Raw genomic sequence first — 112,519 nt, 5'->3', positions numbered from 1 at the left:
GCTGCTCCTGCGTGGTCGCGAACAGGAAGTAGCTCTGGTCGCGATCGCTGTCGGCGGCGCAGACCAGCGCGCGCGAGCCGTCGTCGCGGCGGCGCGAGGCGACGTAATGGCCGGTGGCGAGCGCCTGGGCGCCGAGCTCGCGCGCGGTCTTCAGGAGGTCGCGGAACTTGACGGAGCGGTTGCACTCGATGCAGGGCACCGGCGTTTCGCCGAGCGCGTAACTATCGGCGAAGTTGTCGATGACGGACTCGCGAAAACGGTCTTCGTAATCGAGCACGTAATGGGGAATGCCGAGCTTGGCCGCGACGTCGCGGGCGTCGTGGATGTCCTGCCCGGCGCAGCAGGCGCCCTTGCGATGGGTCGCCGCGCCATGATCGTAGAGCTGCAGCGTGATGCCGACGACGTCGTAGCCCTCGGCCTTCAACAGCGCAGCCGTCGTCGAGGAGTCGACGCCGCCCGACATGGCAACGACGACCCTGGTATCCTCAGGACGGCCTTCGATATCCAGACTGTTGAGCATGGGTTTTACGAGTTGACGGCGGCGTTCGGCGATCCGCGATTTCTGTGCCTTTGACCGGGACGGTGATCGTCCCCGGGAACTTCGGTTCCCCCGGAGGCTGGCTTGCCCGGTCGAAAGCGGCTGAGAGCACCCTTTAATATAGGCGGCATTCCGGTGAAGCAATCATGCCCGCCGCTGGGTTAGGGCAATTCTTGCCGGGGCGGCAGAAATGACGGGGCTGGCGGGAGCTCGGAAGGGGCCGCACCGATTTATCAAGACATTGATTTTGCTAAATAAAATGTCGAAATAAGGGATTGGCCCGCTCCTTGCTGACCTTCTGGTCCGAAGATGCTTTCAAGGGGTTTGCCTGTGGTCGGTGTCACGTCAGACGTAGCGGCAAGCGCACAAGTCTCCAGCGCGCAGCAAAAGCCTGCCCGGTCGCAGAGCACCAAGGACACCACGCCGAGCAACTCCTTCGGCGCGCTGGTCGACAGCAACACCCAGGCCATCAGCAACAGCGCCCCGTCCTCGAGCCAGGACAGCGCGCCGCGCCGGAGCGAGTCCCCGTCCTCCTCGTCATCGGACCGGAGCAACAACTCCTCGACCGATCAATCCGCCCAGAACAACGCGAGCGGCGCCTCGGATTCCACAACCGCGACCAGCGACACGACGACCGCGCCGGCCAAAACCGATGGCAAGACCGATGGCAAGACGGACGGCAAGACCAAGGACAAGGCTGACGCCTCCACCGCCAAGGCGGGCGACAAGTCCGGCAGCACCAAGGACGCCAAGACCGGCAGCACCGACGGCCTTGCCGCCGCGGTAGATGCTTCGGCCGCTGCGCAAACTGCGACGCCGGCCACCACGCCCGATCCGACCGCCGTTCCCGTTGTCGCACCCGTCGTACCTGTCGATCCGAATGCAGCCGCGAGCCAGGCCGCCAGCACGGCCTCTTCGCCGCTGACGATTGCAGCAGCCGGCATCGCCGCCAGCGCCACGACCACGGCGCAGATATCAGGCACCAAGGCGGACGCCTCTGGCAAGACCGCCAAGACCGGCGACGCCAAAACCACCGATGCGAAGACCGCAACGACCGATGCGGCTGGCACGACCGCCGACGCCACCGCAACCGGTGCCGCGGCCGACGCCGCGCAGCTGACGGCCGCCGGCCAGGGCACGCCCAAAACCTCGTTCAAGGCCGCTGTCACGGCGCAAGGCCAGACCGACGTCTCCAATATCGGCCAGGATCCGGCCAAGACCGCGCAAGTCGCGACACCAGCGCAAAGTCCCGCAACCGCAACGACCGCTGCGGGCGCCACCGCGCATCCACAAGCCGCAAAGCCGCAGGCTGATGCTGTTACGGCCGATGCGAAGGCCACCGACAGCAAGGCCGATGCGGCGGCGGCCGCACCGGCCACGCATGCGCATGCCGATACGCAAGCGGTCAGCACGGCGACCACCGACGCCAGCACGCAGGCCGCCAACGCCGTGCAGGCGCCGCTGACCACCACGACGTCGGCGGCCACCGCCTCCACCGCGACGCTGACCGCAACCGCGGCGAATGCGACGGCGGTGCCGATCAGCGGCATCCCGGTCGAGATCGCGGCCGCCGCGCGCGCCGGCAAGACCCGCTTCGACATCAGCCTCGACCCGGTCGATCTCGGCCGCATCGACGTCCGCATCAATGTCGACCGCAACGGCCAGGTCACCTCGCATCTCACCGTCGAGAAGCCGGAGACGCTGCAGATGCTGCGTCAGGACGCACCGCAATTGCAGCGCGCGCTCGACGATGCCGGCCTCAAGACCGGCAGCAACGGGCTCTCCTTCAGCCTGCGCGACCAGAATTCGTCGGGGCAGAACTCCGGCCAGAACAACGACAATGGCAGCAATTCCCGCCGCCTGATCATCAGCGAGGATGACCAGGCCGCGAGCGCGCCGGTCAGAAGCAGCTATGGCCGCGTGCTCGGATCGAGCAGCGGCGTCGATATCAGAGTGTGAGGAGTATTCGCTTATGACCACCACGAATGCCGCCACCGCCCCATCCGTCGTCTCCGGTACGACGCAGAACTCGTCGTCATCGAACTCGTCGAGCTCGAGCCTGGGCTCTTCCACCGGCGCGACGCTTGCCGGCAACTTCCAGACCTTCCTGACGCTGCTGACCACGCAGCTGCAGAACCAGAACCCGCTCGATCCGCTCGACACCAACCAGTTCACCCAGCAGCTGGTGCAGTTCGCCGGCGTCGAGCAGCAGCTCAAGACCAACGATTCGCTGTCCAAGCTCGTCACCCTGCAACAGACCACGCAGGCAACCCAGGCGCTGGATTACGTCGGCAAGACCGCCCTGGTCGACGGCACGACGGCAACCATGACGAAGTCGTCGGCGACCTGGCATCTCAACGTTCCCACCGATGCGACCGTCGACATCACCGTCGCCAACTCCAGCGGCCAGACCGTGTTCACCGGCAAATATACGGCCGGCGCCGGCACCGACGTTCCCTTCACCTGGAACGGAATGGGCAATGACGGCACGCAATGGCCCGACGGCAAGTACACGATCTCGGCCACCGGCAAGGACGTCGCAAACAACAACGTCGGTATCGCCGCGCAGGTGCAGGGCGTGGTGTCGTCGGTCGATCTGACCCAGTCGCCGCCGCTGCTCACGATCGACGGCAACAGCTACATGCTGAGCCAGGTGAAGAGCGTCGTCGCCACGAGCAGCAGCAGCGGCAGCTAAGGCGGCGCGCTGCCGATCCACACTCGGTGTCGTCCTGACGAAAGTCAGGACCCATAACCACCGAACGTCGTTTTGAGGCGAAGACATAACCCCGAGTCTTCGCCAAACTATTCCTTGGGGTAATGGGTCCTGGCTTTCGCCAGGACGGCAGTAAGGGCCGTAGCGGTATCGCGCAGGCCCCATTCGTTAGTAAAGTATTTACGCAGACCCCCGCTCGGCCGGCTGAAATCATGTCTTCAGCCCGCGGGGCCGGCGTCGTTCCAGCCGGATTCAACGAGAATTGTATTGAAGCCTTAGGCTTAGCGGATTTTTAAGCCGGGGTAGGTACGGTTGTGGCGTGAGTTCAGTGGTTGAGAGTTTGTGAGTACGCCATGACAGAACCCCATCGCCCGAGGGTAAAATACGTCATCGGGCCGGACGGCAGTCCGCTGACGATTGCAGATCTGCCCGCACCCGGCACCAAACGCTGGGTCATCCGCCGCAAGGCCGAGGTTGTTGCCGCTGTGCGCGGTGGACTTCTCTCGCTCGAGGAGGCCTGCAGCCGTTATACCCTGACGGTCGACGAATTCCTCTCCTGGCAGTTTTCCATCGACCAGCATGGTCTGGCGGGCCTTCGCACCACCCGCATCCAGCAATATCGCCAGTAAGCAATCCGGAAATCTGCTGCTTTTGACGAAAATCGGTCCCGCCCTGCGAGGCCGATTTTTTTCATGTCGCACCTTTTGTCCGAGCTCTTAACCTTCGTTAACCATATCGAAACCATCACCTAGGCAATAATTGCCCAGTCGGCCTTTCCAGTGAAAGCAGCCGAATCTGTCGGGGCGGTTGCTTGCAAGGTCTTGCGGACTTTTTAAAAGGTATCGGCGCCGCCCGCTTCGGGGCGATGCTCGCGGTCACCGCCGCGCTCGTCGGCTTCTTTGCCTTCGTCATCATGCGCGTCACCACGCCGCAGATGACGACGCTGTTCACCGACCTCTCGGTTGAAGATTCTTCCAGCATTATCAAGGATCTGGAACGCCAAGGCATCCAGTTCGAGCTGCGCAATGAAGGCACCATCATCATGGTGCCCAAGGACAAGGTCACCCGCCTGCGCATGAAGCTCGCCGAGGGCGGCCTGCCCAAGGGCGGCGGCGTCGGCTACGAGGTCTTCGACAAATCGGACGCGCTCGGCACCACCTCTTTCGTCCAGAATATCAATCATCTGCGCGCGCTGGAGGGCGAGCTCGCCCGCACCATCCGGGCCATCGACCGGATCCAGGCTGCCCGCGTCCACCTCGTGCTGCCCGAGCGCCCGCTGTTCTCGCGTGAAGCGCCGGAGCCGTCAGCCTCGATCGTGGTCCGGGTTCGCGGCTCGCTCGAAGCCCAGCAGATCCGCGCCATCCGTCACCTCGTCGCCTCTGCCGTCAATGGCCTCAAGCCGCAGCGGGTCTCGATCGTGGACGAGGCCGGCCAGCTGCTCGCCGACGGCGCCGCGACCGATCCGGAGCAGGCGCTCGGCGACGAGCGCCGCACCACTTTCGAGAAGCGGATGCGCAAGCAGGTCGAGGACATCGTTTCCTCCGTGGTCGGCTCAGGCCGCGCCCGCGTCCAGCTCTCTGCCGATTTCGACTTCAACAAGATCACCCAGACCTCGGACAGGTTCGATCCCGAAGGCCGCGTGCTGCGCTCGAGCCAGACCCGCGAAGAGCAGAGCATGACCGCCGACAATAACGGCCAGGTCACGGTCAACAACGAGCTCCCCGGCCAGCAGCAGAACAGCGGCGCGGCGGCGAAGGACCAGAGCAAGAAGACCGAAGAGACCAACAATTACGAGATCTCCCGCACCACCAAGACCGAGGTGACCGAGGCCGGCCGGGTCAACCGCATCTCGGTCGCGGTGCTGGTCGACGGCATCTACACCAAGAACGACAAGGGCGAGCTCGCCTACACCGACCGCACCAAGGAGCAGCTCGACCGCATCGCCACGCTGGTTCGCTCGGCGATCGGCTTCGACCAGAAGCGCGGCGACCAGGTCGAGGTCGTCAATCTGCGCTTTGCCGATGCCCCTTCGACTGCCCCGATCACCGAGCCGTCCGGCCTCCTCGGCATGCTGCAGTTTACCAAGGACGACGTCATGTATTTCGTCGAGCTCGGCGTGATGCTGCTGCTCGGCCTGGTCGTGATGTTCATGGTGATCCGTCCGCTGGTGAAGCGCATCCTCGCCTCCGAAGAAGTCGCTGCCGCCATCACGGGCGTCCTTGCCGGGCCCGCCGCTTCGGATGAAGCCGCGCCGGCTGGCGCCGGCCAGGCGCTGATCCCGGGCGGGGCCGCCAGCGCGATCGACGTCGCCACCATTCAGGGCCAGGTCCATGCCCAGTCCGTTCATCGCGTCGGCGAGCTCGCTGAGCGCAACCCCAACGAAACCGTCGCCATCATCCGTCAGTGGCTGACCGAACCCACGAAATGATCGAGTGAACTGACATGGCAGGCTCCCTGCAAAACGCCAACTCGAACGACATCACCAGCGTGATCTCCACGCTCGGACAGCGCGCCGGCAATCGTGCGAAGGAGGGCAAGGGCGCCGAGCAATTGGCCGGTCCGCGGCGCGCCGCGATCCTGATGCTGGCGCTCGGCGAGCAGTATGGCGGCAAGATCTGGTCGCTGCTGGACGACGACGAGGTGCGCCAGCTCTCGCTGGAAATGTCGACGCTCGGCACTGTCGAGGTCGACACGGTCGAGGACATGCTGCTCGAATTCGTCTCGCGCATGTCGGCTTCCGGCGCGCTGATGGGCAATTTCGACGCCACCGAGCGCCTGCTGCAGCAATACCTGCCGCCGGAGCGCGTCAACGGCATCATGGACGAGATCCGCGGCCCCGCCGGCCGCAACATGTGGGAGAAGCTCTCCAACGTGCAGGAAGAGGTTCTCGCCAACTACCTCAAGAACGAATATCCGCAGACCATTGCCGTGGTGCTGTCGAAGCTGAAGCCGGAACATGCCGCGCGTGTGCTCGGCATCTTCCCGGAAGACCTCGCGCTCGACGTCGTCAATCGCATGCTGAAGATGGAAGCGGTGCAGAAGGAGGTGATCGAGAGCGTGGAGAAGACGCTGCGCACCGAATTCATGTCGAACCTGTCGCAGACCCGTCGCCGCGACGCCCACGAGGTGATGGCGGAAATCTTCAACAATTTCGACCGCCAGACCGAAACCCGCTTCATCACTTCGCTGGAAGAGGACAACCGCGAATCCGCCGAGCGCATCAAGGCGCTGATGTTCACCTTCGACGACCTCGTGAAGCTGGATTCCGGCTCGGCCCAGACCCTGATGCGCAACGTCGACAAGGACAAGCTCGGCGTGGCGCTGAAGAGCGCCAACGAGGACGTCCGCAACTTCTTCTTCGGCAACATGTCCTCGCGCGCGGCCAAGATGCTGCAGGACGACATGGCCGCGATGGGCCCGGTGCGCCTGCGCGACGTCGACGAGGCCCAGGCGTTGCTGGTCAACCTCGCCAAGGACCTTGCCGCCAAGGGCGAGATCATGCTGACCAAGAACCGCGCTGACGACGAGCTGGTGTACTGATGGGCGCTCCGGCCAAATTCCTGTTCGACACCGACTTCGCCGCGCCCGACCGGACGCGCGAGAAGGCCGCGACCGCGGCCGAGATCGCGCAGAAGGTCGCGGAAGCCGAAGCGCGCGCCTACCAGGACGGCTTTGCCGCGGGCCAGCGCGAGGCCAAGGCCGAGAGCGACCGTCGCGTCGCGCTCGCCATGGAAGAGATCAACATCGCCATCAGAGGCATCGCCTCGGGCATCGGCAATATCGAGACCAAGATGGAGACCGAGGCGGTCGACGTCGCGGTCGCCGTGGCGCGCAAGCTGTGCGCCGACCTCGTTGCCGCCGAGCCGCTCGGCGAGATCATGGCGCTGGTCAAGGACTGCTTCTCGCACCTGGTCGCGACGCCGCATCTCGTCGTCCGCATCAACGACGCCCTCTACGACAGCGCGCGCGAGAAGATCGAGCGGCTCGCCAAGCAGAGCGGCTTCGAAGGACGGCTGGTGATCCTGGCCGAGCCTGAAATTGCCACCGGCGACTGCCGGATCGAATGGGCCGATGGCGGCGTCGTGCTGGAGCGCAGCGCCATCGCGGCCAAGATCGACGACATGGTCGGACGCTATATCGCGTCCCGCAAGGGGAATTAAGCCATGAGCGAGAACGACGGACAGGTCCCGCTACCCGACCTCAACGGCCCATTGCCGCCGACCGGCGCCGATGTCAGCTACAACGAGGACGAATATGCCTCGCGCGTTGCCGCCGACCTCGAAGCCGTCTTCGACGTGCCGGTGCAGGTCTCGGCGGTGCTTGGCCGCTCCAAGATGGATGTCGGAGAGCTCTTGAAGCTCGGACCCGGCACCGTGCTCGAGCTCGACCGCCGCGTCGGCGAGGCCATCGACATCTACGTCAACAACAAGCTGGTCGCCCGCGGCGAAGTCGTCCTCGTCGAGGACAAGCTCGGCGTGACCATGACAGAAATCATCAAGACCGAACGCGCGTAAAGCGAACAAAGGGAATGACGCGCGATTGCGCGACCAGACGGACAGGAGACTGACATGCGGCTTCTCATCGTTGGCACATTGAAGGGCCAGCTCACCACCGCCACCAAGATCGCGATGGACAACGGCGCCACCGTGACCCATGCCGAGGATCACGAGCAGGCGATGCGCGTGCTGCGCGGCGGCAAGGGCGCCGATCTCCTGCTGGTCGACGTTGCTCTCGACATCCGCGACCTGGTGATGCGGCTCGAAGCCGAGCACATCCACGCTCCGATCGTCGCCTGCGGCATCACCAACGACGCCCGCGCCGCGGTCGCCGCGATCCACGCCGGCGCCAAGGAATACATCCCGCTGCCGCCGGATCCGGAGCTGATCGCCGCCGTACTCGCCGCGGTCGCCAACGATTCCCGCGAGCTGGTCTATCGCGACGAGGCGATGGCGCGGGTCATCAAGCTCGCTCAGCAAATCGCCGGCTCCGACGCCTCCGTGATGATCACCGGCGAATCCGGCACGGGCAAGGAAGTGCTGGCGCGCTACGTGCACACCCGCTCGGCTCGCGCCAAGCGCCCGTTCATCTCGATCAACTGCGCTGCGATCCCCGAGCACCTTCTGGAATCCGAGCTGTTCGGCCATGAGAAGGGCGCCTTCACCGGCGCGATCGCCCGCCGCATCGGCAAGTTCGAAGAGGCGACCGGCGGCACGCTGCTGCTGGACGAAATCTCGGAGATGGACGTCCGCCTGCAATCGAAACTGTTGCGCGCCATCCAGGAGCGCGTGATCGACCGAGTTGGCGGCACCAAGCCGGTGCCGGTCGATATCCGCATCATCGCGACCTCGAACCGCAATCTGGCGGAAGCCGTGCGCGAAGGCACGTTCCGCGAGGATCTGCTGTTCCGTCTCAACGTCGTCAACCTGAAGATCCCGCCGCTGCGCGAGCGTCCTGCCGACATCTTGGAGCTCGCCCAGCATTTCGTGAAGAAATACGCCGAGGCCAATGGCGTGCCGATGCGTCCCATTTCGGCCGAAGCCAAACGCGTGCTCTCGACCAACCGGTGGCAGGGCAACGTCCGCGAGCTCGAGAACACCATGCACCGTTCGGTGCTGATGGCGCAGGGCGACGAGATCGGTCCCGATGCGATCCTCACCCCGGACGGTGACCGCCTCGATCTCGCCAAGACGGTGCCGGCCGTGGCGCACGCCACCATGGCCGCCGAGCAGGTGACGCGGGCATTGGTGGGCCGCACCGTCGCCGACGTCGAACGCGACCTGATCCTGGAGACGCTGAAGCACTGCCTCGGCAACCGGACCCATGCCGCCAACATCCTCGGCATCTCGATCCGCACGCTGCGCAACAAGCTGAACGAATACGCCGACGGCGGCATCCCGATTACGCCTGCGGGCACGCCGGGTGAGTATCCGCGGATGCCGATGATCGGGGCGTAAGGCTCCAGCCGAGATCGAGAGGATGCAGATGCCCGGGCCCAGCCCCGGGCATTTTTGTTTTGTGCCCTCTGGCGACAGTCTCGTAGCCCGCATGACGGGACCGCGTTACGTGACTAGGCCGTGACGATGCGAGGCCCTATAACCGCTCGCGAGAACCACGCGAGGAACCATATGTCTGAAGCTCAAATCACGGATTGGCTGGCGTCGCAGCGGCAGGCGATGATCGATCTGCTCCGCGATGTCGTGAACATCGATTCCGGGTCCTATGACAAGGCGGGCGTCGATGCGGTCGGTGCGCGGTTCGAGCGTCATTTTTCCGAGCACGGCATTCCGTTCCGGCGCGAAAGCCACGATACGTTCGGCGATGCTATCCATGCCGAGGTGACAAAGCCCGGCAGCAACGAGAAGCCGGTGCTGTTGATGGGCCATCGCGACACCGTGTTCGGCAAGGGCGACGCCGGAAAGCGTCCGTTCACGATCAAGGACAACCGCGCCTACGGGCCCGGTGTCGCCGACATGAAGGCCGGCGTCGTCATGAACATCTTCGTGGCCACCGCCTTCCACAAATTCGGCGGCAATCCGCATCCGATCAAGCTGCTCATCACCTCGGACGAGGAGATCGGCTCGCCCTCATCGCGGCCGGTGATCGAGCGTGAGGGACGCTCCGCGCGCGCCGTTTTCAATTCCGAGCCGGGGCGCCCCACAGGTAATGTCGTCACCGGCCGCAAGGGTGGTATCTTCATGCATATGGCCGTCACCGGCAAGGCCGCGCATTCCGGCGCCAACTTCGCCGCGGGCATCAGCGCGATCAGCGAGCTCGCGCACAAGATCATCCAGATCCACGCGCTGACCGACCTCACCAAGGGCATCACGCTCAATGTCGGCCTCATCTCGGGCGGCCAGTCGGTCAACACGACCGCTCCTCACGCCGAAGGCCAGATCGACATGCGCTATGTCGATCCGAAGGATCGCGCCACGGTCATGGCCGAAATCGAACGGATCATCGCGACGCCCTACGTGCCCGGCACGAGCGCGACACTGACGATCAAGGGCGAGTTCGTGCCTGTCGTGCAGAGCGAGAGCTCGAAGGCGCTGTTCGAGAATTATCAGGCCGCCGCAAAACAAGCCGGCCTCACCACGCTGCAAGGCGAGTTCTCGGGCGGCTGCGCCGATTCCGGCTTCACCGCCGCGGTGGGAACACCGACCATTTGCGGCGTCGGGCCCGTGGGCGGGCTCGCGCATTCGCCGGAAGAATATCTCGAGCTCGACAGCATCGTGCCGCGCGCGCAGACGCTGGCGCTGGCGATTTTGCGGGGGTAGTCAGCCCCACGCTCCGTCATGCCCGGGCTTGTCCCGGGCATCCACGTCTCTCCTCAATCGCGGTCGCGCGTGGATGGCCGGGTCAAGCCCGGCCATGACGAGGAGAGATCTCACGAATAACTCGGCGCGTCGGGCTTGCGAAAAATGTGGATGGGATCGCCAGGCACGAAGGGCTGGCCGCGGAGCATCGCATAGGCGTAGAGCGCGAGATAGGCGATCGCCAGCGCGCCGACGGCGTAGAAGGCCCAGGTGCCGACGCGCTTCATAGCTCTCCGCTCCATGGCCGTCCCGGCGGGAGGGCTCAGGGCGCTTCTAGAGCGACGCGGGAAAAAAGGCCAGCCTCGGCGCGGCGATCAAACGCCGCGGAGGCTGCGGGCGGGAACGCTGACCTCGGCGAGCCGAGCGGCGTCCTCGTCCTGGTCCACCGCCACATACTGGCCATGCCAGTAGGCAAGCGCCGCGGTACGCGCCGAGTTCTCGATATTCCTGACACGGCCGATGACGATGCCGTGCGAATGGCGTTCGACGATCTCCTCGACCTCGCAATCGACCGCAGACAATGCTCCGACCAGCAGCGGCACGCCGGAGACGGCCGTGACCCACTGGCTGCCGGCGAAACGCTCGGCACCCTTCAGCCCACCCTTGCCGGCAAAGCGCTCGGCGATATCGAGCTGATCGGCCGCGAGGATGTTCACGCCGAAGGCGCCATGACGGCGGATCAGCGGGAAGGACGAGGCATCGCGATTGATGCTGACCAGTAGCGTCGGCGGATCGACCGACAGCGAGGTCACCGAGGTGACCGTCATGCCGGTGATATCCTTGCCCCGCCCGGCGGTGATGATGCTGACGCCGCCGGTGAGGTGGCGCATGGCGCCGCGGAAATCGGCGGACGAGACGGCAGTTTCGGTCATGAGATCGCGGGGCACTACATTCATGGCATGGTCCCCGGTATGGGGTTCCCTTCTATTTAGGTACGATCGTCCGCCGACAAAAGGTGGCTCAGAATCGAGCCCTCGAGGGCGGCAAGCTCGGCCGAGCCGCGTTCGCGCGGTCGAGCCGCGTTAACCGTAACGTCGTGGGCAATCCGGCCCTCGTCGATCACCAGCACCCGGTCGGCCAGGGCGACCGCCTCGGCGACATCGTGGGTCACCAGGATCGCGGTAAAGCCCTGGTCGCGCCAGACCCGCTCCAGAAGACGCTGCATCGAGATGCGGGTCAGCGCGTCGAGTGCGCCTAGCGGCTCGTCGAAGGCAAGCACGCGCGGATGCGAGACCAGCGCGCGGGCGAGCGCGACGCGCTGCTTCTGGCCGCCCGAGAGCACCGAAGGCCATTGGTCGCGCTTGTCGGCGAGGCCGACCTCGGTCAGCGCTTTTTCGGCACGTGCATGCGCATCTTGCGAGGCGCGATTGCGGCCGAGACCGACCTCGACGTTGGAGAGCACCCGCGCCCAGGGCAACAGGCGGGGCTCCTGGAACATCACGCGGATGTCTTCGGGCTGGATCGCCGCGTCGCCGAAGCTGACACTGCCGGAGTCGATCTTCTCGAGGCCGGCGATGAGACGCAGCAGCGTGCTCTTGCCGCAACCGCTCTTGCCGACGATCGCGACGAACTGGCCGGCGGGGATGTGCAGGTCGATACCGCGCAGCACCTCGTTGTCGCCGTAGGACTTGCGCAAGCCGCGGATGGTCAGCGGCAGGCCGCTTGTCGGCACCGGACGCTCCTCGCGCGCGACCCGGGCGTGCGGCGCGAAATTGGCGTGGCTGGCGAGCTCGGTTTCTTCGGGAAGAGCCGTACGAAGAGCAGTCTGCATGTTTCTCTCAGCGTTTCTGGAAGGCAGGGTGCCAGGAGAGCGTCAGGCGCTCCAGCACGCGGGAGGCGCTGTCGGCGAGCTTGCCGAGCAGCGCGTAGATCAGGATCGAGAGCACGACGACATCGATCAGCATGAACTCGCGCGCCTGCATCGCCATGTAGCCGAGGCCCGAGGAGGCCGCGATGGTCTCGGCGACAATCAGCGTCAGCCACATGATGCCGAGCGCGAAGCGGATGCCGACGAAGATCGACGGCAGCGCGCCGGGGAAGATCACGCGGCGGAACAGCTCGCTGTCGGTCATGCCGTAGATGCGGCCCATCTCGATCAGCTGCGGATCGACCGTGCGGATGCCGTGCAGCGTGTTGAGGTAGATCGGGAAGAACACGCCGAGTGCGACGAGAAACAGCTTGGCGCTCTCGTCGATGCCAAACCAGAGGATCACCAGCGGGATCAGCGCCAGATGCGGCACGTTGCGCACCATCTGCAGCGTCGTGTCGGTGAGCTTGGCCGAAAGCTGCGACAGGCCGTTGGCCAGCCCGAAGGCAAAGCCGATGCTGCCGCCGATCAAAAAGCCGATCGAGGCGCGCCAGAACGAGACCCAGATGTTGCGCACGAGCTCGCCTGACAGCAGCAGCTTCCAGCCGGCGAGCGCGACATCGCTCGGCGCCGGCAGCACGCGCGTCGGCACCAAGCCGGCGACACTCGCGACCTGCCAGATCGCGATGATGGCGAGCGGCACGATCCACTGGACAAGGCCGTCGACGCGCGGCAGGCGAAAGCTGCGCGGGAGTGAGATGCTGTCGATGAGGCTCATGATTGCGACACCCGATGCTGCGGACGATAGTCGCTGCCGACCGTTTCGCCGAACGGACCGCCGTTGAAATGCAGCTTGGTCACGTTGCTCGGCTGCTCCAGCGAGAGCAGCGGGAAGACCAGCTCGGCGAAGCGATAGGCTTCCTCCAGATGCGGGTAGCCCGACATGATGAAGGTATCGATGCCGATGTCCTGATACTCCTTGATACGGGCCGCGACCGTCTGGGGATCGCCGACCAGCGCCGTGCCGGCACCGCCGCGCACGAGGCCGACACCGGCCCACAGGTTCGGCGCGATCTCGAGCTTGTCGCGCTTGCCGCCATGCAGCTGCGCCATGCGCTGCTGTCCGACCGAATCCATCCGCGCAAAGTTCTTCTGCGCGGTCGCGATGGTCTCGTCGCTGACATGCTTGATCAGCTCGTTCGCGGCGCGCCAGGCCTCTTCATTGGTCTCGCGGACGATCACGTGAAGACGGATGCCGAAGGAGAGCTTGCGGCCGCGCGCCTCGGCGGCTGCCCTCACCTTCGCAACCTTCTCCGCGACTTGCGCCGGCGGCTCACCCCAGGTGAGGTATTTGTCGACGGTGTCGACCGCGACGTCGATGCCGGCATCCGAGGAGCCGCCGAAATAAAGCGGCGGTCGCGGCGACTGCACCGGGTGGAACAGCAGCTTGCCGTCCTCGATGCGGATATGCTTGCCCTCGACATTGACGGTCTTGCCGGCGAGCAGATCGCTATAGACGTTGAGGAACTCGCGGGTGACCTCGTAGCGCTCGTCATGACCGAGGAAGATTCCGTCGCCCTTGTTCTCGACGGGATCGCCGCCAGTGACGACGTTGATCAGCAGACGGCCATTGGTGATGCGATCGAGCGTCGCGGTCATGCGCGCCGCGACCGTCGGCGATTGCAGGCCGGGGCGGACGGCCACGAGATAGCGCAGCCGCTCCGTGAACGGCGCGACTGATGAGGCGACGATCCAGGAATCCTCGCAGGAGCGACCGGTCGGCAGCAGCACGCCGAAATAGCCGAGCTGGTCGGCGGCCTGCGCGACCTGGCGCAGATAGTTGAAGTTGACCTCGCGGCCGCCGATGCCGGTGCCGAGATAACGGCCGTCGCCGTGAGTCGGCAGAAACCAGAGGATGTTAGCGTTGCTCATGGACGGGCTCCTAGCCGTAGGTCGTGCCGACCGCCGCGGCGACGATGCCGACCGACAGGGCGATAGCTGCGATCACGCGCTGAATGATGCGCTTCATGTTCAGACCTTTTGAAATGGGGAGGTTGGTTGGCACGATCAGGTCGCCGTGCTGCGCCAGACGATGTCGCGGATGACGATCGGCTTCGGGATCAGGCCGAGCCTGGCGAAGCGATCGGCGACACCCTGCTGGGTCGCGACGATGTCGTCGGTGACGGGGCCGATCACGAAATTGGCGCGGTTGGCCGCGACGGTCTGGATATCCAGCGGCACGCCGGTGACCGCAGCCAGCGACTTCGCAACCTCGTCGCGGTGCTGTTCGGCCCATTGGCCCGTCGCGGTCGTCACGTCGACGATCTGCTGCAGGATCGCGCCGTGGTTCTTCGCGAAGTCGCGGTTGGCGATGTAGAAAGAGTTGGTCTTGGTGATCTCGCGCGCATTGACCAGGATGCGGCCGTTCTGCCTGGTCTCGCCGATCGCGAAATAAGGATCCCAGATCGCCCAGGCCTCGATGCTGCCATTGGCGAAGGCGGGGCCGGCGTCCGGCGGCGTCAGATAGACAGGGATGATATCGGCGTAGGTGAGCCCGGCCTTCTCCAGCGTCTGCACCACGACATTATGGGCGCTGGAGCCCTTGGTGAAGCCGATGCGCTTGCCTTTCAAATCGGCGATGGAGCGGATCGGCGAATCCTTGGGCACCAGGATGCCCTGGCCGTTGGTGATGGGCTGGCCGGCGGCATAGACGATCGCCGCGCCCGCGGCCTGGGCGAACACCGGTGGGGAATCGCCGACCGCACCGTAATCGACGCTGCCGACATTCATCGCCTCCATCATCGGGGGCCCCGACGAGAACTCGACCCATTTGACGTCGATGCCTTGCGGCGCGAAATGTTTTTCCAGGGTCGCCCGCTGGCGCGTGATAACCAGCACGCCGGTCTTCTGGTAGCCGATACGAATTTCCTTCAGCGTGCCCTGCGCACGGGCGCGCGGCGCGAACGCCGCTGCGGCTGCGATTCCCGCGGACAGTTTCAGAAAGTCACGACGCTGCATTCCAGGCTCCCGGCCGCGCACGGCCGCCATCATTCAAGTCTGGAGGATGATGGGGCGGCGCGGGAAAGCTGTCGAGAAGGCAGCGAAAATAGCGATGCGCGCACTGCGCGCGTGGCGGAGCGCATGATTAATCTTTCAAGCGCACGCGATAAGACAGACGGAATTTTTCCGCACGCGAATGAGAGAGCTCGCACGCGCGGAAAGACAACCGCGAAAACAACCCCATGCACAGTAGCCGGGGCGAGCGAAACCAATGACTTACGTATTATCCGAAATATATTTTGACTCGTCGGGCAAAACAGGAGCAGAATGGCACGATCGCAGGGTCCGGTCGGAGCGCCCTGCCCGGCTAAGGCAGCCAGCGCACCGGCAGGTTCTGCAGGCCGCGGAACGCCCAGCCGCCGATCCGCACCGGCTCGTCGTCGGCGAGCTCGATATGCCCAGCGCGCGCAAACACGGTCGGCAGCGCGACGTCGGCGATCATCGCGCGCGAGGCGAAGGCGCCGGCGCAGAAATGCGGGCCGGCACCGAAGGCGACGCTCTTCGAGGTGTCGCGACGCACGTCAAATTCGTCCGCACGCTCGAAATGCTTCTCGTCGCGGTTGGCGGAGCCGAACATCAGGAACACGCGCTCATCCAGTTCGAACGAGACGTCCCGGATCGACCACGGCTTGGCGATCCGCCGCGGCGACATGCCGATCGGCGAGATCCAGCGGGCATATTCCTCGAACGCCTGCAGCCACGTCACCTCGCCCCTGCGCACGAGATCGAGTTGCTCGGGATGCGTCAGCAATGCCCACACCGTGCCGGCGATCGCCTTGCGCGGTTCGTTCTGCCCGCCCGAGATCGCGAGTTTGACGTTCGCGCGCACGCTCTCCATCGGCATGCCGGAAGCGAGGAGGACGCCAAGAATGCTCTGATCGGGGTTCTTGCGCATCACCGGCAGGATATCGTCGATCGCAGCATCGATGCCCGATGTCGCGGCATGACAGCGCGCCTCGACCGCGGGATCGCCGCCGTAATTGGCGATGCCCTCGATCATGCCTTGCGACCAGGCATCCATGTCGGCAAAGCCGATATTGGTGAGGCCGGTGATCGACTTCAGGCATTCGCCGGAGAACGGCAGCGCGAAGTCGCGCATGAAATCGATCCGGCTGCCCGGCTCGACGCAAGCGATGATGCGATCGGCATGAGCCTGGAACAACGCGGTCCAGTGTGCCTTCACCGTTTTCGGCGACACCGTCGGAAACATCGCGCGCCGCTCGACCTGGTGCGCCTCGCCATCCTTGCGCATCATGTTGTGGCCCATCAGCCGGTTCATCAGGCCGGCGGGCTGGTGCGAGGAGAACACGTCGATCTGCTTCTCCGAGATCGAGATGTCGTCGCGGCTGGTCAGCAATGTCGAGCCGAGCTGCGGCACGAAGGCGATCGGCGCCTCCCTGCGCAGCTTGGCCAGCATCGGGTAGGGATCGGCCCAGAATGCGACGGGGTCGATGTCGATGCGCGGCGCGGTGCTCAAAGGCGGGCTCCCCTGGATGTTGTTTCCTTGTTGTTTCCTTGGGGCCAGACTAGCGAACTCCGGTGCCGGTGTCTGTCCCTAGCGATAGGGACGGACGGCGTCGGGTGCGGCTCGTGAGCCGGCTGTACGCGAGCGCAAAATATCGAACGTCTGAACATGGACCGGCCACAAGGCCGGCCCACCAGTTGATGGCAAATTAAAATGCGAACCGCGATCAATCCTCGCCTTCGAAATGCGGCGGCAGGAAATAGCCGTTCGGGAAGCGGAGCTGAAGGCGGCCGATCGAGCGATAGTCGCCGAGATTGTTGCTCGGCTGCGGCGTGTTGTAGCCCGCGAATACGATCGTCACTGTCCGCTCGTCGGTATAAACGGCCTGGGGATCGTATACACGGCCCGAGAAGAAGTTGGTGGTAAAGCCTTCGCCCGGCGGAGTGTACGGCGTAACCTGCGCGGCCGACAGCGCGTCGGCGCCGGTGACATTCACGAGCGGCGCATTCGCTGGGTATTTTGTATTCGTCGCGGGATCGACCACCGTGTCGGTAGAAAGGATCGGGTTGTCGAAGCCCCGGACCACATGCCATTTTAGAAGGTCGCTCGGCTGGCGCACCGGATTGTCGGTTTCGGCATAGCCCATGAAGTGGAAGCCGTCCGAATCGTTGTCGAGGCAGTTCCCGGCGCCGAAGAACAGGCCATAGCGGCCGTCCGCGATGCGCATGATGCTGCCACTGCCGAGCCAACGGATGCCGTTCAAGGCGACCGTAGTCGAGTCCTGAAGGCCGGTTGCAGCGCCCACATCGGCAAAATTGATACCGTCCGACGTCGTCGCGACGCGGATAGTGATCACGTCGTGATTAGTCTTGCGCGGCTTCTTGTTGACGAGATTCGTGAGTGCAAAGCTCGGCGTCTTCGGACAGACCGCGTTCGCTGGAAAGCTCGCGTCTCCTGGCGAGAGATTTTTGGACACATAAAGCACTGAGGTGGTATTGCCTGTCCGGGCCGTACCGAGAATCGCATCCGGATCGGTCAGGCCGCTCGTGTGGGTCGCCCTGGCGTCGAGGGTCGGATAGCCGCCAGAACCCAGCGGACTCACATAGCCAAACTCAGGAAGGCCAAACAGCGGTTCGTCCGAATCGTGACCAAGGCTGTGAACGACAAGCTGGTCGCTGTCGATATGGCCATCCGCGCGATTGAGATGGTAGATGTGCGTCCTGCCGCGAACGCTGAGAACAAAGGCATGACCGAGCCCGTTGTCACCGGCGCTGGCGTGATCAGAGCCATAAGGCGTCTTGGTCCCGTTGACGTTGACATTCAGATTGTCCGGATCGGTCGGATCCCAGGGGCAATACGGGTTCAGCGCCAGCGCCTTGCCGGTGAAGTGCCAAGTCTCGCCCCAATCCTCGGAGATCGCTGAGACGGTCGCTTCCTCCTCATTGCGTGGGCGGTAGTCGAAAAAGCCTTCGAGCAAGCTGCCGCGGCGGCGAACAAACGGAAAGTAGTAGGGCTGCATCACGCTCTTGGCATGATTGACCGTGTGTTGTCCGTCTGCACCGCAGTAACTGGCATAGGGCGTGCCCGAGACCGCGGGATTGTAAGGTGGCGTCGACCCGGCCGCAGGGACGACACCCGAAGCGTCGTGATGGAAATGTGTGCCGGTTTCATGCAGCGTCCATGGTCCGCGAAGGATCGTCGACTGCCTGAGACTGTTGGGAACATAAGATATTGCAGGATCTGCACTTGCAGCAAATGTGGTTGTGAGCAAGGCGATCGCGGCGACCGTGCCTAAGCGCAAGTAATTCATGATGATTGATTTCCTCCCATATCCGCCGCTGCGGTTCGCATCGGGGTGCGCCAGCTAACAATCTTCGCAAAACAGAACTGTGACCGCGCAATGAAACCGACAGCGGCTCCGCAATGTCCACTGCGACAGATCCACCGCGGCAACATCGCGTCATCAAATGTTCATCGCTTCACAATTCCTGCTTCACATGGCCGTCGCGCTCATGAATCGCACGGCACGCGCACATCGATCGTGTGCACCCGTCAAAATTCATCCTGATGTCAAGCAGCCGCAACAAGCCGCACCGTATGTTGCCGAAGTCGGCATTTTCTTCGGCCTTTAACCGCCGACTTGGGAGAAGACGATGAAGAAATTGAAGGTCTCGTCGGGCGCGCCGATCGGTTCGCTGCGCAGCCCATTCTTTCATGCGAATTGCTCGCGCTTCGCTCGCCGTCTGCTGGCACCCGCGCTGCTCGCGTGCACCGCCCTTGCCGGATTGCCCGGATTGGCGGAGGCGGGACCCGCGCCGGTCCAGGCGTCCTGCAAGCTCCATTCTGCCGACAACAAGATCAAACGCGTCGTCTACATTGTGTTCGATAACGTGCACCTGCGGCGCGACAATCCAAACGTTCCATCCGATCTCGAGCAGATGCCGAACCTGTTGAACTTCCTGCAGGGCAACGGCGTCATCAGCGGCAACCATTACACGCCGCTGATCTCACACACCGCCGACGACATTCTGACAGGCTTGACCGGGGTCTATGGCGATCGTCACGGCAGCCCGGTTTCGAACAGCTTCAGGATTTTCAAACAGGACAACTCCGCGACGGTCTCCCAGACCTCCTTCGTTTACTGGACGACCACCACGGCGCAGAGCCATCCGGAAGCCGGCGAAAACTTGCCTGTCCTTGTCGATGAAAACGGCAAGAACGCGCCGGCCCCGTGGCCTGCCTACACACGTGCTGGCTGCGATGTTGGCGTCTTCTCCCTGAATGGGCTTGCTATCGAAAACAACACTGACATCGCCAACATCTTCGGCTCGTCCGTTGCCTCCACGGCCCAGAATCAGGACTATCTTGGGATTGCGATCCACTGCGCGAAGGGCAGCAGCCTGTGCGGCAACTCCTTTGCGAAATCCGATCTTCTCCCCGACGAGCCGGGCGGCTATGGCGGCTTCTCTGCGCTCTATGGCAACATCAACGTGCAGCCGGTGATCTCGCCGAGCGGTTTCGTGACCGATCTCGACGGCGTCGTCATTACCGACCCAATTTCGAACAAGCCCGGCTTCCCCACCAACTTCGATCCTTCGGCAACCGCTTCGCTCGGCTATGCCGCCAAGATGCTCGAAGCAGGCGTTCCCGTCGTCTACACCTATGTTGCCGATGCACACGATCCGCAGCGTCTGGACATTCCGAATGCCCCTGCAACCCCGAACAATGGCCATGCCTATGGTCCGGGCGAGGCCGGTTACGTCGCGGCGCTCAAGTCTTACGATCAGGCCTTTGGCACGTTCTTCGCTCGACTCAAGGCAGATGGTATCGACGAGACCAATACGCTGTTTGTCGTCGTACCCGACGAGAATGATCATTTCGTCGGCGGCGCGCCGACGCCGGCGAACTGCGACGGTGTCAACACGCCCTGCACTTATGCGAAGGTCGGCGAGATCGATGCGTTCCTCGATCGCCTGCTGATCACCCAGCGCGCGAACTCGACGGCGTTCGACCTCCATTTCGACGATGCGCCGAACATGTATATCCATGGCAATCCCCAGCCGACCGATGCCATCACGCGAACCATGGAACACGACCTCGACGCGCTGACCGCCACCAGCCCGATCAGCGGCAACACCGACAAACTATCGAAGCTGCTGGCTGACCGTGCGGAAATGAAGCTCCTGCACATGGTCACCTTCAGCCCGGCGCGCACGCCGACGCTCACCATGTTCGGGAATGATGATTACTTCTTCGAAACCGTAAAACCGCCGGCGACGGGCTGCGCCAGTCAGTCCGACTGCGTGTTCGAGGGACCGGGCTTTGCCTGGAACCACGGTGACTTCCAGCAGCAGATCACTCAGACATGGGTTGCCATGGCGGGTCCCGGCGTGAAGCGGCTTGGCCGCCATGACAAGCAGTTCACCGATCATGCGGACGTCCGACCGACACTCATGGCTCTGCTCGGTTTGACCGACGACTACGTGCATGAGGGCCGCGCCGTCGCCGAGTTCATGCAGGAGAACGCGCTGCCCTCGGGCATCCGCGGCGATCGCGAGAGCTTCGTCGAGCTCGCTCGGGTGTTCAAGCAGCTCAATGCGCCGAAAGGCGAGCTCGGCCGCGCCAGCCTGGTTTGGTCGAACCGCTCCGTCACTGCGACAGACAGGAACTATGCCCGTTACCTGAAGCGGATCGGCGACATCACGACGGATCGCGATCAGCTTGCGGGTCAGATCAAGACGGTGCTGAACAACGCGACTTTCCACAACCAACCGGTCGCGGAGGCCGCGGAAGACGGCCTCGGCCATCGCGCCAAGCGACTGATCGATGAAGTCAAGCGCCTGGCCGAAGGCGATGGCGATCTGCAAGACTGAGCCGCGACAAATCCAGTCGCCAACGAAACCCGCCGGTATCAACCGGCGGGTTTCTATCAAGCGGATAGGCCCGCCGATCGCCAACAATCACCTGCGGAAAGCCAAAGCCTGCTGCGCACCGCGAGCCCCAGCACGAACCGGGCTGGATCTTTGTCGGCTACCTCCCGCAAAGCAGACGTTTGGGCACTCCAAACAAAGGTCAGCGACGGGTCACAAGGCGATAATCTTCACCCCACTTGATACAACAATGCCGTTTGATTTTTTTTGCTATGCGCAACCTTTACAGTGAGGTCTGCTGCAATCGGCTAAGGTGGTCCGCTCCGGGCACAGCCAGACATTCAAGCGGGGAGATGGTAGAATGCCCGTTCTTTCTTGTTGCCCCGGAGCAAGCCGTGCCTAGGTATTTTCCGATCGACGCAGGCGTGAGGTTTGACTGCGATAAGAGCGACCTTCTCGCGATTAAATGGGAGGCAGAAAGCCTCTCGGCGGACTTCCTTCTGCCGAGCGCTGAGGGCCAGGCGCTTCGCGTTCGCTTCAACGGCGCGACTATAGTCCGCCTTTTAGACGAAATGCCGCTCAGTACTGAGCAACAGCCTACGAAAAACGAGGGACTAGTTCCAAAGCACTTCGCATATACCGTGGAGGGTTCGACCTTCGCCGACAGCCAGTCGGACACCTGGAAGGAGATTCATCGTCCCGTTCGACATTACGAATTCATCACCGGATGGGGCTGCATGGATGTGCTCTCTGGAGTGGAGCCATCCTTTGAAGTTGTCGGTATCAGTGAATGACGAATGTCGGCTTCGCGTCAATTGCGAAGGTTTGCCCGGTTTAGGTTAGACCCGGCCTGCCCTTGACACCCGACATATTCTCGGCGGTGGGACGCGGCAGGGGCGATGGAGAAGATGGCCGAGGCGTTGAAGCCGCGCGCGTCAGCTTAGCGCCATGCTGCACGAGACGGAGGACCGGGTTACTGCGCCTCGGCGAGCTTCGGTCCTGAAGACGACGGCTGCGCGTTGGTTGCCAGGGGCCGGTTCGGCAGCACGATGACCTTCGCGCCGACCTTCACCCGATCATAGAGGTCCGTGACGTCCTCATTAGTCAGGCGGATACAGCCGGACGACACTCGTTTGCCGATCGTATCGGGCTTGTTGGTGCCGTGAATGCGATATTCGGTCTCGCCGAGATACATCGCGCGGGCGCCGAGCGGGTTGGTGGGACCGCCCGCCATGAACCGAGGCAGGTAAGGCTGGCGCACCAGCATGTCCGCCGGCGGACGCCAATCCGGCCATTCGGTCTTGCGGGCCACGGTCTGCTCACCGGACCAGGTGAAACCTTCGCGGCCGACACCGATGCCATAGCGCATCGCCTGCGCGTCGTTCAGGACCAGATAAAGGAATGTGTTCCTGGTATCGATGATCACGGTGCCCGGGGCCTGGTGGCTGGTGTAGTCCACCACCTGCCGGACCAATGCTCCGGGACCTTCAGCGGCTTTCGGTGGTTCGACCAGAGGCGCAGGGGCCGGAACCGGAGCTGGAGCTGGAGCTGGAGCTGGAGCCGGCGCTGGCGCTGCTGCATGAACCGGAGCGGCCACGTAAACCGGAGACGACGATGCCTGGGCCTCGTGTGCGGACGGCTTCCGTGCCGGAGGAACGGTGTCGGTGCGAGCCAGCAAGCCATATCCCACGACGGCGACCGCCGCGGCAGCAATTGCAATGCGCGCGGCCACGGGTATTGCGAGGGCCTCTGACTTTTTACGTTTGGCCCGCTTAGCCATGTCTTTCCCCGGGTCACTCTCCCCAAGAGAGGTACCCAGCAAAATTTAAGAAACCTCGAAGCGATTTCCGCTCAGGCCCGAACCGTCAACATGGTTAACGCCGACCTCACGTCCGGCGGCCGACGCTTGGGACAGAAGCCGACTATCGCGATGGCAATGCCTGACGTAGATACACGCATTGCAGGGAAGCTGGGCCGAGCGGGAGCGTTGCACCGATGTTGAAAAGCGACAGGTCCATCGCGGCGCTCCTGCTGGTCATGAGCGTCACTCCCGCGCTTGCGGGAACGAAGAGATTTCCTTGGGGACACTCTTATTATGTCTCCTGCACCAAACTCGCGGTGTCGCCAGGAAAGGAGGACGCGCGTCCAGGACTGGATGAGCTGAGCTTCGGCTTCTCTGATACGCAAAGATATCAGGTTGACCTCATTGTTGGTCCCGTACGGAGTGACGAGGAGCAGGTCGTTTTCAGCGATCTCGAGAACACCCAGAGAACAGGCTGGGTCGTGTCGCTGTCTCGCGCAACAGGCGTTTTGACCATCAGGGATGGGTCAGGATCAAAGGAAGCAAAGTATCTCTGTGAGAGGAGTAGCCCATACGGAACGACGTTTTAGATGCTGGATTTCAACCGGTGGAGTCGTCCGGCGATCGACAACGGAAACTACGGGTTTGCCGCCGCAGCGGCGGTCGCCACATATTTCGTGTAGAATTCGGCGACCCGGCCGCGCCACATGCCGACGAACGCCTCCGACGTCACATTGTCCACCGATTTCCAGCTGCGCTTGAACGCCGGAAGCGCATTGCCCCAGATCGCGCGCCTGCACCACCTCTCGCCCTTCTCCTTGCCTTCGCCGGTGGCGCACATGGATTTCCAGGCGAGGCGAGCGGGCTGGCTGATGTGCTCGGCGGCGCCTTCCCAGCCCTGCTGATGGATCAGGTAAAGATCGCTCATGTCCGGCGTCCGGTGCGTGATCCACCCGAACTGGACGCCTTCGGTGATGATCTTGTAGGCGGCCGCAACGGCGTTGTCGCGCGGACTGAGAATCTGCCCGGAGCCGAACTTGCCGAACTCATATTTGCTCAGCTGAAACAGGCCGATATAGGACCCGGTGCGTTGATTGGGGTTGAAACCGGATTCGATCTTCGCAACCGCCATCATGAAATTGACATCGAGACCAAACGCGTCGGACACGCGCTTGATCTCTTCGGCCGGCGTTCCGACCGGGATGTCCTTGAATGCACGCAAGACGGTCTCCGCCGGTTTCTCGGCGGGCGGCACTTCGGACCAGATGTAATAGGTCAGATAGCGGAGATCCGGCGTCGATGCCGCTTTGGGAGCACCGTCGGACGTGTCGCGTGCGGCCGGCAGCGACTGGACGATATCCTCTCCCAACGACGCCAGCTTCGGCCCGGCGGGCTCGTTGGCAACTTCGGACCCAGTGCTCAACGGCACCGAACCTGTTGACGTCACCGAGCCAAGCTCTGCTCTTTCTGCCCGCAGCGCTGCCGCAAGTCTGGCGGATGCCTCCGCGTACAATTCAGGCGTCACCAAATTCGCAGGCGTCACCATGTTCGCTGGAGCTGCTGTGTCCGCAGATGCCGCAATGTTTGCTGCCGCTTCGAGCATGACATCCGGGACTGTCGCGGCCGGCCTGTTTGAGGCGGCCAGATAGAGTCCCACGGATGCGATGACACCCGCGATGCAGCTGGTCTGCCAGACCCTCACTGCCCGAAGTCCACGGATGGCTTCTGTACGAAGGCTGTTCGCATGTCCCCTACGGCCCTGTGGTCAAGCCTCCTTCGTAAAATCTTAAGGTTTAAATGTGGTGAACGAGGCCAGACCTTCCGCGCCACTCATCGGACGTGTCCCGTTATGAGACACAAGCACCCGCCGACCGCGCATTGATCATTCCCTGATCCGCCAAACTTAACCCGGCATTATCCGTCCATTCCTGTTGATTGTGGAACTTCGATTGCACAATCAATCTTCACTCTACCTTAGATGATCGACGGATAAGTTGTTGGCGAAATGGATGACCACCGACGGCAAAACGCCGGTGTCAGTCCGAGTTGGAAGTATTGGAATGAACGTTGGGAATTTCCCGATGCCCCAGAACCTTGCTGGGCCATCAGGGGCGACACCGTCATCAACGTTGGGCACCTACGCGTTCCTGATCTCGCTCCTGAGCGTATTCTACATTTCCAACGCGTCCCTCATCCTCAGTCACTACGATCTCGGCTGGCATCTGGCCGCTGGTGACCTGATCAGAAGCCAAGCGCAAGTTCCGTTCCAGGACCCCTGGTCGTTCACGCTCGGCGCCAAGCAGTGGTTCAACCTGTCCTGGTTGTGGGACGTTATCGCCAGCCTGATATTCGAGTACGCAGGCTACGGTGGTCTCGTCGGCCTGGTCGTCGCATGCGGCGCGCTGATCGTCTTGTATCTGACGTCCGCCTGCTCGGGGGCCGGGGCGTCTCCGCTCGCGGTTTGCATCGCGATCTTCGCGACATCCCTTTTGTATCCGGCATACGAGGCTGCACCCAACACCTACCTGGCAGCATCTCCGAACGTCGCGACGATGCTGTTCAGCGTCATTTTCTATCGAGAATGTCTGCAGCCCAGAAAACTGTGGCTGTTGCCCTTGCTGATGATGTTCTGGGTCAACCTGCACGGAGGATTCGTGCTGGGCTTCATGATCCCAGCTGTCTTCGGCGGCACTGCGCTGCTCCGGCGCGACTGGAACAGGCTCAGGACGATAGCGCTGGCGGGGATCGGCTGCTTCGCCGCGACTTTCGTCAATCCGTTGGGCTGGCGCATCTACCAGGGTGTCACGGCGACGTTGGGGCACTTTGTTCAAGGAAACATTGGCGAGTGGCTGCCTTATTCCCACAACATCGAAATCCCGGGCAGCATTCCCGGAATGGCTTACATTCTGGCGTTTGTCGCGCTCGAATTGCGCTATGGGGCATCCACGAAGATCCGCCTCGAAGCCCGCATTCTGTCCTGGGTATTTCTCGCGCTCGGGCTCCATCAATTTCGATACATGTCCTTCTTCTTCATTTTCTCGACCATCCCCGTGGCTCTGCACCTCGATTGGATTCTTCCCAAGCAAGTGCAGCAGCGACAGGTTCAGCGCGCCCTGATGACTGCGGCGATCATGGGCGCATGTGTGCTCCCTCTCACGCTTCTTCAGATCCAGCCGGCCCTGGCGTTGCCCGAGATGCTATCGGAGCAAGACGCCGAATATCTGCAAACACATCTCGCGCATGCGCGTGTGCTCAATCATTGGAACGTGGGAGGATATCTGATCCTTCTCACCCATGGGTCAGTCCCCCTGTTCGTGGACGGGCGGGCCGCGACCGCCTATCCCGACGAATTATTGCGAGACTATTTCAGCCTCGTTCATTGGGACGTCGATGAGCGCACCTGGGATGACGTGCTAGAAAAATATCATATCGACGCCGTGTTGTGGCTGAAGGGGCACGAACAACTGAGGCAGTTCCTCGTAGGAAAGCGCGGTTGGAAGGAGGAGCATACCGGCCTTTATGAGAGCGTCTATACAAGGCCGGCTACGGGACGTTGACGAATAGACAGTCCAAACCCTTCCGCTGCAGGTCGAGCGTTCGCCTTGCGAGGCGACCTGCGTGCGGGACGCAGGCGGCGCCACAGGTGATTATCTTAACTTTCACCCGTCTATCCTTCACGGTTTGAACCCTGGCTATGTTCGAGTGCGCACATGAACCGGATGCTCGTCGGCTTTGCGGTCCTTGCCATCGGCGCTGCTTCGATCGGGATCTCCATTGTCAAAAAGCAAGCTTTTGCAGAGTCGCACCGTCGGAGCCGGCAAAACATCCTCTATTACACGCTGAGCCGGACCGATAATCCGATCATCGTTCTGGGCGACAGCATTGTCGAAGCGTCAACCCTGCCGCGCGAGCTCTGCGGCCATGCCATCGTCAACGCCGGCCTGGAGGGTGCCTCGACGACGAGCGATCTGGGCGGCTGGCTGACGGATGTGCTCGACGGCAAACCCGCCGCCGCGATCGTGATCGCCCTCGGGATCAACGACGCGTTGGGCGCCGCGCGGGACCTGCCGCAGTTCGAGGCGAACTACAGCTCACTCGTAGCGGCGCTTTCAAAGGCGACGCCCCATGTCATCACGCTGGCGATCCCGTCGCTCGATGCCTCGCCACGTCTTTCCGCCGAGACGCGAACGAAGGCCGCGCCGCTCATCGATAGCTACAATGCCGCTCTGCCCACACTCGCCGCGCGCAGCGGCGCGACCTTTGCTGCGTTGCCGCCGCTGCCGACACCGCACACGATCGACGGAGTCCACCTGAACAACGCCGGGTATCAGCTTTGGAATGAGGCCGTCTTGAAGGGAGCATCGGTCTCATGCGGCCCGACATGAAGCCGGCGGCTGCCGCTGGCCGGTCGAACAAGCTTCCTGGATTGGAGCTGCTGCGCTTCCTGACGGCTCTTGCCATTTTGCTATTCCACTATCGCCAATTCGCCTTCGTGGGCGACAGGGAAGTGGGGCTTGTTCAGGATCAGCTGCCGCTCTACTGGCTGTTCGGCCCGCTCTACCATAGCGGCCCGTATGCGGTGCGGGCATTCTGGTGCATCAGCGGCTTCATCTTCTTCTGGAAATATCGCGATGCGGTCGCCGGTCGCCTGCTCGACGGATGGAGATTCTTCGTCCTGCGTTTCTCGCGGCTCTATCCGCTGCACGTCGCGACGCTTCTGTTCGTAGCCGCGCTTCAGCCGGTGTACTTCCAGCTCACCGGATCCTTCTTCGTTTACCAGAACAATGATGCCCTCCATTTTCTTCTTCAGCTGTTGATGGCGGGCAACGCCACGACCCAGGAAGCCCTGAGCTTCAACGGACCGATCTGGTCGATATCGGTCGAAGTGCTGGTCTATTTCTTTTTCTTCGTGATGCTGCTGGCGACCCGGTCGTGGCTGCTCAATCTGGTGGTCATCGCCATCAGCCTGATGATTCCCGGACAAATCGCAGATTGTTTCGCCTTCTTCTATGCGGGCGGGCTGGCGGCGATGGCGCGGCAATTCGCGACGTCGCGAACGATTCATCCCTGGGCGGTCGAAGGCGCAAGCTGGCTCGCTGCGAGCGTGTTCCTGTTATGCGGATATGGATTCACGGATGGCCATCTGGAATCGATAGGCCTTCTGGTGATGCTGATCTGCACCCCCGTCCTGCTGTACAGTCTTTCCCGGGAGGTGATTTTGCCGGCCCGTCTGCAGCAGGTTGTCGAGACTGCCGGCAACATGACTTATTCAAGCTATCTGCTGCAATTCCCGATTCAGTTGACGATGATGCTGGGCTTTTCGTTGATGCGGGCGCCGGTCCCCATCTATGACAACGCCTTCTTCGGATTTTTCGTCGGCACGACGCTGCTGACCTCCTATTTCACTTACCGTCATTTCGAGGCGCCGGCACAACGGATGATCCGCGAGGCTTTGTTGCAACCGCACGCTGCCGGGGCATCTGTCGCTTCGCGATGAGAACGAAGCAGGAAGCAGGTCACAAGCCGACCTCGGCAGCTTGATCACCCGAAGTCGCCTGCAGCAGAAGGCAGAGCTATTCGATCACCTCGTCGGCCACCGTCAGCAGGCGGTCGGGCGGAGCGACCCCCAGGGATTTCGCTGTCTTGAGGTTGAGCACGAGCACGAACTTGCTGGCCTGCTCGATCGGTAGATCCGCCGGCTTCGCACCACCGAGGATCTTGGCGGCATAGATGCCGGCGCGACGGAAGTCGTCGATCAGATCGGCCGAATAGGACATGAGGAGCCCAGCACGGCCCCACTCCGGATAGGTGCCGACCGTCGGCTTTTTGGGCGCCATGACCAGAGGCAGGACGCGCGGCATGTTGTTGTAAAGCAGCGACTCGCCGGACACGTAGAGGGCGCCGACGCCATCGCGGATGCTTGCCGAAACCGCGTCCTCGATTTCGTCGAGTCCCGAAAGCGGATGACGCACGACATCAAAGCCGAATTGGCCGGCGACACTGTGCAACGCGTTGAACTCGGCCGTGGCAAGAGAAGACGACGTACCGATGAAACCGATCGCTTTCAGATCGGGCACCAGCTCCTTGAACAGGTTCATCCGCTTTTGCGTCAGCGCCTCCTCACCGCCCAGCGCATTCATCACGTTGCCGGTGGCGTGGCCACCCGGATGGACATAGCTTTCCGCAAATCCCGCCTTGATGGGGTCGAGGGCATAGGAGGTGAAAACCAGCGGCAAGTCGGGCAGGAGCTTGTGCGCGACCGGCGCCGCGGCGGCCGAAGCGATCATGACGCGCGGCTTGAGAGCCGCAAGCTCGAGGGCGAGAGCAGGCAACCGGTCGAAATCACCATCGGCATAGCGCGACGCGAACGTGAAGTTGATGCCCTCGGTGAGGCCGGCCTCCTTCATGCCCTGGCGGATGGCTATGATGCGATTTTCGGCGTTCTTCGCGGGACCCGGCACCAGCACGGCCACGACGGGCAAGCTCTTCTGAGCCCGCGCCACGACAGGCAAGGCCACCGCACCACCCAGAAGACCAAGAAGCTCGCGCCGCCGCATGTCTCGCCCCTGATATCAATGAGCGGCATTCTATCGGCCAGACCGATGGTTTGACTAGGCGGTCGCAAACTTTGCGCGGGGGGGCGGTCGGTGTCAGGTACCGAGCGTTATCCCGCCGCAGCTTGCGCCGGAGCGACATTGATCGCGAGCTTGCCGTAGCGGTCGGTGAAGGCCTCGGTGTCGATCTCTTCCAGCTTGATCTCGCCGCTCATCACGCCCTGCTTCCAGGCGGCCTGATCAGGATCGTTCTGGAATTCCGGCATCACTTCGCGGCCGAACAGCTCGAGCGATTCGCAGATGTGCTCGTGGCTGTTCTTGCCGGCTTGATTCAGCAGGATCACCTGGTCGATGTGCGACGACTGGAATCGCTTCAGCTTCCTGCGGATCGTCTCGGGCGAACCGATCAGGCCGCCGCGCAAGGCCGCCTCCTGCGCCTCCGGATTGTCGCGCTTCCACTTGTTGTACTCGTCCCACATGTTGACGGTGTAGGGCGCAGGCCGCTGGCGGTTCTGCGAGGCGCCGTAGAAGCGCAGCGCGAACTGGAAAAAGGTGGCGCCGTCGGCGCGCGCACGGGCTTCCTCGTCCGTCCTGGCGCACATGAAGAACGAGACCAGCGCCATGTTCGGGTTGATCTCGTAGTCGGCAAGCTTCGCGAGACGCTTGGTCATCGCGTTGTAGTAGGCGTGCACCCAGGCATGCGCGGCATCCGCGCTGACGAACTGGAAACCGAGCGCGCCAAAGCCGTAACGGCCGGCGCGCTCGATGGTCGGCAGTTGCGAGCAGGCCAGCCACAGCGGCGGATGCGGCTTCTGCACCGGTTTGGGCACGACGTTGCGCAAGGGGATGTCAAAGTACTTGCCGTGATGCTCGGAGCCTGCGTCCCTGAACATCGGGAAGATCGCAGCGACAGCCTCCTCGAACACCTCCTTCTTGGTCTCCATGTCGCGACCGAACGGCGTCAGCTCGGTGATCGACGCACTCTCGCCCATACCGAATTCGCAGCGGCCATTGGAGAGCAGATCGAGCACCGCGACGCGCTCGGCCACGCGCGCCGGATGGTTCGTCGTGAGCTGGAGAATGCCGTGGCCGAGACGGATGTTTCTCGTGCGCTGGCTCGCGGCGGCGAGGAAGGATTCCGGCGAAGGCGAGTGCGAATATTCCTCGAGGAAGTGATGCTCGACCACCCAGGCGTGGTCGTAGCCAAGACGATCAGCGAGTTCCATCTGCGAGAGCGCGTTCTGGTAAAGGGCGAGCTCGTCGCCGGCCACCCAGGGCCGCGGCAGTTGCAGCTCATAGAAGATGCCGAACTTCATGACGCCTCTCCCGCATATTTTTTGTTGCGGGCATCTTAGTGCGTAGGGCGGCGCTGTCTACGCAGTCGCAATTCCGCCTTGCGGGAGAACGCGCTTTTCGGCGCGGCGGCCATTCAGCACCGCGCCAATGAAGGTGAAGCGCACCATGAGATGATAGCTCGCCAGCATCGACGGAATCGCGATGAGGAGAATGACGGCGAACTTGATCAGCCCGGGCCAGTCGAGCTGCGACAGCGCAACCTGCAGCGCCATCACGATCGGCAAATGGATGATGTAGAGCCAGTAGGATGCATCGGCGAGGTAGCGCAAGGTCGGGCTGAAGTTCGACATGAAGCGGAGAGCAAGCCCGAGCGCCGCGAAGGTCGTCATCCAGATCGCCGGCGCATACAGGATGGCGGAGGCGAGCCGGAGCGTGGCGAAGCTGTACGGCAGTTTCGGCGCGCCCGGCGCGGAAATCATCACGCCTGACAGCACGAAGCCAACCCAGATCAGGACCAGCGCCAGCAGCAGATGCGGCAGCCAGCGCCGCTCGAGGATCCGCAGCAGATCGATCTGCCGATGCAACAGCCAGCCGACGCCGAAGGCCGTGCCGAAACAGATCCAGGCCTGCGCGTTGGTGATGAGCGATTGATCCGGTGTCCGCACGCCCATCACGTTGACCCAGCGTTGGTCGAGGCAAAAGGCGATGCCGATCGGGATCGCCAGAACAAGAGGCGCCAGCGGGTTGCGCATGATACTCGCAAACAGGCGGTCGACGATCGCTCGCAGCCTGCCTGACGCATCGAGCCAGATGATCGCGCCGCGCAGCAGCAACGCCGCGACATAGAGCTCCAGCAGAACGTAGAGAAACCAGAGATGGGTCAGGCGGAAATTCGGCAGTGCCGGCATCCAGCCGGACGCCTCTTGGAGCGGACCGCCATTCGGAAAGCTCGCCGCCCAGATGACCACAAGAGCGATGGGCACGTACACGAGCGGCCAGCCGATCACGAGCGGCAGAGCGATCCGCTGCAACCGGTCCCTGACGAAGCCCCCGGCGCCACGGCGATGAAAGCTCATGCGGGCGAAGAAACCGGCCATCAGGAAGAAGGTCGTCATTCGGAAGACATGGATGGTGAAGGACAGCAGGCTCAGGATGAGGCTTGGATGGGTGTCCTGGATGATCCAGAACCGGGGCGAGACCCACACAAAGGACATCGCCGCGTGCAGGACGATGCCGAGCAGCAGCGCGATGCCCCTGACAGCGTCGAGCGCGTGGAGCCGTTCGGAGGCGGAGGTGACAGCGCTCGAATGGGGCATGAACAAGCTCTCGTTGGCTGGACGGGATCTTCTGCCGCACAGTCTGCCCCATCGGGGCCGGTCGCTCTCGCCCGATCCAGAAATCGGCTAGCCGATTTCTCGACGTGGCTCGCTGATGTCAGCCTGATCCTGCCGGCTCAGCGCCTCGCGCCTGAATTCGGTCGGGGTGACGCCGGTTTCCGCCTTGAAGGCGCGATTGAAAGGCCCGAGCGACTGGAAGCCGGCATCCATGGCGATGGTCAGCACCGGGACCTCCCGTTGCGTCGCATCTGAAAGCGCCAGTCTGGCATCCGCGATGCGATAGTGGTTCAGGAACGCATTGAAGTTCCGATAGCCGAGCCCCTCGTTGATGGCTTGGCGGAGCCGATGCTCGGGAACCTCCAGCCGCGCCGCCAGCGCCCCGATCGCAAGACCTTCCTGACGGTAGGTTCGCTCCACGGTCATGAGATGGTCGAGGCGCCGCAATAAGATCGGGTCAACCACCACCCGAGCCGTCGGAGCACGATCGGGCCCGCGGGCATCACCCGATGCGATGGCCGCCGTAGCGTCGGCGGCGGGCACCGCCGGCTGAATCGCGAAAGACCCGAGGCCGACGAGCATCGCCACCACAAACAGGCCGAATGCGACCGGGAGGCTGGCGGGCGCGCCTGGGACCGCGACGGGAATGGCGGCGAAGCCGGCACCGGCGAGGGCCGCGATGAGCCCGACATTAATGGCGAGTATCGCAAGCCGCAGCCGGCGGCGCCGCGCCACCAGATCGGCACGCCAGGTCTTCACTGTCTGGACCGCGGCCGCGACGGCCAGTGCCAGATTGACCAACGCCAGGCCTCGACCGCCGGCTCCGGCCAAAGCAGGCGAGTAGGCCCAACCCAGCGTGAGCGCGAAGCCGAAGGCAACGAGGCCCAACCACAGAGCGCCGTGCCATCGCCGCAGCACGAAATCGTCGTCAAACGCCGCACGTGCCCACAGCCAGAACAGGGCGGGCTGGCCGGACAGCATCGGCAACACCCACCACCATGACGATTTGGGAAAGAACGGCGCGGTCGCGATCGCGTAGAACACGCCCCCGGCAGACATGGCCATACCCAGCCAAGCCTGCTGGCTGGAGGCACCACGCATCAGCGCCACGAGAATGATCAACAGGAACACGCCGCTCGTTGCGCCGCGAAGCCCGAGATCGATGGCCGTCAGCCCCATCACACGTTCTCGTCTCCCTCAGGGAACCAACTCTCGCATCGCCTTCGCGCGTGCACAATCCAAAATTGAGCTCGCGGCGGCGGCAACACCCTTCGCAACTTGATGGATTGATCCAGATCAACGCCTCAGCCGGCCTGTTGCAGCTAAATCGGCACAAGGCAACGGCCCGGATGCCGTCCCAATTCCCACATTTCAATGAGACCGAATATGTCGGCCCCTGACGACGCGACATCGCGCGTGCGCCGCAAGCGCATGGAGATTTTCGCTTTTCTGTTCCTGACCGCGGTCGTGATGCCCGTCCTCGCGGTCGGAACGGTCGGCTCTTTCGGCTTGAGCGTCTGGATCTACCAGATGTTCGCCGGCCCACCCGGCCCGCCAACCTCCCCGCATTGATTCCCTCGACAACCGAAAGACAGGCATCATGGCTCACGCCACACTCAACCGCCGCGCATTGATCACGGGCCGGGTGCTCAGCGCCGACCGCGTCATCTCGCCGCCCGGCTACGAGATCGCCAGCATCGTCGTGCAAGCGCGGCCCGAGCGCCTCGCCGCGCTGGAAGCGGAGATCGCAGCGCTTCCCGGCTGCGAGATCCATGGCCGCGATGTCAGAGGAAAGCTCGTCGTCGTCACCGAAGCGCCTGATGCCGGCAGTCTCGGCACGATGCTCAACACCATCCAGTCGCTGCGCGACGTCTATTCCGCGGCGCTCGTCTTTCACGCCATCGAAACCTGAAGGCCGGGAGAGCCATCATGACATCGCCAACGCTCGACCGCCGCCAGATGCTGAAGTTGGAAGCCGCCGCCATCGCGGCTGCCGCTGCAGGCATGCCGGCACCTTCGCTCGCCGCCAATCTCGTCGCTGAGCGCGACTCATCCGAACTGAAATGGGACAAGGCCGCCTGCCGCTTCTGCGGCACCGGCTGCTCGGTGATGGTCGCGACCAAGGACAACCGGGTCGTCGCCACCCATGGCGACATCAAGGCCGAGGTCAATCGCGGCCTCAACTGCGTCAAGGGCTATTTCCTCTCCAAGATCATGTACGGCCATGACCGCCTGACGCAGCCGATGCTGCGCAAGACCAACGGCAAATACGACAAGAACGGCGAGTTCACGCCTGTCACCTGGACCGAAGCCTTCGACATCATGGAGCTGAAGTGGAAGGAAACGCTGAAGAAGCGCGGGCCGAACGGGCTTGCCATGTTCGGCTCGGGGCAATGGACGATCTGGGAAGGTTACGCTGCCTCGAAGCTCTACAAGGCCGGCTTTCGCACCAACAACATCGATCCCAATGCGCGCCACTGCATGGCCTCGGCCGTCGCCGGCATGATGCGCACCTTCGGCATCGACGAGCCGGCCGGATGCTACGACGACATCGAGGCCACCGATGCCTTCGTGCTGTGGGGCTCCAACATGGCGGAGATGCATCCGATTCTGTGGACACGCCTTGCCGACCGCCGGCTCTCCGCGCCGCATGTCCGTGTCGCCGTGCTCTCGACCTTCGAACACCGCTCGTTCGATCTCGCCGACATCGGCATGGTGTTCAAGCCGCAGACCGACCTCTACATCCTCAACGCCATCGCCAACCACATCATCAAGACCGGACGCGTCAACAAGGACTTTGTCAACGCGCATACCATCTTCCGACGCGGACAGACCGATATCGGCTACGGCCTGCGGCCCGAGCATCCGCTCCAGAAAAAGGCAACGGGTGCGGCGAAGGCCAACGACTCCACCGACATGACTTACGACGACTACGTCAAGTTCGTCTCGGACTACACGCTGGAGAAGGCGGCGCAGATGTCGGGCGTGCCGCTGAACCGGCTGGAAGCGCTCGCCGAGCTCTATGCGGATCCGAAGACGAAAGTGGTCTCGTTCTGGACCATGGGCTTCAACCAGCACACCCGCGGCGTCTGGTGCAACAACCTCGTCTACAACATCCATCTGCTCACGGGGAAAATCGCCGCGCCCGGCAACAGCCCGTTCTCGCTGACCGGCCAGCCTTCGGCCTGCGGCACTGCGCGCGAGGTCGGCACCTTCTCGCACCGCCTGCCCGCCGACATGGTCGTGACCAACAAGGAGCATCGCGACAAGGCCGAGCATCTCTGGCTGCTGCCGGAAGGCACCATTCCCGACAAGAACGGCGCCCATGCCGTGCTGCAAAGCCGGATGCTGAAGGACGGCCTGATCAACGCCTATTGGGTGCAGGTCAACAACAACCTCCAGGCCGGCCCCAACGCCAACGAGGAGACCTATCCGGGCTTCCGCAATCCCGACAATTTCATCGTGGTCTCGGATGCCTACCCGTCGGTGACGGCGCTCGCCGCCGATCTGATCCTGCCAACGGCGATGTGGGTGGAGAAGGAAGGCGCCTATGGCAATGCCGAGCGACGCACGCAATTCTGGCACCAGCTCGTCCAGGCGCCGGGCGAGGCCAAGTCCGATCTGTGGCAGCTGATGGAATTCTCCAAGCGCTTCAAGATCGAGGAAGTGTGGCCTGAGGAGCTGATCGCCAAGAAGCCGGAAGTGCGCGGCAAGACGCTGTTCGACGTGCTCTACAGGAATGGCCAGGTCGACAAGTTCCCTGTGACCGACATCGAGGCGGGCTATCTCAACGACGAGTCCAGGGCTTTCGGTTTCTACGTGCACAAGGGCTTGTTCGAGGAATACGCCTCGTTCGGCCGCGGCCACGGCCACGACCTCGCGCCGTTCGACACCTATCACCGCGAGCGCGGGCTGCGCTGGCCTGTCGTCAACGGTCAGGAAACGAAGTGGCGCTTCCGCGAGGGCAGCGATCCCTACGTCAAGCAGGGCACGGACGTGCAGTTTTACGGCTACCCTGACGGCAAGGCGCGCATCTTCGCCCTGCCCTACGAGCCGCCGGCGGAATCGCCCGACAATGACTATCCGTTCTGGCTCTCGACCGGCCGCGTGCTGGAGCATTGGCATTCCGGCACGATGACGCGCCGCGTGCCCGAGCTCTACAAGGCGTTTCCCGAGGCCGTGTGCTTCATGCATCCTGACGACGCGCAGGAGGCAAAGCTGCGCCGCGGCGATGAGGTGAAGGTCGTCTCACGCCGCGGCTATATTCGCGCGCGCGTCGAGACGCGCGGCCGCGACCGGCCGCCGAAAGGCCTGGTGTTCGTGCCGTGGTTCGACGAGTCCAAGCTGATCAACAAGGTGACGCTGGACGCCACCGATCCGATCTCGCTGCAAACCGACTACAAGAAATGCGCCGTGCGCATCGAGAAGGCGTGACCGCCATGATGAAGCGATTTGGCATTGCCATGCTGGCGCTCGCGATCGCCGCGGGCACGGGCGCGCTCACCGCGCAGACGCTCAATTCCCCGCTGCGTGGCGTGAGCCCGCTCAACGAGGAAGGTCCGGCCGCGCCGATGACCCCGATGCGCAATACCGCGGAGAAGGAGCCGCGCAACTATCCGGAACAGCCGCCTGTCATCCCGCACTCGATCGACGGCTACCAGATCGACCTCAACGGCAACAAGTGCCTCACGTGCCATGCACGGGCGCGCACGGCGGAGTCGCAGGCGCCGATGGTCTCGATCACCCACTTCATGGACCGTGACGGCCAGTTCCTGGCCTCGGTCTCGCCCCGGCGCTTCTTCTGCACGGAGTGCCACGTGCCGCAGAACGTCGTTGGCCCACCCGTCAGCAACGACTTCATCGACATCGACACGCTGCTCTCGCGTGCAAGCCCCGGTGGCAAGCGATGACGACGACCACAGAGGAGCCAGAAGCCAAGCGCGGCTTCATCCTGCGGTGCCGGGATTTCGCGCTCGAGCTGTGGGGTGTGCTGTCACGGCCGAGCACGGTGTTCGCGCTCGGCACGCTGGTGCTGGCCGGCTTTGCCGCCGGCGTGATCTTCTGGGGCGGCTTCAACACTGCGCTGGAATTGACCAACACCGAAAAATTCTGCACCGGCTGCCACGAGATGAAGGACAACGTGTTCGCGGAGCTGAAGTCGACCATCCACTTCAGCAACCGCTCCGGCGTCCGCGCCACCTGCCCTGACTGCCACGTGCCGCACAACTGGACCGACAAGATCGCCCGCAAGATGCAGGCCTCCAAGGAAGTCTGGGGCAAGATCTTCGGCACGATCAACACCCGCGAGAAGTTCCTGGATCACCGGCTTGAGCTCGCCGCCCATGAATGGGCGCGCTTCAAGGCCAATGATTCCCTGGAATGCCGCAACTGCCACAGCGCCGATTCCATGGACATCACCAAGCAGTCGCCGCGGGCCTCGGTGGCGCACCAGCGCTTCCTGTTCACCGGCGAGAAGACCTGCATCGACTGCCACAAGGGCATCGCCCATCATCTGCCTGATATGCGCGGCGTTCCGGGGTGGCAGTAAGGTCACGGGCAACCGGATTTGCCCCGCTTGAACGGGCAGCACGAATGGTTAGTTTTGAGGGATGGCGAATCGCTTCGTTTCGCCCCTTCTCAAGACAGATATGGCCACTTTCACCCCGCATCAGGATGCCGCGCTCAAGGCCGTCGGCGATTGGCTCAAGGCAAAACCGGGCCGCAACGGCACGCCGCCGGTGTTTCGCCTGTTCGGCTTCGCCGGCACCGGCAAGACCACGCTGGCGCGGCACATCGCCGAGGGCGTCGATGGCGAGGTGAAGTTTGCCGCTTTCACCGGCAAGGCGGCGCTGGTCATGCGCAACAAGGGTTGCGACGACGCCTCCACCATCCACTCGCTGATCTACCGCGCCCGCGAATCCGGCGAGGAGCAGCCGAGTTTTGAACTCTGGGACGACGCGCCGGCATCAAAAGCAAAACTGATCGTGATCGACGAGTGCTCGATGGTCGACGCTGAATTGGGCCGAGATTTGATGTCGTTCGAGTGCCCGCTGCTGGTGCTCGGCGACCCCGCGCAGCTGCCGCCGATTCAGGGCGGCGGCTTCTTCACCAACACCGAGCCGGACGCGATGCTGACCGAGGTGCATCGCCAGGCCCAGGACGATCCGATCGTGCGGATGTCGATGGACGTGCGCGAGGGCCGCGAGCTCGACATCGGCCGCTACGGCGAGAGCGAGGTGGTGTCGCGGAAAGAGCTCGATCCCGATCGCGTCATGGGCGCCGACCAGGTTCTGGTCGGCCGCAACAACACGCGCCGCGCCTACAACATGCGGGTGCGGCAGCGCCAGAATATCGAGGACGTCTTCCCGGTCGCCGGCGACAAGCTGGTGTGCCTGCGCAACAACCGCAAGAAGGGCCTGTTCAACGGCGGCCTGTGGCGCGTCAAATCGCGCAACACGTCACGCTCGAAATCACGCATCCTCTCGATGCGGCTGTCACCGGATGAAGAGTTTGGCCACAAGGTCACAAAAGTCTCGGTACGCGCCGACTGCTTCGAAGGCGGCGTCGAGCAGATCGCCTGGGAGCAGCGCAAGCCCTATGACGAGTTCGACTATGGCTACGTGCTGACCGTGCACAAGTCGCAGGGCTCGCAATGGGACGACGTCGTGCTGTTCGACGAGAGCTTTGCGTTCGGGGAGAGCCGCGCAAGGTGGCTGTACACGGGGATTACGCGGGCGGCGAAGCGGTTGAGTATCGTGGTTTAGAGCGCAGCTGCTCTGGCGACGCCGCGGCCTCAACCACCGCTCGTCGTCCCGGACAAGCGAAGCGCAGACCCGGGACCCATACGCCGCAGCAATAGTCTTGCGAAGACTCGGAGTTGCCAGCTCGCGCCACAACTTCTCCCTGGGGTTATGGGTCCCGGCCCCCCGCGCGCAATTGCGCGCTAGGCCGGGACGACACTGAATGTGAGGCGCCAACATCACGCACCGCGTGCTCCCCTCACTTCCCCGCCACGAAGTAAAAATCCTCGCGTCCCGGCGGCGAGCCGTAGGTGAACGGCTGCTGCACGTGCTGGGTCGCCGACCAGACGTCGTCGCGGACGATGTCGAACAGTTTCCGGATCTCGACCTTCGGCACCTTGATCTCGCGGGAGAGCGCTGTGGAGAACGGGCTGTCGGCGCCGTTGTCGCCGTCGATCGCGGTCTCGCCGTGCTTGGCGGCGTAGACCACCATGAAGCCGGCACCGGGCTCGATGTTGGAAAAGCCCTTGTCGACCAGCTTCAGCGACAGCGTGTGCTGCATGGTCGGCGCAAACGGGTTGTCGCGGCAGGCATCCAGGATCACCAGGCGCACTTTGCTCGCAGCGCCCACCGCGGCGATCACCTGCTCGAGCGCTACGGCTTGCGTCTCGGCGTCCTTGTCGACAGCGAGCTTGGCGTCGACAGGAACGAGATAGTTCACTCCGCCAATTTCGAAACCATGGCCGGCGTAATAGACCACCGCCCAATCGGCCTTCTCCGCTTCGTCCGCAAACGACTTCAGCGCGTCGAAGAACTTGTCGCGGGTCAGATCGCTGACCGAGATGACGGTCTGGAAACCGACATCGTGCAGCACGCCCGCGATCAGCTTCGCATCGCGCGGCGGATTGGGCAGCGCGTGGACGTTCTTGTAGGCACCATTGCCGATCACCAGCGCGACACGCCGCCCGGTGGGCGCGCCGCCCGGCGTTTGCGGCGTCAGCGCGGCAAGCCGCTCCTGCGCAATGGTGCGCGCGCGCACGACATCAACTTCGTCGAACTTCGTGAGCGAATAGGCCGCCGAACGGTAATCAGCGCGAGCCTGGGCGAGGTCGTGCTTGCGCTCGTACACCTGGCCGCGGCCGGCATGGCCGCGGATACTGTTCGGGTAGAGCTGGATAACCGTATTGTAGTCCTTCAGCGCAGCATCGACATCGCCCTTCATCATGTAGACGTCGGCGCGATTGTTGAGCGCGAATGAGTTCTTGGGCTGTTTCTCGACCAGAGCGTTGCAATCGACCAAGGCCTGGTCGAACTTGCCCATCAGGCCGTAGGTGATGCAGCGGTTGCCGATGACCTGTTGCGCGGTCGGATCGATCTTCTCGGCCTCCGCGAAATCGGCGATCGCGCCGTCATAGTCCTTCAACATCGTGCGCACGCGAGCGCGATTGGTCCAGCCGAGCAGGAATTTGGGCGTGTATTTGATCGACACGCTGAAATCGTCGAGCGCGCTTTGCAGTGCGCCCCGGCGCAACTGAATCGTCCCGCGATTATTGTAGGCGAAGCCGAAATTCGAACGCTTCTGGATGGCGAGGTTGTAGTCGGCCATCGCCAGATCGTCCTCGCCCTTGCGTTCATGGGCCAGACCGCGAACGTTGATGGCACCGACATTGTCGGGATCGGCCTCGACGGCGGAGTTCAGCACCTCGATCGCATTGTCATAATCGCGCTTGGTCATCAGCGCCTGGGCGCGAATGACGAGCGCGAGCGACTTGTCCTTGCCGGTGACGCGGCCGGCGTTGAGCAGATTCTCGCAGGCCGTCGTCCGCGCCTGGGTCTCGGCCTGACGGTCGCGGCAAGTCGCGAGATCGTCGCCGAGCTGGGGCTCGGCCGCGGCGACCGCGCCGCCCGAGAGGAGTACGACCAAGGTCAGGCAAGCGATGCGCAGCATGTTGTCAAACCCCTACCACATTCCCCCGGATCGATCATCGACCGTCCGGCCTCAGCAAAAGCACGCAGCTAACACAGCCCTGCGTTCTCGTCACTTCCCCGCCACGAAGTAAAAGTCCTCGCTGCCGGGTGGGGAGCCGTAGGTGAAGGGCTGCTGCAAATGCCTGGTCGCGGACCAGACGTTGTCCCTGACGATGTCGAACAGTTTTCGAATCTCGATATTGGGCTGCTGCACCTCGTGGGCGAGCGCGAGCGCGAACGGGCTGTCGGCGCCATCGCCGTCCATCGCGGTCTCGCCGTGCTTGGCGGCGTAGACCACCATGAAGCCGATGCCGGGCTCGATGTTCGAAAAGCCCTTGTCGACCAGCTTGAGCGACAGCGTCTGCTGCATGGTCGGCTTGAAGGGATTGTCACGGCAGGCGTCCAGGATCACCAGGCGCAGCCTGCGCGCGCCTCCCACTGCGGCGACGACCTGCTCGAGCGCCACGGCTTCCTTCTCGGCGTCCTTGTCGACCGCGAGCCTGGCATCAACAGGCACGAGGTAGTTCACGCCACCGATCTCAAAGCCATGACCGGCATAGTAGACGACGGCCCAATCCGCCTTCTCCGCTTCCGCGGCAAAGGCATGCAACGCCGCGAAGAACTGGTCCCGGCTCAGATCGTTCGACAACATCACCGTCTGGAAGCCGACTCCGCGAAGCACGTCCGCGATCAGCCTGGAATCGCGTGGCGGATTGTTGAGCGCGTGAACGTTGCGGTAGGCACCGTTGCCGACCACCAGCGCTACGCGGCGCAGCGTCCCGGTGACGACAGGCGATTTCGGCTCGAGCGCAGCAAGGCGGGACTTGGCGCTGGCGCGCGCCATCGAGGCGTCGATTTCATCGAACGGCGTGAGCGCAACGGCGACCGAGCGGTAGTCGGCGCGCGCCTGGGCCAGGTCCTGCTTGCGCTCGAACACCTGGCCGCGGCCGGCATGGGCGCGGACTTTGTTCGGGTTCAGCTGGAGGATGGCGTTGAAATCGTTGAGCGCGGCATCCAGATCGCCCTTGGCGAGATAGGCGTCGCCGCGATTGGCAAGGACGAACTGGTTCTTCGGCTGCTTTTCCAGAACGGCGTTGCAATCGGCGAGCGCCTCGTCGAAGCGCCCCATCGCTGTGAACGTCACGCAACGATGGCTGGGGATCTGCAAGGCGTTGGGGTCGATCTTGGCTGCCTCGGCGAAATCCGCGAGCGCGCCATTATAGTCCTTCATCATCGTGCGCACACGGGCGCGGTTGGTCCAGCCGACCAGGAGTTTCGGCGCGTATTTGACCGTCGCGTTGTAATCGTCCAGCGCGCTTTGCCAGGCGCCCTTGCGAATATAGATCAAGCCGCGGTCGTTATAGGCGCCCCCGTAATTGGGCCGCTTCTGGAGCGCGAGATCGTAGGCGGCCATCGCAAGATCGTCCTGGCCCTTGCGCCAATAGACCTGGGCCTGGCCGTCGATGGCGCCGACATTGTCGGGATCGGCCTCGCGCGCCGCGGAAAAATCGGCGAAGGCGTGGTCGAAATCATTCTTGTTCAGCTCCGCGAAGCCCCGCACGAGCAGCGCGACGGCCTTGTCCTTGCCGGTGATCCTGTTGGCGTCGAGCAGGCTGCTGCAAGCCTGTAACCGCGCCTGGTTGTTCGCCTGCCGGTCTTGGCAGGTCGCGAGGTCGTCGCCAAGCTGGGGGTCAGCAGCCGCGGTCGTCGCATATGACGACACGACGAGAACGGTCAGGACGAGGCCACGCCACATGTTGAAAGGGAAGCTCCAGCGCCACAATTCGTAAGTCGATGCTCGGACCCAAGGGTTCATTAGGGGGTTCATTAGCGGGTTCATTCAAGCCGGATTTCCCCGGCCGCGCCAACCGGAATCCATATGCCCTCCCAATTTCACAGACTCGTGTCTGCCTGGCCGTAACAATCGCCCGGCCGGCCCGTATCTGTGGTGTCTGAAAATGCCGGGCAGGCTGTTCGCCCGCCCTCAACCGCCCTAAACTGTCAGGCCTTCCGAAAGAGGATCCGCCATGCGCCGCTCCGTCCTGTCCCTGCTCGCCGCCACCGCTGCCCTGTCGCTCGGCTTTGCCGCACCGACCCGGGCCGCCGAAGACGCCGTCGTGATCCCCGCCCCCGCGATGGACGCAGCACCCGCGAGCGGCATCCAGACCGCGGTGATCGCCGGCGGCTGCTTCTGGGGTGTGCAGGGCGTGTTCCAGCACACTGCCGGTGTTGTCAACGCGGTCTCCGGCTATGCCGGCGGTACCAAGGCGACCGCTGACTACCAGACCGTCTCGACCGGCCGGACCGGCCACGCCGAGTCGGTCGAGATCAAGTTCGATCCGAAGAAGATCTCCTACGGCAAGATCCTGCAGATCTACTTCTCGGTGGCGCACGACCCGACCCAGTTCGACCGCCAGGGCCCCGACACCGGCACGCAATATCGCTCGGCCATCTTCACCACCTCCGACGAGCAGAAGAAGGTCGCGGAGGCCTATATCACCCAGCTCAACTCCGCCAAGGTGTTCAGCAAGCCGATTGTGACCAAGATCAGCGCGCTGGAGGCGTTCTATCCGGCGGAGGCCTATCACCAGGACTATCTGACGCTGCACCCGAACCAGCCTTACATCGCCTATAACGACATCCCCAAGGTCGAGAACCTGAAAAAGCTGTTCGCGGATAACTACATCGAGAAGCCGACGCTGGTCAGCGCCAGCAAGGCCACCAATTGATCGCGAGATCTCAGAAGAAACGGGAGACCCATGCCCGATACCAAGACGAAAACCACCGACGACAAGGTCATCAAGAGCGAAGAGCAGTGGCGGCGCGAATTGTCGCCGATGCAGTATGCCGTGCTGCGCGAGAAGGCGACCGAGCGTCCCTTCTCCGGCGAATATGAGCACGACCACCGTGCCGGCACCTATATCTGCGCCGGTTGCGGGAACGTGCTGTTCGAGTCCGACGCCAAGTTCGATTCCGGCTGCGGCTGGCCGAGCTTCACCGCGCCCGCGGTCGAGAGCCACATCGACGAGGAGCGGGACACGACGCACGGCATGATCCGCACCGAGGTGCTCTGCTCCAAGTGCAGCGGCCATCTCGGCCATGTCTTCCCCGACGGACCGGGGCCGACCGGCCTGCGCTATTGCATCAATTCGGCGGCGCTGAAGCTCGAGCCTAAATAAGATTGCGCGCCGCCGGGTTCCCCGATGGAACCCGGCGGCGCGTTGTGCTTTTCTTGTCTGGCGGAGCAGCCGATGAGCGCTTTCCGGCGGCCGCCGGGGAGGATGCCAAGGAGGACGCCATGACACTCGGGACCATCCTGATCATCCTGGTGATCATCTACCTGCTGGGCGGCTGGTCCGGCCGGATCCGCGGCTATGGCTATGGCCTCGGCCATTCCGGCATGGGGATCGGCGGCGTCATTTTGGTGGTGCTGGTCGTGCTGCTGCTTCTTGGCAAGCTGTAAACCATACAAACCATTGAAATAGCTTGGTTTATAGCCTCTGCGGGGCTGCCATGCGCGGATTCATCATCTCCCATCGCAGGGGTCGCATTTCTGTCAAATCGGCTTATATTAGGGGGCGAAAATGACATGCGGCGGGCCCGCTCGATTGCGGCCTCCGCCCGTCCAAACCCCACGCGCTTAAAGCCCCAGACAAGATCACGAGGTCTTTGACCATGCGTCCACTGCGTCCGTTCAACTTTAACACTTCCGCCGAGCTCTTCCCCGCTGCTATCCGCAAGAAGAAGCGCGCGGGCTTCACCTATCGCCGGTTCGGGACCGCTGCCGAGGCCGTGCAATTCGCGATGGAGCAGCTGCCGACGGATTCGCTGAACGGCGCATATCTCCAGGTCGAGGAAGCCCGTTTCGACCAGAACGGCATCCGCTCCCTCTATGAGAGCGAAGCCTTCCCGCTGCCGCGTCACCGCAAGCCCGAGCCGGTCGCACAGACTGACGCCGACGCGGCGTAAGTTTTATTAAAGCTCCGATGTGCGCAGAAAGCGCGATGGCCGAAAGGCTGTCGCGCTTTTTGCGTTTCGGGGCTTCAGATGCGCGGCTGCTTGTCGAGCCAGCGGCGCAACAGGCGCACGTTGCGCATGTTGGCGCGGAACATGACGTCGAAGGCGTCGCCCGCGAACGGCACCATGCCGACCACGCCGTCGACCGCGACATTGCCGAGCATGCGCGCGGTGACGTACCAGGGCGCGCCGAGCGCGCGGGCCTCACGCACCAGCCACAGCGAGATCGCCGTGGTGATGATGTCGCCGATGACGGGGATCAGGCCGATCAGCCCGTCGATGCCATAGCGGATGTTGGTGCCGGGCAGGATGAAGGCGACGTCGAGGAGCCTGGCGATCGCCTCGAGCCTGAGGATGCGTTGCTCGCGCGTCAGATTGCCGAACGGATTGCCAGAGAACTGACCGTCTTTTCCAAATTCGAAGCGAAACTCGCGGAACCCCTGTTCCAGGGTTTCAGGACGGATCTCAACTCCGTCCTGGTCGATGATCGGGCCACGCGCCTCGCGGCCGGAAAAATCGGCGCGCGCATGCGCCCCGGAACGGGACTTGCGTGGCGCGAGAATGTCGTCATCGGGCATGGTCATGGCCATCACGAAACGCGCGGGCGGCACCGAAGTTGCAGCACCGCGCCTTGAGGTCGCGCACTCAGCTCGCCGCCGCCGCCGGTTGCGGCTCGTCGACATAATGATGCACCAACCAGGACGACAGCACCGCCGGCACGAAACCGACCAGCCCGTACAGGACCAACTGCACCGCGCCGGAATCCGAGCCGCGCGAGCCGTAGGTGATGGCTGCGAGGATGAAGGCAAACAGGCCGACCAGCAGCATCCGCAGCCCCGGCCCGATCCGCCTGACATGGATCAGGATGTCGTCCACCGCGCCCATCATCAGCGACGGCAGGAAGCCGAACAGATAGCTGTATTGCAGCGTCTTGAAGAACACCACGAACAGCTTGCCCACCTCGCCCCAATTGGTCTGGGTCCAGTAGCCGGACTGGTAGGTCGTGGTCAGCAGCAGCAGGAATCCGCCCACGAAGGGACCTACGAGCGCAAACACCAGATAGCGTTTCATCACGGACCCCTCATGCGCCAAGGCTTTATATGCCAAGACTTTTATAGCAGCGTGCCCGGAACCTTGGATAGCGGGGTTGGGGGCCTGCAGGGGAACAAGTGTCACGGCGACGAGTTCAGACAGGACCCTGAAATCGACCTGTCAAATCTGGAGCCACTGATGTCCGGTAAACTGCTGTTGCTGGCGACGGTCACCCTCACGGCCCTTTGCAGCCAGTCGAATGCTCCCGCCTTCGCGCAGGGCCATATGGGCACGCCGCAGGAGCAGCAGGCCTGCTCGCGCGACGCCTCGCGGCTGTGCCGCAAGGAACTCGGCAATGACGGTGCGGTGCAAGGCTGCCTGCAAGCCAACCGGGCAAAACTGTCGCGATCGTGCGGCAAGGTGTTCGAGAGCCATGGAATGTGAGATCGGCATGTAGGCTTGCGCCGGCATTTTGCGTGACGGCCGCGCAACAGCTGCGAATTCCTTTGCATCGCCCATTGAAGCTTCACGTCATTCGCGCATACTTGGGCCGGGCGGCGCAGCACTTTTCGATTCGAATATCAAGAAATCGAGCGACCACGTCCGGACATGAGCTTCCGGCTGTGGGCTTGCGACATGCGGCAGATCAAGCCGCGTGCGGCGTCCCAACAATCATGCGGCTCAAATCCGCGCAACTCGGGGACGCATTGTTCATGACACGCTACCGGACCATCGCTACGCTGCTCGCCGTCGCCACCACCGCCATCACCCTGCAGACATCCCCCGGCCTCGCCTTCTCGCCCGAAGCACAGCAGATGTGCTCGGACGATGCGATGCGGCTGTGCGCCAGCGAAGTCCCCGACATACCGCGGATCACCGTCTGCATGGTGAAGAACAAGTCGCACGTCAGCCCCGGCTGCCGCGCCGTGATGGACCGCGAAGCGGCCGCCGCGGCAACAGCACGCAAGAAGGAAGCGGCCGCGCAGTAGCGGTCATTCCGGGGCGCGCGGAGCGCGAGCCCGGAATCCATTTCCCCGCATGACATGCTGCCTGATGGATTCCGGGCTCGACGCTTTGCGTCGCCCCGGAATGACGGAAGCAACCTAGTCGCCCCACTGCGCGAAGGCGTCGTTGAAGGCGCGCTCGCCGGGAGCACCCTTCTCGATGGCGATGATGGCGCGGCGCTGGTTGGCATAGACCAGCGGCACGTCGAACCAGGAGCGCTCCTTCAGGAGCTGGACGTTGCGGGCGCGATCGGCATCGACGTTGGACAGGCCGACCAGGAAGAAGCCGTCGGTGACCTTGACCGCGAGGCCTGCCAGCGGCGTGCCGCGGGCCTGCTCGTTCGACTTCATCAGGATGCCCGGCACGTTGGAGACGCTGCCACCCGGAAAGTCCGGCGGCAGGACGAAGGTCAGCTCGGCCGTGTGGCTCGCCGGCAGCGACGAGTCGGTGTTGCGGCGGAACGACATCGTCATCTTGAACTTGCGATCGGGAATCTCGATCTCGGCGCGCACGGCGACGTCGGCCTTCTGGTTGCCCGACGCCTTGATCGGCTCCAATCGCCACACCACCGAACCGACATATTGCTTGCCCTTCGGGTCGGACGGGTCCTCGTCATAGAGCACGACCTTCTGCGCCACCGGCGCGGCCGGCTGGTCGCTCGCCGAGGGCTGGCCGACGCGATCCGGAATCTTCGGCTTGCTCTGCGGCTGCGAGGCATCCTTCGGCGCCTCCACCACCTGGGTGGGCGAGGACTTGAACAGATTGGTCGCGGTCTGGACCAGCTGTTTGCCCCAGAGGATGCCGGCGCCGACCAGGATCAGCACGATGCCGATGGCGATCGCGCTCTTGAACGGGAAGGCCGCGCCCCTGCCGGTGCGCTTCTTGGCATTGCGGTCGAGCACGGGGATGTGCGGACGCGGCGATGGCGGCTGCGGCGTGTAGCGCTCGGCCTCCTCCATCGACTCGTCATACGAATAGGGCGCGTCGGGAGCGTCGGTACGGTTTTCCAGGCTCGGCTCCAGCCGGTCGAATTCCGGCGAGGGCGAGGGCACGTTGGCATAGGTGCGGCGCGCGGCGCGGTTGGCCTGCGCGGCAGCGCCGCCGAGATCGTTGACGTCGGCGGTAATGTCGCGGAATCCGCGCACGCCCGGGGCCGGCGGCGGCCCGCCTTCCGGCGGGCGTCGTGGCGCAGAACGACCGGCCGGCGGTTCCGGTGGCGCCGGCTGGCGCGGGGCATCAAAGCGCGGGGCGCGCGGCGGACGCGGGGCCTCACCCTGGTCGTCGGCGCCGAGCGGCGGGCGGTCATTGCGCGGCGGCGGCGCGGCGGGACGGGCCCGCGGCGGAGCGGCTGGCGGAGCAGATGCAGGCGGGTTGTCGGCGGCCCGGGCGCTGGCCCGGCGGAACGCGTCGCCGCTGCCACTCCCACCACTGCGGGCTGCGCCGCCGGCACGCGAGGCTTCGCGGGCGCGCTGGGCGGCCTCGGATTCGACCTTGCGGACGGCCTCTTCCAGCGACAACCGCTCGCGGGTGATCTCGGATTCGGACAATGGCGGCTGCACGCTGCGCAGCTGTGCGATCAGCGCCGTGCGCGCGCGTTCATAGAGCGCGCGCCGGCTTTCGCCGGGAGCGTTGGGGTCCAGGGCGGCAATAGCGCGGGCGATCAGCGGATAGTAATCAGCCATTTCAACTCAACTATACCCGCGTCCTGGTAAGAGATCGTTAAGCCTCAAACGGGTTTTGCACCAGGATAGTATCCTCGCGTTCGGGGCTGGTGGAAAGCAGTGCGACCGGGCACCCCACCAATTCCTCGATCCGGCGGACATACTTAATGGCCTGGGCGGGCAGGTCGGCCCAGGACCGCGCATTGGCGGTTGGCTCCTTCCAGCCCTCGATGGTCTCATAGATCGGCTCGACCCTGGCCTGGGCGCCCTCGCCGGCCGGGAAATGATCGATCTCCTTGCCGTCGAGCTTGTAGCCGACGCAGACCTCGATCGTGTCGAAGCCGTCGAGAATGTCGAGCTTGGTCAGCGCGAGGCCGGTGATGCCGCAGGTCCGCACGGTCTGGCGGACCAGCACGGCGTCGAACCAGCCGCAGCGGCGCTTGCGCCCGGTATTGACCCCGAACTCGCGGCCACGACGACCGATCTCCTCGCCGATCTCGTTCATCAGCTCCGTCGGGAACGGCCCTTGACCGACGCGGGTCGTATAGGCCTTGCAGATGCCGAGCACATAGCCGACCGCGTTCGGACCGAGGCCCGTTCCCGTCGCGGCCTGCGCCGCCACCGTGTTGGACGAGGTGACGTAGGGGTAAGTGCCGTGGTCGACGTCGAGCAGCGCGCCCTGCGCGCCTTCGAACAGGATGCGCTTGCCGGCACGCCGCTCGGCATCGAGCAGGCGCCACACGGTCTCCGCATAAGGCAATAGCTGCGGCGCCAGCGCGCTCAGCTCCTTCAGGATCTCGTTGCCGTCGAACTCCGGCAAATTGAGGCCGCGGCGGAGCGCATTGTGGTGCGCCAGGAGCCGATCGATCTTGTGCGGCAGCGTGTCGAGGTCGGCGAGGTCCATCAGGCGGATCGCACGGCGACCGACCTTGTCCTCATAGGCAGGTCCGATGCCGCGGCGGGTGGTGCCGATCGCCGTCGCCGAATTGGACGATTCGCGCAGCGCGTCGAGCTCACGGTGCAGCGGCAGGATCAGGGTCACGTTCTCGGCGACGCGCAGATTCTCCGGGCCGACCGCGACGCCCTGGTTGCGCAGCTTGGTGACCTCGTCGAGGAAGGCCTGCGCATCGAACACGACGCCGTTGCCGATCACAGCCAGCTTCGACGGACGCAGCACGCCCGAGGGCAACAGCGCGAGCTTGTAGGTCTCGCCATTGATGACCAGCGTGTGGCCGGCGTTATGACCGCCCTGGAAGCGCGCGACGATGTCCGCCTGCTCCGACAACCAGTCGACGATCTTGCCCTTTCCTTCGTCGCCCCACTGGGCGCCGACGACGACAACATTGGCCATTCGCGGGTAATCCTTCGAAGAAATGCTCTCTAAACGGCATGATCCGATCGGAAAACCGGTACCCACTTTTCCGGGATCATGCCTGCGCCCAGCCTAAGTCCCGGCCCAAGGCCGTTCGCATGCGAGGCAGCCCCATCGGATAAAGGAAGCAGCCTCTCTAGGCAAGCAAGAACGGGGCTTTTTTCGGGCCCAAGGCGCGATCCAAGCCTTTGATATCCCCTAAAAATCCGCCTTACCGGGCGTCTTCCACAACGTTAGGCCGAGATGCGGCCGTCAACCACTTCGATGATGCGGTCGCAGCGCCGCGCCAGGTCCATATTGTGAGTGACCAGCAGGAAGCTCGTGCCGCTGTCGCGGTTGACCTGCCGCATCAGCTCGAACACGGCGTCGGCCGATTTGGTGTCGAGATTGCCGGTCGGCTCGTCCGCAAGCACGAGATCCGGGCTCATCGCCAAGGCCCGCGCCACGGCCACCCGCTGCTGCTGCCCGCCCGACATGTTGTTGGCGCGGTTGCCCGCGAATTTCTCCAGACCGACCTGCGCCAGCAGCCGGTCCGCCCGCGCCTCGATCTCCGCCGATGCAAAGCCGCGGTCGGCCAGCATCGGCATCATGACGTTCTCCCGCGCGGTGAAGGCCGAGATCAGGAGATGGTACTGGAAGACGAAGCCGATGGTGTGCCCGCGCAGGTGGGTGATCTCGCTGTCGCCGAGGGCTGCGATGTCGCGGCCCTTGATCAGCAGCCGGCCCGACGTCGGCTGGTCGAGCAGGCCGACGATGTTGAGCAGCGTGCTCTTGCCCGAGCCCGAGGGGCCGATCAAGGCGAGAAACTCGCCATGGTCGAGCTCGAGGTCGATGTCGTGCAGTACCTCGGTCTCGGTCGGCAGACCGACATTGTAGGCCTTGCACACCCGTTCGAGCTTCAGGATCGCATCAGCCACGGATCGCCACCACCGGATCGAGTTTCGCGGCGCGGACCGCAGGCGCCATCGCAGCCAGAAGGCCGGTGACGGTGGCAAGCAGCGCCGTGTAGGCGAACAGGCTCCGCTCCAGGATCAGCGGAAACAATTCGGTGCCGTCGGCCTGGCGGGCGATCGAGTGCCAATAGACCAGCGCGAACGCCCCCATGGCCGCGCCAAACAGCGAGCCGACGAAGCCGAGCAGGCCGCCCTGCACCAGGAACACGCGCAGGATCTGGCCGCGCGAGGTTCCCATCGCACGCAGGATGCCGATGTCCTTGGAGCGCTGGATCACCGAGACGATGAGCACCGCCGCGATGCCGAACGCCACGGAGAGACCGACGAAGAGACGGATCAAGGTGTTGGTATTCTGCTGGGCCTGCACCGCCGTGAAGAACTGCGCATTGGTCTTGATCCAGCTGTCGGCCTCGACCACGTTGGCGGCCTGGATGCGCTGGGCGATGTCCTCGGCCGCATAGATGTCGCCGACCGTGATGTCGATCGTGGTGATGCCGCCGATCATGCCGAGCAGCGATTGCGCAGTGCGGAGCGCGGCGTAGCAGACGCGCTGGTTGACGCCCTTGTTGCCGAGGTCGACGAGGCCGGAAATCGTGAGCACGCGCGTCGCGCCGGACGCGGCGCGAATGTTGAGCTTGTCGCCCACGGTGGCGCCCAGGTCCTTCGCAAGCTCGATGCCGATGATGATGTCCTCGCTGGTCAGGCGCGGCTCGCCGGCGACGATATAGTCGGGAACCTTGACGATCTTGAAATAGGAGTCCGGCTCGACGCCGGACAGATTCACCGAACGGCTGGCATCGCCGCGCACCGCGAGCACCGAGCCGAGGATCGTCGGCGACACCGCGACGACCTCGGGCATCGCCTGCATCTGGGCCCTGATCTTCGGCCATTGGTCGATCGAGATCACCCGCTGGCTCGGACGCTGCACCACTGCGTCTTCGATCTCGCCCGCGCCGTTGCGCAGCGGACGCGCAACCTGATCGGGCGTGAGCAGCTGGATCTGCGGCTGCGAGGTCAGCACACGCTTGATGAAGTTCGCCTGCAGCCCCGCAAGCATCGCCGACATGAAGACGATGACGCCGACGCCGATCGAGATGCCGCCGATGATGAAGATAGTCTGGAGCCGGCCTTCGCGCAGAAAGCGCACGGCCATGATCCATTCGAACGGCAGCCAGCGGTTCATTGCCGTACAGGCCGCACGCGCTGGCCGGTCAGAATGCCGGAACTTTGCGGGATCGCGACATCGCCGGCAGCGAGGCCGTCGGTGATCTCGACCTGGCTGTTGCCGTGCAGGCCGATCTTCACGGGGCGTTGGACGGCACGCCCGTCCTTGACGCCGAGCACCCAGGGATTTCCCGACAAGACGTCGTGCACCGAGCGCAGCGGCAGGATCAACGCATCGTCGCGTGCAGCCACTTCGATATCGACCGAAACAGTCATGTCCTGCCGCAGATAGTCCGGCGGGTCGGCGACCGTCAGCTTCACTTCGACCGAGGCGCGCGAAATGTCGACGCCAGGATTGATGTAGGTGATCGCTGCGGCGAAGCGTCGGTCCGGATAGGCGTCCGCCGAGGCGAGCGCCTTCTGCCCGAGCGCGATCTTGCCGAGATTGCGTTCGTCGATCTGCAGCACGAGCTGCGCGTCGCCGACCGGCGCGAGCACGAGCAGCGCCTTGCCGGGCTGCACCACGGTGCCGCGCTCGACGCTGCGCGTGATCAGGACGCCGTCGCGGGGCGCGGTGATCGTCGCATAGCCGAGCCGGGATTCCGCCGTGTCGAGATTGGCGCGCGCCTGGTTGGCTTGCGTCTGCGCCATCACGTAATCGCTACCGCCGGGGCTGGCGGTATAGACCTGAAACTCGGCCGACCGCTTCGCCGCGCTGGCGACGTCAAGCGTCTTCTGCGCATCGTCGAGCGCCGCGCGCGTCGCATAGCCGTTGTGTTCGAGCTGCGCGGTGCGGTCGTAAGTCTGCTGCGCGTTGCGCAAGGTCGCATTCGCCTGCGTTAACGCTTCCCTCGCCGACGGCAGCGTCAGTTCCTCAAGCTGCCTGATGCGGGCCTCGGCCTGCGCCACCGCGCCGTGCGCCTGCACGACGGCTGCGTTCAATTCGCGCGACTCCAGCGAAATCAGCGGCTGGCCCTTGCTGACCTTTTCGCCCTCCTGCACCAGCACCTCTTGCACCGTGCCCGTGATCTGGCTGCCGATCTCGACCCGGTACGGTGTCTCGACGTGGCCGCTCGCCACCACCGTCTCGATCAAGCGGCCGTGCCTGACCTCGTCAACGACGACCGCCGGTCCGAGAATCATGCGTACGCTTTGCCAGGCTCCGAAAGCCAGCAGAACGGCGGCCGCGAGGATGAACCATTTGTGATTGAGGAATCCCGACCACAGCGCCGCGACGGAAACCCGGCTCTTATGCTGCGGCAAGATGATTGTCTGCTCGACCATGACAACGCCATGCAAATCGCGCCGCACTGACCGACGGATTCACGTCCCGATTTCGATTACTGGCCCGGCAAAAAGCCGGGGTGATAGTGCGCGACGCTAACGTGCCGCCGGGAATCGAGATTGCTTTAGGTCAATAGGTTACGCCGAATTTAGCGGCATCTGATCCGCACGGGCGCAGGGGTTGAGGGGGGGTGCGACCGCGATATTTCGGCACCCGTCTGACCGGCAACGAGTTTCCATTGGCTGCGATTGACACAGGTCAACGGCCCCCGCCACCGCGTTCTCTTAGTATGGATTGCGATCAATCCAGACCCATAGAGGCCGGACGCTTGCCTCGATGCTCCAGCGAGGTCACCCGAGATGACACGCAGCTTTGACGCCATCGCGATCGGATCCGGCCTCGGTGGCCTGACCGCGGCAGCACTGCTCGCCCGCGCCGGCCATAAAGTGCTGGTGCTCGAGCGCAACCAGAGCTTCGGCGGCGCGGCCACGGTCTATCGTCATGGCCAGCTCGCGATCGAGGCCTCGCTGCACGAGATCGACGGCCTGGACGCCTTCGATCCCAAGCTGCCGATCCTGCGCGCGCTCGGCATCGATCGCGATCTGCCGTTCGTCGACGTCGGCGCGCTGCACGAGGTGAGAAGCCCCCTGTTCGAGCGCCCCTTCGTGATGCCGCACGGTCTCGAGGCCGCGGCGGCTGCGGCGAAATCGCAGTTTCCGGCACAGGCCAAAGGCATCGCACAATATTTCGAGCGCATCGATGCCGTTCGGCAGGCGATCGCGTTGATGAGCGAGCATCAGGACGATCGCGATTGGTGGCTATGGCACGCGCCGACACTGCCGTGGCGCTTGTGGCCGCTGATTCGCGACCGTCACGCGACCGTGAGCGAGGTGCTTGCACGCCTGTTCGGCGATAGCGAGGCGGTCAAGCTCGCGCTCGCCTCGAACCTCGGCTATTACACCGACGATCCCGACACCATGCCGTTTATCCAGTTCGCCATTCCGCAGGCCTCCTATCTCGTTGGCGGCGGACACTATGTCCGCGGCGGATCGCAGGCGCTCAGCGATCGCCTGGTTGCAATCATTCGCGATGCCGGTGGGGCGGTGGAGGCAGGACGCGAGGTCGAGACCATTCTCGTCGACGGCAACCGTGCTCGCGGTGTGCGCCATCGCTCGCCAGGAAGCGACGATGTGCGCGAAGAGCTGGCGCCCGTCGTGCTCGGCAACGCGGCTCCCTCCGTGCTGGCGGCGATGCTGCCGCAAGACAAGCGCGCGACGTTCCTGTCGCGTTACGACGGCCGACACCCCTCGATCTCGCTGTGGAGCATTGCGATCGGCCTCGATCGCCCATCCCGCGATTTCGGTGTCAGGCACTACTCGACCAGCATACTGCCGGGATGGTTGACGCGCCTGTCGGGATTCCGCGAGGCCGCCGCGCTGCTGGGCGAAGATCCGCCAGAGCGTCTCACCCCCTACGGCTTCGTCGCCTATGATCAGATCGATTCCGGCCTGAACGAACAGCCGCCTTATCTCGGCGCACTCGTCGGGCTCGACCGGCTCGCGAACTGGACCGGCCTTTCTGCCGACGCCAAGCGCGCCCGCAAGGAGCGCTGGATGGATCTCGTCATTGCCGATCTCGATCGCCAATATCCCGGCATCGCCGGTGCTGTCGTGCAGCGCGAGATGTCCACGTCCGAAACGCTTGCGCACTACCTCAACACGCCAGGTGGTGCAGTCTACGGCTTCGCACCGCAGTCGCGCAGTTTCGTGCCGATGCCCGTGACGGCCGTCGACGGCGTCTATCTCGCCTCGGCTTTCACTGGCGGCGGAGGCTTCACCGGGGCCATTCTCGGAGGTGGATGGGCCGCACGGGCGGCAATGCGCTCGGGATCCGTGCCACACGCCGCGCCGGCGGCGTCGTAGAGTTCCGTCACTTCGTGCGGCGCATGATGGCGATGCGCCTCGCGGCATTGATATCGCGCGCGTTTCGGTGTCTTTGGACGGGCCGGGTTTCGACCGGCCCGGACAGAGCCGGGCTGGCGGCCTTGCTGCACTCCACGCGGGGCCATAACAATCACAATGTCCGCCACCGGCCAGACCACGAGCGCCGAATCATCGAGCCACAGCTGGATTGCCAACCAGCCTTATCTCCTGCTGAGCATCACTGCGATGTGCTGGGCCGGCAATGCGGTGGTGGGGCGGCTCGCCGCCGGCCACATCCCGCCGGTGACGCTGTCGTTCCTGCGCTGGACCTTCGCCTTCCTGCTGGTGCTGCCGTTCGCCTGGAAGCATCTCGCCCAGGACTGGCCCGCGATCCGCGAAAAACTCGGTCTGATGATTGTGCTCTCGATCACCGGCATCGGCGCCTTCAACACCCTGCAATACTGGGCGCTGGAGCATACCCAGGCGCTCAACACGCTGCTGCTGCAGTCGGCCGCGCCGCTGATCGTGGCGCTGTGGTCGCTGGTCATCCTCGGCGTCCGCCTCACCCTGGCGCAGGCCTTCGGCGTAGCTCTGTCGATGTGCGGCGTGCTGATCATCCTGCTGCACGGCGATCTCACCACGCTGTCGAACATCGCCTTCAACAAGGGCGATCTGATCTTCATCGTGGCGCTGATCATCTTCGCACTCTATTCGGTGCTGACGTTGAAGCGGCCGCCGATCCACGGCCTGTCGTTTCTCGCCTTCACCTTCGGGGCCGGGGCGGCCTGCCTCATTCCGCTGGAGATCTGGGAATTGTCGGCGCGCCCCGTGATGAAGCTCGACGGCCCGAACCTGCTGACACTGTTCTACGTCTCGGTGTTTCCCTCGACGCTCGCCTATCTCTGCTTCAACCGCGGCGTCCGCCTGATCGGCGCCAACCGCGCCGCGCCGTTTTTCCACGTGGTGCCGGTGTTCGGCTCGATCATGGCGATGGTGTTCCTCGGCGAGCTGCCGCAGGCCTTCCACTTCATTGGCTTCGCGCTGGTGCTGTCAGGCGTGTTCGTGGCGTCGCGGAAGCAGCCGACCTAGCTCACCCTGAATTTGCTGTACGCCTCGCTGGTGGCGATGATGACGTGCTCGGCGCAGCCGTTGACGCGATGCGGATCGGCATCGCGCTCGTAGGGTTCCGATGTCATCATGTCGCGGAACGCCGCGACGGACGGATAGAACACCAGCGCGACGAAATCCCATTCATTGCCATCATGCGGGCCGAGCGCGATGGCCTTGGCCTCGCCGGTCCACAGCAGCGTCCCGCCGCGCGCCTTGATCATGGGCACGGTGATCGCGCTGTAGCGCAGATAGGCGTCCCAGCCGGAGCCGTTGCCGTCGCGCGAGCGGGTGTGGAAACGCATCAGGTTCAGCATCACCACCGGCGCATGCGGGTCGAGCTGTTCCAGGCCCTGGATGTTCAACATATTGACCGCCAATGGCACCTCCTCAGGGTTTGCCTGCATTGTAGCATTGCGGCGGCATGACTTGTGTCATGGTGAGAATCCGGCGCAAGCTCATCCGACGCCAATGACCATTGCCTCGCCCGCGCCATCGGCCTCGAATCCGGCCAGCTGGCTCAACAACCAGCCTCATCTGCTGCTCAGCCTGAGCTCGCTGTTCTGGGCCGGCAACATCGTGCTCGCGCGCCATGTCGGTGCGCATGTGCCGCCGCTGACGGTGACGACGATCCGCTGGTTCGGCGTGTTCCTGATCCTGCTGCCGTTTTCGTGGCCGCACCTGAAACGCGACTGGGCCGCCCTGCTCAAAAGCCTGCCGCTGATGCTGTTCCTGTCGCTGGTCGGCTTTGCCTTCAACAACGCGATCTCTTACTGGGCGCTGCAATTTACGGAAGCACTGAACGCGCTGCTGATCCAGTCGGCAGGTCCCCTGTTCGTGGCGCTGTGGTCGCTGGTGCTGTTCGGCGTGCGGCTGACGGCCGGGCAGCTCGCCGGCATCGCGATCTCGCTTCTCGGGGTGCTCATCATCATCCTGCGCGGCGATCTCGCGGCGCTGGCGAGCATCTCCTTCAACAGGGGCGACATCATGTTCGCCTCCTCGCTGGTCGCGTTCGGCATCTACTCCGCCTTCATCCCGCGGCGGCCGAAGGTGCACCAACTCTCCTTTCTGTCCTTCACCACCTGCTGCGGCGCCATGATGCTGCTGCCGACCGCCGTCTGGGAGGCCTGGAGCGGCAATGTCATCCAATTCGACACTTTGACGCTGATGACGCTCGGCTACATCCTGATTTTCCCCTCGACGCTCGCCTATTTGTTCTTCAACCGCGGCGTCGCACTGATCGGGCCGAACCGTGCCGCGCCGTTCTTCCATCTGGTGCCGGTGTTCGGCTCGGCGATGGCGATCCTGCTGCTCGGCGAAAAGCTGCAGCCTTTCCATTTGATCGGCTATGCGCTGGTGCTCGTCGGCGTCGTCATCGCCTCGCGCCGGGGCGCTGCGATGAAGTAAATTCCGCGCCACGGACGCGGCACCCTGCCGTCTTCCGGTTTCGATGCGGACCAGCTAGGTTCCCCGCAACGAAAAAACAGGGAACGTCCGAACATGCTCTCATCGTTCATGCGCGTGATGCGCACCGTCGGCGCGGCTGCGCTGTGTCTTGCGGCCGCATCCACTGCGGAGGCCGATACCTGGCCGAGCCGCAACATCACGCTGGTGCTGCCGTTTGCGGCCGGCAGCGGCACCGACACCACGACGCGGCTGATCTCGCACCATCTGTCGCAGGCGCTCGGCGTCGGCATCGTCATCGAGAACAAGGCCGGCGCCAACGGCATGATCGCTGCGACCTATGTCGCGCGCTCGGCGCCCGACGGCTACACGCTGCTGGTGACCACCAACACCACCCATTCGGCCAATCCCTATCTGCTCAAAAGCCTGACCTACGATCCGGTGAAGGATTTCACCCCGATCGCGCGCACCGGCGATCTGCCATTCATGCTGGTGGTTCACCCGGACGTGCCAGCGAAAACAGTCGCCGAGCTCGTCGCCTACGGCAAGGCCAATCCCGGCAAGCTCAGCTACGCCTCGGGCTCTTCCTCGGCGATCGTGTCGGGCGCGACCTTCGCGCACAATGCGGGTCTCGACCTCTTGCACGTGCCCTACAAGAGCTCGCCGCCGGCGCTCAACGACGTCATGGGCGGCCGCGTCTCGATGATGTTCGTGGACATCCTGACCGGCCTGCCGCACGTCCAGGGCAACGCCCTGCGCGCGCTCGCCGTCACCACCAAGGACCGCACGCCGCTGATCCCCAGCCTTCCGTCGATGCAGGAGGCCGGCGTGCCTGATTTCGACATCTCATCATGGCAGGGCTATTTCGGCCCCGCCGGCCTGCCGAAGGAGATCGTGGTCAGGCTCAATGCCGAGATCCGCAAGATCATCGAGAAGCCGGAGATCAAGGCCCAGCTCGCCACGCTCGGCATGGACGCCTTCTCCGGCACGCCGGAGGAGCTCGGCACATTCGTGAACGAGCAGCTGGTGCTGTGGGAGAAGTTGATCAGGGACGCGGGAATCGAGAAGCAGTAGGGATGGTTCTCGTGTCCCGGACGCGCTGCAGCGTGCAACGCTGCTGCGCAGAGCCGGGACCCAGATTGCCGCAGCATGGGCCCCGGCTCTGCAGCGCACCGCTGAAGAAGCGCTGCGCTGCGTCCGGGGCACGAGACATGCGCAGAAATTCTACGCCGCACGGACCTTGGCGAGGAAGCCGTCCACCGCGCTGCGCAGCGCGCCGGACTGGTGGTCCAGCTCGCGGGCATTGGTCAGCACGTCGCTGGCCGCGGCGCCGGTCGCTTCCGCGGCCGAGGTGACGCTGCCGATATTGGCGTTGATCTCGCTCGAGCCGGCCGCGACCGACTGGATGTTGCGGGCGATCTCGCGGGTGGCTTCGCCCTGCTGCTCGATGGACGAGGAGATGCCGGCGGTGATCTCGCTCATCTCGGCGATGGTCTGGGTGATGCCGCCGATCGCCGCGACCGCATCGCTGGTCGAGGTCTGCATCGCCGCGACCTGCGCGGAGATTTCCTCGGTCGCCTTGGCGGTCTGGTTGGCCAGCGCCTTGACCTCGGACGCGACGACGGCAAAGCCACGGCCGGATTCACCGGCACGCGCCGCCTCGATGGTGGCGTTGAGCGCGAGCAGATTGGTCTGCGCCGCGATCGAGTGAATGAGCTTGACGACTTCGCCGATCTTCTCGGCGCCGGTGGAGAGCTCCTGCACCGTGGCGTTGGTACGCTCGGCGTCGCTGACGGCGCGGCTCGCCACTTCGGTCGAGCGCGTCACCTGGCGGGAGATTTCCGCGACCGAGCTCGACAGCTCTTCGGCGGCCGCGGCAACCGTGCCGACATTGCCGGAGGCCTTCGACGAGGCGGCGCCGACGGTGGCGGCGCGCGACGAGGCGTCGCTGGCGGTCGCGGTCATCGACTGCGCCGTCGACTGCATGCCGGCCGCGGCCGACGAGACCGAGCGGACGATGCCGTTGACGCTGCGTTCGAAGTCGTTGGCGATACCTTCCATCGTACTGCGACGTTCCGCCATGGCGCGCTCCTTGGCCGCCGCTTCGGTCTGCTCGAGATCGCGGATGCGGAGCGCATTGTCCTTGAAGATCTGGACGGTCGACGCCATCGCACCGACCTCGTCGCCGCGGCCGACGCCGGGGATGTCGCCCTCCAGCTTGCCTTCGGCGAGATCCTTCATGCGGGCGCCGAGCAGCGCCAGCGGACGGCTGATGCTGCGGCCGAGCAGCCAGGCGACGCTGCCCGCGACGATGACGATGCCGAGCATGGCCAGGCCGAGCAGCCAATAGACCGGGCCCATCTTGGCATCGATGTCGTCGAGATAGGCGCCGGTGCCGAGATACATGTCGAATCCGGGCACCGCGACCGCGTAGCCGAGCTTGCGGATCGGCGTTTCCTGACCGGGCTTCACATATTCATAGTACAGCAGGATCGAGCCGTTGGCCTTGACGCCATCCATGAGCTCGACGGACAGCCTGCGGCCGTTGGTCACGACGTCCATGCGGTTGGCGCCGATCTGCTTCGGATCGGGCGCGAGCTGGGTGATGCCGTCATAGGACGTGCCGAACAGGTAGCCCGAGCCGTTGTCGTAGGTCATCGCATTGCCGTAGCGGCGAAGCTCGGCCAAGGCTGCGTCCCTGGTCAGCTCGCCGGCATCGACGCGCTTCTTCAGGGCGGCTGCAAAATTGCGACCGAGATCGACGATCGACTTGGCCTGATCGATGCGCGCATTCACCATCTCGCGCTTCATCAAATAGCCGGCGAGAACTCCGGCCACGCACAGGCCGAACAACGTGACGCCGACAAGGATGCCTAGCTTGGCGGCGATCTTCAGATTGCTCAACTTCACTGGATGGACTCCGGAGAAAAAGGGATACGGGCACGCGAGTGAACCGATCGAAATTGAATCAACTTTTAGTGTGGGACCCCTTAGCAAGTTACTTACGGCCCTCCGTAGAAGGGCTGACACTGCCGCCCAAAACGGCAAATAACATCGCTCTGGACAACCGGGAATTGTACGCGCTCGCGTCGATTTCGCGTAAAAGACGTAAAGGCCCACCCCCTGGGTATGGGTCGCAACAAGAACCGACAAACCAAATCGGGAGCAGGAAATGCCGAAATACAGGGTGATGACGCCGAAGGGCGCGAGCTTCACGGTCGCGGGCAGCGATTATTCCTACGAGCGCGAGGCGCTCGATCCGATCGATGCCGAGATCGTCGAAGCTCCGGCCAACGAGGCGGAATTCATCGCCGCCGCGAGGAATGCCGACGCGATCTACGCCAAGGGCATCCCGATCACCAAGACCATCATCGACGCACTGGAGAACTGCAAGGTCATCACGCTCGGCTCGGTCGGCGTCGACAGCGTCGACGTGAAGGCCGCGACCGCGCGCGGCATTCCCGTCACCAACATTCCCGACACCTTCATCGAGGAAGTCGCAGACCACGCGATGATGCTGTTGCTTGCGGGCTTCCGCCGCGTGGTCGAGCAGGACAAGATGGTGCGCAGCGGGCGCTGGGCCGAGGGGCGGCCGGCGCTGCTGAAGATTCCGCGGCTGATGGGGCAAACGCTCGGCTTCATCTCGTTCGGTCGTGTCGCGCGTGCGGTTGCGAAACGCGCCGCACCGTTCGGCCTGCGCATGATGGCCTACGATCCCTTCATCCAGGAAACGCTGATGTGGGACCACGGCGTTATCCCCGCGACGCTGAACGAGGTGCTGTCGCAATCCGACTTCGTTTCGATGCACGCCCCGGCCCGGCCCGAAGTGCATCACATGCTGACCGAGAAGCATTTTCGGCAGATGAAGAAAGGCTCGATCTTCATCAACACCGGGCGCGGCGCTACGGTAGACGAGGAGAGCCTGATCAAGGCGCTGCAGGAAGGCTGGATCGCGCACGCCGCCCTCGACGTGCTGGAGAAGGAGCCGCCCTCGCACAACAACCCGATCCTGGGAATGGAGAACGTGACCCTGACCGCCCACGTCGCCTCGGCCTCGGCACGGTTCGACGAGGCGCGCAAGCGCCGGGTGGGCTACGAATTGTCACTGGTGCTTCAGGGCATGTGGCCGGTAAGCTGTGTCAATCCGTCGGTGCTGCAGAACACCGCGCTCCGCCGCTGGCAGCCTGTCGGCATGGATCGCGGACCGAACAGCTAAGACGGCAGGCGCAAAAGCACGCCGAAAGCAGGAAACGGCCCTTCACCGGCGATCAACGCCGGGAAGGGAGACAACACAGGGAGGAACTGATGAGGAACGACATCACCCGTCGTGATGCCTTGGCGCTGGGCCTGTCCGCTGCGACGTTCGCCGCCACTGGTGCTGCAGCGCAAACATCAAACATCAAGGCCGCTGACGTCCCGGCGCCCAAGCGCGAGATCGAAAAAGGCGCGTCCTTGCGCATGCTGCGGCCGGTGCGCTTCGTCCAGGCCGACGAGGACGTGTTCCGCGCCAATGCGGCAAAATTCACCAAGGACACCGGGGTCGAGGTCAAGGTCGATTTCGTCGGCTGGGAGGACATCGCCCAGCAAACCGCGGTCACTGCCAATTCCGGTGCCGGCCCCGACATCATCATCGGCTTCTCGGATGCACCGCACATCTATATCGACAAGCTGGTCGAGCTGACCGATGTCGCCGACTATGCCGGCAAGAAGTACGGCGGCTGGCTGCCGCTGGCGCAGCGCTATGGCAAGAAGAACAAGAGCGACACCTGGATCGGATTGCCGTTTGGCGCCACCCCGGGTCCGCTGGTCTATCGCAAGTCGATCCTGCAATCGGTCGGCTTCGACAAGGTGCCGGAAGACCATGCCGGCATCCTCGATCTCTGCCAGAAGCTACAGAAGGCCGGCAAGCCCGCGGGCTTCGCGCTCGGCAACGCCAAGGGCGACGGCAACGGCTTTGCCAGCTGGGCGCTGTGGTCGCACAACGCCGCCCTGCTTGACGAAGAGGGCAACGTCATCATCAACAGCAAGGAGACGATCGCTGCGCTGAACTGGGTCAAGCAGCTCTACCCGACCTTCATCGCCGGCACGACATCGTGGAACGACGTCAGCAACAACCGTGCCTATGCCGCGCAGGAGATCGCGCTGACCGCCAACGGCGTCTCGCTCTATTTCTCCCTGAAGAACGATCCGGCGACCAAGGCGATCGCCGACGATACCGAGCATCAATTGCTGCCGAAGGGCGTTGCCAAGATCTCGCCGATGTCGGGCCTGACGCTGAACGCCATGGTGTTCAAGCACAGCCAGTACCCCAATGCCGCAAAGGCGTTCCTGCAATACATGCTGGAGAAGGACCAATACGAGCCATGGCTCAACGCCAACTCCGGCTATTGGTCGCAGCCGCTCGCAGCCTATGCCGACGCCGGGGTGTGGTCGCAGGATCCCAAGCTGAAGATCTTCAAGGACACCATGAACAGCACCTATTATGACGGCTATGCCGGCCCGATCTCGACCGCGACCGGTGCCGTCAGTGCCGACTACGTGCTGATCCAGATGTTTGCGTCGGTTGCCACCGGCGCGGCCACGCCGGAGGCCGCGGCCGCAGAAGCCGAGCAGCGCTGCAAGCGGTATTTCCGGCGGCAGAAGTGACGGCCGTCAGGCCGTCATTGCGAGAGCGCGTGACCAAATTGCGAAGCAATTTTGCACTGAAGCGACGAAGCAATCCAGACTGTAGCCGCGGAAGCAGACTGGATTGCTTCCGCCTTCGCCGAGGCTTCGGCGGACAAGTCGCTTCGCTCGCAATGACGGGTGTGGTGACTTTCACAGACAGGACAACGCCCCAATGTCCGTGACGACGCTTCCCTCCCCGATCCTCATCCACCGGCAGCCGAACTGGCTGGTGCGGCTGTTCGACTACAAGCCGTTCCTGATCGCGATGTGCCTTGCGCCCGCGCTCGGGTTGCTCGCGGTGTTCCTGACCTATCCACTGGGCCTCGGCATCTGGCTCGCCTTCACCGACACCACGATCGGCCGCAAGGGGGAGTTCGTTGGGCTGGAGAACTTCCAGTACCTGCTCACGGATTCGCTATGGTGGAATGCGGTATTCTACAGCGTGGTCTACACGGGCATCGCGACCTTCGGGAAGTTCGCGCTCGGCTTCTGGCTCGCACTGCTGCTCAACAACCATTTTCCGTTCAAGAGCCTGTTGCGCGCGATCATCCTGCTGCCGTGGATCGTGCCGACGGTGCTCTCGGCGCTGGCGTTCTGGTGGATCTACGATCCGCAATTCTCGATCATCTCCTATCTCTTGGTCGACGTGCTGCACTGGAAGTCGAGCAATGTCGACTTCCTCGGCTCGCCCTGGCCGGCCCGGTTCTCGCTGATCGCCGCCAACATCTGGCGCGGCATTCCCTTCGTCGCGATCTCGCTTCTTGCAGGCCTGCAGACCATCTCGCCCTCGCTCTACGAGGCCGCGATGCTCGACGGCGCCAGCGCCTGGCAGCGCTTCCGCTACATCACCTTCCCGATGATGATGCCGATCCTCGCCATCGTCATGACCTTCTCGATCATCTTCACCTTCACCGATTTCCAGCTCGTCTACGCCATCACCCGCGGCGGGCCGGGCAACTCGACGCATCTGCTGGCGACGCTGGCGTTCCAGCGCGGCATCGCCGGCGGCGAGCTTGGCGAAGGCGCGGCCATCGCGGTGTCGATGATCCCGTTCCTGGTGTTCGCGACGCTGTTTTCCTATTTCGGCCTGGCACGCCGCAAATGGCAGCAGGGAGAGGCCAATGACTGACGCCGTCGCGCAAGCCGCAACCGTCGCCGATGCCAAAGCGGCGCCGGACACCATGGCCTGGGATTCCGGGCTGCGGCGGCTGATGATGATCTACCTGCCGCTCGGCTGCTTCGTGCTGATCCTGCTGTTTCCGTTCTACTGGATGGCGATCACCTCGTTCAAGCCGAACGCGGAGCTGATGAACTACAAGGAGCACAATCCGTTCTGGATCTCCTCGCCGACGCTGGCGCACATCAAGCACCTCTTGTTCGACACCGCCTATCCGCGCTGGCTGTGGACGACGATGCTGGTCGCGATCGGGGCGACGACCCTGTCGCTGGTCGCGAGCACGCTGGCTGCCTACGCCATCGAGCGCCTGCGCTTTCGCGGCAGTCCCTATGTCGGCCTCGGCATTTATCTGGCCTATCTCGTGCCGCCGTCGATCCTGTTCATCCCGCTCGCCACCGTGGTGGTGCAGTTCGGCCTGTTCGACTCGCCGCTGGCGTTGATTCTGGTCTACCCGACCTTCCTGGTGCCGTTCTGCACCTGGCTGCTGATCGGCTATTTCAAGTCGATCCCCTACGAGCTCGAGGAATGCGCGCTGGTGGACGGCGCGACGCGGCTGCAGATCCTGCGCCGGATCACGCTGCCGCTCGCCGTGCCCGGGCTGATCTCCGCCGGCATCTTCTCGTTCACGCTGTCCTGGAACGAGTTCATCTATGCGCTCGCCTTCATCCAGAGCGGCGCCAACAAGACCGTGCCGGTCGCGATCCTGACCGAGCTTGTCACCGGCGACGTCTACCAATGGGGTGCGCTGATGGCGGGCTCGCTGCTCGGCTCGCTGCCGGTTGCGATCTTCTACTCGCTGTTCGTGGATTACTATGTGTCTTCGCTGACTGGTGCAGTGAAGGAGTAAGCCGGTACTGCAGCGGTCAGACAGCCGCCAAACGCCGTTGGGCAGTCCCAACCAGATCGATTGCCGGTCTATCCCGCGCGGCGGCATCCCTTGCGCGGTTACGCTCGTGACAGCTCTCCAGCCGCGAGCGGCGGGTGCGGCTGCGACGGCTAGGTCGCTCGTGCTTGCATGAGACTTCCGATCGCGATCAAACCGTGCCAACCGGACCAACAGGAGAGGATACGAAATGCGCACCAATATTCTTGCGTCGGTAGTATTGGTAATTTTCGTCGCATCTGCGATCGGTCTGTTCTTGTGGGTCGGGAACCATGCCGAAACTTATTTCCGCGGCCAGGGGTTCGAATCGCGATTTCCCGAGAAGACGCTCTCCTATTCGGAGAACGACCTACGGATGCTGGTCAAGTCGGACATCAGGAGCAGCTACATCAGTCCCATTCTGTTTCCGCTCGACTTGGCCGTCATGCTGGCACTCTCGATATCGCTGGGAGCTGCGTCCTTTTTCTGGGCTCGGCAGCTATACCCCACATTGGCTCAATTCGCGCTACTGCTGCCGGCGATCTACCTCCTGAGCGACATGATCGAGGACGGTCTTCTCATCTGGTTGCTCAGGCGGGGCGATCCGGATACTGCGGCGTCCGCACTTTTGGTCCTGAAAGCCATCACCGCGATCAAGCTTGCGACCATCACCGGCGCGTTCATCCAGACAGCTCTTGCCTTCGTCGTTTGGCTTTGGCGAACGTTTGCCCGCTGATGAGAGACGGCCTCGTTCACCGTGCCCGGCCCGATCTCAGCGCGGTAAAGGAGTAACCCGCGGCTGCGGCGTTTGGCCCGGCTTCACAAAACTGCAATGAGCGATCCGCATAAGGCGTCGTCCACTCACAGGAGACGCATATGCGCGCGACTTTTCTCTCGACCGTCGCAACGATCATTCTCACCGCGAGCACCGCGCTCGCGCAGAACGAGGGCGAATTCCCGGCCAAGCTCGCCGGTCACGTCGTGATGCCGGCCGCCACTTTCATCGACGCGCCCGCCGATGCGCCGGCCGATCTCAAGACCTCGGGGAAATACACCACGGGAAAACGCGTCGACGCGCTCGGCACCGTGATGGGCAAGTCGTTCGAGCGCCCGACCGGCATCTCGCTGCCGTTCAAGGGCCAACCGCTGCAGGGCCATTCCGGCATCAAGCACATGCCCGACGGCACTTATTGGGTCATCACCGACAACGGCATGGGCGCGCGCGCCAACTCGCCGGACTCGATGCTGTACCTCAACCGCTACAAGATGGATTGGGCCAGCGGCAAGATCGATCGTCAGGAGACCATCTTCCTGCACGATCCCGACAGACGCGTGCCGTTCCGCATCGTCCACGAGGACACCGAGAAGCGCTATCTCACCGGCTCCGATTTCGACACCGAAGGTTTCCAGATCATCGGCGACACCTTCTGGATCGGCGACGAGTTCGGCCCCTACATCCTGAAGGCCGACAAGACAGGCAAGATCCTCGCCGTGTTCGAGACCATTGCCGACGGCAAGCCGGTGCGTTCGCCCGACCATTGGGCGGTAGCGACCCCGGGCGCGCCGGGCGCGACCTACACCAACGTCAATCTCCGCCGCTCCAAGGGCTTTGAGGGCTTTGCTTCCTCCAAGGACGGCAAGTTCCTCTACGGCCTGCTCGAAGGCCCGCTCTGGGACGCCGACAAGAAGGACTGGGAGCGTGTCGACGGCAAGGAGGCTTCGCGCATCCTGGAATTCGACGTCGCCGCCGAAAAATTCACCGGCCGTTACTGGCAGTATGTGTTCGAGCAGAACGGGAACGCCATCGGCGACTTCAACATGATCGATCCGAGCGCCGGCCTCGTCATCGAGCGCGACAATGGCGAGGGCACGCCGGACAAGGCCTGCCCGGCCGGCACGCGCGGCGAGAACTGCTTCCCCGACGTCGCCAAGTTCAAGCGCGTCTACAAGATCGAGCTGACGGAGGCCAATGTCGGCAAGCCCGTGCGCAAGATCGGCTATATCGACCTGATGAAGATCCAGGACCCCGACAAGAAGGCCCGGAAAGCCCTCAATGACGGCGTCTACACCTTCCCGTTCTTCACCATCGAGAACGTCGATCGCGTCGACGACACCCACATCATCGTCGGCAACGACAACAACCTGCCGTTCTCGTCCAGCCGCGATCCCAACAAGGCCGACGACGACGAGTTCATGCTGCTCGAAGTCGCCGACTTCCTGAAGGCGAAGTAAGGACAGCGCTCTCTCCTCTCCCTCCCCCGCTTGCGGGGGAGGGTCGGGGAGAGGGTGTCTCAACAACGAAGACTCCCCAAGAGGATAGAGCCCTCACCCCAGCCCTCTCCCGCAAGCGGGAGAGGGAGCGCATCTCCTTCGTGGCGCGACCGCCCCTAACCCGACGGCACGATCACCATGGTCTTGTCCTTCGGCCAGCGGACCCGCCAGGCGAAGTTGATGTCGCGGACCTCGCCGGGCTTGGCGTCGAACGACCATTCCAGCACGCCGCGCTTGTCGCGGATATCTTTGGCCGTCGGCGGCGTGGTCGCGGGCAGCATCTCGACGACGATCTCGTCATTCTCGCTGACCGGCAGCTGGTCCTCGATCGCGACGCGGATCGGGAAGTCGTGGCCGTTGCGGATGGTGGTCTTGAAGGCCCGCTCGTCGGTTTTCGACGTCGTGACCAGCAGGCCGGCCGAGCCCTCGTTGCGCTTGAGCACCGCGCGCTCGATCTTGACCTTGTCGTCGGCACCGAAGCCGAGCCGCACGATATCATCCTTGGCTGAGGCCGCGAGCTTGCCGCGGCCGACGAAGATGCCGTCGCGGTAGATCGCGACCTTGCCCGGCAACAGCGTCGTATCGTCGGTCTGCTTGAAGCTGGCTTCGAGGAAAGCGGTGGGGTCCTGCACCGGCGCGGCGCGCACCGCGAGGTCGGCGGGCACGCTCATTGCGGCGATGCGCAGGCTCTTGGCGCCCTCCGCGGCGCCGAGGCTGACGCGGCCGGGGATTTTGAAAGTTGCCTGGAAGTCGCCGATCTCCGCAACCGCTTGCTGTTCGTCGGCTTGCTGGGCGACTGCAACCTCTTGCCTCGCGCTGGATGCCGGCTCGATCTTCCGCAACATCGGCGCTGCCGCGGGCGCAGGCATCGCCATGTCCGAGACCTGGCCCAGCGCGCGCGGCTTCGGCACCTGCGGATATTGCGCCACCAGCGACCCCAGCTCCGGCGCGCTGCCGCCGCGAGCGATGCGGACCGTGGAAACGCCGAGCGCGACATTGGACCAATCCTCGCCGGTCGATTGCGTGACCTCGGCGCGGCGGACCAGTTCGAGCTGCGGCTTGCGGTCCTTGGCACCGGTATCGAGCCGGGCGTCATAGAGCGGCAGCCAGCGTGCGTTGCGGACTGCATAGGTCACGCGCAGATTGGCCTTGGTCGCGGCTGCCGAAGCGACGTCGATGCGCACCTCGAGCTTGCTCGGCGGCTTGGCGGATCGATCGGCCTCGAGCTGCGCGATCTGGCGATCGATCTCGCGTTGTTTTCGTGTGGCATCGCGGATCGCGCTGTCGGCGGCCGCGACTTCCTCGGCCACAGCGGTAAAGGCCGCGCGCCACTCGGTGATCGGACGCGCCTCGCCCTTCTCGCCAAGGCCGGCAGGTGAGGCTTCGGCGAAGCGCTGGGCGAATTTGCGCCGGGCGGCGGCCGCGTCGATCGCGCCTTGCAGGTCGGCGCGCTCGTCCTTCAGCGCCTCGATACGCTTGTCGAGCTCGGGCAGATTGACCGGCGGCGCCGCACGCGGCGGCCGCGCATCGATAGTGCCGATGGTCAGCTTGGCGCCCGCCTCGCCCTCGACACGAAGCGACGACGGATCGAGCGAGAGCGGAAAATCCCTGGCGACCAGCGTGCTGTCGCCAGAGGCGAGATCGATCGCGATGACGCGGGTGACGGTGGCGCCGTCAGGGTAGACGGTGACGGTGTCGATGGCCGATGTGGCGTCCACATCGGCGGCCCATGAGGGCGAAGCGAGTGCCGTGGTCACCAGGACCAGGCTCGTCGTCGCCAGACATCTTGCGATCGTGCGCATCAAACTTCTCCCTGCCGATATCGCCGCGCCGCCAGCCGGACGCGCGAAAACATGCCACGCCATCAGGTTAAGACGCGGCAGGGAAGGAACCGGTTCGATTGAGGTTTCCGTTGGGCACAGTTGCGGCAGCAGCATGGCCGCGGAACAACAGAATCGTAACAGCAGACCTCAGACTTGCCAGACCTCAGACCTGGCCGGGCGCCCCCTGGCCGAAGATGCGGCGGAGCAGGTCAGTCACGTTCTTGGCGCCGGCCTTCTTCAGGATGCTGGCACGATAGCCCTCGACCGTGCGTGCGCTGAGATGCATGCGACGGGCTACCTCCTTGTTGGTGAGGCCGGCAGCCAGATGCGCGAGCACGTCGCCTTCGCGCGCCGTCAGCGGTTCGCAACCGGGCAGCCAACGCTGCCGGCTCGGATCGGGCTGGGCGGATTCGTCAATCGCGGCATCGATCCGGTCGACGACCTCATGGCTGCGGAACGGCTTCTCGATGAAGTCGGTTGCGCCACTCTTGATGGCATCCACCGCCATCGCGATGCTGCCGTTCGCCGAAGTTACCAGCACCGGCGCCATGCAATTTTCCTCGCGCAGGCGCTTGAGCACCTCGAGGGCGGCGGAGCGATCCGGCGGCATCTCCAGCAGCACGCAGGCCGGCATCCGCTCTTTTGCTTCCGACAGCAGCGATGCACCGTCGGCGAAGCAGATCACGTCATAGGCGCTCTGTTGAAGCGCCATTGAAAGTTGCTCGCGTGAGGTTGCATCAGTGTCAATGACGAATACCTCACCCTTGGAAAGCATGTTCCCCGGCATAATCCCGATCCAGCAATGTCTTGGTCAAATGATACGAGGCGGCCGGGGGCCTCATCGCGCCCCGCCGCCATCAGCACCGCATTCACGCCGGTGCTTCGCTTTCCCTTATGTATGTTCCACCCTGTTCCCGGATTTGACGGATCGGGACAGAAACTTTACATTTCGGGACATCTGCAGGAATGGCTGACAGGAACAGGTCGCATGACCGACCTCATTCGCAGTGCAGGCTTGAGTTGTTACCCCGAGGTCGCCCGGTCGGTTGGGCTCGATCCCAGGCAGATGATGCGCAAGGTCAGGCTGCCGCTGGCCATCCTCGACAGTCCCGATACACCCATTGCGGTTTCGGCGTTGCGTCGTCTGCTCGAGATATCGGCAGCGGAGTCCGGTGCCGAAGATTTCGGCTTGCGGCTCGCCGAGCGCGGCGGCCTGACCAATTTCGGCTCGGTCGGCCTGATCGTGCGCGAACAGGCCACCGTCGGCGAGGCGATCGAGGCATTCTCCCGCTTCATCCATATCCATCATGACGGCATGCGGCTCGACGTCGTCAGGGACAAGCAGACCGTGACCATCACGCTGCATTTGCGCGGGCGGCAACCGACCGCGCCGCGCCAGTCGATCGACATGGCGCTGGGCAGCACCCACCGCATCATCCAGTCGTTGTTCGGCAGCGACTGGCGGCCGCTGGAGGTGCACCTGCACTACCCGCCGCCGCACGACAGCAAGCGCTATCGCGAATTCTTCGGCTGCCGCGTGACGTTCAATGCAGATGGCGATTCGATCCTGATGTCGGTGCACGACATGGAGCGCCGGATCCCGAGCGCGCATCCTCTCATCGCGAGTTATCTGCGCAAGCGGATCGAAGCGATCGAAAACCGGCCCGCGAGCTGGGAGGAAAAGGTCGACGAGGTCGTGCGCAGCCTGCTCGCGAGCGGCGACTGCACGGTCGACCGCGTCGCCGAGCGTCTCGCCTGCACGCGCCGCACCATCCACCGGCACCTCGCCGCAGCAGGCACCAGCTTCTCGGCCATCCTCGACGCGCAACGCGCGGATCTCGTGATCCACCTGATCGAGGACCCCGACAGGCCGCTTGCGGACATCGCCGCGCAGCTCGGCTTCTCCGCGCAGAGCGCCATGGCCCGCTGGTTCCGGGGCCGCTTCGGCTGCACCATCACGGAATGGCGGCGCGGCGTGCGGCCTCTGGCAAAACCGGCCGGCGTCCCCTCAGCGTCAGCCGCCTGAGGCTCAGCGTGCCGGAGCCGGGACGCCCATGATGGCGAGCGCGCGCCGGGGACTGCCGGCAAGCAGCGGACCGAACGCGATGGCGAAGCCTAGGAACGCGACGATCCAGCCGCAGGCGGCGACGTGCAGTAATGCGTCGCTATGTGCGGGCAGCACCACGGCAGCAACGCGCGCCAGTGCCGCGGCGATGATCGCGACATAGATGGCTTGGGTCGCCGGCGAGGCCGTCAGCGCCTGTCCGGTATGGCCGAGGCTCGCGCGCGTCATCACCGCCAGCGTCATGGTTCCGGCAGCACCGGTCATCCAGGCATGAATGCCGGCGCTGGGTGGCAGTACGCCGAAGCCCGCCAGGGCATTCAGGAGGAAGCCCAGCGGCACAAAGGCATAGCCGACGTGCAGGATCACGAGCAGCCGTTCGCGCGTCGTCCGGTCACCGGACCAGCGTGCAAGCCGTACCAGGTGCAATGCGCCGACGAACGCCATCGCAACAGCAGTGACCGCATTCAGCGGCGCCACGATCCAGGCGATCAACGCGAGCGCGCTCAATCCGATCACCACGCCGTCGAACCGTCCGAACGGCACGGGTACGCGGCCGGGATTGAACTTGACCAGCCAGTTGCGAGTGAAGCTCGGGATGATGCGGCCGCCGATCAGCGAGATCAGCAGCATCACGACGCCGATGCCCACGCGAATGCTGACATCGGCTGCGCCTTCGTCATGCGCTTCGAGATGGAAGGCGACGTTGCCTGATAGCAGCAGCAACACAAGCACCACGACGGGCAGATTGCGCCAATTGCCGCCCGCGAGGATCTCGCGCATTGCGGCCGCAACGACCAGCGTCAGGAAGGCGGCATCGATAACGAGCGCGAACACCCAGCCGATCTCGGCCGACAGCACCACAGCGGCACGTCCGGCCAGCCAGACCACGAGCAGCACAACCAGCGAAGCCCCCTGGATCGGCAGCCGCCCGGTCCAGTTCGGGATCGCCGTGAACAGGAACCCGGTGATGACAGCGGGCAGGAAGCCATAGAGCATCTCGTGCACATGCCAGTCCCGCGGCGCGAGTGCAGACGTCACCGACAGTTCGCCATAGAACATCGGCAGCCAGACCAGGATCGACAGCCCGGCCTGGATAGCTGCGAGCAGGAAAAAGGGCCGAAAACTGTTCGCGAACAGCGGCCAGCCCTGGAAATTACGGGATCGAGCGCCAGCCATGGGGTAACTCCTGTGAATTCGGACCTTCGAGTAGAAAAATACTGCCGCGCCGCCGGTGCTTTTTTGCGCTATCGCAAACTGCCCGATGATTGCAGGTGCCATCACACTCCCTGATGCCAGGGAGGCAGGATGGCCAAGGTCGACACATCGCTGGTTGCGCATTTGCCGCTGTTTTCAGGCGTCAAGCCGGAGGATCTCGATGAGGTCCTGCGTGAAGCCCGCTCCGTGCGCTATCCCAGGAACGCCGCCATTTTCGAGCAGGGCGCGGACGCGCAATCCTTCTTCCTGCTGCTGCACGGCCATGTCCGAGCAGCGAAGACCACGCCGACCGGCGAACAGATCGTGGTGCGCTATGTCGCGCCCGGCGAAACCTTCGGGCTCGCGATGGCGATCGGCGCGGCGCATTATCCGGCAACCGCGATGGCGGTCGATGACAGCGTCGTGCTGATCTGGCCGAATTCGGCCTGGCCGCGGCTGATCGAACGGTTTCCCGCGCTTGCCGCCAACACGATGCAGACCGTCGGCAAGCGGCTGCAGGAGAGCCACACCCGTATCCTGGAAATGTCGACCCAGCAGGTCGAGCAGCGCGTCGCGCATGCGCTGCTGCGGCTCGCCAACCAGTCCGGCAAGAAGCTCGACCACGGCATCGAGATCGACTTCCCGATCAGCCGCCAGGACATCGCGCAGATGACCGGCACCACGCTGCACACCGTCAGCCGCATCCTGAGCGGCTGGGAGAGCCAGGGCCTCGTCGAGAGCGGCCGCCAGCGCATCATCCTGCGCGAGCCACACAAAATCGTCGTGCTGGCCGAGCGGAGCCCGGACGGCGGCGCCGCTTGACGTGCGCCCCGGCGCAGATTTCGACCCAGCTCACGCCGGCACACGATCGCTCAGCGCGGTCAGGAATTTGTCGCGGTCAATGCCATGCTCGCGGCAGGCGTCATCCACGGTGTGGAAGGTCGCAATCGGACAGCCGACACAGGCCATCCTGAAGGCGAGAAACACGCCGATCGTGTGCGGCGCGTTGCGCATGATGTCATCGACCAGATCGTCGGATCGGAAAGGCATGGACAACTCCGTTCCGAACTGACGATAGCCGGGTTGGCCGGAGGTTCTTTGTCGAAGCGCAAGCTGCCGGCGACTACACCGCCCGGCTGTGCAGCTGCTTGCCGGGATCCAGATGCGCGTCGAACGCCGCCGCAACACTGCGGACCAGGAAGCGCGAATCGTTTGCGACCGCGAGACGGTCGCCGTCGAGCCGGACGACTCCGTCTGCGATCAGCGGCTTCAGGCGCGACGCCGATCGCAGCATCGCCTCCGGCTCTGCGCCATGGCGCGCGCAGATGTCGCCGAGATCGGCGCCGAACTCGCACATGATGCGCTCGATGATGTCGGCGCGCAACCGGTCGTCGTCGGTGAGCCTGTAGCCTTTCGCCGTGGCGAGGCGCCCCGCCGCGATGCACTGCTGATAGGCACCGATCTGGACCTCGTTCTGGACGTAGCCCTGCGGCAGATGTCCGATCGCGCTGGCGCCAAAGCCGAGCAGGGCTTCGCTTTGGTCGGTGGTGTAGCCCTGAAAATTGCGCCGCAGCGTTCCCTGCGCGAACGCCACGGCCATGGCATCGTCTGGACGGGCGAAATGATCGAGGCCGATCTGCACGTAACCGGCCTCCTTCAGCGCATTGGCGATGGCGCAGGCCTGGTCGTGGCGTGCGAGGCCGTCCGGCAGTTGATCCTCGTTGATCATGCGCTGGTGCTTCTTGAAGCCTGGTACATGCGCGTAGCCAAACACGGAGAATCGCGCCGGCGCGAGCTCGAGCGAACGCCGCACCGTATTCAGGCAGGTGGCGACGGTCTGGTGCGGCAGGCCGTAGATCAGGTCGAAATTGATCCCCTTGATCCCGGCGCGCTGGAGCATGTCCACAACAGAGGCCGTCTGCTCAAAACTCTGCACACGGTTGATCGCACGCTGTACGACGGGATCGAAACTCTGCACGCCGAGGCTCGCGCGGTTGACGCCCGAGAGCCGCATGACGTCGACCATCTCCAATGTCAGCGTGCGCGGATCGATCTCGACCGCAATCTCGGCCGTGGGCAGCACGAAGAAGGCATGGCGCATCGCCGCCATTAACTCCGCGAAGGCCTCCGGCGCCATGATCGTGGGCGTGCCGCCACCGAAATGGACGTGCTCGACCTTGATGCGGCGGCCGATGGCGGCCGTGACCTGCGCGATCTCGCCGAGGAGCGCTCTTTGATAGGCGACAACAAGCTCGTCGCGGCGCACGATCTGGGTATGGCAGCCGCAGTACCAGCACATCTCGCGGCAGAACGGCACGTGCAGGTAAAGAGAGGCACTGGCGTTCGAGGGAAGCTCGGACAGCCAGCGCGCGTAGCTGTCGGCACCGATCGCCGGTGAGAAATGCGGCGCAGTCGGGTAGCTCGTGTAGCGCGGCAGCCTTTCTTCGCCGTAGCTCGCCGCGAGATCAGTCCTCATATCCTACCTATTCGTAAATTCGAAGCCGCACAGGGGCTTCGGCAAAACCCTCAATAATGCCAGATTACCCATTTTCCGGTAGACCGCCTTGCGCTCGCTCAAAGTCTCGGCGTCGAGGTCGTATCCCGGCAAACCTGTTAAGGACTTTACCGGAGGCCAAACCGGCAAAAAGCTTGTCGCAGCACAAACACGCTTGCCGCAACAGGCGCACACTGCATCCGTCATCAATACCCTTTCAGATGAAGGATGCTTTACGATGTTCACCCGCAGAGCCGCATTGATCAGCGCCGCCGCGACCGCCCTGATGCTGGCAACTCCCGCCTTCGCCGCCGACGATCTCAAGCTGCCGCGGCAGAAGGTCGAGCTGGTCGCCCCGCCCTTCGTGCATGCGCACGAGCAGGCGACCAGGCAGGGCCCCAAGATCATGGAGTTCAAGCTCACCATCGAGGAGAAGAAGGTCGTCATCGACGAGAAGGGCACCACCTTCCAGGCGATGACGTTCAACGGCTCGATGCCGGGGCCGCTGATGGTCGTGCATGAAGGCGACTATGTCGAGGTGACACTGGTCAATCCCGCGACCAACTCGATGCCGCACAATATCGACTTCCACTCCGCGACCGGCGCGCTCGGCGGCGCTGCGCTCACGCTGGTCAATCCGGGCGAGCAGGTCGTGCTCCGCTGGAAGGCGACGCGGACCGGTGTGTTCGTCTATCATTGCGCACCGGGCGGCCCGATGATCCCCTGGCATGTCGTCTCCGGCATGAACGGCGCCGTGATGGTGCTGCCGCGCGACGGGCTCAACGACGGCAAGGGCCATGCGCTGAAATACGACAAGGTCTATTATGTCGGCGAGCAGGACATGTACGTGCCGCGCGACGAAAAGGGCAATTTCAAGTCCTATGACTCGCCGGGCGAAGCCTTCACCGACACCGAGGAAGTGATGAAGAAGCTGATCCCGTCCCACGTCGTGTTCAACGGCAAGGTCGGTGCCCTCACCGGCAAGAACGCGCTGACCGCGAATGTCGGAGAGAACGTGCTTATCGTGCATTCGCAGGCCAACCGCGACAGCCGTCCGCACCTGATCGGCGGCCATGGCGACTATGTCTGGGAAACCGGAAAATTCTCCAACCCGCCGGAGACCGGCCTCGAGACCTGGTTCATCCGCGGCGGCTCCGCGGGAGCGGCAATGTACAAGTTCCTGCAGCCCGGCATCTACGCCTATGTCACGCATAACCTGATCGAAGCCGCCGATCTCGGCGCCACCGCGCACTTCAAGGTCGAGGGCAAGTGGAACGACGACCTGATGACCCAGGTGAAGGCGCCTGCGGAAATCCCACCCGGTGCCACCAACTAGACGCGACGAGGGGCCGGCGAACAACCGGCCCCTTCTTCCTTCGGGGGTGACAATGCTGATCGCATTCAAGCTCAAACTGGTGCTCGCCTGCGCGGCCGGATTAGCCGGACCGCTCACCGTCGCGCCGCTGGTTTCCGAGATGACGGCCCACGGCAGGCAAAGCGAGCCCGCGATCGTCGAGATTGCGGCCGGCAGCTTCACCTATCGTGAGGCTGGCGATTTCACGCGCGCCGGGCAGCAGGCCGATGCGCCGCTGCGCACCCTGGAATTCACGCGGCCGCTTTATATCATGCGCGAGCAGGTCTCTTCAGCCGACTACCAGCTTTGCGTGCAGGACGGCCAATGCCACGCGCTCGATCGTGGCGTCGCGATTGCACCCGATCGTCCGGCCGTACAGGTGAGCTGGCACGATGCACAGGCCTATGCGAGCTGGTTGTCGCGCAAGACCGGCCATCATTATCGCCTACCCAGCGATGCGGAATGGGCCTTTGCCGCAGGCTCCAGGTTCAGGGACGACGGCTCGCCGGTCGACGCGGGCGATCCGGCAAAGCGCTGGATCAGCCGTTACGAGCGCGAATCCGAGCGCGACCTTTCCGACACCACGGCCTATCCGTTCGGCAAGTTCGGCCTGAACGAGCGCGGCGTGTCCGATCTCGCCGGCAATGTCTGGGAGTGGACGTCAACCTGCTTCGTCCGCTCGCGCGTCGACGAAGCCGGCCATGCCGGCCGTCCGACGGTCAATTGCGGCGTGCGCATCGCCGAGGGCGCCCACCGCGCCTACGTTACCGATTTCATCCGCGACGCCCGCGCCGGCGGTTGCGCACAGGGCGTGCCGCCCGCCAATCTCGGCTTCCGCCTGGTGCGGGAGGAGACCTCGTGTGTGGCGAGCGTGTCGGCAAGGCTGAGCAAGGTGTTGGCGGCGAGGTCGTGATCGCGTAACCCGGATAAACGAAAACGACGCCGGCGCGCCAATGCCTCTCCAACGTCGTCCTGGCGAAGGCCAGGACCCATAGCCACCGTACAAAGTTTGGCGAAGACTGCTCATTCGGGGCTGTCACCGACCGTAATCGAGAGACCTCGCAGTATGGGTCCTGGCTTTCGCCAGGACGACATCGAGAATGCGGAGCCGCTCTCCTGCGTCACCATCGCTTAAGAGCGCTCGTCTCAAGTTACCCATACGGCAAACGAAAATAGCCGGGACGGAGCCCGGCCATTCACGTTCATTGCGATCGCTATCTTACGTGTTCTTCAGCGCGACGCGGAATTCGGCTTCGGTCTTTTCCTTGACCTCGTCGAGCGTGACGCCATCGGCGAGCTCGATCAGCGCCATGCCGCCGTCGCCGTGCTTGTCGATGGTGAAAACGGCGAGATCGGTGACGACCATGTCGACCACGCGCTCGCCGGTCAGCGGCAGATTGCACTTCTTCAGCAGCTTGGCGCCGTCCTTGGCGGAATGCTCCATCACCACGACGACGCGCTTGACGCCGGCGACGAGGTCCATCGCGCCGCCCATGCCCTTGACCATCTTGCCGGGGATCATCCAGTTGGCGAGATCGCCGTTCTGGGCCACCTGCATGGCGCCGAGGATCGACAGATCCATATGGCCGCCGCGGATCATGCCGAAGGAATCCGCGCTCGAGAAATACGAGGTCGACGGCAGCTCGCTCACGGTCTGCTTGCCGGCGTTGATCAGATCGGCGTCCTCTTCGCCCTCATAGGGGAACGGGCCCATGCCGAGCATGCCGTTCTCGCTCTGCAGGCTGACGTCGACGCCATCGGGGATGTAGTTCGAGACCAGCGTCGGGATGCCGATGCCGAGATTGACATAGTAGCCGTCGCGCAATTCCTTCGCGGCGCGCGCAGCCATCTGTTCACGGGTCCAAGCCATCAGATTTCTACTCCTGTTCCGGCCGGGGGTGCGCTAGTCGGGCGCGGGCGGGTGTTGCGGAATTCGATGCGCTTCTTGGCCGTGCCGACCTCGATGATACGCTTGACGAAAATGCCGGGCGTGTGGATGTGGTCAGGGTTGAGTTCACCTGCGGGAACCAGATGCTCGACCTCTGCCACCGTGATCCTGGCGGCGGTCGCCATCATCGGGTTGAAGTTGCGCGCAGTCTTGCGGTAGATCAGGTTGCCGGCGGTGTCGCCCTTCCAGGCGTGCACGATGGCGAGGTCGGCGAACAGGCCGCGCTCCATCAGGTATTTCTGGCCATCGAACTCCTTCACTTCCTTGCCCTCGGCGATCAGCGTGCCGACGCCGGTCTTGGTGTAGAAGGCCGGGATGCCGGCGCCGCCGGCGCGAATGCGCTCGGCCAGCGTGCCCTGCGGGTTGAATTCGAGCTCCAGCTCGCCGGCGAGGAATTGCTGGGCGAACAGCTTGTTCTCGCCGACATAGGACGAGATCATCTTCTTGATCTGGCGGGTTTCCAGCAGGCGCGAGAGCCCAATGCCGTCGACTCCGGCATTGTTCGAGACCACGGTCAGGCCCTTGACGCCGGAGTCGCGGATCGCGTCCGACAGCGACTCAGCGATGCCGCAGAGGCCGAAGCCGCCCGACATGATCATCATGTTGTCCTTGAGAACGCCCTCAAGAGCCGACTTGGCGTCGGGATAGACCTTGTTCATGCAAAAAAACCCTCGAAGCTTCGGCCTGGGCGCCGCGCCTTATTGGCGGCGATTATTAGGCGAAATCGTCCGAAGCCGTCAATGATACGGGGTTCTCCGATCCGAAAGCCGATGGTAGAAGCTGCCCACGCCGCGGGCAGACCGGCCAGCGGCCTTGAAAGCGACAAGAAAACCCATCAAGTTGCGGGGGTTGGGCGTGGGGGCGCGCCGGTTTCCCGCCCCGCCCTTTTGGCTCCAGCGACCAACCCGATCAGGACATGCCATTGACCATGGCCCAAGGAATGAAGCGCCTCGGGACGCCGATCGCGGCGCTGCTCGGCGTCGTGCTGATCGCCCTGATCGCGACCTCCTGGCTCATCAACCGCGACGCGCTGCGCACGGCCGTGGAAGCCCAGATCCGCGACGTCACCGGGCTCGAGCTCAGCGTGGCAGGCAACATCGACATTTCGGTGCTGCCGGCAAGCTACATCTCCTTCCATGACGTCGGCCTGAAAGGCGGCGGCACCGCCGACCCCGCGCTGCATGTCGATGTGCTCACCGCCAATCTCAGGCTGCTGCCGCTGCTGCTGCAACGATTCGAGATCGCCGACCTGACGCTGCTGCGGCCGCAGATCCATGTCAGCCTGAAGCCTGATGGCGACAGCAACTGGACACCTTTCATCCAGACCATCGCGCGCACGATGAAACCCGGCGCCGAAAATCAGGTCTCGTTCTCCGAGATCAGGATCCAGGACGGCGTGCTCAACTATGAGGACGTCGCCACGAACGCCACCGAGAAGTTCGAGGACATCGATCTGTCGCTGGCCTGGCCCTCGATCTCGCGGTCCTTTGCCGCGACCGGACAGTTCGACTGGCGCGGCGAGCGCGTCGACGGCTCGATCAGCTTTGCCGATTTCGTCGCCGCCCTCTCGGGCGATCGCTCCGGGCTGAAGGCGCGCATCGCCAGCGCGCCGCTCAAGCTTGCGTTCGATGGCAGCGTCGCCAACCGCACCAGTCCGATGATGGAAGGCACGCTCACCATCGACAGCCCGTCCTTGCGCAACGCGCTGCGCTGGACCGGCCAGCCGCAACCCGGCAGCGGCGGCTTCGGCCGGTTCGCGCTGAAGGCCCGCGCCAATGTCGTCGGCGCCTCGATCGCGCTGACCAACGTCAATGTCGAGCTCGACGGCAACGCTGCCGAAGGCGTGATGACTTACGCCAATAACGGCAGGCAGACGCTGCAGGCGACGCTCGCCGCCGACGCGCTCGACTTCACGCCCTATATCTCCACCTTCCGCCTGCTCGCCAGCGGCGCGCGCGACTGGAACAGGCAGCTGTTCGACCTCAATGGGCTTTCGAGCACCGACCTCGACATGCGCCTCTCGGCAGCCAGGCTGACCGTCGGCCCCACAAAACTCGGCCGCACCGCGATTGGCGCCAATTTGCGCAACGGCACGCTGGCGCTTTCGGTCGGCGAGGCGCAGGTCTATGGCGGCATCGCCAAGGGCTCGTTCGGCATCTCGCGCTCCGACACCGTGGCTGACATCAAGGCGCAATTCCAGTTCATCGACGTTGACCTTCAGGCCTGCGCCACCGAGCTGTTCGGCCTCAACAAGCTGTCCGGCCGCGGCAACATCAACGTATCCCTGCTCGCCTCCGGCTCGAGCCCGTTTGGCCTGGTCCAGTCGCTCGACGGCACCGCCACCGTAACCGGGCATGACGGCGCGATCTCGGGCTTCAATGCCGAACAGCTCTTGAAGCGGCTGGAGCGCCGGCCGCTGTCGGGCGGCGGCAATTTCCGCAATGGTTCGACCCCCTACGACAACCTCACCATCGCGGTGAAATTCGCCGACGGGATCGCCACCGCCGAGGACATCCGCATCGAAGGGCCGGCTGCGAAGATCACGCTGACCGGGACCGCGTCGGTGCCGACGCGCGAATATGACATGAAGGGCGTGGCAAGCCTCAACACAACGTCAGGCTTTCAATTGCCCTTCATGGTGCAGGGTCCGTGGGACGATCCGCTGATCTTCCCCGATCCCGAGGCCCTGATCCGCCAGTCGCCCGCGGCGTCTCCTTTCCTCGACCTCCTGAAGCAGCGCATCATCGGCGGCAAGCGCCAGGCACCGGAGGGATCGCCGACGGCGGAGAACGCCAAAGAGGGCGCCAAGTCTAATTGAAGAAGTCCAATTGAGGACGATCAAGCTCGCAATTCCGGACGCCGCGGTCTGCCTTGCCAACACTTGAATATGACCGGTTCATCCGAAGCGGCATCATGCGGCGGATTTCGTCGTCGAAATCCAGCCCTCGTTCTCCTGCATCACTTTTGCTCCGCCGATCGTGGTCCCGACCGCGACTTCGAGAGTGCCACGCTGCCCGAGTTCACGGGTCAACACCTCGCGGTCACAGGCGTTCTCCCACAGCGAAACGGTGATAGCCGCGACACAGTTGCTGATCATGCTGGTCAGCGCCCGCGCCTCGGACATGAAGCGATCGATGCCGACGAGCAGCGCCACGCCGGTCACGGGCAAGTCCGGCATGACGGTGAGGGTTGCGACAAGCGCGACAAAGCCGCTGCCGGTGACGCCGGCAGCCCCTTTGGACGTCAGCAGCATCAGCCCGAGCATCGCCGCAATCTGTCCCCAAGACAGATGGATGTCGCAGGCCTGTGCGATGAAGATGGACGCCAGGGTGAGATAGATGGCGCTGCCGTCCAGATTGAAGGAATAGCCCATCGGCAGCACGAGGCCCGACACGCCCTTCCGGCATCCAAGCTGCTCCAGCTTGCGCAGGGCACCAGGCAGCGCCGGCTCGGACGAAGACGTGCCGAGCACGATCAGCAGCTCTTCTTTGAAGTAGCGGATGGTCTTCCACAGGCTGAAGCCGTTCAGCCGCGCCAGCAGACCGAGCACGACGACTATGAAGATGGAGCAGGCGATATAGAATGTCAGGATCAGCAGTCCAAGCGAGCCAATCGAACGGATGCCATAGCGGCCCACCGTGAACGCCATCGCGCCAAAAGCGCCGAGCGGAGCGAGCTTCATGATGAAGCCGAAGGAGATGAACAGAACCTGCGAGAACGATTCAACCGCCTTCGTCACTACGGCGCCGCCATCGCCGGCCCGGCTGAGGCCGAAGGCGATCAGGATGGAGACCAGCAGGACCGGCAGCACTTCGCCATCGGCGAACGCGCCAAAGAACGAATGCGGGATGATGTGCAGCATGAAGTCCGCAAATCCGCTCGCACCAGCCTGCTTGGTGAATTTCGCAGCCACTGACGGATCCAGCGTATTGACCGACACATGCATGCCGACGCCCGGCTGGATCAGCAATACGGCAACCAGCCCGGCCAGCAGCGCGAGCACGGTCAGCAGGTAGAACAGCGCCATGGATTTCACCAGTGTGCGGCCGACCTCGCGGGAATCGCTGATGCTGTTGATGCCGCTGACGATGGTGCAGAACACGATAGGTGCGATCATCATCTTGACCAGCTTGACGAAGCCGTCTCCAAAGGGCTTCAGCGCGGCACCAAATTCCGGCCAGAAATGGCCCGTGAGGATGCCCAGCGTGAGGCCGATCAGCACTTGGACGTAGAGAATCCGGTAGAATGGCTTTCGCGGCTCGGCGTTCGCGGGCTCAGCCAGCGCTTGCATCTGCATTCTCGTTTCTCCCTTGTTCTGATTCTTGAAATTCTAAGAGCAGCCCGGCGTCAGGCCGCCAGCACCGACTGAGGCAGGTGTGCTCGGCGGGCGAAGACGTGGCCTTCGAATATTCGACGGGCTGTCCGCTGCACCCGCGCCACCGGACCGGGCTCCAGCCGAACCACCAACTTTCCGGAGGGATGGCCCAGCGTGATCGGCAGCGGCGGTGCCAGCGCTCCCACCATCTCCGCGGCAATCGTCCCCTGCGTGACACAAGCCGTGGCGATCGCAACAGCGCCGGTCACCGCCAGCGCGCTATGGCAGTCATGCGGCATGAAGTACCGGACGTTCAGTGTCGCCTCGCTTGCAGGCGCAATCAGAACCGGTTTCGGGATCACCATGGCCCCAGGATTCGGAAAGCCCATCAGACGACCGGCCTCGATGCGCAAGCGCTCGAGGCGCGCGCGGAAGCGGCTGTCGGTGAAGTCCGAAGGTGTCTCACGGCCGCTAAAGCCCAGATCCGCCGCGCGGACCAGCATGACTGGCATGGCCGCATCGATGCAGCTCACCTCGATCCCGTCGATACGGTCGACCGCGCGTCCGGTGGGGAGCAGGCGACCCGTGCGGGCGCCGGCCGCGTTGGGAAACGACAATTCGACCGGCGCGGCCGTTCCCGGCACGCCGTCGATCCGCGCCTCGCCCTCGTAGGTCACCCGCCCACCGGGGGTGGCGATCGTCGCGTCGATCAGCTTGCCGGTATTGACGTTGTGGATGCGCACATGGGTGCGATCCGTGCTGGCGGCCACCAGGCCGGCTTCAATTGCGAACGGCCCCACCGCAGCCAGCATGTTTCCGCAATTGGGTGAGGTATCGACGATCCCCTCTCGAACCCGCACCTGGGCAAACAAATAATCGACGTCGGCACCGGGCACCGATCCCGGTCCAATGATCGCGACCTTGTTGATGACGGCATTGCCGCCACCTATTCCGTCGATTCCAAGGTCGTGTCCGCCCCCCATGACCGACAGCAGGACCGCATCTCGCGCCCCGGGATCGGCCGGGAGATCCCTCGCCAGAAAGAACGGCCCCCGCGAGGTGCCGCCGCGCATAACCACGCAGGGAATGGCGATCTGATCATTCATGAAGCTGTTCCGTTCGGCCGACATGTTGACGCGGACCGACCATCCTCCCTTGCAACTCTTCTGTAAACTGCAAAGATATGAAGTATTAATGCGTAAATCGGTATAATCGGAGACGGGCTATGAACGCGGAACTGCTCGACCTGAAAGCATTCATCACCGTCGCGGAGACAGGAAGCTTCGTGCGGACTGCCAAGGCGCTGAACCTGTCGCAGCCGGCGCTCAGCCGACGCATTCAGAAGCTGGAGGAAAGTCTCGGTGCGCCGTTGCTCGAACGTTCGACGCGCCACGTCAATCTGACCATGACTGGCCGCGACTTCCTGCCGAAAGTGCGGCGCCTCATCGACGAGTTCGAAACATCGGTGCTCGCCATCCAGGATATCGGCGCGCGAAGCTCTGGCCTGGTCTCGGTGGCTGCGGTACCGACCGCAGTGTTCTATTTCCTGCCGCGCGCGATCGGCCGGTTTGCCGAAGCGTACCCGCGCATTCGAGTCCGGATTCTGGACATCGGAGCCAATGAGGGATTGGAGGCGGTCGCGCGCGGAGAAGTCGACTTCGGCATCAATTTCATCGGGGCCTCGCATGCCGAGATCGAATTCGAGAAGCTGGTCGAGGATCCCTTCGTGCTGGCCTGCCGTCATGACCATCCGCTGGCATCGCGCAAACAGGTCAGCTGGCCGGAGATCGTGCCGCACCGGGTCATCACCGTCGGCCGCAACAGCGGCAATCGCGCATTGATCGACAATGCGCTGGCGCGACACGGCCTGCAGCTGAACTGGTCCTATGAGGTCGCTCACCTCTCCGGTTCGCTTGGTCTGGTCGAAGCGGGCCTCGGCGTCGCCGTGCTGCCGAAGCTGGCGACGCCAGCGGCCGGCCATCCGATCATTCACACCATTCGCCTGACCGAGCCGGAAGTGTCGCGGACGATCGGAATCGTGCGCAGGCGCGGGGCGACACTATCTCCTCATGCCAGCCAATTTCTGAAGATGCTCCTCGAGGCATGGCGCTCGCCTTCCCGGATCAGCGAGCCGGACAAGCTACGGTCCCGATCCGCTCAGGCAAGCTCGAACCCGGCTTCGGTCGGCCCGAGGCGGAAACGCTGATAATCGCCGGCAGCGTGGGACAAGGCCGTGTGGATCCAAGCCACAACGCGCAAGGCGAATTGATTGCCGCACATTGATGCAGCGATTGGATCGATGCGCACGTTAAGCATCTCCGAGAGCCCGATCCCCCTCGACCTAGGTCTGACAACATGCCGCTAGATCGGATAGCGGCCATGGGCTAGTGTTTTATCCGACCGGTTAAAACACCGGCGGCTTGAGGGAGAAAAACGTGAAATCCAAGGTTATTGGCGCAGTCACATTGGCGGTCGCTGCAGTCGGGCTGTTTGCAGCCGCTGCACCCGCATTTGCGCAGCAAAAGACGATTACGGTCTGGTGGGGCAAGGGCTTTTACAAGTCCGAGGACGAAGCGCTGGCCGAAACGATCAAGAAATTCGAAGCCAAGACCGGCATCAAGGTCGAATTGTCGCAGTACGCGATCCAGGACATGATTCCGAAGACGGTGGCCGCACTCGATGCCGGCACGGTGCCTGACGTCGCCTATTCCGACACTTATGACGTGCAGGTGCAGGGCAAGTGGGCCTATGAGGGCAAGCTCGAGGACCTTTCCGAAATCATGGAGCCGATCAAGGATCGGTTCGTGCAGAACACGCTGGATGCGTCGATCCTCTATAACGACGTCGCCAAGAAGAAGGCCTATTACGGCTTTCCGCTGAAACAGCAGAGCATGCACGTCCAGATCTGGAACGACATGCTGGAGAAAGCCGGCTTCAAGCAGAGCGACATCCCGACCGACTGGGCGGGCTATTGGTCGTTCTGGTGCGACAAGGTGCAACCGGGCATCCGCAAGGCCACCGGCCAGCGCATCTATGCGGTCGGCCAGCCGATGGGCGTGGAGTCCACCGACGCCTTCCAGTCGTTCTACACCTTCATGGACGCCTATCACGTCAAGCTTGTCGACGACGACGGCAAGCTCACTGTCGACGATCCCAAGGTCCGCGAGAACCTGATCAGCGCGATGAAGGACTACACCGACACCTACATCAAGGGTTGTACGCCGCCATCCTCGACGACCTGGAAGGATCCCGACAACAACGTCGCCTTCCACAACAAGACCATCGTGATGACCCACAATTTCACGATCTCGATCGCGGCGAAGTGGTATGAGGACTCGCAGAACCAGGCCCTGACGCAGGAGCAGCGCGACGCGGGCAAGAAAGCCTATGGCGAGGACATCATCACGGCGTCGTTCCCGAAGGCGCCGGATGGTTCGACCATTCGCTACCGCTCCGACGTCAAGACCGGACTGATCTTCACCGCGGCCAAGAACAAGGCCGGGGCCAAGCAGTTCATCAGCTTCCTGCTCCAGGAAGAGAACGTTCGCCCCTACATCGAGGGCGCGCTCGGCCGCTGGTTCCCGGTGACGAAGGAAAGCCAGGAAAGCCCGTTCTGGCAGGCCGACAGGCATCGCAAGGCGGTCTATGCCCAGTTCAAGGGCGGCACCGCGCCATTCGACTTCACCAAGAACTGGAAGTTCACGATCCTGAACAACGAGAACATCTGGGCCAAGGCGATGAACCGGGTCGTCAGCGAGAAGGTCCCGGTCGACAAGGCCGTGGACGAGATGATCGCCCGCATCAAGCAGGTCGCAGGCTAAAGCCTTGCACGTACCTCTCCCCGCTTTGCGGGGAGAGGTGTAAAACAAACACCGGTCGCGTTTCGCGGCCGGCTTCTCTTTGAAGAGTCCCAAAAGAATGGCGATCACGCTCTCTGGCGATCAGGCGATCCCTGCCCCACCCCTGACGTCGCGGCTGACCCCGGCGCAGGTCTGGGGCATCGTGCTGCTCGCGCCCTATCTGCTCGTCTTCCTCGCCTTCGTCGTCTATCCCGTCTGCTACGGGCTGTGGCTGGCGCGGGCTCCGTCGAATTATGTCGCACTGTATAACGACCCGATCTTCGCGCGCGCGGCGGTCAACACGCTGATCTTCCTGGTCATCGGCATCAACATCAAGATGCTGATCGCGTTGTTCCTGTCCGGCTTCTTCGCCCAGCAGCGCACATGGATCAAATGGCTCTCGGTGATCTTCATCCTGCCCTGGGCGGTGCCGTCGATCCCGACCATCCTGTCAGTGCGCTTCATGCTCAACCCCGAATGGGGCATCATCAATCACTACATCTTCGCCTGGACCGGCGATGACGGTCCGAACTGGCTGAATGACCCGACGGTCGCCCTGACGATGGCGATCGGCGTGCACATCTGGAAATCGCTGCCGTTCTGGACGATGATCCTGATCACCGGGCGCCTTGCGATCGCGCAGGACCTGTTCGAGGCCGCCGAGGTCGACGGCGCGAACTGGTGGCAGAAATTCCGCTTCATCACCTGGCCGTCGATGCAGACCCTCTACATCACCTGCACGCTGCTCTCGATGATCTGGACGCTGGGCGATTTCAACAGCGTCTATCTGCTCACAGGCGGCGGCCCGGCAGATCTCACGCACGTGCTGTCGACACTCGGCATCCGCTATCTCCGGCTTGACCAGCTCTCGCTCGCGATGGCCTCCATCGTCTGCGCGATGCCGTTCGTCCTGCCGCTCGTTTACTTCATGATGAAACGGTTGTCGCGATGAAGCTTCCCGGCGCAAGCGATTTTACCTGGCGTGACGTCGCGACCGAAGCGCGGCTGCTGCTGATCGGAATTCCCGTCTTCCTGTGGACGATGATTCCGATCTATCACATGTTCCTGTTCGCGATCTCCCCGAAGGAGGACGCGTTCTCGGGCAAGCTGTGGCCGGACCACCCGACGCTCCACAACTTCGAAATCGTATTCAAGCAGCAGCACTATTTCCTGCGCGACTTCTATGTGCAGTTCTGGAATTCGGTGGTGATCGCGGCAGCCGTCGGCGTGTTGACGCTGTTCATCGCCACGGCCGCGGCGTTCTCGATCTCGCGGCTGAAGGTGCCGGGCGGGCGCATGGTGCTGAACCTCGCGCTGTTCACCTATTTCATCCCAGCCGCGTTCCTCGCTGTGCCGATGTATCGCACCATGGGCAATTACGGCCTGCTCAACAATCACTGGGCCCTGATCCTGGCCATGGTGACGATTGCCTCGCCTTACGCGATCTGGGTGCTCAAGCAGGCCTCTGACAAGCTGCCGGTCGAGCTGGATGAAGCCGCCGTGATGGACGGCGCCACCACGCTGCAGATCTTCCGCCTGGTCTATCTGCCGCTGATGATGCCCTCGCTGGTCGCGATCGGCACCTATGCCGTGCTGCTCGCCTGGAACGAATATCTCTACGCGTTCCTGCTGCTGTCGAACGACCGCGAGATCACACTTCCCGTCGCGCTCGGCAACTTCCTCGCCGCCGACGATTCGCCCTGGGAGCTGTTGATGACCACCGGCTTCATCTACGCACTGCCGCCGGCCGCGGTCTACTACGCCTTCCGCCGTTACATGGTGGGCGGACTGACGGCGGGTGCCGTGAAGTCCTAGACTGAGCATGATCCGGAAAAGTGTGAAGCGGTTTTCCGACAAGATCATGCTCAGATCTTAAATGTCTTCTGCGCGCTTCCGGCGATAAGCCAACAGGAGCGCGATCATCGAGCCGAGAAAATAGCCGGCGGTCGCGCCCGAGATGGCGCGGCCGGCGATGATGGCTAGCGCACGGTCACCCGCATCGATCGCCGAGATCACGCCGACCGCATATTGCAGCAAGAATACGACCAGGTTGCGGATGAGCGCGAACGCGCTGCCCGGACGGATGATCTCTCCCGTCTTGTGATCGACATCGAACGGACTCGGTGTCAGCACGCCAAGCGGCAGCAGCACGAGCGCCGCGACCACCCACGCGACCAGCGGCCATTGGCTGTCCTGATGTCCGAATCCGATGCTCGAAACGCCCCAAGCGATGAAGACGACAGGGACGATCAATGCACGCCAGATCGGCGCCTTGCGCGGCTGCATCGACTTGATGCCCTGCCAGACCAGATAGGCCAACAGGATCCAGACCCAGGGCGGCGTATGGACGAGTATCTGATAGACGAACATCATGATCCATTCCCTCTAGAGCGGCGCTGCGCTCTCGCCCCGCGCGCTCGACAGTTTCGAAGCCAGTGAAGCGACGACGATGACGACCGCGATCAGGGCGATCACCAGCGTGCAGATCGCATTGATCTCCGGCTTCACGCCGAGCCGCACCTCGGAATAGATCCGGATCGGCAGCGTTGCCGAGCCCGGCCCCGTGGTGAAGCTCGCAATCACGAGATCGTCGAGCGACAGCGTGAAGGCGAGCATCCATCCGGCGACGATCGCGGGTGCGATCAGCGGCAGCGTCACCGACAGGAAAGCGCGAGCCGGGGCGCAGCCGAGGTCCATGGCGGCCTCCTCCAGCGAACGGTCGAGCGAGCCGAGACGCGACTGCACGACGACGGCGACGAAGCACATCGTCAGCGTGGTGTGCGCGATCGTCACCGTCCAGAAGCCGCGCTCGGCATTCAGCGCGACGAACAGCAACAGCAGCGACAATCCAGTAATCACCTCCGGCATCACCAGCGGCGCATAGAGCATGCCGGAGAACAGGGTTCGGCCGCGAAAGCGCTCACCGCGCGACAGCGCCACCGCGGCCAGTGTACCAATCAGCGTCGCGATGGTCGCGGAGGCGACCGCGACCCGCAGGCTCATCCAGGATGCCTCGATCATGGCACGGTCGTCAAAGAACTCGTAATACCAACGCAGCGACCAGCCGCCCCACACCGTCACCAGCCGCGAGGCGTTGAAGGAATAGATCACGAGGATCAGGATCGGCAGATAGAGGAAGGCAAGCCCCAGCGCAAGCGAGGCGACATTGAAGCGGGACAGGCGAGAGAATCTGCGCATCTCACTGCTCCTCCAGCTGCCGCCGCTGCAGCCGCTCGTAGAGCAGCAGGGGCAACAGCAGCACGACGAGGAGCACGATCGCCGCAGCTGAGGCCACCGGCCAGTCCTTGTTGGTGAAGAATTCGAGCCACAGCGTCTGGCCGATCATCAGCGAGTTGGAGCCGGCGAGAAGATCAGGGATCACGAACTCGCCGACGACTGGAATGAAGCACAGCAGCACGCCGGCGCCGACGCCCGGCAGTGACAGCGGAAAGGTGACGAGCCAGAACACCTGCCATGGCGGCGCACCGAGATCGCTCGCCGCCTCTTCCAGCGCCGGCTCCATCTTGGCGAGCGTGGCGTAGAGCGGCAGGATCATGAACGGCAGGTAGGAATAGACGATGCCGACATACATCGCGGTGTCGGTGGAGAGCCACACCACCGGCTGGCTCACCAGGTGGAGCGCCAGCAGGATCTGATTGAGCAGGCCGTCATGCTGAAGGATGTTGATCCAGGCATAGATTCGGATCAGGAACGACGTCCAGAACGGTACGATCACCAGCACCATCGCAACCGCCTGCCACCGCTTCGGCAATCGCGCCATGCCATAGGCGATGGGATATCCGATCAGCAGAAGCAATGCGGTGGCCGTCACGGCCACGGTCAGGCTGCGCAGATAGGCGAACACATAAAGATCGTCGGAGACGAGCAGTTTGAAATTGTCGAGTCCCAGCGCGGCAAAGGCCGACCGGATCGCCGTCCATCCCGCCGTCAGGTCGAACACCGGCTCGTAAGGCGGCTGCGCGATCGCCGTCTGCGACAGGCTGATCTTCAGCACGAAGCCGAACGGCACCAGGAAGAACAGCACCATCCAGACATAGGGGGCGATGGCGGCGAAGCGCGCCGGCCGCGCGAAGATCCGGCGCCCGCTCATGACGGCAGCACCACACAGTCGTCGGGTGTGAACCAGGCGACGACATGCTGGTTCAGACTAAACGCATCGACATCGAGACGTGCGCTGTTGGCGACGGACGCCTGCACCATTCCGCCGGCATCGAGCTTCACCTTGTAGGTGGTGGTGCCGCCGAGATAGCAGATGTCGGCGATCACGCCGTCGAGCCGGTTGATCGCGGTTTCATGACCGGCCTCGCTCACGGGGCCACGACGCGACAGCTTGACCTTCTCGGGTCGGATCGCGACCGAGAATTTCACCTCGCCAAGCGGCTGGCGCGGCTCGGCCACCACCAGGGTGCCCGCATCACGCGTGCCAATGACCAGGCGATGACCATCGCGCAGTTTGGACTCGGCGTCGAACAGATTGATGTCGCCGACAAACCCCGCGATCCAGCGCGAGCGCGGCGCCTCGTAGAGCTCGCGGGGGGTCGCGACCTGGGCGAGCTTTCCAGATTTCATCACGCCGATTCTATCAGCCATCGTCATCGCCTCCCCCTGGTCATGGGTGACGATCATGAACGTCATACCGAGCCGGCGCTGCAACTCCATCAGCTCGCCTTGCGTGCTCTCGCGCAGCTTCTTGTCGAGAGCTGCAAGCGGCTCGTCGAGCAGCAGAAGCTGCGGCCGGCGCGCCAGCGCGCGAGCCAGCGCAACGCGCTGGCGCTGGCCGCCGGAGAGCTGGTCGGGCTTGCGCTTCTCGAGCCCCTCGAGCTTCACCAGCGCCACCATCTCCGCGACGCGCGTTGCGATATCGGCGCGGGCCATGTTGGCGCGCCTGAGGCCAAAGGCGATGTTGTCGCGCACCGACAGATGCGGAAACAGCGCGTAGTTCTGGAACATCATGTTGATCGGACGCTCGTGCGGTAGCGCCTGCGCGATATCCTTGCCACCGAGCAGGATGCGCCCCTCATCCGGAGACTCGAAACCCGCAAGCATCCGCAGCAGCGTGGTCTTGCCACAGCCACTGGGACCCAGAAGCGCGAAGAACTCGCCGGCCTTGATGTCGAGCGACACGCCGTCAACCGCGCGGAACGTCCCGAACGTCTTCGCCACGCCCTCGATACGCAGCAGCGGCTCGCGCGCGGCGGGATGCGCATCTCCGCGAGCAACATCTGTTCTGGGCAACTCGTCAGTCATGGTCCCTGCCAACCCCAATGCCGCCGCACGCTAGCGGTGGATCGGCCTTTGCTCAACCGGTTCGAGGCGGATCCGCCATGAACGCAGCCAGCGCGTCACGGTCTGCCGCCGGCATGGTCAACCCCAACTTGGACCGGCGCCACAGGATATCCTCGGGGAAGCGTGCCCATTCGCGGGCCATGAGATAGCGAACCTCCGCTCCGGTGAGGTCGGGACCGAAGGCCGGGCCGAGCTCCTCGCGGGTTTTCGCTTCTCTCAGCACGGTCGATAGCCGCGAGCCATAGGCCGCAACGAGGCGCCGGGCTTGCGGCTCATCGAGAAACCTCCAGCGGTCGCGCGCGAGGTCGATCTCGGTCTCGAAGCGATCCCAGGCGAAATCGCCCCCGGGCAACGTTGCGGCAGCAGTCCAGGGCCGCGACATCGGATAGAACGGCGTCAGCCGCGTCACCGCCCGCTCGGCGCGGAGGCGCGAGGTCGTGACCTCGCCGCCGAACATCGTCAGCAACGGCGCCTTGCGCCGGCGCGCGTGGAACAGCGTCGTGCCGTCGCGGCGTCGCGCGGACGCGGGCGTCAGATTGACGCCGGAGAGCGTGCGCACCACGTCGGTCGGACCAACACGCTCGCGGAAATAGCGGCTCACGGCTTCGCAGAGATAGCTGACATCGGCGCCCGGCATCGCGACGATCGCGGGATCGCCGGTGAAATCATGCGTGACCGTGCCGACCAGCGTGAAATCGCGCTCGAACGGGCTCGCAAAAATCAGCCGCCCGTCATTGTTCTGGAACACATAGACATTGTCGGACTCGAACAGCCTGGGCACGATGATCTGGCTCATCTGCACGGCCGCCATGGGCGGCAGCGGCTGCCGCAACACGGTCTCCGCAACCATCGATGTCCAGGCGCCGGTGGTATTGGCCAGCGCGCGAGCCGTGATCGTGCGGCGATGGCCGCGATCGACAACGGCGAGCCGCCAGATGTCGGCCCGGTCGGCCCGCACACATCGCGCCCCGGTGCAGATCACAGCGCCGCGCTCGGCGGCGTCCAGCGCCACGAGCACCACCAGGCGTGAATCGTCGACGACACAATCGGCATATTCGAAGCCGATGCCGAACGGCCGCTTCAGTGCGTTGCCAACCGGATGATGCGTGATGTCGAGGGTCGCAGATGCCGGCAGGCCGCCGCGGTTCGTCAGGGCGTCATAAACATACAGGCCCGCGCGCAACAGCCATGGCGGGCGCTCGTCGGAATGGGCGGGGATCACAAAGCTCATCGGCCGCACCAGATGCGGCGCGATCCGGAGCCAGGTCCGACGCTCGGCCAGCGCCCGGCGTACCCGCCAGAAGGCGCGGCGCTCCAGCACCGACAGGTCGCCATGAATCAATCGCGACGTCGCCGACGAGGCGGCGCTGGCCAGATCGCCCTGCTCGACCAAGATCACCCGCAAGCCTCGGCCAGCAGCATCGCGCGCGAGGCTGGCGCCGTTCAGGCCGCCGCCGATGATCGCGAGGTCGTAATCCGCCATGAAACCGTCTGGAGGGAGCAAGGTCCGTGCCCGACACCACTAGCCGGTCTTGAGCGCAAGCTCCATGGCCTCGACGCGGCCGACGAGGCCGGCGTATTTTCCAATGGGCAGCGGCTTGCCGAGCAGATAGCCCTGCACGCCGTCGCAGCCCTCCCTGGCGAGGAAGGTGAGCTGGTCGATCGTCTCGACGCCCTCGGCAATGATCGACATTTCGAGGCCGTGGCCGAGATCGATCACGGCGCGAACGATCGCCGCCGATTGCGGGTTGCGGCCGAGATTGGTGATGAAAGCACGGTCGATCTTGATCTTGTCGAACGGGAACGCCTGGAGATAGCTCAGCGAGGAGTAGCCGCTGCCGAAATCGTCCATGGAGATGCGGACGCCCAGCGCCTTCAGCCGGCGCAGCAGCGCCAGACCGCGATCAAAGTCCTCGATCAGCACGCCCTCGGTGATTTCGAGCTCGAGCCGGCCGGGCGCCAGACCCGTCTCGATCAGGATCGAATGGACGAGACCAACCACGTCGCCGTGCATGAACTGCGCCGGCGACAGATTGACGGCGACCTGCATCGGCTTCGGCCACGACGCCGCCTCGCGGCAGGCCTCGCGCAGGATCCATTCGCCCATCTCGACGATCAGGCCGCTTTCCTCCGCGATCGGGATGAATTCGGCCGGCGAGACCTGGCCGCGCACCGGATGCTGCCAGCGCGCCAAGGCCTCAAAACCGATGATCTCGCTTTCGGCGACGCTGTCACGCGCGATACCCTGCGGCTGGAAGGCCAGCGACAGCTCGCCGTTCTTGATCGCCTTCGACAGATCCTGATGCAGCACGCGGCGGTCGCGGATCTGCTGATCCATCTCGGGCTGATAGAGGCTGATCGTACCGCGGGATTTCTGCTTGGCGCGGAACAGGGCCGCGCCGGCATTGGCGAGCAGCGAGGCGCCGTCGGGGCCATTGTGCGGGAAGATCGACATGCCGGTGGTGATGCCGGCGCGGACCGCGCGGCCGTCGATCTGGAATTCCGGCGCCAGCGCCTCGCCAAGCCGTTGCGCCAGCGTGAGGCCCGCATCGGGCTGCTTACCGTCGATGATCAGGCCGAATTCGTCACCGGACAGGCGCGCCACCAGGCCGCCGCGTGCGGTGTCCTGGAGCCGCTGCGCCACCTCGATCAGCAGCTTGTCGCCAAGCGCATGGCCGAACACGTCGTTGACTTCCTTGAGGCCGTCGAGATCGATGCACAGGACCGCGAATTCCTCGTCGGTCCCTTCGCAGGCCTCGATCATCTGGGTCAGCGCCTGAAGGAAGGCAGCGCGGTTCGGCAGGTCCGTGAGGCCATCATGATAGGCCATGTGCGCCATCCGCGACTCGATCTGCCGGCGGTTGGTGACATCCTCGTGGGTCTTGATCAGATATTGCGGCTCGCCGGAATCGTTGAGCACCGTGGCGCGCCGGGTCAGGAACAGGCGCAGGCCGTCCTTGGTCGAGATCGGATGCTCCTCGGTGATCATCCCCCGCTTCTTGATCGCGGCTTCGTCGCGCGCGATGATCAGCTTGGCTTCCTTGGCGTTGAAGATGTCGGAAGCGGTCAGGCCGGTGGCTTCCTCGCGCTTGCGGTTGAGGATCGTCTCGGCGCTGCGGTTGGCGAGCAGATAGCGGCCATCCTTGACCTGTTCGACGATCAACGCCACCGGGATGTTGTCGACCACGAGCTCGAGGAACTTCTTGGTGCTCTCCAGCTCCTTCGACAGCGATTGCCGATCGGTAATGTCCTCGAACACGATCAGCAGGAATTCCGGCTTGTTGCTCTCGTTGCGGACCACGATCCGGATCGAGGCCACCATGCGCCGGGCCTGCTCGACCTCGACCTCGAATTCATTGCGATATTGTCCTTCCGGCGCCAGCAGCGCCGCCCGATCGGTCGCCTCGATGCTATCAGCCGATTTCGGACCGAACAGCTCGCGCGCATTCTTGCCGACGACCTGGTCGCGCGAAAAACCCCAGAAGCGCTCATAGGCGCGGTTGGCGAAGATGTAGCGGCCGTCCTCGATGTTCTTGGCGGCGACGCAGGCCGGCACGTTGTCCAGCACCGTTTCGAGGAATTGCTTGGTCGAGGCCAGTTGCCGCGACAGCTTGCGCTGTTCGCTGACGTCGAGATGGGTCGCCACCGATCCGCCGTTCGGCAGCTCGAAATATTTGACCAGGATGGCGCGGCCATCGGGCAATTCAGTGATCAGGCCGTTGGGGCTCGCCGCCTTCTCATAGAACTCGTCGTCGGAGACGCCGAGGACACCCCGCTGGCGCCTCAGTTCGAGGATGTCGTAGCCGGTCATGTCGGACCAGAGGTCCGACCTGACCAGGCCATAGATCTCGAGATAGCGGTCGTTGCAGAAGATGATGCGGCGCTGCCCATCCGTCATCACCACACCCTGGTTGAGGTTGTTCATGGCGGAGGAGACGAACGCGTTGCGACGGAGCTGCGAGCGCCGGGCACGGCGCAATGCGGAATTGATCCACAGGACAATGGCGGTCAGCAGCGCGCAGACAACAATGCCGCCGATCAGGGCCTCCCAGATCAGGCTCGGTTCGAGCCCGTCGAGATAGGCCGACACAGCTGAAGGTTCGGCGCGCGCAGGCGTGATCGCCCCTGCCAGGCACACGACGACCTGCACAGCAATCAGAATGGTGCTGCCCGCGTGCCAGTTTTTCTCAGCCATCAGCCACCCGCGATTTCAACTGCGGATTGTCTGGCTTCACGGGTTTGGATCGGGTAAACGCCTGTACGCCCAAGAGAAAAATGTGACGCGAAATACGGCAATTGCCCTGACATGATAAATGTTTTCTTAATGGAGAACGGCCGCAGGGTGCGTTTCCCTGGCAAACCAGCGCCATCGGCAGCTTCAGCGGGACCTCTGAATAGCGATGGATAGGGTCGATTGCGTCGTCGTCGGAGCCGGCGTGGTCGGGCTCGCGGTGGCCCGGAAGCTGGCACAGGCCGGGCGCGAGGTGATCGTGCTCGAGGAAGCCGAGGCCATCGGCACCATCACCTCCTCGCGCAACAGCGAGGTGATCCATGCCGGGATCTACTACCGCGCCGGAAGCTGGATGGCGCGCATGTGCGTCAGCGGCAAGCACGCGCTGTACCGCTATTGCGGCGAGCGCGGCATTCCGCACAAGAACTGCGGCAAGCTGATCGTCGCGACCAATGCGAAGGAAACCGAGAAGCTGCAATCGATCAAGGCACATGCCGAGGCCAACGGCGTGCTCGACATGCAGTTGCTCTCGGGCGAGGCCGCCCGCGCGCTGGAGCCGGCGCTGGCCTGCGACGCCGCCCTGCTGTCGCCGTCGACCGGCATCATCGACAGCCACGCCTACATGCTGTCGCTGCGCGGCGAAGCCGAGGCAGCCGGTGCCGCCTTTGCGTTTCACACGCCGCTGATCCGCGCCAAGGCGGAGGCCGGCGTGATCGAGATCGAGGCCGGCGGCGAGGCACCGATGACCTTGCAATGCGACCTGCTCGTCAACGCCGCCGGGCTTTCGGCGACGACGGTGGCGCGCCACATCGACGGCATGCCGATCGACCGGATTCCGCCGGCCTATCTCGCCAAGGGAAACTATTTCAGCTGCAATGCGCGCGCGCCATTCTCGCGCCTGATCTATCCGGTGCCCGAGCCTGGCGGGCTAGGTGTGCATCTGACGCTAGACATGGCAGGACAGGCGCGCTTCGGCCCCGACGTCGAATGGATCGAGACGATCGACTATGAAGTCGATCCGTCGCGCGCCGAGCGCTTCTATCCGGCGATCCGCAAATACTGGCCGACATTGCCCGATGGCGCGCTGATGCCGAGCTATTCGGGCATCCGCCCGAAGATCGTGCCGCCGGCGGTGGCGACGCAGGATTTTCTGATGCAGGGTCCGCGCGACCATGGCGTCGCGGGCCTGATCAATCTGTTCGGAATCGAATCGCCGGGGCTGACATCGTCGCTCGCGATCGCAGACCACGTCGCGGAGCTGGCGGAAATTTGAGGCGTTTTCGAGCGGCGTGGTTACCGGTTCGTGAAAACGCGTCCAGACAAGACACCACCGCGCGACGATCATCGCGCAGTGCCCAACCTTACAGCAGGGATGAGCGCAAAGGCTCTCGTCCCTGCCTGAAAGGATGCGATCAAACTCTACGCTGTTACGGGGGTTACTAGTGAAGCGTCTCGCCGGACTGCTTCAGCCGTTCAATCTGGTCCTTGACCATCAACTTGCGGCGCTTCAACTCAACAATTTGCAGGTCGTCTGTTGAAAGGTGCACGAGCGCTTCGTGCAATTCGTTTTCGAGAGTTTTGTGCTTCCGTTCCAATTCAACCAGATGTGCCTGAATTGTCATTCGAAACCTCCTCGGTAGGGGTGAACCTGGGATTCGATCCGGACGAGGAAGTGTACATCACCGATTCGTTCTGTCGATATGTATCCGTCGTCGCATCGTCATTTTTGAAAATTCATATGTAACGAAGCGTGAGTAAGGAACTGCGCGGCGAAAAATCCATGATATCAATGCGCTCGCGCAATACCGCTTCGAATCACCGAAATATCTTGCGAGAGAGCGGTGCGTGGAGGTGGCAGATCGCTTGCGATCACGCCGCGCAAGGGCGATAATTTCCACAGGGCATCCACAGCCTTAATCTTAAGCTTATCGGTTTTCGGCCACCGCAGACATGACCAATGATGATGAGCGTGAACTCGAAGCCGAGCTCACCCGGTTGCAGCAGGAACACCGAGATCTCGATGCGGCGATCGATGCACTGCATCAATCGCCTGCCCCCGACCTATTGCGGTTACAGCGGTTGAAGAAACGCAAATTGTTGTTGCGCGACCGTATCGCCTTCATCGAAGACCAGATCACGCCCGACATCATCGCCTGATCCACAAGCGGTCACGCGTGACCGCGTATGAATCCGCTTGACTCAAAAAGAACAAAAGAGGAACATAAATCCTGCCCCCGACGCCCCCGTAACCGCCCAAGGACCCGTAAGGACACCGCAGATGTCAGTTCCCGCCCTTCTCGACAACAGCCATTACGAACAGGCCTGCGATCAGGCGATTGCGATGTGCGACGGCAATCTGCGCAGCACCATCAAGGCGCTGATCATGGCCAACGAATATCTGGAAGCTGAACTGGAAGAATTGCAGGCGGCGATAGCGGCCGGCTGCATTCCAGAAACCTCGCGCAGCAAGATGCGGAGCAAAAGCAGCGCCGCTTGAACTTACCATTGGAGTGCAACGCCATGTCTGATGTGACCTATTACGTTGCAATGCCCTTCCTGATCGATGCCGACGGATCGCCTGTCGCCGGCACCGCAGAAGAATGCCAGAGCTCTACGGCTGCGCTGCGCCGCGCCGAGGCCCTATCGCATGGCGCCGGCCATATCGGCGCGGTCGCGTTCAGCCGCAGCGGCGACCCCATGACAGGAGAATTCGGCGACGCCACGCTGCTGCGCAAATTCGGCAACGTGCCCGAAGATCTCGCGACGCTGTAAAGTCAGCTGCGTACAAGCCTGATCCGCGGCTCGTGCCGGCGCTGCGCCTTGCGCACATACATGGCGGCATCCGCCTCCTCCAGCGCGCGGGCGGCTTCGGACTGCGCGCCCAGCAGCGCCACACCGGCAGAGGCACCCGCCGTCACCTGCTGGCCGCGAAAGACGAAAGACAATTCGTCGATCGCCTGCTCGAAGATGACAGCCTTCGCCTTGGCATCGGTCTCGCTGAGATTCCAGAGCAGCAGTGCAAACTCGTCGCCGCCGAGACGCCCGACGACGTCGGAAGCGCGGATCTGCCGCGTCAGCGTGTTGGCGATCGCCTTCAGCACCTCGTCACCGGCGGCATGACCGAAGGAATCGTTGATCGGCTTCAACCGGTCGACGTCAAGCACGATCAGCGCGCCGCTGGCGCGGTAGCGCTTCATGTAGGCGATGGCGCGCTGCAGCTCGCGCTCGAAGCCGCGCCGATTGGGAATATCAAGCAGGAAATCGGTATCGGCCGCAGCCTCGAGTTCCGCGACGCGCCGCAGTGCCTGCGTCAGCTTGGTCCGCAGGCCACGAATGATCGCCTTGCTGCTGTCCTTGCTCGCGTCCTTGCTCGCGTCCTTGGCAGCGGACGCGCGGCGCGGCGCCGCAGCCCGCTTGGGTACCGTTTTCGTTCGGCTGCCGCTGGTCTTTCGGCCCTTTTTGGCCTTCGCAGCGGTCGCCCTTTTTGGTTTCTTCATGGGCATCCTGCTCAATGAAGGCTTGCGGGGATTCACCAAGACAGGATAGTGCATTCCCTTCTCCTTGCCACCGCCTTGCGAGCCGCCGGCCGGAACCGTTAATCTGGCCTATCTTTCTGTTTTCCGAGCACAATTGACGTCATGACCGCGCCGATCGCCATCATCATGGGAAGCCAGTCGGACTGGGAGACGATGCGGCACGCCGCCGATACGCTCGCAGCCCTCGGCGTGAGCGCCGACACCCGCATCGTTTCGGCCCATCGCACCCCCGACCGGCTGTTTACGTTTGCCAAGGGTGCCAAGGCGGCCGGTTTCAAGGTCATCATTGCCGGCGCCGGTGGCGCTGCGCATCTGCCCGGCATGGCCGCGGCACTGACGGAACTGCCTGTCTTCGGCGTGCCCGTCGAGTCCAGGACGCTGAAGGGCATCGATTCGCTCTATTCGATCGTCCAGATGCCTGCCGGCATTCCGGTCGGCACGCTGGCGATTGGCAAAGCGGGCGCGATCAACGCGGCACTGCTCGCGGCGGCCGTGCTGGCGCTGTCCGATCCCGCCCTGTCCGATCGCCTGGCCGCCTGGCGCAAGGCGCAGACCGAGGCGGTTGCCGAGCGCCCGGAGGACAAGGCGTGACTGACGCAAAGCAGGTGAAGCTGAAGCCCGGCGACACCATCGGAATCCTCGGCGGCGGACAACTCGGGCGGATGCTGGCCATGGCTGCGGCACGGCTGGGCCTGCGCTGCCAGGTGTTCTCGCCCGATCCGGATTCGCCGGCCTTCGATGTGGTGCTGAACGCGACCTGCGCCGAATATGCCGATGTCGAGGCGCTCGAGTTGTTCGCTCATGATGTCGACGTCATCACCTACGAATTCGAGAACGTGCCGTCGGCCGCGGCGATGGTACTGGACGCGCGCCGTCCGGTGCTGCCCAACCGCAAGATCCTCGAAACCACCCAGGACCGGCTCGCCGAGAAGGATTTCGTGACCAAGCTCGGCATCGGCACCGCCGCCTATGCCGACGTGACCTCGGTCGCATCGCTGCGCGAGGCAATCGTCAAGATCGGCCTGCCCGCGGTGCTGAAGACGCGCCGCTTCGGCTATGACGGCAAGGGCCAGGCCATCATCCGCGAGGGCGACGACATCGCAAAGGTCTGGACCAGCCTCGCCACCAAGTCGGCGATCCTGGAAGCCTTCATCCCGTATGAGCGCGAGATCTCCGTGATCGCCGCGCGCTCGGCTGGGGGCCAGGTCGAATGCTTCGACGTCACCGAGAACGAGCACCGCGACCACATTCTGAAGATCTCTCGCGCGCCTGCGTCGATCCCCGATGCACTCGCTGAAGAGGCGCGCAGCATCGCCGGCAAGATCGCGACCGCGCTCGACTATGTCGGCGTGCTCGCGGTGGAGATGTTCGTGCTCACCAATGGCGGCGGCTCCAAGGTGCTGGTCAACGAGATCGCCCCGCGCGTGCACAATTCCGGACACTGGACGCTCGACGGCGCGTCTGTCTCCCAGTTCGAGCAGCACATCCGCGCCATTGCCGGCTGGCCTCTCGGCAAGCCGGTGCGCCATGGTGAGGTCGTCACCATGACCAATCTGATCGGCGACGAGATCAACGATTACGAGTCATGGCTGAGCGTGCCGGGCGCGACCGTCCATATCTACGGCAAGGGCGCACCGCGCCCCGGACGCAAGATGGGCCACGTCACCGAAGTCAGGCCTTCAAAGAGCAAGTGAGGGGGACCGCAGCACAAGCTGCGATCCCGCTGCCGGGTTAGGCCGTCTTGACGCCCGCCACGACGCCTGCGGGCTCCTCGCTGAGCCAGCGGTAGATCACCCCGCCCAGCGCGCCGCCGATCAGCGGTGCGATCCAGAACAGCCAGAGCTGCGACAGCGCCCAGCCGCCGACGAACAGCGCAGGCCCCGTGCTGCGCGCCGGGTTCACCGACGTGTTGGTGACGGGGATGCTGACGAGATGGATCATCACTAGTGCAAGCCCGATCGCAAGCGGCGCGAAACCCGCGGGCGCGCGGCCATGGGTTGCGCCCATGATGACGAACAGGAACATCATGGTCATCACCACCTCGGTGACGAAGCAGGCCACCATGCTGTACTGGCCGGGCGAATGTGCGTCGTAGCCGTTGGAGGCAAAGCCCTTGGTGACGTCGAATCCGGGCGCGCCGCTGGCGATCACATAGAGCAGTTCGGCGGCGACGATCGCACCGCAGACCTGAGCGATCACGTAAGGCAGGATCTGGCCTGCCGGAAAGCGTCCGCCGACGGCAAGGCCGACCGTCACGGCCGGGTTGAGATGGCAGCCCGAGATATGGCCGATCGCATAGGCCATGGTGACGACACTCAAGCCGAAGGCCAGGGACACGCCGACCAGGCCGATGCCGACCTGCGGAAAACCGGCCGCGATCACCGCGCTGCCGCAGCCCGCAAATGTGAGCCAGAACGTGCCGATGGCCTCGGCAGCATATTTCTTCATGTCCATGGTACGTCTCCCCTGATTCACTAATGTCCGGCGTGACCGGCCCGGAACAGCCCGTCCTTGGCGCCAAACCCACCCAAATCGAGGCCGTACCGGAGCATTTTCGCCGTATTTAATGGCTGAACTTGGTCCGAAAAGCCGTTGCACCGGTGGACATCTCAGGTTTTGTCTGATACATCCGCGCCCTCAAGGATAAGGGCTTGTGCTTTTTGCCATCCCCTTTGTCTTACCAGAATTCAAATCCGATCCACTGAAGAGGATGCCGCGTGCAGGTTCTCGTTCGCGATAACAATGTCGACCAAGCCCTCAAGGCGCTGAAGAAGAAGATGCAGCGCGAGGGCATTTTCCGCGAGATGAAGCTCCGCGGTCATTACGAGAAGCCCTCCGAGAAGAAGGCCCGCGAGAAGGCTGAAGCCGTGCGCCGCGCACGCAAGCTGGCCCGCAAGAAGCTGCAGCGCGAAGGCCTGCTGCCGATGAAGCCGAAGCCGGTGTTCGGCGCTGGCCCCGGTGGCGAGCGTGGTGGCCGTGGCGGCCCCGGTGCAGGTCCGCGCGGACCGCGTTGATCTTGCCGATCGTGCAGGACTGAGTTTTCGATAACGCGGGCCCTTGGCCCGCGTTATTGTTTTGTGAGCGGTGCCTTTCTGGGACGGGGCACTACAGATGCGGCACTAAAGCGCGATGAGATTCGGTTGAAACGTCATCGCGCTTTAGTTTGTTCTTTGAGCATGATCTCCGCATGCTCTAGCGCGAGCGAACCGTAGATGGCCTGCCCTTTCCCCGAGCCCGGCTTGGCGCGGCGACGCCAGATCTGGCGCCAGCCGCTCGCGCTGGCCTTGATGGGGATCGCACTGTGCGGCTGCTCCTTCGATCTCGGCTCCATGATGCCCGAGAAGGACAAGCCGCAGGAAGCACCAAAGGCCGTGGCGGCAGCACCGGATAGTGCTGTCAGCGCTGCCAACGTCACCGAAGCGCAGACCCACACCGCAAAAGCGCAAGCCCTGGCGAAGTCGGGCGAGACGCAGGCCGCGCTGGACGAGTTCAATCGCGCCGTGGCACTCGATCCCTACAATGCACAGGCGCTCTACGGCCGCGGCCTCCTCTATCAAGGCAATAACGAGCACGATTTTGCGATCGCCGATTTCGGTGCCGCCAGCGGGCTCAATCCGCAAAAGGCCGAGCCACTGCTCGGCCGCGCCGTCAGCTATCTCGCCATCGGCAAGGTCAAGGAAGCGGCGGCCGACCTCGACGAGGCCTCGGAAGCCGACCCGCACAACGCCCAGGTCTGGACGACGCGGGGACAGGCCTACGAGCGGCTGGGCGACAAGACCAAAGCGGCCGCGTCCTACAGCAGGGCAGTCGCGCTACGCCCACGCGATGACGCCGCCCGCAGCGGCTTGGCCCGCGTCGGCGGCTGACAGTATCTTTCGGATTGGACACGTTTTCTTGACGCGAACCGGCATCCACTTCGCTCGAAAACGCTATGGAACGGCTCAGGCGCCGTCTTAATCGGGGGTAGCGCTCTTCGGCAGGACCGCGTGAAACATCGACTTCATGCCCGACAACATCTCGTCGGCGACATTGGTCTTGGGACGCGGCATCGGCGCGCCGGCATCGGCACGCAGATCGAGCGGCGGGGCGGCAATCACCGGAACCGGAATATCGGCCGGCGGCGTCAGCCTATTCGGGTTGTCGGTGCTGATCGAGGCCGTGTAGGGCGGGGTAGCCTGCGACGAGCCAGTGTTGCCATAGGCCTCGGGCGATGGCGTCGACACGTTGATCGGCGGCGGCAACGGCCTGACCGTCGACGGCACCGCAGTCACGACGCGGGGGGCCTCCGGAATCCGGGACGCTTCCTGCGCGGTCGGCTCTGGCGTCCGCTCGACCGCCTTCGCCTCGGCCGGCTTAATTTCGGAAGATTTGGCCTCGGTGGCCTTGCCCTCGGGCGACTTGCGCAGGCGCTCGATAGCCGCCCGGGCGAGATCGTTGGCGTCGGGGGTCGCGGCCGGGGACGCCGCCACAGGCGCCGAATTGGCCTCAACCACCGGCGCCGCGGGGGCCGACTTGGCGACCGCCTTCTCGTGAGCAGGGGTACGAGCTACATCCGCAGCCTTGGCATCCGCGGCCTTGGGCTCGGCGGACTTGGGCTCGGCGGACTTGGGCTCGGCGGACTTGGGCTCGGCGGACTTCTCGGCAGCCGGCTTGTCCGCCGCGCCCTTGTCGGAAATGCTCTTCTCGGAGACGCCCTTGGCCTTGACGCCGGGGCCCGGGAGATTGGCCACGTCGGCCGGCTTCTTGCCGCCGTCGGCAGGCGTCACCACGGCGGCTGGTGTGTCCGCCGCCGGTCTGGCGTTGATGTAATGATTGACGATGTACGCCCCGATGATCGTCGCGAGCACCGAGGGGAAAATATCCATCGAGATTTTAGCGAGGTATTTCAGCATTTCTCGGCCACTCCCCGCGCGATCTGATGCGGGAACTTTGGGGCATTGTAAGGGATCAACTGCGACGGATCGATGGCAAAGGTTACGCGTGCCTTACGGCTTCAGCTCAATCTCAAGGAACACGATCTCGGTTGAGGTTTCGTTAAGTACGTCGTGTTGGACGCCGGCCTTGCGGAAGTAGGATTCTCCGGCCGCAAGCTGCGCCTTGGAACGCTCCCCGTTGGGCGCAACGATGGTCATCTCGCCGGCGACCACGGGAACAATCACGTAATCCATGCCGTGGGTGTGATGCCCGGTCGCGCTGCCCGGGGCGAGCCGCCATTCGGTCACCCGGACCTCGTCATTGTCGACCTGAACCTCGGATTGGGCGGCAAGCATCTCGAACCTCTCTGGGGATCGGTTCAGGGCACGAACACCATGAACACGTAGACGGCAAATACCACCATATGGACCAGCCCGAACAGGACGTTGGTCCTGCCCGTACCGAAGGTCAGCATGCTCAGCAAGAATGTCAGGAACAACAGCGCCGTGTTCTGGGGATTGAGGCCAAGCACTAGCGGCTGATCGATCACATAGGTGGCGAGCCCGACCGCCGGAATGGTCAGGCCGATGGTGGCGAGCGAGGACCCGAGCGCAAGGTTAATGCTCTTCTGGAGGTCGTTCTTGCGGGCGGCCGCGATCGCGGAGACGCCCTCCGGCATCAGGATCAGCAGCGCCACTAGCAAGCCCGCGAAGGCCGGCGGGGCGCCGATCCGGGCCGCGACGGCATCGACCACCAGGGAGAACTTCTTGGCCAGCAGCACGACGGCCAGCAGCGAGATCAGGAGCAGCGCGATGCTCAGCGCCAGCATCTTGCCCGACAAATCGGCCCCACCGGCCTCACCCTCTGCCCCCTCGTGAACAAAGTAATCCTTGTGCAGGACCATCTGGGTGTAGAGGAACACGCCATAGAGCACGATGGTCACGAGATCGACGAAGCCGAGCTGAAGCGTCGAAAAGACCGGCCCCGGCGTCGTCAGCGTGTAATTGGGCATGATCAGCGTCAGCGTCGCGAGCGCAATCAGCACGCTGAGATAGACGTTGGCGCCGGAGAGCTGAAAGCCCTGCTCGCGATAGCGAAGCCCGCCGATGAAGATGCAGAGGCCGACGAGGCCGTTGCAGACGATCATCACAACCGCGAACACGGTGTCGCGTGCGAGCTCCGGCGCGGGCTTGTCGCCGAGCATGATCGTGGTGATCAGCGCGACCTCGATGACGGTCACCGCGAGCGTGAGCAGCAGCGTCCCGAACGGTTCGCCGATCCGCTCCGCGATCACCTCGGAATGATGCACGGCCGCGAACACGGTCCCGAACAGGATCACCAGCAGCACGATCGCAAACACGCCGCCGCCGGCCGTCAGCGTAAAGCCGTAGCCGGTCGCGGTGACGATCAGGAACAGCAACACCGCCAGAGCGGGGAAGATCCAGGACGACCGCGGCATCGGTCCGTGTGCGCTCATGCAGGCGATTCCTTCAGATGAGACACTGATTATGCGCGAGAAGATCGCGCGCGTCAGCCCTCAAGCGCCGTTGAGGAATTGCCGCGCTGTCTCCAAAGCCCCGAAATCGTCGAGATTTTCGTGGCCGCCGCGGGGAAACCGCACCAGCGTCTTGGGCTCGCGGGCCAGCGCAAACAATTGCTCGCCGAATCTGATGGGGATCGCCGGATCGCTGGTGCCGTGCATGATCAGGAGCGGCGCAGCGACACGCGCAATTCGCGCGTCGGAGTGGAACTGATCGCGCATCAGGAGGCGAATCGGAACGAAGCGAAACAGCGACGCAGCGACATCGACCGTCGACGTATAGGGCGCTTCCAGAATCAATTTGCCGACCGGATGCTCGGATGCAATGGCGACCGCAACGCCAGTCCCCAACGAGAACCCCCAGACCACGATCCGCGCGGCGTCATAGCGCTCCGTCGCAAAGGCGTAGGCGGCCGCGGCGTCCCGCAACAGGCCCTGCTCGCTCGGCGCGCCGGACGAGCCGGCATAGCCGCGATAGGACAGCGCGACGAGACCGGTGCCATCGGCAACGATGCCGGTGAAGCGGCTGACGCGCCCGGCGAGGAAATCGCCGTTGCCCGGAAAGAACAGCACCACGGGACGGCCGGACTTGGCTGGCACGTGCCAGACAACGACCTTCTCGCCATCGGACGCGGTGAGAACGTGCTCCTCGGCCTCCGGAAATCCGGCGGCGGCGGGCGCCTTGCGCTCGGTCGTCGGAATCGGAAACAGCATGTCCCGCTGCTTCACATAGAGCAGGACGAGACCGGCGAGATAGCCGGCAGAAACGACGATGGCGATCCATTTCAGGAATGTCATCGCAGCGCCGGCCCTCCGGCGCTACATCGCCTTGACGATGTTCTCGGTGACCTTCTTGGCGTCGCCGAGCAGCATCATGGTGTTGTCGCGATAGAACAACGGATTGTCGATGCCTGCATAGCCGGACGCCAGCGAGCGCTTGATGAACATCACGGTGCCGGCCTTCCAGACCTGGAGCACGGGCATGCCGTAGATCGGCGAGGTCTTGTCCTCTTCGGCCGCCGGGTTGGTGACGTCGTTGGCGCCGATCACGAAGGCAATGTCAGCCTGCGCGAATTCGGAGTTGATATCCTCCAGCTCGAACACCTCGTCATAGGGCACGTTGGCTTCGGCGAGCAGCACGTTCATATGGCCGGGCATGCGACCCGCGACCGGGTGAATGGCGTACTTCACCTCGACGCCTTCCTTCTTCAGCATGTCGGCCATTTCCCGCAACGCGTGCTGGGCCTGCGCCACTGCCATGCCGTAGCCGGGCACGATGATGACCTTGGAGGCGTTCTTCATGATGAAGGCCGCGTCATCCGCAGAGCCGAGCTTGGCCGGCTTCTGCTCGCCGCCTGCCCCGCCGCCGGCCGCCGCGGTCTCACCGCCGAAGCCGCCGAGGATGACCGAGATGAAGGACCGGTTCATCGCGTGGCACATGATGTAGGACAGGATCGCGCCGGACGAGCCGACCAGCGCGCCCGTGATGATCAGCGCCGAATTGCCCAGCGTGAAGCCGATGCCGGCCGCGGCCCAGCCGGAGTAGGAGTTCAGCATCGAGATCACGACCGGCATGTCGGCGCCGCCAATCGGGATGATCATGAGCACGCCGAGCGCCAGCGCCAGGATGACGTTGAGCCAGAAGAACACCGGGCTGCCGGTGACGACGAGCCCGACGATGCAGGCGACCAGCGCAACCGCGAGCGCGACGTTGATCACATGCCGGGCCGGCAGGATGATCGGCGCACCGCTCATGCGGGCCGACAGTTTCAGGAACGCGATCACCGAGCCGGTGAAGGTCAAGGCGCCGATGGCGACGCCGAGCGACATTTCGACGAGGCTCTGGGTGTGGATGTTGCCTGTCGTGCCGATGTCGAAGGCCTCAGGCGCATAGAATGCGCCGGCGGCGACCAGCACGGCGGCCATGCCGACCAGCGAGTGGAAGGCGGCGACCAGTTCCGGCATCGAGGTCATCGGCACGCGGCGGGCGACCACCGCGCCGATCGCGCCACCGATCGCGATGCCGACAATCACCAGCACCCAGGCGAGACCGTCGGCCGGCGGATGGTTGGCCAGCGTGGTGGCGACCGCGATCGCCATGCCGATCATGCCGAACAGATTGCCTTGGCGCGACGACGCAGGGCTCGAAAGTCCGCGCAGCGACAGGATGAACAGCACCCCCGCCACGAGGTACAAGAATGCAGAGAGGTTGGCGCTCATCTCAGGTCCCCATTGATCCCATCAGCCCGAGGTGGCCGCTTACTTCGACTTCTTCTTGTACATCGCCAGCATGCGCTGGGTGACAAGGAAGCCGCCGAATATATTCACGCAGGCAAAGATCAGCGCGACGAAGCCGAAGGCACGCGCCCAGCCCGAACCGCTCGAGACGTTGGCAACGCCGCCGGCCAGCAGCGCGCCGACCACGATCACCGAGGAGATCGCGTTGGTCACGCTCATCAGCGGCGTATGCAGCGCCGGCGTCACCGACCACACCACGAAATAGCCGACGAAGACGGCGAGGACGAAGATCGACAGCCGGAAGATGAAGGGGTCGACGACCTGTGCGGCGTGCTCCATGGCGGCTCTCCTTAAACCTTCGGCTGGAAGTTCGGGTGGATCACGGCGCCGTCCCTGGTCAGGGCGGTGGCCTTGACGAGTTCGTCGTCCCAGTTCACGGCGAGGGCCTTGCTACCCTTGTCGACCATGGTCTCGATGAAATTGAACAGGTTGCGCGCATAGAGACTGGAAGCTGACGCCGCGACACGGCCGGCGACATTGGTGTAGCCGACGATCTTGATGCCATCGAGATCGACGACCTCACCCGGCTTGGCGCCTTCGACATTGCCGCCGCGCTCGACGGCGAGATCGACCAGCACAGAGCCGGGCTTCATCGACTTGACCATCTCGCCGGAGACCAGCTTCGGCGCGGGCCGGCCCGGGATCAGCGCGGTGGTGATGACGATGTCCTGCTTCTTGATGTGCTCGGCGGTGAGCGCAGCCTGCTTGGCCTGGTATTCTTTGGACATTTCCTTGGCATAGCCGCCGGCGGTCTGCGCGTTCTTGAACTCCTCGTCCTCGACGGCGAGGAACTTTGCGCCGAGCGACTCGACCTGTTCCTTCGTCGCGGGCCGCACGTCGGTAGCCGTGACGATGGCGCCCAGACGCCGCGCGGTCGCGATCGCCTGCAGGCCGGCGACGCCGACGCCCATCACGAACACCTTTGCGGCAGGCACGGTGCCGGCCGCGGTCATCATCATCGGGAAAGCGCGGCCGAAGGCCTCGGCGCCCTCGATCACGGCGCGGTAGCCGGCGAGGTTCGCCTGCGAGGACAGCACGTCCATCACCTGCGCGCGCGTGATGCGGGGCATCAATTCCATCGCGAAGGCGGAGACGCCGGCATCGGCCATCGCCTTGAGCGCGGCATCGTTGCCGTAGGGGTCCATGATCGCGATGACGAGCGCGCCGCGTTTATATTGCGAGAGCTCGGAAGCCTCGGGACGCTTCACCTTGATGATGATGTCGGCGTCAACAAGCGCATCAGCGCTGACGGTGGCACCCACAGCAGTGAATTCGGAATCCGGCAGGCCTGACTTGAGGCCGGCGCCCGGCTCGACGGCGATCTCGGCGCCCAACGCCTTGAACTTCTTCACCGTATCAGGCGAAGCAGCAACACGCGGCTCCGACGGATCGATTTCCTTGGCAACGGCGATCTTCATAGGCCCTCCGGCGACGCGGGACAAAGCGCGCACGCGAACTTAGCGTCACTCCCGCAACGTTGGATACCGGTTTTGGTACCGGCTTGAATGCAAATATTATGAGCACCGACGGCGATGGCGGTGCAACAGGCGATGGTTCAGGTCAGGAAGATCGCCATCAGGATGACGATGAGCGCGACCGAGGCCGTGCCGTACTTCACCAGCTTGATGAAGCCTTCATAGGTCTGCTCGTGGGCAACGTAGTCGTTGCCGTCGGCGGTGGTGTACGCCACTTCGCTATGGTCAGCCATGGAATGTCCCCAGTCGAAAGTCGAATTTCCCGGCTGGGATACCTCAATCCTTCGGGCAGGGCAACGGCACCGAGGCGCGGTTTTCCCGCAAATCGGTTCATTTGGATTCCCAATCGGTTAGTGAGCCCAATCCGCCCTCAGCCCATGGCCTCCAATTCGTCGATCATGCCGGCAATGACCGACAGCCCGCCGTCCCAGAACTTCGGGTCCTTGGCATCAAGCCCGAACGGCCGCAGCAGCTCCGAATAGTGCTTGGTGCCGCCGGCTGCGAGCATGTCGAGATAACGCTCGGCAAAGCCCTCCGCCGCGTTCTCGTAGACGGCATAGAGCGAGTTCACCAGGCAATCGCCGAAGGCATAGGCGTAGACGTAGAACGGCGAGTGGATGAAGTGTGGGATGTACATCCAGTAGTTCTCGTAGCCCGCCTTGATCTCGATCGCCGGACCCAGGCTCTCGCCCTGCACCGATAGCCAGAGCTCGCCGAGCCGCGTCGCGGTGAGCTCGCCGTTCTTGCGCTCGGTGTGGACCGCGCGCTCGAATGAATAGAACGCAATTTGCCGCACCACGGTATTGATCATGTCCTCGACCTTGCCGGCGAGCAGCGCCTGGCGCTGTTTTGCACTTTTGGTCTGGGTAAGGAGCCGCCTGAAGGTGAGCATCTCGCCGAACACACTCGCGGTCTCGGCCAGCGTCAGCGGCGTCGGCGCCATCAACGCGCCGTTCTTCGCCGCCAGCACCTGGTGCACGCCGTGGCCGAGCTCGTGGGCGAGCGTCATCACGTCGCGCGGCTTGCCCTGGTAGTTCATCAGCACATAGGGGTGTGCCGACGGCGTGGTCGGATGCGAGAAGGCGCCCGGCGCCTTGCCCGGACGCACCGGCGCGTCGATCCAGCGATCGGTGAAGAAGCGCTCGGCGATATCGGCCATCTCAGGCGAGAAGCCGCGATAGGCCGTCAGCACCATGTTGCGCGCATCCAGCCAGCCGATGACATCGGTCGCAGCAAACGGCAGCGGCGCGTTGCGGTCCCAATAGGCCAGACGCTTCTTGCCGAACCACTTTGCCTTCAGCGCATAGTAGCGGTGCGAGAGTCTTGGATACGCCGCACGGACAGAGGCGACCAGCGCGTCGACCACCTCGCGCTCGACGCGATTGTTCAGATGGCGGGAATCCGCGACGTCCTTGAAGCCGCGCCAGCGATCGGAGATGTCCTTGTCCTTGGCCAGCGTGTTGGTGATCAGCGCAAAGGTGCGCTCATTGGCCTTGAAGGTTTTCGCCAGTGCATCCGCCGCAGCTTTGCGCTTGGCGCCGTCGCGATCTTGCAGGAAGTTCAGAGTCGGCTCGATCGCAAGTTCTTTTGAACCAACCTTGAAGCGCAGGCTCGATATGGTCTGGTCGAACAGCCTGTTGAACGCAGAATAACCGGTCTGCGCCTTCTCCAGGAACAGCTGCTCGAGCTTGTCGTCGAGCTGGTATGGCTTTTCCTTGCGCAGATCCTCGATCCACGGACGGTAATGTGCGAGCTCCGGCGTCTTCATCGCGCGAGTCAAAATATCGTCATCGATGCGGTTGAGCTCGAGCGCGAAGAACAGCAGATGCGTCGATGCCGCGGTCAACCGTTCGGAGACGTCGCCGTAAAACTTTGAAATCGCAGGGTCCACGCTGTCACCAGCGTGCACGAGACCCGCGTAAGAGCCGAGACGGCCGGCGAGGTCGTCGATCGCCTCATAGCGTCGCACGGCTTCCGCGAGCCATTTTCCGCCATCTTCATTTGCTGTGCCTGTTGCGAGCTTGCCCTTGTAGTCGGTCTCGAACGCGACGCAATCGGCATCCATCGTCGCGAGATCGCGCGCCACGTCCGGCGCATCGATCCCGGAATAGAGATCGGCGAGGTTCCACTCCGGAAGCTTGCCAGTCTTGCGCGCAGGTTTTGCGAGCGCTGACTTGGAGGATTTTGCCTTGGCGACGGATTTCTTTGCCGCAGACGTCTTGGTGGCAGGCTTACGGAGTGCAGGCTTATGCAGTGCGGGCTTGGAGCGCGAATTCATTGTGTGGGAAACCTGTGTTCAACAATCGCGGCGGCGGGCGGGGGCATCAA

General features: G+C 63.8%; 108 protein-coding genes (1 of these 108 cut by a window edge). 54 read left to right on the top strand and 54 right to left on the bottom strand.

The genetic code is table 11. From position 1 onward, the window contains the following. Window positions 1-520, bottom strand: the 5' portion of a protein-coding gene (gene mnmA, locus M2427_RS01615) for a tRNA 2-thiouridine(34) synthase MnmA (protein ID WP_280704322.1). 662 nt of this gene lie to the left of the window's left edge; the window shows 520 of its 1,182 coding nt (coding positions 1-520); its start codon is at window positions 518-520; the stop codon falls past the left edge of the window. A gap of 348 nt (window positions 521-868) precedes the next feature. Here mnmA and M2427_RS01610 point away from each other — a divergent pair, with 348 nt between their 5' ends. The 9 genes from M2427_RS01610 (at window position 869) to M2427_RS01570 (ending at window position 10,525) form a co-directional block, all read left to right on the top strand. After that, complete coding sequence (locus M2427_RS01610; RefSeq protein ID WP_280704320.1) at window positions 869-2,497, top strand: flagellar hook-length control protein FliK; 1,629 nt, start codon at window positions 869-871, stop codon at window positions 2,495-2,497. A gap of 13 nt (window positions 2,498-2,510) precedes the next feature. After that, on the top strand, window positions 2,511-3,233 hold the full coding sequence (locus M2427_RS01605; protein ID WP_280704319.1) for a flagellar hook capping FlgD N-terminal domain-containing protein: 723 nt from the start codon (window positions 2,511-2,513) through the stop codon (window positions 3,231-3,233). A gap of 371 nt (window positions 3,234-3,604) precedes the next feature. Further along, window positions 3,605-3,880, top strand: a complete 276-nt coding sequence (locus tag M2427_RS01600; protein WP_002714638.1) for a DUF1153 domain-containing protein — start codon at window positions 3,605-3,607, stop codon at window positions 3,878-3,880. A 182-nt stretch (window positions 3,881-4,062) separates the two neighbouring features. Beyond that, complete coding sequence (gene fliF, locus M2427_RS01595; protein ID WP_280704318.1) at window positions 4,063-5,679, top strand: flagellar basal-body MS-ring/collar protein FliF; 1,617 nt, start codon at window positions 4,063-4,065, stop codon at window positions 5,677-5,679. Window positions 5,680-5,693: 14 nt separating this feature from the next. After that, window positions 5,694-6,791 (top strand): flagellar motor switch protein FliG, encoded by a 1,098-nt coding sequence (fliG, locus tag M2427_RS01590; protein WP_280704317.1) that lies wholly within the window; start codon window positions 5,694-5,696, stop codon window positions 6,789-6,791. Next, the gene (locus M2427_RS01585; protein ID WP_280704316.1) at window positions 6,791-7,411 is read left to right on the top strand and encodes a FliH/SctL family protein; all 621 of its coding nucleotides are present in this window, start codon (window positions 6,791-6,793) and stop codon (window positions 7,409-7,411) included. Before fliG ends, M2427_RS01585 begins: the two co-directional genes overlap by 1 nt. 3 nt (window positions 7,412-7,414) lie before the next feature. Continuing rightward, window positions 7,415-7,765 carry a flagellar motor switch protein FliN gene (fliN, locus tag M2427_RS01580; RefSeq protein WP_280704315.1) on the top strand — a complete coding sequence of 117 codons (351 nt, stop codon included), beginning with the start codon at window positions 7,415-7,417 and terminating at the stop codon, window positions 7,763-7,765. Window positions 7,766-7,819: 54 nt separating this feature from the next. Then, window positions 7,820-9,205, top strand: coding sequence for a sigma-54 dependent transcriptional regulator (locus tag M2427_RS01575; protein WP_280704313.1), 1,386 nt, complete (start codon window positions 7,820-7,822; stop codon window positions 9,203-9,205). A 171-nt stretch (window positions 9,206-9,376) separates the two neighbouring features. Further along, entirely contained in the window at window positions 9,377-10,525 is a 1,149-nt protein-coding gene (locus M2427_RS01570; protein ID WP_280704312.1) for a M20 family metallopeptidase, read from the top strand. Window positions 10,526-10,635: 110 nt separating this feature from the next. Here M2427_RS01570 and M2427_RS01565 read toward each other — a convergent pair whose 3' ends face one another. The 9 genes from M2427_RS01565 to M2427_RS01525 form a co-directional block, all read right to left on the bottom strand. Further along, window positions 10,636-10,791, bottom strand: coding sequence for a hypothetical protein (locus M2427_RS01565; RefSeq protein WP_280704310.1), 156 nt, complete (start codon window positions 10,789-10,791; stop codon window positions 10,636-10,638). 87 nt (window positions 10,792-10,878) lie between these two features. Further along, a complete protein-coding gene (locus M2427_RS01560; protein WP_280704309.1) occupies window positions 10,879-11,460 on the bottom strand; it encodes a flavin reductase family protein in 582 nt (193 codons plus the stop codon). 32 nt (window positions 11,461-11,492) lie between these two features. Continuing rightward, window positions 11,493-12,335: an ATP-binding cassette domain-containing protein gene (locus tag M2427_RS01555; protein WP_280704308.1), complete on the bottom strand. Its 843-nt coding sequence runs from the start codon at window positions 12,333-12,335 to the stop codon at window positions 11,493-11,495. 7 nt (window positions 12,336-12,342) lie between these two features. Beyond that, a complete protein-coding gene (gene ssuC, locus M2427_RS01550; RefSeq protein ID WP_280704307.1) occupies window positions 12,343-13,149 on the bottom strand; it encodes an aliphatic sulfonate ABC transporter permease SsuC in 807 nt (268 codons plus the stop codon). Next, window positions 13,146-14,303, bottom strand: a complete 1,158-nt coding sequence (gene ssuD / locus M2427_RS01545; RefSeq protein ID WP_280704305.1) for an FMNH2-dependent alkanesulfonate monooxygenase — start codon at window positions 14,301-14,303, stop codon at window positions 13,146-13,148. Before ssuD ends, ssuC begins: the two co-directional genes overlap by 4 nt. A 10-nt stretch (window positions 14,304-14,313) precedes the next feature. Continuing rightward, window positions 14,314-14,436, bottom strand: coding sequence for a hypothetical protein (locus M2427_RS01540; protein ID WP_280704304.1), 123 nt, complete (start codon window positions 14,434-14,436; stop codon window positions 14,314-14,316). A 2-nt stretch (window positions 14,437-14,438) separates the two neighbouring features. Further along, window positions 14,439-15,389 carry a sulfonate ABC transporter substrate-binding protein gene (locus tag M2427_RS01535; RefSeq protein WP_280704303.1) on the bottom strand — a complete coding sequence of 317 codons (951 nt, stop codon included), beginning with the start codon at window positions 15,387-15,389 and terminating at the stop codon, window positions 14,439-14,441. A 349-nt stretch (window positions 15,390-15,738) separates the two neighbouring features. Further along, window positions 15,739-16,908, bottom strand: coding sequence for a cytochrome P450 (locus M2427_RS01530; RefSeq protein ID WP_280704302.1), 1,170 nt, complete (start codon window positions 16,906-16,908; stop codon window positions 15,739-15,741). 214 nt (window positions 16,909-17,122) lie between these two features. Further along, the gene (locus M2427_RS01525) at window positions 17,123-18,706 is read right to left on the bottom strand and encodes a hypothetical protein (RefSeq protein ID WP_280704301.1); all 1,584 of its coding nucleotides are present in this window, start codon (window positions 18,704-18,706) and stop codon (window positions 17,123-17,125) included. Between the two features lie 343 nt (window positions 18,707-19,049). Here M2427_RS01525 and M2427_RS01520 point away from each other — a divergent pair, with 343 nt between their 5' ends. Together M2427_RS01520 and M2427_RS01515 are read left to right on the top strand one after the other, a co-directional pair. After that, a complete protein-coding gene (locus M2427_RS01520) occupies window positions 19,050-21,269 on the top strand; it encodes a hypothetical protein (protein ID WP_280704300.1) in 2,220 nt (739 codons plus the stop codon). A 392-nt stretch (window positions 21,270-21,661) separates the two neighbouring features. Next, complete coding sequence (locus M2427_RS01515; protein WP_280704299.1) at window positions 21,662-22,060, top strand: hypothetical protein; 399 nt, start codon at window positions 21,662-21,664, stop codon at window positions 22,058-22,060. A gap of 179 nt (window positions 22,061-22,239) precedes the next feature. Here M2427_RS01515 and M2427_RS01510 read toward each other — a convergent pair whose 3' ends face one another. After that, window positions 22,240-23,046 (bottom strand): L,D-transpeptidase, encoded by an 807-nt coding sequence (locus M2427_RS01510; RefSeq protein ID WP_280704298.1) that lies wholly within the window; start codon window positions 23,044-23,046, stop codon window positions 22,240-22,242. A gap of 215 nt (window positions 23,047-23,261) precedes the next feature. On the opposite strand from M2427_RS01510, the gene M2427_RS01505 reads away from it, so the two are divergent. Beyond that, a complete protein-coding gene (locus tag M2427_RS01505; protein ID WP_280704297.1) occupies window positions 23,262-23,657 on the top strand; it encodes a hypothetical protein in 396 nt (131 codons plus the stop codon). A gap of 47 nt (window positions 23,658-23,704) precedes the next feature. On the opposite strand, the gene M2427_RS01500 is transcribed toward M2427_RS01505, so the two are convergent. Next, window positions 23,705-24,490 carry a transglycosylase SLT domain-containing protein gene (locus M2427_RS01500; RefSeq protein ID WP_280704295.1) on the bottom strand — a complete coding sequence of 262 codons (786 nt, stop codon included), beginning with the start codon at window positions 24,488-24,490 and terminating at the stop codon, window positions 23,705-23,707. A gap of 586 nt (window positions 24,491-25,076) precedes the next feature. Between M2427_RS01500 and M2427_RS01495 the strand changes: the two genes are divergently transcribed. The 3 genes from M2427_RS01495 (at window position 25,077) to M2427_RS01485 (ending at window position 28,564) form a co-directional block, all read left to right on the top strand. After that, a complete protein-coding gene (locus M2427_RS01495; protein ID WP_348521904.1) occupies window positions 25,077-26,624 on the top strand; it encodes a hypothetical protein in 1,548 nt (515 codons plus the stop codon). Between the two features lie 153 nt (window positions 26,625-26,777). After that, window positions 26,778-27,452: an SGNH/GDSL hydrolase family protein gene (locus M2427_RS01490; RefSeq protein ID WP_280704293.1), complete on the top strand. Its 675-nt coding sequence runs from the start codon at window positions 26,778-26,780 to the stop codon at window positions 27,450-27,452. Beyond that, window positions 27,437-28,564, top strand: coding sequence for an acyltransferase (locus M2427_RS01485; protein WP_280704292.1), 1,128 nt, complete (start codon window positions 27,437-27,439; stop codon window positions 28,562-28,564). The genes M2427_RS01490 and M2427_RS01485 overlap by 16 nt, the downstream gene beginning before the upstream one ends. A gap of 76 nt (window positions 28,565-28,640) precedes the next feature. On the opposite strand, the gene M2427_RS01480 is transcribed toward M2427_RS01485, so the two are convergent. The 4 genes from M2427_RS01480 to M2427_RS01465 form a co-directional block, all read right to left on the bottom strand. Then, window positions 28,641-29,624: an ABC transporter substrate-binding protein gene (locus M2427_RS01480; protein WP_280704291.1), complete on the bottom strand. Its 984-nt coding sequence runs from the start codon at window positions 29,622-29,624 to the stop codon at window positions 28,641-28,643. Window positions 29,625-29,731: 107 nt separating this feature from the next. Beyond that, window positions 29,732-30,937, bottom strand: a complete 1,206-nt coding sequence (locus M2427_RS01475) for an LLM class flavin-dependent oxidoreductase (protein ID WP_280704290.1) — start codon at window positions 30,935-30,937, stop codon at window positions 29,732-29,734. A 57-nt stretch (window positions 30,938-30,994) separates the two neighbouring features. After that, entirely contained in the window at window positions 30,995-32,233 is a 1,239-nt protein-coding gene (locus M2427_RS01470) for an acyltransferase family protein (RefSeq protein ID WP_280704288.1), read from the bottom strand. Window positions 32,234-32,320: 87 nt separating this feature from the next. Then, complete coding sequence (locus M2427_RS01465; RefSeq protein WP_280704286.1) at window positions 32,321-33,430, bottom strand: helix-turn-helix domain-containing protein; 1,110 nt, start codon at window positions 33,428-33,430, stop codon at window positions 32,321-32,323. A 207-nt stretch (window positions 33,431-33,637) separates the two neighbouring features. Between M2427_RS01465 and napE the strand changes: the two genes are divergently transcribed. From napE to M2427_RS01435, 6 genes are all read left to right on the top strand, one after another. After that, entirely contained in the window at window positions 33,638-33,823 is a 186-nt protein-coding gene (napE, locus tag M2427_RS01460) for a periplasmic nitrate reductase, NapE protein (RefSeq protein WP_280704285.1), read from the top strand. 28 nt (window positions 33,824-33,851) lie between these two features. After that, entirely contained in the window at window positions 33,852-34,163 is a 312-nt protein-coding gene (locus M2427_RS01455) for a chaperone NapD (protein WP_280704284.1), read from the top strand. Between the two features lie 17 nt (window positions 34,164-34,180). Then, entirely contained in the window at window positions 34,181-36,685 is a 2,505-nt protein-coding gene (napA, locus tag M2427_RS01450; protein WP_280704283.1) for a nitrate reductase catalytic subunit NapA, read from the top strand. A gap of 5 nt (window positions 36,686-36,690) precedes the next feature. Continuing rightward, window positions 36,691-37,161 carry a nitrate reductase cytochrome c-type subunit gene (locus M2427_RS01445; protein ID WP_280704281.1) on the top strand — a complete coding sequence of 157 codons (471 nt, stop codon included), beginning with the start codon at window positions 36,691-36,693 and terminating at the stop codon, window positions 37,159-37,161. Continuing rightward, window positions 37,158-37,799, top strand: coding sequence for a NapC/NirT family cytochrome c (locus M2427_RS01440; protein ID WP_280704280.1), 642 nt, complete (start codon window positions 37,158-37,160; stop codon window positions 37,797-37,799). The genes M2427_RS01445 and M2427_RS01440 overlap by 4 nt, the downstream gene beginning before the upstream one ends. Window positions 37,800-37,899: 100 nt before the next feature. After that, on the top strand, window positions 37,900-39,015 hold the full coding sequence (locus M2427_RS01435; RefSeq protein ID WP_280704278.1) for an ATP-dependent RecD-like DNA helicase: 1,116 nt from the start codon (window positions 37,900-37,902) through the stop codon (window positions 39,013-39,015). A gap of 235 nt (window positions 39,016-39,250) precedes the next feature. On the opposite strand, the gene M2427_RS01430 is transcribed toward M2427_RS01435, so the two are convergent. Next, window positions 39,251-40,939, bottom strand: coding sequence for a caspase family protein (locus tag M2427_RS01430; protein WP_280704277.1), 1,689 nt, complete (start codon window positions 40,937-40,939; stop codon window positions 39,251-39,253). A gap of 90 nt (window positions 40,940-41,029) precedes the next feature. After that, the gene (locus tag M2427_RS01425; protein WP_280704275.1) at window positions 41,030-42,715 is read right to left on the bottom strand and encodes a caspase family protein; all 1,686 of its coding nucleotides are present in this window, start codon (window positions 42,713-42,715) and stop codon (window positions 41,030-41,032) included. 271 nt (window positions 42,716-42,986) lie between these two features. Between M2427_RS01425 and msrA the strand changes: the two genes are divergently transcribed. From msrA to M2427_RS01405, 4 genes are all read left to right on the top strand, one after another. Beyond that, window positions 42,987-43,688 (top strand): peptide-methionine (S)-S-oxide reductase MsrA, encoded by a 702-nt coding sequence (msrA, locus tag M2427_RS01420; protein ID WP_280704274.1) that lies wholly within the window; start codon window positions 42,987-42,989, stop codon window positions 43,686-43,688. A gap of 30 nt (window positions 43,689-43,718) precedes the next feature. Continuing rightward, window positions 43,719-44,138: a peptide-methionine (R)-S-oxide reductase MsrB gene (gene msrB / locus M2427_RS01415; RefSeq protein ID WP_280704273.1), complete on the top strand. Its 420-nt coding sequence runs from the start codon at window positions 43,719-43,721 to the stop codon at window positions 44,136-44,138. A 119-nt stretch (window positions 44,139-44,257) separates the two neighbouring features. Beyond that, window positions 44,258-44,422 carry a DUF3309 family protein gene (locus M2427_RS01410; RefSeq protein ID WP_280704272.1) on the top strand — a complete coding sequence of 55 codons (165 nt, stop codon included), beginning with the start codon at window positions 44,258-44,260 and terminating at the stop codon, window positions 44,420-44,422. Window positions 44,423-44,634: 212 nt separating this feature from the next. Continuing rightward, entirely contained in the window at window positions 44,635-44,928 is a 294-nt protein-coding gene (locus tag M2427_RS01405; protein ID WP_280704271.1) for a hypothetical protein, read from the top strand. Between the two features lie 74 nt (window positions 44,929-45,002). Here M2427_RS01405 and M2427_RS01400 read toward each other — a convergent pair whose 3' ends face one another. Then, window positions 45,003-45,560 carry a DUF4112 domain-containing protein gene (locus tag M2427_RS01400; RefSeq protein WP_280704270.1) on the bottom strand — a complete coding sequence of 186 codons (558 nt, stop codon included), beginning with the start codon at window positions 45,558-45,560 and terminating at the stop codon, window positions 45,003-45,005. Between the two features lie 61 nt (window positions 45,561-45,621). Beyond that, window positions 45,622-46,047, bottom strand: coding sequence for a DUF5413 family protein (locus M2427_RS01395; RefSeq protein ID WP_280704269.1), 426 nt, complete (start codon window positions 46,045-46,047; stop codon window positions 45,622-45,624). A 159-nt stretch (window positions 46,048-46,206) separates the two neighbouring features. Between M2427_RS01395 and M2427_RS01390 the strand changes: the two genes are divergently transcribed. Both M2427_RS01390 and M2427_RS01385 read left to right on the top strand, forming a co-directional pair. After that, window positions 46,207-46,452, top strand: coding sequence for a hypothetical protein (locus tag M2427_RS01390; RefSeq protein ID WP_280704268.1), 246 nt, complete (start codon window positions 46,207-46,209; stop codon window positions 46,450-46,452). A 269-nt stretch (window positions 46,453-46,721) separates the two neighbouring features. Beyond that, window positions 46,722-46,997, top strand: a complete 276-nt coding sequence (locus M2427_RS01385) for a hypothetical protein (protein WP_280704267.1) — start codon at window positions 46,722-46,724, stop codon at window positions 46,995-46,997. Between the two features lie 114 nt (window positions 46,998-47,111). On the opposite strand, the gene M2427_RS01380 is transcribed toward M2427_RS01385, so the two are convergent. From M2427_RS01380 to M2427_RS01360, 5 genes are all read right to left on the bottom strand, one after another. Beyond that, window positions 47,112-48,695, bottom strand: coding sequence for a hypothetical protein (locus M2427_RS01380; RefSeq protein ID WP_280704266.1), 1,584 nt, complete (start codon window positions 48,693-48,695; stop codon window positions 47,112-47,114). Window positions 48,696-48,732: 37 nt separating this feature from the next. Beyond that, entirely contained in the window at window positions 48,733-50,025 is a 1,293-nt protein-coding gene (locus M2427_RS01375; RefSeq protein ID WP_280704265.1) for an adenylosuccinate synthase, read from the bottom strand. Between the two features lie 254 nt (window positions 50,026-50,279). Continuing rightward, a complete protein-coding gene (locus M2427_RS01370; protein ID WP_280704263.1) occupies window positions 50,280-50,963 on the bottom strand; it encodes an ABC transporter ATP-binding protein in 684 nt (227 codons plus the stop codon). Next, window positions 50,956-52,182, bottom strand: coding sequence for an FtsX-like permease family protein (locus M2427_RS01365; protein ID WP_280704262.1), 1,227 nt, complete (start codon window positions 52,180-52,182; stop codon window positions 50,956-50,958). The genes M2427_RS01370 and M2427_RS01365 overlap by 8 nt, the downstream gene beginning before the upstream one ends. Beyond that, on the bottom strand, window positions 52,179-53,447 hold the full coding sequence (locus tag M2427_RS01360) for an efflux RND transporter periplasmic adaptor subunit (RefSeq protein WP_280704260.1): 1,269 nt from the start codon (window positions 53,445-53,447) through the stop codon (window positions 52,179-52,181). The genes M2427_RS01365 and M2427_RS01360 overlap by 4 nt, the downstream gene beginning before the upstream one ends. Before the next feature lie 360 nt (window positions 53,448-53,807). On the opposite strand from M2427_RS01360, the gene M2427_RS01355 reads away from it, so the two are divergent. Both M2427_RS01355 and M2427_RS01350 read left to right on the top strand, forming a co-directional pair. After that, on the top strand, window positions 53,808-55,370 hold the full coding sequence (locus M2427_RS01355; protein ID WP_280704258.1) for an FAD-dependent oxidoreductase: 1,563 nt from the start codon (window positions 53,808-53,810) through the stop codon (window positions 55,368-55,370). Window positions 55,371-55,526: 156 nt separating this feature from the next. Next, window positions 55,527-56,459 (top strand): DMT family transporter, encoded by a 933-nt coding sequence (locus tag M2427_RS01350; protein ID WP_280704257.1) that lies wholly within the window; start codon window positions 55,527-55,529, stop codon window positions 56,457-56,459. Here M2427_RS01350 and M2427_RS01345 read toward each other — a convergent pair. Beyond that, window positions 56,456-56,857, bottom strand: a complete 402-nt coding sequence (locus M2427_RS01345) for a DUF1330 domain-containing protein (RefSeq protein ID WP_280704256.1) — start codon at window positions 56,855-56,857, stop codon at window positions 56,456-56,458. The two genes, M2427_RS01350 and M2427_RS01345, sit on opposite strands and share 4 nt — an antisense overlap. 91 nt (window positions 56,858-56,948) lie before the next feature. Between M2427_RS01345 and M2427_RS01340 the strand changes: the two genes are divergently transcribed. Together M2427_RS01340 and M2427_RS01335 are read left to right on the top strand one after the other, a co-directional pair. Continuing rightward, window positions 56,949-57,884, top strand: coding sequence for a DMT family transporter (locus M2427_RS01340; protein WP_280704255.1), 936 nt, complete (start codon window positions 56,949-56,951; stop codon window positions 57,882-57,884). Window positions 57,885-57,977: 93 nt separating this feature from the next. Then, the gene (locus M2427_RS01335; protein ID WP_280704254.1) at window positions 57,978-58,955 is read left to right on the top strand and encodes a tripartite tricarboxylate transporter substrate binding protein; all 978 of its coding nucleotides are present in this window, start codon (window positions 57,978-57,980) and stop codon (window positions 58,953-58,955) included. Between the two features lie 150 nt (window positions 58,956-59,105). Here the strand turns inward: M2427_RS01335 and M2427_RS01330 are convergent, their stop codons facing one another. Then, window positions 59,106-60,791 (bottom strand): methyl-accepting chemotaxis protein, encoded by a 1,686-nt coding sequence (locus tag M2427_RS01330; protein ID WP_280704252.1) that lies wholly within the window; start codon window positions 60,789-60,791, stop codon window positions 59,106-59,108. 262 nt (window positions 60,792-61,053) lie between these two features. On the opposite strand from M2427_RS01330, the gene M2427_RS01325 reads away from it, so the two are divergent. The 6 genes from M2427_RS01325 (at window position 61,054) to M2427_RS01300 (ending at window position 67,819) form a co-directional block, all read left to right on the top strand. Then, window positions 61,054-62,097: a C-terminal binding protein gene (locus tag M2427_RS01325; protein WP_280704251.1), complete on the top strand. Its 1,044-nt coding sequence runs from the start codon at window positions 61,054-61,056 to the stop codon at window positions 62,095-62,097. 89 nt (window positions 62,098-62,186) lie between these two features. After that, complete coding sequence (locus tag M2427_RS01320) at window positions 62,187-63,527, top strand: extracellular solute-binding protein (protein ID WP_280704250.1); 1,341 nt, start codon at window positions 62,187-62,189, stop codon at window positions 63,525-63,527. Window positions 63,528-63,720: 193 nt separating this feature from the next. Beyond that, complete coding sequence (locus tag M2427_RS01315; protein WP_280704249.1) at window positions 63,721-64,677, top strand: sugar ABC transporter permease; 957 nt, start codon at window positions 63,721-63,723, stop codon at window positions 64,675-64,677. A 52-nt stretch (window positions 64,678-64,729) separates the two neighbouring features. After that, window positions 64,730-65,572 carry a carbohydrate ABC transporter permease gene (locus M2427_RS01310; RefSeq protein WP_280704694.1) on the top strand — a complete coding sequence of 281 codons (843 nt, stop codon included), beginning with the start codon at window positions 64,730-64,732 and terminating at the stop codon, window positions 65,570-65,572. Between the two features lie 226 nt (window positions 65,573-65,798). Beyond that, window positions 65,799-66,323, top strand: a complete 525-nt coding sequence (locus M2427_RS01305; protein ID WP_280704247.1) for a hypothetical protein — start codon at window positions 65,799-65,801, stop codon at window positions 66,321-66,323. A gap of 140 nt (window positions 66,324-66,463) precedes the next feature. Beyond that, window positions 66,464-67,819: an esterase-like activity of phytase family protein gene (locus M2427_RS01300; protein WP_280704246.1), complete on the top strand. Its 1,356-nt coding sequence runs from the start codon at window positions 66,464-66,466 to the stop codon at window positions 67,817-67,819. A gap of 155 nt (window positions 67,820-67,974) precedes the next feature. Here the strand turns inward: M2427_RS01300 and M2427_RS01295 are convergent, their stop codons facing one another. After that, window positions 67,975-69,660 (bottom strand): mucoidy inhibitor MuiA family protein, encoded by a 1,686-nt coding sequence (locus M2427_RS01295; protein WP_280704245.1) that lies wholly within the window; start codon window positions 69,658-69,660, stop codon window positions 67,975-67,977. A 184-nt stretch (window positions 69,661-69,844) separates the two neighbouring features. Then, window positions 69,845-70,468 carry a response regulator gene (locus tag M2427_RS01290; protein ID WP_280704244.1) on the bottom strand — a complete coding sequence of 208 codons (624 nt, stop codon included), beginning with the start codon at window positions 70,466-70,468 and terminating at the stop codon, window positions 69,845-69,847. Between the two features lie 201 nt (window positions 70,469-70,669). Between M2427_RS01290 and M2427_RS01285 the strand changes: the two genes are divergently transcribed. Beyond that, window positions 70,670-71,707 (top strand): AraC family transcriptional regulator, encoded by a 1,038-nt coding sequence (locus M2427_RS01285; RefSeq protein WP_280704243.1) that lies wholly within the window; start codon window positions 70,670-70,672, stop codon window positions 71,705-71,707. 3 nt (window positions 71,708-71,710) lie between these two features. Here M2427_RS01285 and M2427_RS01280 read toward each other — a convergent pair whose 3' ends face one another. After that, entirely contained in the window at window positions 71,711-72,922 is a 1,212-nt protein-coding gene (locus tag M2427_RS01280) for an NnrS family protein (protein ID WP_280704242.1), read from the bottom strand. 129 nt (window positions 72,923-73,051) lie between these two features. Between M2427_RS01280 and M2427_RS01275 the strand changes: the two genes are divergently transcribed. Beyond that, the gene (locus M2427_RS01275; RefSeq protein WP_280704240.1) at window positions 73,052-73,762 is read left to right on the top strand and encodes a Crp/Fnr family transcriptional regulator; all 711 of its coding nucleotides are present in this window, start codon (window positions 73,052-73,054) and stop codon (window positions 73,760-73,762) included. Between the two features lie 30 nt (window positions 73,763-73,792). On the opposite strand, the gene M2427_RS01270 is transcribed toward M2427_RS01275, so the two are convergent. Then, entirely contained in the window at window positions 73,793-73,990 is a 198-nt protein-coding gene (locus tag M2427_RS01270; protein ID WP_280704239.1) for a DUF1858 domain-containing protein, read from the bottom strand. Between the two features lie 73 nt (window positions 73,991-74,063). Next, on the bottom strand, window positions 74,064-75,416 hold the full coding sequence (gene hemN, locus M2427_RS01265) for an oxygen-independent coproporphyrinogen III oxidase (protein WP_280704238.1): 1,353 nt from the start codon (window positions 75,414-75,416) through the stop codon (window positions 74,064-74,066). A 256-nt stretch (window positions 75,417-75,672) separates the two neighbouring features. Between hemN and nirK the strand changes: the two genes are divergently transcribed. Both nirK and M2427_RS01255 read left to right on the top strand, forming a co-directional pair. Then, window positions 75,673-76,770, top strand: coding sequence for a copper-containing nitrite reductase (gene nirK / locus M2427_RS01260; RefSeq protein ID WP_280704237.1), 1,098 nt, complete (start codon window positions 75,673-75,675; stop codon window positions 76,768-76,770). Between the two features lie 52 nt (window positions 76,771-76,822). Continuing rightward, a complete protein-coding gene (locus M2427_RS01255; RefSeq protein ID WP_280704236.1) occupies window positions 76,823-77,701 on the top strand; it encodes an SUMF1/EgtB/PvdO family nonheme iron enzyme in 879 nt (292 codons plus the stop codon). A gap of 306 nt (window positions 77,702-78,007) precedes the next feature. Here the strand turns inward: M2427_RS01255 and M2427_RS01250 are convergent, their stop codons facing one another. Both M2427_RS01250 and M2427_RS01245 read right to left on the bottom strand, forming a co-directional pair. Continuing rightward, on the bottom strand, window positions 78,008-78,658 hold the full coding sequence (locus M2427_RS01250) for a CoA transferase subunit B (protein ID WP_148771950.1): 651 nt from the start codon (window positions 78,656-78,658) through the stop codon (window positions 78,008-78,010). After that, on the bottom strand, window positions 78,658-79,395 hold the full coding sequence (locus tag M2427_RS01245) for a CoA transferase subunit A (RefSeq protein WP_280704235.1): 738 nt from the start codon (window positions 79,393-79,395) through the stop codon (window positions 78,658-78,660). The genes M2427_RS01250 and M2427_RS01245 overlap by 1 nt, the downstream gene beginning before the upstream one ends. Before the next feature lie 269 nt (window positions 79,396-79,664). Here M2427_RS01245 and M2427_RS01240 point away from each other — a divergent pair, with 269 nt between their 5' ends. After that, window positions 79,665-81,554 (top strand): AsmA family protein, encoded by a 1,890-nt coding sequence (locus M2427_RS01240; protein ID WP_280704693.1) that lies wholly within the window; start codon window positions 79,665-79,667, stop codon window positions 81,552-81,554. Window positions 81,555-81,647: 93 nt separating this feature from the next. On the opposite strand, the gene dctA is transcribed toward M2427_RS01240, so the two are convergent. Together dctA and M2427_RS01230 are read right to left on the bottom strand one after the other, a co-directional pair. Beyond that, complete coding sequence (gene dctA, locus M2427_RS01235) at window positions 81,648-83,033, bottom strand: C4-dicarboxylate transporter DctA (RefSeq protein ID WP_280704233.1); 1,386 nt, start codon at window positions 83,031-83,033, stop codon at window positions 81,648-81,650. 50 nt (window positions 83,034-83,083) lie between these two features. Beyond that, window positions 83,084-84,157 carry a 4-oxalomesaconate tautomerase gene (locus M2427_RS01230; protein WP_280704692.1) on the bottom strand — a complete coding sequence of 358 codons (1,074 nt, stop codon included), beginning with the start codon at window positions 84,155-84,157 and terminating at the stop codon, window positions 83,084-83,086. A 119-nt stretch (window positions 84,158-84,276) separates the two neighbouring features. Here M2427_RS01230 and M2427_RS01225 point away from each other — a divergent pair, with 119 nt between their 5' ends. The 4 genes from M2427_RS01225 (at window position 84,277) to M2427_RS01210 (ending at window position 88,705) form a co-directional block, all read left to right on the top strand. Next, window positions 84,277-85,257, top strand: coding sequence for a LysR family transcriptional regulator (locus tag M2427_RS01225; RefSeq protein WP_280704232.1), 981 nt, complete (start codon window positions 84,277-84,279; stop codon window positions 85,255-85,257). A gap of 229 nt (window positions 85,258-85,486) precedes the next feature. Continuing rightward, on the top strand, window positions 85,487-86,872 hold the full coding sequence (locus tag M2427_RS01220) for an ABC transporter substrate-binding protein (protein WP_280704231.1): 1,386 nt from the start codon (window positions 85,487-85,489) through the stop codon (window positions 86,870-86,872). Window positions 86,873-86,969: 97 nt separating this feature from the next. Next, window positions 86,970-87,842, top strand: a complete 873-nt coding sequence (locus tag M2427_RS01215) for a sugar ABC transporter permease (protein WP_280704230.1) — start codon at window positions 86,970-86,972, stop codon at window positions 87,840-87,842. Beyond that, the gene (locus M2427_RS01210; RefSeq protein WP_280704229.1) at window positions 87,839-88,705 is read left to right on the top strand and encodes a carbohydrate ABC transporter permease; all 867 of its coding nucleotides are present in this window, start codon (window positions 87,839-87,841) and stop codon (window positions 88,703-88,705) included. The genes M2427_RS01215 and M2427_RS01210 overlap by 4 nt, the downstream gene beginning before the upstream one ends. A gap of 57 nt (window positions 88,706-88,762) precedes the next feature. Here the strand turns inward: M2427_RS01210 and M2427_RS01205 are convergent, their stop codons facing one another. The 6 genes from M2427_RS01205 to M2427_RS01180 are packed head-to-tail and all read right to left on the bottom strand — an operon-like array spanning window position 88,763 to window position 96,392. Next, window positions 88,763-89,263, bottom strand: coding sequence for a DUF6622 family protein (locus M2427_RS01205; RefSeq protein ID WP_280704228.1), 501 nt, complete (start codon window positions 89,261-89,263; stop codon window positions 88,763-88,765). Window positions 89,264-89,275: 12 nt separating this feature from the next. After that, the gene (locus M2427_RS01200) at window positions 89,276-90,088 is read right to left on the bottom strand and encodes an ABC transporter permease subunit (protein WP_280704227.1); all 813 of its coding nucleotides are present in this window, start codon (window positions 90,086-90,088) and stop codon (window positions 89,276-89,278) included. Window position 90,089: 1 nt separating this feature from the next. After that, window positions 90,090-91,001: an ABC transporter permease gene (locus M2427_RS01195; RefSeq protein ID WP_280704226.1), complete on the bottom strand. Its 912-nt coding sequence runs from the start codon at window positions 90,999-91,001 to the stop codon at window positions 90,090-90,092. Further along, window positions 90,998-92,158, bottom strand: a complete 1,161-nt coding sequence (locus M2427_RS01190; RefSeq protein WP_280704225.1) for an ABC transporter ATP-binding protein — start codon at window positions 92,156-92,158, stop codon at window positions 90,998-91,000. The genes M2427_RS01195 and M2427_RS01190 overlap by 4 nt, the downstream gene beginning before the upstream one ends. Before the next feature lie 52 nt (window positions 92,159-92,210). After that, window positions 92,211-93,680 carry a glycerol-3-phosphate dehydrogenase gene (locus tag M2427_RS01185; RefSeq protein ID WP_280704223.1) on the bottom strand — a complete coding sequence of 490 codons (1,470 nt, stop codon included), beginning with the start codon at window positions 93,678-93,680 and terminating at the stop codon, window positions 92,211-92,213. 39 nt (window positions 93,681-93,719) lie between these two features. After that, window positions 93,720-96,392: an EAL domain-containing protein gene (locus M2427_RS01180; protein WP_280704222.1), complete on the bottom strand. Its 2,673-nt coding sequence runs from the start codon at window positions 96,390-96,392 to the stop codon at window positions 93,720-93,722. 205 nt (window positions 96,393-96,597) lie between these two features. On the opposite strand from M2427_RS01180, the gene M2427_RS01175 reads away from it, so the two are divergent. Then, a complete protein-coding gene (locus M2427_RS01175) occupies window positions 96,598-97,701 on the top strand; it encodes an NAD(P)/FAD-dependent oxidoreductase (RefSeq protein ID WP_280704220.1) in 1,104 nt (367 codons plus the stop codon). A gap of 166 nt (window positions 97,702-97,867) precedes the next feature. Here M2427_RS01175 and M2427_RS01170 read toward each other — a convergent pair whose 3' ends face one another. Further along, the gene (locus tag M2427_RS01170) at window positions 97,868-98,050 is read right to left on the bottom strand and encodes a DUF465 domain-containing protein (RefSeq protein WP_280704219.1); all 183 of its coding nucleotides are present in this window, start codon (window positions 98,048-98,050) and stop codon (window positions 97,868-97,870) included. 328 nt (window positions 98,051-98,378) lie between these two features. On the opposite strand from M2427_RS01170, the gene M2427_RS01165 reads away from it, so the two are divergent. The 3 genes from M2427_RS01165 to M2427_RS01155 all read left to right on the top strand — a co-directional run bounded on the left by M2427_RS01165 (window position 98,379) and on the right by M2427_RS01155 (window position 99,200). Continuing rightward, window positions 98,379-98,585: a DUF465 domain-containing protein gene (locus M2427_RS01165; protein ID WP_280704218.1), complete on the top strand. Its 207-nt coding sequence runs from the start codon at window positions 98,379-98,381 to the stop codon at window positions 98,583-98,585. Between the two features lie 121 nt (window positions 98,586-98,706). Beyond that, a complete protein-coding gene (locus M2427_RS01160; RefSeq protein WP_280704216.1) occupies window positions 98,707-98,925 on the top strand; it encodes a hypothetical protein in 219 nt (72 codons plus the stop codon). A 23-nt stretch (window positions 98,926-98,948) separates the two neighbouring features. Continuing rightward, complete coding sequence (locus M2427_RS01155; protein ID WP_092302760.1) at window positions 98,949-99,200, top strand: hypothetical protein; 252 nt, start codon at window positions 98,949-98,951, stop codon at window positions 99,198-99,200. Window positions 99,201-99,202: 2 nt separating this feature from the next. On the opposite strand, the gene M2427_RS01150 is transcribed toward M2427_RS01155, so the two are convergent. Continuing rightward, window positions 99,203-99,925, bottom strand: a complete 723-nt coding sequence (locus tag M2427_RS01150) for a GGDEF domain-containing protein (protein ID WP_280704215.1) — start codon at window positions 99,923-99,925, stop codon at window positions 99,203-99,205. 141 nt (window positions 99,926-100,066) lie between these two features. Here M2427_RS01150 and purE point away from each other — a divergent pair, with 141 nt between their 5' ends. After that, a complete protein-coding gene (purE, locus tag M2427_RS01145) occupies window positions 100,067-100,555 on the top strand; it encodes a 5-(carboxyamino)imidazole ribonucleotide mutase (RefSeq protein ID WP_280704214.1) in 489 nt (162 codons plus the stop codon). Then, a complete protein-coding gene (locus M2427_RS01140) occupies window positions 100,552-101,658 on the top strand; it encodes a 5-(carboxyamino)imidazole ribonucleotide synthase (RefSeq protein ID WP_280704213.1) in 1,107 nt (368 codons plus the stop codon). Before purE ends, M2427_RS01140 begins: the two co-directional genes overlap by 4 nt. Before the next feature lie 37 nt (window positions 101,659-101,695). On the opposite strand, the gene aqpZ is transcribed toward M2427_RS01140, so the two are convergent. Then, window positions 101,696-102,418: an aquaporin Z gene (gene aqpZ, locus M2427_RS01135; RefSeq protein ID WP_280704212.1), complete on the bottom strand. Its 723-nt coding sequence runs from the start codon at window positions 102,416-102,418 to the stop codon at window positions 101,696-101,698. Between the two features lie 263 nt (window positions 102,419-102,681). Here aqpZ and rpsU point away from each other — a divergent pair, with 263 nt between their 5' ends. Both rpsU and M2427_RS01125 read left to right on the top strand, forming a co-directional pair. Beyond that, entirely contained in the window at window positions 102,682-102,978 is a 297-nt protein-coding gene (gene rpsU / locus M2427_RS01130) for a 30S ribosomal protein S21 (protein ID WP_027545547.1), read from the top strand. 198 nt (window positions 102,979-103,176) lie between these two features. Further along, the gene (locus M2427_RS01125; RefSeq protein WP_280704211.1) at window positions 103,177-103,830 is read left to right on the top strand and encodes a tetratricopeptide repeat protein; all 654 of its coding nucleotides are present in this window, start codon (window positions 103,177-103,179) and stop codon (window positions 103,828-103,830) included. Between the two features lie 87 nt (window positions 103,831-103,917). On the opposite strand, the gene M2427_RS01120 is transcribed toward M2427_RS01125, so the two are convergent. From M2427_RS01120 to M2427_RS01080, 9 genes are all read right to left on the bottom strand, one after another. Then, the gene (locus M2427_RS01120; protein WP_280704210.1) at window positions 103,918-104,856 is read right to left on the bottom strand and encodes a hypothetical protein; all 939 of its coding nucleotides are present in this window, start codon (window positions 104,854-104,856) and stop codon (window positions 103,918-103,920) included. Window positions 104,857-104,949: 93 nt separating this feature from the next. Beyond that, the gene (locus tag M2427_RS01115) at window positions 104,950-105,234 is read right to left on the bottom strand and encodes a cupin domain-containing protein (protein WP_280704209.1); all 285 of its coding nucleotides are present in this window, start codon (window positions 105,232-105,234) and stop codon (window positions 104,950-104,952) included. A 23-nt stretch (window positions 105,235-105,257) separates the two neighbouring features. Beyond that, complete coding sequence (locus M2427_RS01110) at window positions 105,258-106,355, bottom strand: ionic transporter y4hA (protein WP_280704208.1); 1,098 nt, start codon at window positions 106,353-106,355, stop codon at window positions 105,258-105,260. Between the two features lie 60 nt (window positions 106,356-106,415). Then, entirely contained in the window at window positions 106,416-107,216 is an 801-nt protein-coding gene (locus M2427_RS01105) for an alpha/beta hydrolase (protein WP_280704207.1), read from the bottom strand. Window positions 107,217-107,237: 21 nt separating this feature from the next. After that, the gene (locus M2427_RS01100) at window positions 107,238-108,638 is read right to left on the bottom strand and encodes an NAD(P)(+) transhydrogenase (Re/Si-specific) subunit beta (RefSeq protein ID WP_280704206.1); all 1,401 of its coding nucleotides are present in this window, start codon (window positions 108,636-108,638) and stop codon (window positions 107,238-107,240) included. A 39-nt stretch (window positions 108,639-108,677) separates the two neighbouring features. Then, window positions 108,678-108,995, bottom strand: a complete 318-nt coding sequence (locus tag M2427_RS01095; protein WP_018317801.1) for a proton-translocating transhydrogenase family protein — start codon at window positions 108,993-108,995, stop codon at window positions 108,678-108,680. An 11-nt stretch (window positions 108,996-109,006) separates the two neighbouring features. Beyond that, the gene (locus M2427_RS01090) at window positions 109,007-110,134 is read right to left on the bottom strand and encodes a Re/Si-specific NAD(P)(+) transhydrogenase subunit alpha (RefSeq protein WP_280704203.1); all 1,128 of its coding nucleotides are present in this window, start codon (window positions 110,132-110,134) and stop codon (window positions 109,007-109,009) included. A 137-nt stretch (window positions 110,135-110,271) separates the two neighbouring features. Further along, on the bottom strand, window positions 110,272-110,424 hold the full coding sequence (locus M2427_RS01085) for an aa3-type cytochrome c oxidase subunit IV (protein WP_008136857.1): 153 nt from the start codon (window positions 110,422-110,424) through the stop codon (window positions 110,272-110,274). A 137-nt stretch (window positions 110,425-110,561) separates the two neighbouring features. Next, window positions 110,562-112,469 carry a M3 family oligoendopeptidase gene (locus tag M2427_RS01080; protein WP_280704202.1) on the bottom strand — a complete coding sequence of 636 codons (1,908 nt, stop codon included), beginning with the start codon at window positions 112,467-112,469 and terminating at the stop codon, window positions 110,562-110,564. Window positions 112,470-112,519 lie beyond the last annotated feature (50 nt).

The sequence above is a fragment of the Bradyrhizobium sp. BR13661 genome (assembly GCF_029892425.1).
Classification (GTDB): domain Bacteria; phylum Pseudomonadota; class Alphaproteobacteria; order Rhizobiales; family Xanthobacteraceae; genus Bradyrhizobium.
The sequence above is the reverse complement of the archived record's forward strand: the minus strand, read 5'-3'. Positions and strand labels throughout refer to the sequence as shown.

Excerpts from the sequence above, each read along its gene's own strand:
- M2427_RS01240 (WP_280704693.1), top strand. The coding sequence starts at position 79,665 with ATGGCCCAAGGAATGAAGCGCCTCGGGACGCCGATCGCGGCGCTGCTC.
- M2427_RS01095 (WP_018317801.1), bottom strand. The coding sequence starts at position 108,995 with ATGGAGCACGCCGCACAGGTCGTCGACCCCTTCATCTTCCGGCTGTCG.
- aqpZ (WP_280704212.1), bottom strand. The coding sequence starts at position 102,418 with ATGGACATGAAGAAATATGCTGCCGAGGCCATCGGCACGTTCTGGCTC.
- M2427_RS01410 (WP_280704272.1), top strand. The coding sequence starts at position 44,258 with ATGACACTCGGGACCATCCTGATCATCCTGGTGATCATCTACCTGCTG.
- M2427_RS01605 (WP_280704319.1), top strand. The coding sequence starts at position 2,511 with ATGACCACCACGAATGCCGCCACCGCCCCATCCGTCGTCTCCGGTACG.
- dctA (WP_280704233.1), bottom strand. The coding sequence starts at position 83,033 with ATGCAGATGCAAGCGCTGGCTGAGCCCGCGAACGCCGAGCCGCGAAAG.
- M2427_RS01305 (WP_280704247.1), top strand. The coding sequence starts at position 65,799 with ATGCGCACCAATATTCTTGCGTCGGTAGTATTGGTAATTTTCGTCGCA.
- M2427_RS01105 (WP_280704207.1), bottom strand. The coding sequence starts at position 107,216 with ATGACATTCCTGAAATGGATCGCCATCGTCGTTTCTGCCGGCTATCTC.
- M2427_RS01120 (WP_280704210.1), bottom strand. The coding sequence starts at position 104,856 with ATGCTGAAATACCTCGCTAAAATCTCGATGGATATTTTCCCCTCGGTG.
- M2427_RS01375 (WP_280704265.1), bottom strand. The coding sequence starts at position 50,025 with ATGGCCAATGTTGTCGTCGTCGGCGCCCAGTGGGGCGACGAAGGAAAG.
- M2427_RS01215 (WP_280704230.1), top strand. The coding sequence starts at position 86,970 with ATGGCGATCACGCTCTCTGGCGATCAGGCGATCCCTGCCCCACCCCTG.
- napA (WP_280704283.1), top strand. The coding sequence starts at position 34,181 with ATGACATCGCCAACGCTCGACCGCCGCCAGATGCTGAAGTTGGAAGCC.
- M2427_RS01125 (WP_280704211.1), top strand. The coding sequence starts at position 103,177 with ATGGCCTGCCCTTTCCCCGAGCCCGGCTTGGCGCGGCGACGCCAGATC.
- M2427_RS01110 (WP_280704208.1), bottom strand. The coding sequence starts at position 106,355 with ATGAGCGCACACGGACCGATGCCGCGGTCGTCCTGGATCTTCCCCGCT.
- M2427_RS01245 (WP_280704235.1), bottom strand. The coding sequence starts at position 79,395 with ATGAACAAGGTCTATCCCGACGCCAAGTCGGCTCTTGAGGGCGTTCTC.
- M2427_RS01565 (WP_280704310.1), bottom strand. The coding sequence starts at position 10,791 with ATGAAGCGCGTCGGCACCTGGGCCTTCTACGCCGTCGGCGCGCTGGCG.
- M2427_RS01480 (WP_280704291.1), bottom strand. The coding sequence starts at position 29,624 with ATGCGGCGGCGCGAGCTTCTTGGTCTTCTGGGTGGTGCGGTGGCCTTG.
- M2427_RS01115 (WP_280704209.1), bottom strand. The coding sequence starts at position 105,234 with ATGCTTGCCGCCCAATCCGAGGTTCAGGTCGACAATGACGAGGTCCGG.
- M2427_RS01085 (WP_008136857.1), bottom strand. The coding sequence starts at position 110,424 with ATGGCTGACCATAGCGAAGTGGCGTACACCACCGCCGACGGCAACGAC.
- M2427_RS01535 (WP_280704303.1), bottom strand. The coding sequence starts at position 15,389 with ATGCAGCGTCGTGACTTTCTGAAACTGTCCGCGGGAATCGCAGCCGCA.
- M2427_RS01100 (WP_280704206.1), bottom strand. The coding sequence starts at position 108,638 with ATGAGCGCCAACCTCTCTGCATTCTTGTACCTCGTGGCGGGGGTGCTG.
- M2427_RS01525 (WP_280704301.1), bottom strand. The coding sequence starts at position 18,706 with ATGAATTACTTGCGCTTAGGCACGGTCGCCGCGATCGCCTTGCTCACA.
- M2427_RS01555 (WP_280704308.1), bottom strand. The coding sequence starts at position 12,335 with ATGCAGACTGCTCTTCGTACGGCTCTTCCCGAAGAAACCGAGCTCGCC.
- M2427_RS01080 (WP_280704202.1), bottom strand. The coding sequence starts at position 112,469 with ATGAATTCGCGCTCCAAGCCCGCACTGCATAAGCCTGCACTCCGTAAG.
- M2427_RS01250 (WP_148771950.1), bottom strand. The coding sequence starts at position 78,658 with ATGGCTTGGACCCGTGAACAGATGGCTGCGCGCGCCGCGAAGGAATTG.
- M2427_RS01385 (WP_280704267.1), top strand. The coding sequence starts at position 46,722 with ATGACACGCTACCGGACCATCGCTACGCTGCTCGCCGTCGCCACCACC.
- M2427_RS01180 (WP_280704222.1), bottom strand. The coding sequence starts at position 96,392 with ATGGCTGAGAAAAACTGGCACGCGGGCAGCACCATTCTGATTGCTGTG.
- M2427_RS01195 (WP_280704226.1), bottom strand. The coding sequence starts at position 91,001 with ATGAGCGGGCGCCGGATCTTCGCGCGGCCGGCGCGCTTCGCCGCCATC.
- M2427_RS01425 (WP_280704275.1), bottom strand. The coding sequence starts at position 42,715 with ATGTGGCGTGGCCTCGTCCTGACCGTTCTCGTCGTGTCGTCATATGCG.
- M2427_RS01090 (WP_280704203.1), bottom strand. The coding sequence starts at position 110,134 with ATGAAGATCGCCGTTGCCAAGGAAATCGATCCGTCGGAGCCGCGTGTT.
- M2427_RS01300 (WP_280704246.1), top strand. The coding sequence starts at position 66,464 with ATGCGCGCGACTTTTCTCTCGACCGTCGCAACGATCATTCTCACCGCG.
- M2427_RS01295 (WP_280704245.1), bottom strand. The coding sequence starts at position 69,660 with ATGCGCACGATCGCAAGATGTCTGGCGACGACGAGCCTGGTCCTGGTG.
- M2427_RS01230 (WP_280704692.1), bottom strand. The coding sequence starts at position 84,157 with ATGAATGATCAGATCGCCATTCCCTGCGTGGTTATGCGCGGCGGCACC.
- M2427_RS01160 (WP_280704216.1), top strand. The coding sequence starts at position 98,707 with ATGTCAGTTCCCGCCCTTCTCGACAACAGCCATTACGAACAGGCCTGC.
- msrA (WP_280704274.1), top strand. The coding sequence starts at position 42,987 with ATGCGCCGCTCCGTCCTGTCCCTGCTCGCCGCCACCGCTGCCCTGTCG.
- M2427_RS01270 (WP_280704239.1), bottom strand. The coding sequence starts at position 73,990 with ATGCCTTTCCGATCCGACGATCTGGTCGATGACATCATGCGCAACGCG.
- ssuD (WP_280704305.1), bottom strand. The coding sequence starts at position 14,303 with ATGAGCAACGCTAACATCCTCTGGTTTCTGCCGACTCACGGCGACGGC.
- M2427_RS01190 (WP_280704225.1), bottom strand. The coding sequence starts at position 92,158 with ATGACTGACGAGTTGCCCAGAACAGATGTTGCTCGCGGAGATGCGCAT.
- M2427_RS01315 (WP_280704249.1), top strand. The coding sequence starts at position 63,721 with ATGTCCGTGACGACGCTTCCCTCCCCGATCCTCATCCACCGGCAGCCG.
- M2427_RS01495 (WP_348521904.1), top strand. The coding sequence starts at position 25,077 with ATGACCACCGACGGCAAAACGCCGGTGTCAGTCCGAGTTGGAAGTATT.
- fliG (WP_280704317.1), top strand. The coding sequence starts at position 5,694 with ATGGCAGGCTCCCTGCAAAACGCCAACTCGAACGACATCACCAGCGTG.
- M2427_RS01205 (WP_280704228.1), bottom strand. The coding sequence starts at position 89,263 with ATGATGTTCGTCTATCAGATACTCGTCCATACGCCGCCCTGGGTCTGG.
- M2427_RS01380 (WP_280704266.1), bottom strand. The coding sequence starts at position 48,695 with ATGGCTGATTACTATCCGCTGATCGCCCGCGCTATTGCCGCCCTGGAC.
- M2427_RS01225 (WP_280704232.1), top strand. The coding sequence starts at position 84,277 with ATGAACGCGGAACTGCTCGACCTGAAAGCATTCATCACCGTCGCGGAG.
- M2427_RS01585 (WP_280704316.1), top strand. The coding sequence starts at position 6,791 with ATGGGCGCTCCGGCCAAATTCCTGTTCGACACCGACTTCGCCGCGCCC.
- M2427_RS01405 (WP_280704271.1), top strand. The coding sequence starts at position 44,635 with ATGCGTCCACTGCGTCCGTTCAACTTTAACACTTCCGCCGAGCTCTTC.
- M2427_RS01280 (WP_280704242.1), bottom strand. The coding sequence starts at position 72,922 with ATGGCTGGCGCTCGATCCCGTAATTTCCAGGGCTGGCCGCTGTTCGCG.
- M2427_RS01465 (WP_280704286.1), bottom strand. The coding sequence starts at position 33,430 with ATGGGGCTGACGGCCATCGATCTCGGGCTTCGCGGCGCAACGAGCGGC.
- M2427_RS01310 (WP_280704694.1), top strand. The coding sequence starts at position 64,730 with ATGGCCTGGGATTCCGGGCTGCGGCGGCTGATGATGATCTACCTGCCG.
- M2427_RS01285 (WP_280704243.1), top strand. The coding sequence starts at position 70,670 with ATGACCGACCTCATTCGCAGTGCAGGCTTGAGTTGTTACCCCGAGGTC.
- M2427_RS01600 (WP_002714638.1), top strand. The coding sequence starts at position 3,605 with ATGACAGAACCCCATCGCCCGAGGGTAAAATACGTCATCGGGCCGGAC.
- M2427_RS01490 (WP_280704293.1), top strand. The coding sequence starts at position 26,778 with ATGAACCGGATGCTCGTCGGCTTTGCGGTCCTTGCCATCGGCGCTGCT.
- M2427_RS01400 (WP_280704270.1), bottom strand. The coding sequence starts at position 45,560 with ATGACCATGCCCGATGACGACATTCTCGCGCCACGCAAGTCCCGTTCC.
- M2427_RS01350 (WP_280704257.1), top strand. The coding sequence starts at position 55,527 with ATGTCCGCCACCGGCCAGACCACGAGCGCCGAATCATCGAGCCACAGC.
- M2427_RS01560 (WP_280704309.1), bottom strand. The coding sequence starts at position 11,460 with ATGAATGTAGTGCCCCGCGATCTCATGACCGAAACTGCCGTCTCGTCC.
- M2427_RS01165 (WP_280704218.1), top strand. The coding sequence starts at position 98,379 with ATGACCAATGATGATGAGCGTGAACTCGAAGCCGAGCTCACCCGGTTG.
- M2427_RS01455 (WP_280704284.1), top strand. The coding sequence starts at position 33,852 with ATGGCTCACGCCACACTCAACCGCCGCGCATTGATCACGGGCCGGGTG.
- M2427_RS01155 (WP_092302760.1), top strand. The coding sequence starts at position 98,949 with ATGTCTGATGTGACCTATTACGTTGCAATGCCCTTCCTGATCGATGCC.
- napE (WP_280704285.1), top strand. The coding sequence starts at position 33,638 with ATGTCGGCCCCTGACGACGCGACATCGCGCGTGCGCCGCAAGCGCATG.
- M2427_RS01175 (WP_280704220.1), top strand. The coding sequence starts at position 96,598 with ATGGATAGGGTCGATTGCGTCGTCGTCGGAGCCGGCGTGGTCGGGCTC.
- M2427_RS01440 (WP_280704280.1), top strand. The coding sequence starts at position 37,158 with ATGACGACGACCACAGAGGAGCCAGAAGCCAAGCGCGGCTTCATCCTG.
- M2427_RS01290 (WP_280704244.1), bottom strand. The coding sequence starts at position 70,468 with ATGCCGGGGAACATGCTTTCCAAGGGTGAGGTATTCGTCATTGACACT.
- M2427_RS01505 (WP_280704297.1), top strand. The coding sequence starts at position 23,262 with ATGTTGAAAAGCGACAGGTCCATCGCGGCGCTCCTGCTGGTCATGAGC.
- hemN (WP_280704238.1), bottom strand. The coding sequence starts at position 75,416 with ATGAGGACTGATCTCGCGGCGAGCTACGGCGAAGAAAGGCTGCCGCGC.
- M2427_RS01325 (WP_280704251.1), top strand. The coding sequence starts at position 61,054 with ATGCCGAAATACAGGGTGATGACGCCGAAGGGCGCGAGCTTCACGGTC.
- ssuC (WP_280704307.1), bottom strand. The coding sequence starts at position 13,149 with ATGAGCCTCATCGACAGCATCTCACTCCCGCGCAGCTTTCGCCTGCCG.
- M2427_RS01255 (WP_280704236.1), top strand. The coding sequence starts at position 76,823 with ATGCTGATCGCATTCAAGCTCAAACTGGTGCTCGCCTGCGCGGCCGGA.
- M2427_RS01575 (WP_280704313.1), top strand. The coding sequence starts at position 7,820 with ATGCGGCTTCTCATCGTTGGCACATTGAAGGGCCAGCTCACCACCGCC.
- msrB (WP_280704273.1), top strand. The coding sequence starts at position 43,719 with ATGCCCGATACCAAGACGAAAACCACCGACGACAAGGTCATCAAGAGC.
- purE (WP_280704214.1), top strand. The coding sequence starts at position 100,067 with ATGACCGCGCCGATCGCCATCATCATGGGAAGCCAGTCGGACTGGGAG.
- M2427_RS01335 (WP_280704254.1), top strand. The coding sequence starts at position 57,978 with ATGCTCTCATCGTTCATGCGCGTGATGCGCACCGTCGGCGCGGCTGCG.
- M2427_RS01360 (WP_280704260.1), bottom strand. The coding sequence starts at position 53,447 with ATGGTCGAGCAGACAATCATCTTGCCGCAGCATAAGAGCCGGGTTTCC.
- M2427_RS01485 (WP_280704292.1), top strand. The coding sequence starts at position 27,437 with ATGCGGCCCGACATGAAGCCGGCGGCTGCCGCTGGCCGGTCGAACAAG.
- M2427_RS01170 (WP_280704219.1), bottom strand. The coding sequence starts at position 98,050 with ATGACAATTCAGGCACATCTGGTTGAATTGGAACGGAAGCACAAAACT.
- nirK (WP_280704237.1), top strand. The coding sequence starts at position 75,673 with ATGTTCACCCGCAGAGCCGCATTGATCAGCGCCGCCGCGACCGCCCTG.
- M2427_RS01150 (WP_280704215.1), bottom strand. The coding sequence starts at position 99,925 with ATGAAGAAACCAAAAAGGGCGACCGCTGCGAAGGCCAAAAAGGGCCGA.
- M2427_RS01365 (WP_280704262.1), bottom strand. The coding sequence starts at position 52,182 with ATGAACCGCTGGCTGCCGTTCGAATGGATCATGGCCGTGCGCTTTCTG.
- M2427_RS01185 (WP_280704223.1), bottom strand. The coding sequence starts at position 93,680 with ATGGCGGATTACGACCTCGCGATCATCGGCGGCGGCCTGAACGGCGCC.
- M2427_RS01510 (WP_280704298.1), bottom strand. The coding sequence starts at position 23,046 with ATGGCTAAGCGGGCCAAACGTAAAAAGTCAGAGGCCCTCGCAATACCC.
- M2427_RS01320 (WP_280704250.1), top strand. The coding sequence starts at position 62,187 with ATGAGGAACGACATCACCCGTCGTGATGCCTTGGCGCTGGGCCTGTCC.
- M2427_RS01395 (WP_280704269.1), bottom strand. The coding sequence starts at position 46,047 with ATGAAACGCTATCTGGTGTTTGCGCTCGTAGGTCCCTTCGTGGGCGGA.
- M2427_RS01470 (WP_280704288.1), bottom strand. The coding sequence starts at position 32,233 with ATGCCCCATTCGAGCGCTGTCACCTCCGCCTCCGAACGGCTCCACGCG.
- M2427_RS01435 (WP_280704278.1), top strand. The coding sequence starts at position 37,900 with ATGGCCACTTTCACCCCGCATCAGGATGCCGCGCTCAAGGCCGTCGGC.
- M2427_RS01570 (WP_280704312.1), top strand. The coding sequence starts at position 9,377 with ATGTCTGAAGCTCAAATCACGGATTGGCTGGCGTCGCAGCGGCAGGCG.
- M2427_RS01200 (WP_280704227.1), bottom strand. The coding sequence starts at position 90,088 with ATGCGCAGATTCTCTCGCCTGTCCCGCTTCAATGTCGCCTCGCTTGCG.
- M2427_RS01475 (WP_280704290.1), bottom strand. The coding sequence starts at position 30,937 with ATGAAGTTCGGCATCTTCTATGAGCTGCAACTGCCGCGGCCCTGGGTG.
- M2427_RS01340 (WP_280704255.1), top strand. The coding sequence starts at position 56,949 with ATGACCATTGCCTCGCCCGCGCCATCGGCCTCGAATCCGGCCAGCTGG.
- M2427_RS01445 (WP_280704281.1), top strand. The coding sequence starts at position 36,691 with ATGATGAAGCGATTTGGCATTGCCATGCTGGCGCTCGCGATCGCCGCG.
- M2427_RS01210 (WP_280704229.1), top strand. The coding sequence starts at position 87,839 with ATGAAGCTTCCCGGCGCAAGCGATTTTACCTGGCGTGACGTCGCGACC.
- M2427_RS01390 (WP_280704268.1), top strand. The coding sequence starts at position 46,207 with ATGTCCGGTAAACTGCTGTTGCTGGCGACGGTCACCCTCACGGCCCTT.
- M2427_RS01275 (WP_280704240.1), top strand. The coding sequence starts at position 73,052 with ATGGCCAAGGTCGACACATCGCTGGTTGCGCATTTGCCGCTGTTTTCA.
- fliN (WP_280704315.1), top strand. The coding sequence starts at position 7,415 with ATGAGCGAGAACGACGGACAGGTCCCGCTACCCGACCTCAACGGCCCA.
- M2427_RS01430 (WP_280704277.1), bottom strand. The coding sequence starts at position 40,939 with ATGCTGCGCATCGCTTGCCTGACCTTGGTCGTACTCCTCTCGGGCGGC.
- M2427_RS01355 (WP_280704258.1), top strand. The coding sequence starts at position 53,808 with ATGACACGCAGCTTTGACGCCATCGCGATCGGATCCGGCCTCGGTGGC.
- M2427_RS01520 (WP_280704300.1), top strand. The coding sequence starts at position 19,050 with ATGAAGAAATTGAAGGTCTCGTCGGGCGCGCCGATCGGTTCGCTGCGC.